Source organism: uncultured Altibacter sp., assembly GCF_963972995.1.
Classification (GTDB): domain Bacteria; phylum Bacteroidota; class Bacteroidia; order Flavobacteriales; family Flavobacteriaceae; genus Altibacter.
The window spans coordinates 1-113,253 of sequence record NZ_CAXAXI010000008.1; the positions used below are offsets into that span (position 1 = coordinate 1).

At 41.2% G+C, this 113,253-nt stretch carries 113 protein-coding genes; 55 read left to right on the forward strand and 58 right to left on the reverse strand.

Translation table 11 applies throughout. The features are described 5' to 3' along the window. The first annotated feature begins 67 nt into the window (after positions 1 to 67). The 3 genes from AACZ11_RS04765 to AACZ11_RS04775 all read left to right on the forward strand — a co-directional run bounded on the left by AACZ11_RS04765 (position 68) and on the right by AACZ11_RS04775 (position 2,460). Complete coding sequence (locus AACZ11_RS04765; protein ID WP_339831628.1) at positions 68 to 952, forward strand: mechanosensitive ion channel; 885 nt, start codon at positions 68 to 70, stop codon at positions 950 to 952. Between the two features lie 191 nt (positions 953 to 1,143). Next, positions 1,144 to 1,986, forward strand: a complete 843-nt coding sequence (locus AACZ11_RS04770; RefSeq protein ID WP_339831631.1) for an OmpA family protein — start codon at positions 1,144 to 1,146, stop codon at positions 1,984 to 1,986. A gap of 102 nt (positions 1,987 to 2,088) precedes the next feature. After that, entirely contained in the window at positions 2,089 to 2,460 is a 372-nt protein-coding gene (locus tag AACZ11_RS04775) for a hypothetical protein (RefSeq protein WP_339831634.1), read from the forward strand. Positions 2,461 to 2,512: 52 nt separating this feature from the next. On the opposite strand, the gene AACZ11_RS04780 is transcribed toward AACZ11_RS04775, so the two are convergent. Continuing rightward, positions 2,513 to 3,232, reverse strand: a complete 720-nt coding sequence (locus AACZ11_RS04780; protein WP_339831637.1) for an SDR family oxidoreductase — start codon at positions 3,230 to 3,232, stop codon at positions 2,513 to 2,515. 71 nt (positions 3,233 to 3,303) lie between these two features. Here AACZ11_RS04780 and AACZ11_RS04785 point away from each other — a divergent pair, with 71 nt between their 5' ends. Continuing rightward, on the forward strand, positions 3,304 to 3,921 hold the full coding sequence (locus AACZ11_RS04785; RefSeq protein ID WP_339831640.1) for a M15 family metallopeptidase: 618 nt from the start codon (positions 3,304 to 3,306) through the stop codon (positions 3,919 to 3,921). A 2-nt stretch (positions 3,922 to 3,923) separates the two neighbouring features. Here the strand turns inward: AACZ11_RS04785 and AACZ11_RS04790 are convergent, their stop codons facing one another. Then, positions 3,924 to 4,865: a mechanosensitive ion channel domain-containing protein gene (locus AACZ11_RS04790; protein WP_339831644.1), complete on the reverse strand. Its 942-nt coding sequence runs from the start codon at positions 4,863 to 4,865 to the stop codon at positions 3,924 to 3,926. Positions 4,866 to 4,980: 115 nt separating this feature from the next. Here AACZ11_RS04790 and AACZ11_RS04795 point away from each other — a divergent pair, with 115 nt between their 5' ends. From AACZ11_RS04795 to AACZ11_RS04805, 3 genes are read left to right on the forward strand one after another with little or no spacing between them, the layout of a single operon-like run. After that, positions 4,981 to 5,268 carry a DUF3817 domain-containing protein gene (locus AACZ11_RS04795; RefSeq protein WP_290627371.1) on the forward strand — a complete coding sequence of 96 codons (288 nt, stop codon included), beginning with the start codon at positions 4,981 to 4,983 and terminating at the stop codon, positions 5,266 to 5,268. Further along, entirely contained in the window at positions 5,268 to 6,542 is a 1,275-nt protein-coding gene (locus AACZ11_RS04800; protein ID WP_290627365.1) for a mechanosensitive ion channel domain-containing protein, read from the forward strand. Before AACZ11_RS04795 ends, AACZ11_RS04800 begins: the two co-directional genes overlap by 1 nt. Before the next feature lie 46 nt (positions 6,543 to 6,588). Further along, positions 6,589 to 7,665: an endonuclease/exonuclease/phosphatase family protein gene (locus AACZ11_RS04805; RefSeq protein ID WP_290627363.1), complete on the forward strand. Its 1,077-nt coding sequence runs from the start codon at positions 6,589 to 6,591 to the stop codon at positions 7,663 to 7,665. Here AACZ11_RS04805 and AACZ11_RS04810 read toward each other — a convergent pair whose 3' ends face one another. Further along, the gene (locus tag AACZ11_RS04810; protein ID WP_290627361.1) at positions 7,666 to 8,553 is read right to left on the reverse strand and encodes a DUF72 domain-containing protein; all 888 of its coding nucleotides are present in this window, start codon (positions 8,551 to 8,553) and stop codon (positions 7,666 to 7,668) included. Positions 8,554 to 8,682: 129 nt separating this feature from the next. On the opposite strand from AACZ11_RS04810, the gene AACZ11_RS04815 reads away from it, so the two are divergent. Beyond that, positions 8,683 to 9,432: an outer membrane lipoprotein-sorting protein gene (locus AACZ11_RS04815; RefSeq protein ID WP_290627359.1), complete on the forward strand. Its 750-nt coding sequence runs from the start codon at positions 8,683 to 8,685 to the stop codon at positions 9,430 to 9,432. Positions 9,433 to 9,496: 64 nt separating this feature from the next. After that, positions 9,497 to 12,589: a hypothetical protein gene (locus AACZ11_RS04820; protein ID WP_290627357.1), complete on the forward strand. Its 3,093-nt coding sequence runs from the start codon at positions 9,497 to 9,499 to the stop codon at positions 12,587 to 12,589. A gap of 48 nt (positions 12,590 to 12,637) precedes the next feature. On the opposite strand, the gene AACZ11_RS04825 is transcribed toward AACZ11_RS04820, so the two are convergent. Further along, positions 12,638 to 13,999, reverse strand: a complete 1,362-nt coding sequence (locus tag AACZ11_RS04825; RefSeq protein ID WP_290627355.1) for an NAD-dependent succinate-semialdehyde dehydrogenase — start codon at positions 13,997 to 13,999, stop codon at positions 12,638 to 12,640. A 153-nt stretch (positions 14,000 to 14,152) separates the two neighbouring features. Between AACZ11_RS04825 and AACZ11_RS04830 the strand changes: the two genes are divergently transcribed. Continuing rightward, on the forward strand, positions 14,153 to 14,560 hold the full coding sequence (locus AACZ11_RS04830) for a glyoxalase (protein WP_290627353.1): 408 nt from the start codon (positions 14,153 to 14,155) through the stop codon (positions 14,558 to 14,560). On the opposite strand, the gene AACZ11_RS04835 is transcribed toward AACZ11_RS04830, so the two are convergent. From AACZ11_RS04835 to AACZ11_RS04845, 3 genes are all read right to left on the reverse strand, one after another. Continuing rightward, positions 14,537 to 15,268 carry a DUF3307 domain-containing protein gene (locus AACZ11_RS04835; protein WP_290627351.1) on the reverse strand — a complete coding sequence of 244 codons (732 nt, stop codon included), beginning with the start codon at positions 15,266 to 15,268 and terminating at the stop codon, positions 14,537 to 14,539. The two genes, AACZ11_RS04830 and AACZ11_RS04835, sit on opposite strands and share 24 nt — an antisense overlap. After that, the gene (locus AACZ11_RS04840; protein ID WP_290627349.1) at positions 15,265 to 15,933 is read right to left on the reverse strand and encodes a hypothetical protein; all 669 of its coding nucleotides are present in this window, start codon (positions 15,931 to 15,933) and stop codon (positions 15,265 to 15,267) included. The genes AACZ11_RS04835 and AACZ11_RS04840 overlap by 4 nt, the downstream gene beginning before the upstream one ends. Before the next feature lie 109 nt (positions 15,934 to 16,042). Beyond that, positions 16,043 to 16,720 carry a DUF2461 domain-containing protein gene (locus AACZ11_RS04845; protein ID WP_290627347.1) on the reverse strand — a complete coding sequence of 226 codons (678 nt, stop codon included), beginning with the start codon at positions 16,718 to 16,720 and terminating at the stop codon, positions 16,043 to 16,045. Positions 16,721 to 16,794: 74 nt separating this feature from the next. Here AACZ11_RS04845 and AACZ11_RS04850 point away from each other — a divergent pair, with 74 nt between their 5' ends. Continuing rightward, on the forward strand, positions 16,795 to 17,226 hold the full coding sequence (locus AACZ11_RS04850; RefSeq protein WP_290627345.1) for a hypothetical protein: 432 nt from the start codon (positions 16,795 to 16,797) through the stop codon (positions 17,224 to 17,226). Positions 17,227 to 17,277: 51 nt separating this feature from the next. Here AACZ11_RS04850 and corA read toward each other — a convergent pair whose 3' ends face one another. The 9 genes from corA to hisG are packed head-to-tail and all read right to left on the reverse strand — an operon-like array spanning position 17,278 to position 25,398. Next, positions 17,278 to 18,366, reverse strand: a complete 1,089-nt coding sequence (gene corA / locus AACZ11_RS04855) for a magnesium/cobalt transporter CorA (protein WP_290627343.1) — start codon at positions 18,364 to 18,366, stop codon at positions 17,278 to 17,280. Between the two features lie 42 nt (positions 18,367 to 18,408). Then, positions 18,409 to 19,008, reverse strand: coding sequence for a bifunctional phosphoribosyl-AMP cyclohydrolase/phosphoribosyl-ATP diphosphatase HisIE (gene hisIE, locus AACZ11_RS04860; protein ID WP_290627341.1), 600 nt, complete (start codon positions 19,006 to 19,008; stop codon positions 18,409 to 18,411). 10 nt (positions 19,009 to 19,018) lie between these two features. After that, positions 19,019 to 19,774 (reverse strand): imidazole glycerol phosphate synthase subunit HisF, encoded by a 756-nt coding sequence (gene hisF, locus AACZ11_RS04865; protein ID WP_290627339.1) that lies wholly within the window; start codon positions 19,772 to 19,774, stop codon positions 19,019 to 19,021. Further along, complete coding sequence (gene hisA / locus AACZ11_RS04870) at positions 19,768 to 20,490, reverse strand: 1-(5-phosphoribosyl)-5-[(5-phosphoribosylamino)methylideneamino]imidazole-4-carboxamide isomerase (protein WP_290627337.1); 723 nt, start codon at positions 20,488 to 20,490, stop codon at positions 19,768 to 19,770. Before hisA ends, hisF begins: the two co-directional genes overlap by 7 nt. Before the next feature lies 1 nt (position 20,491). Further along, entirely contained in the window at positions 20,492 to 21,073 is a 582-nt protein-coding gene (gene hisH / locus AACZ11_RS04875; protein ID WP_290627335.1) for an imidazole glycerol phosphate synthase subunit HisH, read from the reverse strand. 1 nt (position 21,074) lies between these two features. Further along, positions 21,075 to 22,211, reverse strand: a complete 1,137-nt coding sequence (gene hisB, locus AACZ11_RS04880) for a bifunctional histidinol-phosphatase/imidazoleglycerol-phosphate dehydratase HisB (protein ID WP_290627333.1) — start codon at positions 22,209 to 22,211, stop codon at positions 21,075 to 21,077. A 1-nt stretch (position 22,212) separates the two neighbouring features. Then, complete coding sequence (hisC, locus tag AACZ11_RS04885; protein ID WP_290627331.1) at positions 22,213 to 23,259, reverse strand: histidinol-phosphate transaminase; 1,047 nt, start codon at positions 23,257 to 23,259, stop codon at positions 22,213 to 22,215. Beyond that, positions 23,249 to 24,541, reverse strand: coding sequence for a histidinol dehydrogenase (gene hisD / locus AACZ11_RS04890; protein ID WP_290627329.1), 1,293 nt, complete (start codon positions 24,539 to 24,541; stop codon positions 23,249 to 23,251). Before hisD ends, hisC begins: the two co-directional genes overlap by 11 nt. After that, positions 24,541 to 25,398, reverse strand: coding sequence for an ATP phosphoribosyltransferase (gene hisG / locus AACZ11_RS04895; RefSeq protein ID WP_290627327.1), 858 nt, complete (start codon positions 25,396 to 25,398; stop codon positions 24,541 to 24,543). The genes hisD and hisG overlap by 1 nt, the downstream gene beginning before the upstream one ends. A gap of 310 nt (positions 25,399 to 25,708) precedes the next feature. Here hisG and AACZ11_RS04900 point away from each other — a divergent pair, with 310 nt between their 5' ends. Genes AACZ11_RS04900 through AACZ11_RS04910 form a run of 3 tightly spaced genes read left to right on the forward strand, consistent with a single transcriptional unit; the run spans position 25,709 to position 29,050 of the window. Further along, entirely contained in the window at positions 25,709 to 26,710 is a 1,002-nt protein-coding gene (locus AACZ11_RS04900) for an OmpA family protein (RefSeq protein WP_290627325.1), read from the forward strand. After that, positions 26,707 to 27,297, forward strand: a complete 591-nt coding sequence (locus AACZ11_RS04905) for a hypothetical protein (protein ID WP_290627322.1) — start codon at positions 26,707 to 26,709, stop codon at positions 27,295 to 27,297. Before AACZ11_RS04900 ends, AACZ11_RS04905 begins: the two co-directional genes overlap by 4 nt. A gap of 1 nt (position 27,298) precedes the next feature. Beyond that, positions 27,299 to 29,050 (forward strand): sodium:solute symporter family protein, encoded by a 1,752-nt coding sequence (locus tag AACZ11_RS04910; RefSeq protein ID WP_290627321.1) that lies wholly within the window; start codon positions 27,299 to 27,301, stop codon positions 29,048 to 29,050. A gap of 50 nt (positions 29,051 to 29,100) precedes the next feature. Here the strand turns inward: AACZ11_RS04910 and AACZ11_RS04915 are convergent, their stop codons facing one another. The 12 genes from AACZ11_RS04915 to AACZ11_RS04970 all read right to left on the reverse strand — a co-directional run bounded on the left by AACZ11_RS04915 (position 29,101) and on the right by AACZ11_RS04970 (position 41,144). Then, positions 29,101 to 29,916: a prohibitin family protein gene (locus AACZ11_RS04915; protein ID WP_290627319.1), complete on the reverse strand. Its 816-nt coding sequence runs from the start codon at positions 29,914 to 29,916 to the stop codon at positions 29,101 to 29,103. A 20-nt stretch (positions 29,917 to 29,936) separates the two neighbouring features. Beyond that, positions 29,937 to 31,970 (reverse strand): vWA domain-containing protein, encoded by a 2,034-nt coding sequence (locus tag AACZ11_RS04920; protein WP_290627317.1) that lies wholly within the window; start codon positions 31,968 to 31,970, stop codon positions 29,937 to 29,939. A gap of 78 nt (positions 31,971 to 32,048) precedes the next feature. Continuing rightward, positions 32,049 to 32,795, reverse strand: coding sequence for a 3-oxoacyl-[acyl-carrier-protein] reductase (gene fabG / locus AACZ11_RS04925; RefSeq protein WP_290627315.1), 747 nt, complete (start codon positions 32,793 to 32,795; stop codon positions 32,049 to 32,051). A 108-nt stretch (positions 32,796 to 32,903) separates the two neighbouring features. Then, positions 32,904 to 33,776, reverse strand: a complete 873-nt coding sequence (gene sucD, locus AACZ11_RS04930; RefSeq protein ID WP_290627313.1) for a succinate--CoA ligase subunit alpha — start codon at positions 33,774 to 33,776, stop codon at positions 32,904 to 32,906. A gap of 94 nt (positions 33,777 to 33,870) precedes the next feature. Next, a complete protein-coding gene (locus tag AACZ11_RS04935; protein WP_290627311.1) occupies positions 33,871 to 34,284 on the reverse strand; it encodes a nuclear transport factor 2 family protein in 414 nt (137 codons plus the stop codon). Then, positions 34,281 to 35,219 carry a UDP-3-O-(3-hydroxymyristoyl)glucosamine N-acyltransferase gene (locus AACZ11_RS04940; protein WP_290627309.1) on the reverse strand — a complete coding sequence of 313 codons (939 nt, stop codon included), beginning with the start codon at positions 35,217 to 35,219 and terminating at the stop codon, positions 34,281 to 34,283. Before AACZ11_RS04940 ends, AACZ11_RS04935 begins: the two co-directional genes overlap by 4 nt. A gap of 6 nt (positions 35,220 to 35,225) precedes the next feature. Beyond that, positions 35,226 to 35,990 (reverse strand): class I SAM-dependent methyltransferase, encoded by a 765-nt coding sequence (locus tag AACZ11_RS04945; RefSeq protein ID WP_290627308.1) that lies wholly within the window; start codon positions 35,988 to 35,990, stop codon positions 35,226 to 35,228. Positions 35,991 to 35,999: 9 nt separating this feature from the next. Further along, positions 36,000 to 36,566, reverse strand: coding sequence for an elongation factor P (gene efp / locus AACZ11_RS04950; protein ID WP_290627306.1), 567 nt, complete (start codon positions 36,564 to 36,566; stop codon positions 36,000 to 36,002). Positions 36,567 to 36,595: 29 nt separating this feature from the next. Further along, on the reverse strand, positions 36,596 to 37,381 hold the full coding sequence (gene lpxA / locus AACZ11_RS04955; protein WP_034258391.1) for an acyl-ACP--UDP-N-acetylglucosamine O-acyltransferase: 786 nt from the start codon (positions 37,379 to 37,381) through the stop codon (positions 36,596 to 36,598). After that, the gene (locus AACZ11_RS04960; protein ID WP_290627303.1) at positions 37,378 to 38,787 is read right to left on the reverse strand and encodes a bifunctional UDP-3-O-[3-hydroxymyristoyl] N-acetylglucosamine deacetylase/3-hydroxyacyl-ACP dehydratase; all 1,410 of its coding nucleotides are present in this window, start codon (positions 38,785 to 38,787) and stop codon (positions 37,378 to 37,380) included. Before AACZ11_RS04960 ends, lpxA begins: the two co-directional genes overlap by 4 nt. Beyond that, positions 38,780 to 39,805, reverse strand: a complete 1,026-nt coding sequence (lpxD, locus tag AACZ11_RS04965) for a UDP-3-O-(3-hydroxymyristoyl)glucosamine N-acyltransferase (RefSeq protein ID WP_290627301.1) — start codon at positions 39,803 to 39,805, stop codon at positions 38,780 to 38,782. Before lpxD ends, AACZ11_RS04960 begins: the two co-directional genes overlap by 8 nt. A gap of 109 nt (positions 39,806 to 39,914) precedes the next feature. Continuing rightward, positions 39,915 to 41,144 carry an HD domain-containing protein gene (locus tag AACZ11_RS04970; RefSeq protein WP_290627299.1) on the reverse strand — a complete coding sequence of 410 codons (1,230 nt, stop codon included), beginning with the start codon at positions 41,142 to 41,144 and terminating at the stop codon, positions 39,915 to 39,917. A gap of 116 nt (positions 41,145 to 41,260) precedes the next feature. Here AACZ11_RS04970 and AACZ11_RS04975 point away from each other — a divergent pair, with 116 nt between their 5' ends. From AACZ11_RS04975 to AACZ11_RS04995, 5 genes are all read left to right on the forward strand, one after another. Next, positions 41,261 to 42,811, forward strand: a complete 1,551-nt coding sequence (locus AACZ11_RS04975; RefSeq protein WP_290627297.1) for a bifunctional response regulator/alkaline phosphatase family protein — start codon at positions 41,261 to 41,263, stop codon at positions 42,809 to 42,811. A gap of 91 nt (positions 42,812 to 42,902) precedes the next feature. Further along, positions 42,903 to 43,316, forward strand: a complete 414-nt coding sequence (gene tsaE / locus AACZ11_RS04980) for a tRNA (adenosine(37)-N6)-threonylcarbamoyltransferase complex ATPase subunit type 1 TsaE (protein ID WP_290627295.1) — start codon at positions 42,903 to 42,905, stop codon at positions 43,314 to 43,316. Between the two features lie 264 nt (positions 43,317 to 43,580). Beyond that, positions 43,581 to 44,108 carry a hypothetical protein gene (locus AACZ11_RS04985; RefSeq protein ID WP_290627293.1) on the forward strand — a complete coding sequence of 176 codons (528 nt, stop codon included), beginning with the start codon at positions 43,581 to 43,583 and terminating at the stop codon, positions 44,106 to 44,108. Positions 44,109 to 44,168: 60 nt separating this feature from the next. Further along, positions 44,169 to 45,368 (forward strand): alanine dehydrogenase, encoded by a 1,200-nt coding sequence (locus AACZ11_RS04990; protein ID WP_290627291.1) that lies wholly within the window; start codon positions 44,169 to 44,171, stop codon positions 45,366 to 45,368. A 6-nt stretch (positions 45,369 to 45,374) separates the two neighbouring features. Beyond that, complete coding sequence (locus tag AACZ11_RS04995) at positions 45,375 to 45,755, forward strand: hypothetical protein (protein WP_290627289.1); 381 nt, start codon at positions 45,375 to 45,377, stop codon at positions 45,753 to 45,755. On the opposite strand, the gene AACZ11_RS05000 is transcribed toward AACZ11_RS04995, so the two are convergent. Then, a complete protein-coding gene (locus AACZ11_RS05000) occupies positions 45,752 to 47,488 on the reverse strand; it encodes a helix-turn-helix domain-containing protein (protein WP_290627287.1) in 1,737 nt (578 codons plus the stop codon). The genes AACZ11_RS04995 and AACZ11_RS05000 overlap by 4 nt on opposite strands. Positions 47,489 to 47,891: 403 nt before the next feature. Then, on the reverse strand, positions 47,892 to 49,064 hold the full coding sequence (locus AACZ11_RS05005; RefSeq protein WP_290627285.1) for a proline dehydrogenase family protein: 1,173 nt from the start codon (positions 49,062 to 49,064) through the stop codon (positions 47,892 to 47,894). A 66-nt stretch (positions 49,065 to 49,130) separates the two neighbouring features. On the opposite strand from AACZ11_RS05005, the gene aroB reads away from it, so the two are divergent. Then, positions 49,131 to 50,207, forward strand: a complete 1,077-nt coding sequence (aroB, locus tag AACZ11_RS05010) for a 3-dehydroquinate synthase (RefSeq protein ID WP_290627283.1) — start codon at positions 49,131 to 49,133, stop codon at positions 50,205 to 50,207. 77 nt (positions 50,208 to 50,284) lie between these two features. Beyond that, on the forward strand, positions 50,285 to 50,581 hold the full coding sequence (locus AACZ11_RS05015) for a hypothetical protein (RefSeq protein ID WP_290627281.1): 297 nt from the start codon (positions 50,285 to 50,287) through the stop codon (positions 50,579 to 50,581). A 48-nt stretch (positions 50,582 to 50,629) separates the two neighbouring features. On the opposite strand, the gene AACZ11_RS05020 is transcribed toward AACZ11_RS05015, so the two are convergent. The 4 genes from AACZ11_RS05020 to AACZ11_RS05035 form a co-directional block, all read right to left on the reverse strand. Beyond that, positions 50,630 to 51,178, reverse strand: a complete 549-nt coding sequence (locus AACZ11_RS05020) for a type 1 glutamine amidotransferase domain-containing protein (protein WP_290627279.1) — start codon at positions 51,176 to 51,178, stop codon at positions 50,630 to 50,632. 130 nt (positions 51,179 to 51,308) lie between these two features. Then, positions 51,309 to 51,824, reverse strand: coding sequence for a DinB family protein (locus AACZ11_RS05025; protein WP_290627277.1), 516 nt, complete (start codon positions 51,822 to 51,824; stop codon positions 51,309 to 51,311). 4 nt (positions 51,825 to 51,828) lie between these two features. After that, positions 51,829 to 52,314, reverse strand: a complete 486-nt coding sequence (locus tag AACZ11_RS05030; protein ID WP_290627275.1) for a winged helix-turn-helix transcriptional regulator — start codon at positions 52,312 to 52,314, stop codon at positions 51,829 to 51,831. A gap of 54 nt (positions 52,315 to 52,368) precedes the next feature. After that, the gene (locus tag AACZ11_RS05035) at positions 52,369 to 53,520 is read right to left on the reverse strand and encodes a M14 family zinc carboxypeptidase (RefSeq protein WP_290627273.1); all 1,152 of its coding nucleotides are present in this window, start codon (positions 53,518 to 53,520) and stop codon (positions 52,369 to 52,371) included. A 293-nt stretch (positions 53,521 to 53,813) separates the two neighbouring features. Between AACZ11_RS05035 and AACZ11_RS05040 the strand changes: the two genes are divergently transcribed. The 4 genes from AACZ11_RS05040 to AACZ11_RS05055 are packed head-to-tail and all read left to right on the forward strand — an operon-like array spanning position 53,814 to position 55,674. Then, positions 53,814 to 54,224, forward strand: a complete 411-nt coding sequence (locus AACZ11_RS05040) for a helix-turn-helix transcriptional regulator (RefSeq protein ID WP_290627271.1) — start codon at positions 53,814 to 53,816, stop codon at positions 54,222 to 54,224. A gap of 44 nt (positions 54,225 to 54,268) precedes the next feature. Next, the gene (locus AACZ11_RS05045; protein WP_290627269.1) at positions 54,269 to 54,637 is read left to right on the forward strand and encodes a DNA topoisomerase IV; all 369 of its coding nucleotides are present in this window, start codon (positions 54,269 to 54,271) and stop codon (positions 54,635 to 54,637) included. Beyond that, positions 54,637 to 55,464: a TerC family protein gene (locus AACZ11_RS05050; RefSeq protein WP_290627267.1), complete on the forward strand. Its 828-nt coding sequence runs from the start codon at positions 54,637 to 54,639 to the stop codon at positions 55,462 to 55,464. The genes AACZ11_RS05045 and AACZ11_RS05050 overlap by 1 nt, the downstream gene beginning before the upstream one ends. 12 nt (positions 55,465 to 55,476) lie before the next feature. Next, on the forward strand, positions 55,477 to 55,674 hold the full coding sequence (locus tag AACZ11_RS05055; protein WP_290627265.1) for a hypothetical protein: 198 nt from the start codon (positions 55,477 to 55,479) through the stop codon (positions 55,672 to 55,674). A 25-nt stretch (positions 55,675 to 55,699) separates the two neighbouring features. Here AACZ11_RS05055 and AACZ11_RS05060 read toward each other — a convergent pair whose 3' ends face one another. The 5 genes from AACZ11_RS05060 to AACZ11_RS05080 form a co-directional block, all read right to left on the reverse strand. Continuing rightward, positions 55,700 to 57,760, reverse strand: a complete 2,061-nt coding sequence (locus tag AACZ11_RS05060; protein WP_290627263.1) for an ATP-binding protein — start codon at positions 57,758 to 57,760, stop codon at positions 55,700 to 55,702. Between the two features lie 85 nt (positions 57,761 to 57,845). Continuing rightward, entirely contained in the window at positions 57,846 to 58,283 is a 438-nt protein-coding gene (gene mscL / locus AACZ11_RS05065) for a large-conductance mechanosensitive channel protein MscL (protein ID WP_290627261.1), read from the reverse strand. Between the two features lie 9 nt (positions 58,284 to 58,292). Beyond that, a complete protein-coding gene (locus tag AACZ11_RS05070; RefSeq protein WP_290627260.1) occupies positions 58,293 to 60,956 on the reverse strand; it encodes a DNA gyrase/topoisomerase IV subunit A in 2,664 nt (887 codons plus the stop codon). 74 nt (positions 60,957 to 61,030) lie between these two features. Continuing rightward, positions 61,031 to 62,881 carry a DNA topoisomerase IV subunit B gene (locus AACZ11_RS05075; protein ID WP_290627259.1) on the reverse strand — a complete coding sequence of 617 codons (1,851 nt, stop codon included), beginning with the start codon at positions 62,879 to 62,881 and terminating at the stop codon, positions 61,031 to 61,033. Between the two features lie 156 nt (positions 62,882 to 63,037). Beyond that, the gene (locus tag AACZ11_RS05080) at positions 63,038 to 64,465 is read right to left on the reverse strand and encodes a glycosyltransferase family 39 protein (RefSeq protein ID WP_290627258.1); all 1,428 of its coding nucleotides are present in this window, start codon (positions 64,463 to 64,465) and stop codon (positions 63,038 to 63,040) included. A gap of 180 nt (positions 64,466 to 64,645) precedes the next feature. Here AACZ11_RS05080 and AACZ11_RS05085 point away from each other — a divergent pair, with 180 nt between their 5' ends. Beyond that, entirely contained in the window at positions 64,646 to 65,473 is an 828-nt protein-coding gene (locus tag AACZ11_RS05085; protein ID WP_290627257.1) for a phosphatase PAP2 family protein, read from the forward strand. A gap of 45 nt (positions 65,474 to 65,518) precedes the next feature. Here AACZ11_RS05085 and ychF read toward each other — a convergent pair whose 3' ends face one another. Then, positions 65,519 to 66,613 carry a redox-regulated ATPase YchF gene (gene ychF / locus AACZ11_RS05090; protein ID WP_290627256.1) on the reverse strand — a complete coding sequence of 365 codons (1,095 nt, stop codon included), beginning with the start codon at positions 66,611 to 66,613 and terminating at the stop codon, positions 65,519 to 65,521. 164 nt (positions 66,614 to 66,777) lie between these two features. Between ychF and AACZ11_RS05095 the strand changes: the two genes are divergently transcribed. After that, on the forward strand, positions 66,778 to 67,254 hold the full coding sequence (locus tag AACZ11_RS05095) for a hypothetical protein (RefSeq protein WP_290627255.1): 477 nt from the start codon (positions 66,778 to 66,780) through the stop codon (positions 67,252 to 67,254). 45 nt (positions 67,255 to 67,299) lie between these two features. On the opposite strand, the gene AACZ11_RS05100 is transcribed toward AACZ11_RS05095, so the two are convergent. Then, positions 67,300 to 68,097, reverse strand: coding sequence for an alpha/beta fold hydrolase (locus AACZ11_RS05100; RefSeq protein ID WP_290627254.1), 798 nt, complete (start codon positions 68,095 to 68,097; stop codon positions 67,300 to 67,302). A gap of 1 nt (position 68,098) precedes the next feature. Further along, positions 68,099 to 68,959 carry an alpha/beta fold hydrolase gene (locus AACZ11_RS05105; protein WP_290627369.1) on the reverse strand — a complete coding sequence of 287 codons (861 nt, stop codon included), beginning with the start codon at positions 68,957 to 68,959 and terminating at the stop codon, positions 68,099 to 68,101. 195 nt (positions 68,960 to 69,154) lie between these two features. Here AACZ11_RS05105 and AACZ11_RS05110 point away from each other — a divergent pair, with 195 nt between their 5' ends. Further along, positions 69,155 to 69,694 (forward strand): hypothetical protein, encoded by a 540-nt coding sequence (locus tag AACZ11_RS05110; protein ID WP_290627253.1) that lies wholly within the window; start codon positions 69,155 to 69,157, stop codon positions 69,692 to 69,694. A gap of 93 nt (positions 69,695 to 69,787) precedes the next feature. On the opposite strand, the gene AACZ11_RS05115 is transcribed toward AACZ11_RS05110, so the two are convergent. After that, on the reverse strand, positions 69,788 to 70,138 hold the full coding sequence (locus AACZ11_RS05115; protein WP_290627252.1) for a 4Fe-4S dicluster domain-containing protein: 351 nt from the start codon (positions 70,136 to 70,138) through the stop codon (positions 69,788 to 69,790). Positions 70,139 to 70,202: 64 nt separating this feature from the next. Here AACZ11_RS05115 and AACZ11_RS05120 point away from each other — a divergent pair, with 64 nt between their 5' ends. From AACZ11_RS05120 to AACZ11_RS05145, 6 genes are all read left to right on the forward strand, one after another. Next, on the forward strand, positions 70,203 to 71,252 hold the full coding sequence (locus AACZ11_RS05120; protein ID WP_339831672.1) for an acyl-CoA reductase: 1,050 nt from the start codon (positions 70,203 to 70,205) through the stop codon (positions 71,250 to 71,252). Between the two features lie 71 nt (positions 71,253 to 71,323). Continuing rightward, a complete protein-coding gene (gene serC / locus AACZ11_RS05125) occupies positions 71,324 to 72,391 on the forward strand; it encodes a 3-phosphoserine/phosphohydroxythreonine transaminase (RefSeq protein WP_290627250.1) in 1,068 nt (355 codons plus the stop codon). A gap of 93 nt (positions 72,392 to 72,484) precedes the next feature. After that, the gene (locus AACZ11_RS05130) at positions 72,485 to 73,447 is read left to right on the forward strand and encodes a D-2-hydroxyacid dehydrogenase (protein WP_290627249.1); all 963 of its coding nucleotides are present in this window, start codon (positions 72,485 to 72,487) and stop codon (positions 73,445 to 73,447) included. Between the two features lie 38 nt (positions 73,448 to 73,485). Further along, positions 73,486 to 74,124, forward strand: coding sequence for a DUF937 domain-containing protein (locus AACZ11_RS05135; protein ID WP_290627248.1), 639 nt, complete (start codon positions 73,486 to 73,488; stop codon positions 74,122 to 74,124). 112 nt (positions 74,125 to 74,236) lie between these two features. Then, positions 74,237 to 74,641 carry a DUF6146 family protein gene (locus AACZ11_RS05140; RefSeq protein WP_290627247.1) on the forward strand — a complete coding sequence of 135 codons (405 nt, stop codon included), beginning with the start codon at positions 74,237 to 74,239 and terminating at the stop codon, positions 74,639 to 74,641. Then, the gene (locus AACZ11_RS05145) at positions 74,638 to 74,943 is read left to right on the forward strand and encodes a DUF6787 family protein (RefSeq protein ID WP_290627246.1); all 306 of its coding nucleotides are present in this window, start codon (positions 74,638 to 74,640) and stop codon (positions 74,941 to 74,943) included. The genes AACZ11_RS05140 and AACZ11_RS05145 overlap by 4 nt, the downstream gene beginning before the upstream one ends. 2 nt (positions 74,944 to 74,945) lie before the next feature. Here AACZ11_RS05145 and AACZ11_RS05150 read toward each other — a convergent pair whose 3' ends face one another. Next, entirely contained in the window at positions 74,946 to 75,080 is a 135-nt protein-coding gene (locus AACZ11_RS05150) for a hypothetical protein (protein ID WP_290627245.1), read from the reverse strand. A gap of 221 nt (positions 75,081 to 75,301) precedes the next feature. Between AACZ11_RS05150 and AACZ11_RS05155 the strand changes: the two genes are divergently transcribed. After that, positions 75,302 to 77,692: a TonB-dependent receptor gene (locus tag AACZ11_RS05155; protein ID WP_290627244.1), complete on the forward strand. Its 2,391-nt coding sequence runs from the start codon at positions 75,302 to 75,304 to the stop codon at positions 77,690 to 77,692. A gap of 1 nt (position 77,693) precedes the next feature. Then, a complete protein-coding gene (locus tag AACZ11_RS05160) occupies positions 77,694 to 78,251 on the forward strand; it encodes a type 1 periplasmic binding fold superfamily protein (RefSeq protein WP_290627243.1) in 558 nt (185 codons plus the stop codon). Between the two features lie 35 nt (positions 78,252 to 78,286). On the opposite strand, the gene AACZ11_RS05165 is transcribed toward AACZ11_RS05160, so the two are convergent. Genes AACZ11_RS05165 through msrA form a run of 3 tightly spaced genes read right to left on the reverse strand, consistent with a single transcriptional unit; the run spans position 78,287 to position 79,788 of the window. After that, complete coding sequence (locus AACZ11_RS05165) at positions 78,287 to 78,595, reverse strand: hypothetical protein (RefSeq protein WP_290627241.1); 309 nt, start codon at positions 78,593 to 78,595, stop codon at positions 78,287 to 78,289. A gap of 47 nt (positions 78,596 to 78,642) precedes the next feature. After that, entirely contained in the window at positions 78,643 to 79,242 is a 600-nt protein-coding gene (gene folE, locus AACZ11_RS05170; protein WP_034258465.1) for a GTP cyclohydrolase I FolE, read from the reverse strand. After that, positions 79,243 to 79,788, reverse strand: a complete 546-nt coding sequence (gene msrA, locus AACZ11_RS05175) for a peptide-methionine (S)-S-oxide reductase MsrA (protein WP_290627238.1) — start codon at positions 79,786 to 79,788, stop codon at positions 79,243 to 79,245. It lies immediately after the preceding gene. Positions 79,789 to 79,923: 135 nt separating this feature from the next. On the opposite strand from msrA, the gene AACZ11_RS05180 reads away from it, so the two are divergent. From AACZ11_RS05180 to AACZ11_RS05225, 10 genes are all read left to right on the forward strand, one after another. Beyond that, positions 79,924 to 82,365, forward strand: a complete 2,442-nt coding sequence (locus AACZ11_RS05180; protein WP_290627236.1) for a DUF5916 domain-containing protein — start codon at positions 79,924 to 79,926, stop codon at positions 82,363 to 82,365. A 48-nt stretch (positions 82,366 to 82,413) separates the two neighbouring features. Further along, positions 82,414 to 83,073 (forward strand): ABC transporter ATP-binding protein, encoded by a 660-nt coding sequence (locus AACZ11_RS05185; RefSeq protein ID WP_290627234.1) that lies wholly within the window; start codon positions 82,414 to 82,416, stop codon positions 83,071 to 83,073. Between the two features lie 4 nt (positions 83,074 to 83,077). Beyond that, the gene (locus AACZ11_RS05190; RefSeq protein WP_290627231.1) at positions 83,078 to 83,842 is read left to right on the forward strand and encodes a TIGR02757 family protein; all 765 of its coding nucleotides are present in this window, start codon (positions 83,078 to 83,080) and stop codon (positions 83,840 to 83,842) included. A 110-nt stretch (positions 83,843 to 83,952) separates the two neighbouring features. Further along, positions 83,953 to 85,149 (forward strand): GAF domain-containing sensor histidine kinase, encoded by a 1,197-nt coding sequence (locus AACZ11_RS05195; RefSeq protein ID WP_290627229.1) that lies wholly within the window; start codon positions 83,953 to 83,955, stop codon positions 85,147 to 85,149. Between the two features lie 85 nt (positions 85,150 to 85,234). Then, positions 85,235 to 86,431, forward strand: a complete 1,197-nt coding sequence (locus tag AACZ11_RS05200) for a GAF domain-containing sensor histidine kinase (RefSeq protein WP_290627227.1) — start codon at positions 85,235 to 85,237, stop codon at positions 86,429 to 86,431. A gap of 124 nt (positions 86,432 to 86,555) precedes the next feature. Beyond that, positions 86,556 to 88,478 carry a BatA domain-containing protein gene (locus AACZ11_RS05205; protein WP_339831680.1) on the forward strand — a complete coding sequence of 641 codons (1,923 nt, stop codon included), beginning with the start codon at positions 86,556 to 86,558 and terminating at the stop codon, positions 88,476 to 88,478. After that, positions 88,475 to 89,731, forward strand: a complete 1,257-nt coding sequence (locus tag AACZ11_RS05210; RefSeq protein ID WP_339831682.1) for a dihydroorotase — start codon at positions 88,475 to 88,477, stop codon at positions 89,729 to 89,731. Before AACZ11_RS05205 ends, AACZ11_RS05210 begins: the two co-directional genes overlap by 4 nt. Positions 89,732 to 89,735: 4 nt before the next feature. Next, positions 89,736 to 90,044: a hypothetical protein gene (locus AACZ11_RS05215; protein WP_339831684.1), complete on the forward strand. Its 309-nt coding sequence runs from the start codon at positions 89,736 to 89,738 to the stop codon at positions 90,042 to 90,044. A gap of 48 nt (positions 90,045 to 90,092) precedes the next feature. Further along, positions 90,093 to 90,422 (forward strand): hypothetical protein, encoded by a 330-nt coding sequence (locus AACZ11_RS05220; protein ID WP_339831686.1) that lies wholly within the window; start codon positions 90,093 to 90,095, stop codon positions 90,420 to 90,422. Between the two features lie 65 nt (positions 90,423 to 90,487). Beyond that, entirely contained in the window at positions 90,488 to 91,144 is a 657-nt protein-coding gene (locus AACZ11_RS05225; RefSeq protein ID WP_339831688.1) for an alpha/beta fold hydrolase, read from the forward strand. Here the strand turns inward: AACZ11_RS05225 and AACZ11_RS05230 are convergent. Then, a complete protein-coding gene (locus AACZ11_RS05230) occupies positions 91,141 to 91,638 on the reverse strand; it encodes a hydrolase (RefSeq protein WP_339831691.1) in 498 nt (165 codons plus the stop codon). The genes AACZ11_RS05225 and AACZ11_RS05230 overlap by 4 nt on opposite strands. Positions 91,639 to 91,640: 2 nt before the next feature. Further along, a complete protein-coding gene (locus AACZ11_RS05235; RefSeq protein WP_339831693.1) occupies positions 91,641 to 92,417 on the reverse strand; it encodes an MBL fold metallo-hydrolase in 777 nt (258 codons plus the stop codon). Positions 92,418 to 92,500: 83 nt separating this feature from the next. On the opposite strand from AACZ11_RS05235, the gene AACZ11_RS05240 reads away from it, so the two are divergent. Further along, positions 92,501 to 93,958, forward strand: a complete 1,458-nt coding sequence (locus tag AACZ11_RS05240; RefSeq protein WP_339831696.1) for a TonB-dependent receptor — start codon at positions 92,501 to 92,503, stop codon at positions 93,956 to 93,958. On the opposite strand, the gene bcp is transcribed toward AACZ11_RS05240, so the two are convergent. Further along, entirely contained in the window at positions 93,948 to 94,403 is a 456-nt protein-coding gene (bcp, locus tag AACZ11_RS05245; RefSeq protein WP_339831698.1) for a thioredoxin-dependent thiol peroxidase, read from the reverse strand. The genes AACZ11_RS05240 and bcp overlap by 11 nt on opposite strands. A gap of 29 nt (positions 94,404 to 94,432) precedes the next feature. On the opposite strand from bcp, the gene nth reads away from it, so the two are divergent. Then, a complete protein-coding gene (gene nth, locus AACZ11_RS05250; protein ID WP_290626606.1) occupies positions 94,433 to 95,101 on the forward strand; it encodes an endonuclease III in 669 nt (222 codons plus the stop codon). A gap of 39 nt (positions 95,102 to 95,140) precedes the next feature. Here the strand turns inward: nth and AACZ11_RS05255 are convergent, their stop codons facing one another. Together AACZ11_RS05255 and AACZ11_RS05260 are read right to left on the reverse strand one after the other, a co-directional pair. Next, positions 95,141 to 95,293: a hypothetical protein gene (locus AACZ11_RS05255; protein ID WP_173402305.1), complete on the reverse strand. Its 153-nt coding sequence runs from the start codon at positions 95,291 to 95,293 to the stop codon at positions 95,141 to 95,143. A 58-nt stretch (positions 95,294 to 95,351) separates the two neighbouring features. Beyond that, the gene (locus AACZ11_RS05260; RefSeq protein WP_034258491.1) at positions 95,352 to 95,936 is read right to left on the reverse strand and encodes a sigma-70 family RNA polymerase sigma factor; all 585 of its coding nucleotides are present in this window, start codon (positions 95,934 to 95,936) and stop codon (positions 95,352 to 95,354) included. A gap of 268 nt (positions 95,937 to 96,204) precedes the next feature. Here AACZ11_RS05260 and uvrA point away from each other — a divergent pair, with 268 nt between their 5' ends. From uvrA to AACZ11_RS05275, 3 genes are all read left to right on the forward strand, one after another. After that, positions 96,205 to 98,982 (forward strand): excinuclease ABC subunit UvrA, encoded by a 2,778-nt coding sequence (uvrA, locus tag AACZ11_RS05265; protein ID WP_290626610.1) that lies wholly within the window; start codon positions 96,205 to 96,207, stop codon positions 98,980 to 98,982. A 140-nt stretch (positions 98,983 to 99,122) separates the two neighbouring features. Next, positions 99,123 to 99,737 (forward strand): hypothetical protein, encoded by a 615-nt coding sequence (locus tag AACZ11_RS05270; protein WP_290626612.1) that lies wholly within the window; start codon positions 99,123 to 99,125, stop codon positions 99,735 to 99,737. Between the two features lie 209 nt (positions 99,738 to 99,946). Further along, complete coding sequence (locus AACZ11_RS05275; RefSeq protein WP_339831702.1) at positions 99,947 to 101,296, forward strand: hypothetical protein; 1,350 nt, start codon at positions 99,947 to 99,949, stop codon at positions 101,294 to 101,296. Between the two features lie 63 nt (positions 101,297 to 101,359). Here the strand turns inward: AACZ11_RS05275 and AACZ11_RS05280 are convergent, their stop codons facing one another. From AACZ11_RS05280 to AACZ11_RS05290, 3 genes are read right to left on the reverse strand one after another with little or no spacing between them, the layout of a single operon-like run. Then, positions 101,360 to 102,649, reverse strand: a complete 1,290-nt coding sequence (locus tag AACZ11_RS05280) for a glycosyltransferase family 4 protein (RefSeq protein ID WP_290626618.1) — start codon at positions 102,647 to 102,649, stop codon at positions 101,360 to 101,362. Further along, positions 102,646 to 105,093: a YfhO family protein gene (locus AACZ11_RS05285; protein WP_290626620.1), complete on the reverse strand. Its 2,448-nt coding sequence runs from the start codon at positions 105,091 to 105,093 to the stop codon at positions 102,646 to 102,648. The genes AACZ11_RS05280 and AACZ11_RS05285 overlap by 4 nt, the downstream gene beginning before the upstream one ends. Before the next feature lie 30 nt (positions 105,094 to 105,123). Beyond that, positions 105,124 to 105,387, reverse strand: coding sequence for a DUF4834 family protein (locus tag AACZ11_RS05290; protein ID WP_290626622.1), 264 nt, complete (start codon positions 105,385 to 105,387; stop codon positions 105,124 to 105,126). Between the two features lie 108 nt (positions 105,388 to 105,495). Between AACZ11_RS05290 and AACZ11_RS05295 the strand changes: the two genes are divergently transcribed. Both AACZ11_RS05295 and AACZ11_RS05300 read left to right on the forward strand, forming a co-directional pair. Beyond that, positions 105,496 to 106,530 carry a transporter gene (locus AACZ11_RS05295; protein ID WP_290626624.1) on the forward strand — a complete coding sequence of 345 codons (1,035 nt, stop codon included), beginning with the start codon at positions 105,496 to 105,498 and terminating at the stop codon, positions 106,528 to 106,530. A 12-nt stretch (positions 106,531 to 106,542) separates the two neighbouring features. Next, on the forward strand, positions 106,543 to 107,661 hold the full coding sequence (locus AACZ11_RS05300) for a GTP cyclohydrolase (RefSeq protein ID WP_290626626.1): 1,119 nt from the start codon (positions 106,543 to 106,545) through the stop codon (positions 107,659 to 107,661). A gap of 100 nt (positions 107,662 to 107,761) precedes the next feature. Here the strand turns inward: AACZ11_RS05300 and AACZ11_RS05305 are convergent, their stop codons facing one another. The 3 genes from AACZ11_RS05305 to AACZ11_RS05315 all read right to left on the reverse strand — a co-directional run bounded on the left by AACZ11_RS05305 (position 107,762) and on the right by AACZ11_RS05315 (position 112,400). Next, positions 107,762 to 109,021 carry an aminotransferase class I/II-fold pyridoxal phosphate-dependent enzyme gene (locus AACZ11_RS05305; RefSeq protein WP_290626628.1) on the reverse strand — a complete coding sequence of 420 codons (1,260 nt, stop codon included), beginning with the start codon at positions 109,019 to 109,021 and terminating at the stop codon, positions 107,762 to 107,764. Between the two features lie 128 nt (positions 109,022 to 109,149). Next, the gene (locus AACZ11_RS05310; protein ID WP_290626630.1) at positions 109,150 to 110,187 is read right to left on the reverse strand and encodes a cysteine synthase family protein; all 1,038 of its coding nucleotides are present in this window, start codon (positions 110,185 to 110,187) and stop codon (positions 109,150 to 109,152) included. A 77-nt stretch (positions 110,188 to 110,264) separates the two neighbouring features. Beyond that, positions 110,265 to 112,400 carry a S9 family peptidase gene (locus AACZ11_RS05315; RefSeq protein ID WP_290626632.1) on the reverse strand — a complete coding sequence of 712 codons (2,136 nt, stop codon included), beginning with the start codon at positions 112,398 to 112,400 and terminating at the stop codon, positions 110,265 to 110,267. Positions 112,401 to 112,464: 64 nt separating this feature from the next. Between AACZ11_RS05315 and AACZ11_RS05320 the strand changes: the two genes are divergently transcribed. Both AACZ11_RS05320 and AACZ11_RS05325 read left to right on the forward strand, forming a co-directional pair. Continuing rightward, complete coding sequence (locus tag AACZ11_RS05320; protein WP_290626634.1) at positions 112,465 to 112,788, forward strand: YbaB/EbfC family nucleoid-associated protein; 324 nt, start codon at positions 112,465 to 112,467, stop codon at positions 112,786 to 112,788. Between the two features lie 205 nt (positions 112,789 to 112,993). Continuing rightward, the coding region (locus tag AACZ11_RS05325; protein WP_290626636.1) for a YegP family protein at positions 112,994 to 113,253 on the forward strand (260 nt) is incomplete at its 3' end.

Below are 113,253 nucleotides of genomic sequence, written 5' to 3' on the forward strand. Positions count from 1 at the left end.
GGAGGTATTCTCTCCCTTATTCTTTGGATAACCGGGACGTTTATGCTCTCCACCTTATTCTAATATTATGCAAGAAAAATTCTCTATCGATGACGCAGTTTCTAACCTCTGGGATAAACTGGACGGCTGGTTGGATGCTATTATTTTAAAATTACCCAATTTTGCAGTAGCGGTACTTGTCATGCTGTTGTTTTGGTTCTTAGCCAAATTGCTCTCGAAATTCTCTAAAAAAGTCTTATTTAAAAAAATAAATCAAGAATCCATACGGCAAATGCTCGGCAAACTGGTGTTTGCGGTTATAGTTCTGGTAGGTTTCTTTATCGCTTTAGGCGTAATGGAACTGGATAAGGCACTTACTTCTATTCTGGCAGGAGCCGGTGTTGTAGGATTGGCTATTGGTTTGGCACTCCAAGGCACCTTAGGTAATACCGTTTCAGGACTCGTGTTGTCGTTCTTGCCAAAAGTGCGGATTGGAGATTTTATTGAAACACAAGATAAGAAAGGGTATGTTTCAGAAATCAATCTTCGCAATATCGTGATGCGGCAAACCGATAACGAATATGTGATCATTCCCAATTCTACCTTTGTAGATAACCCATTCACTAATTATTCATGGAGCAATCGCTCACGCATAGATGTGGCCTGTGGTGTAGGATACGAAAGTGACCTGCAACAAGTGGAAGATCTGGTAGTGAAGATCATTTCAGAAAATTTCGAGCAAAAGGACGATGAAGGAGTTGAGTTCTTCTTTACCGAATTTGGCGACAGCTCCATAAATTTTGTGACACGTTTTTGGATTGAAAGCACAAAACCAAAACCAAAGTTGGCAGCACAACACAAAGCCATCAAGTTGATCAAGAAACACTTTGATGAGGCCGATATCAATATTCCTTTCCCTATTCGAACACTGGATTTTGGAAAGAACCAACTTAAAATTCATTCTAAGGAATAATAACCATATAAACCGAAAAAAGGATGCTTCGAGCATCCTTTTTTAGTTTTTCCGAAGTAAAACTAGGTCAATGTAATTAACACTACAAAATAATCTTAAGGCTTATTTAACAAAACAATGGGAATCCTTAAAGAATATTTTGATGCCCCTTGTACTTACCTTTGTTTTACAAACCTAAAAAACTTAGTAACATGAAAAAATTAATTGCACTAACCCTGCTCTCCGGGGTGTTTCTTACCACGTCTTGTGTTTCGAAAAAAAAGTATGTTGAACTAGAAGGTCAGTATAACGATACCCGTTCTACCTTGGCTAAAACCCAACTTGAAAAAGAAGAGATCGAAGCAAAATATGCAAAGATCGAAGAACGTGTTGCCAGTTACAACGCGAAGATCCAATCGCTTACCGACAGTAATAATACCCGTCTTCAGCAATTTGAAAATGTTGTTATTTCTAATGACGACAAAGAGAAAATGAAGAAAGCTTTGGCAAATGTTGACCCTTCTGAATTGGCCAAGGCCGAAACCCTTGAGGACTCCATGAACCTAATTATTTCTTACAATTTGAAGAAGAACTTGGACAACAGTTTGGTTGCCGAAGGTGAGGAAGATGATATTCAGATTGACATCGATGAAACCGTAGTAATGATCACTATTTCCGACAAGCTATTGTTCAAATCCGGAAGTTACCGTGTAAATCCGGAAGCCAATAATTTATTGGAGCGATTGGCCAATGTGATTAACAGTGAGCCGGCGCTTGAAGTAATGGTAGAAGGTCATACCGATGCTCAGACTGTAAAAGAAGGCTCTTACATTAAAGACAATTGGGATCTTAGCGTGGAGCGTTCAACCGCAGTTATTAGAATTCTACAGGAGAAGTACGGAGTAGCTCCGGAGAAATTGATCGCAGCCGGAAGAAGTAGTTTTCATCCCCTAACCGAAAACGATACAAAGGAAGGCCGTGCGACCAACAGAAGAACACGCATTGTAATCTTACCTAACTTAGATAAGTTCTTGGCTTTGCTTTCTGCCAACTAAAAGAAAGTAAACAACTATGGAAAAGCGACTCTTAAGGGTCGCTTTTTTTGTAAAACATATTACTGAAAGTACTATATTTATAACTTAGGTAATTACATCACTATGAAGACACTTTACACTACTGAATTCTATGACCTTACCTTCTCTGAAACATATGCGATCATTAGGGTAAAAAAAGGTGTACATCTTGACCTTAAGATTACCAATGAATTGCGCCATAAACTTAGAAGTCATTATAAAAATCGTCCTATCGTTTTAATTGCAGACAGGGAGAACGATCATGATATTGACTTCGCCATTTATAAACAGAACCGACTAAAGAACACGCAAGCCTTGGCCATTGTTTCACGTAACAAAGCCGAACGCGAACGCGCCATGCTCGAACAGGAAATTTTCGACAAAAGCTTTGCGTTTTTCGAACGCTTAGAGGATGCTGAGAACTGGGCGATATCTTTTTTTCCAACAAGATCCTAGTGTACCCACTTCAATCTAATCGGGTGTAGTGCCAAATAAAAATTCGTTGCTTTTAATTGCCTGAAGGCTTTGTAGGGCGTACTTCAATTTTACTTGGTAAGGTACGTGGATGCATGGTCAATAGATCCACCACTAATTTTCCAATATCTTCAATCTGGATTTTCCAGGAATCACTCGCATCCGGCTCATTACCGTTAAAATGAGTAGCGACAGATCCGGGCATAATGGTGCTCACCTTGACATCGTATTTTCGCAGATCCAACATTGCTGCTTGTGAAAAGCCGGTTAGACCAAACTTACTGGCATTGTAAGCAGCACCCCCCGAAAAGAAATTAGTGCCTGCCAAACTGCTTATGCTTATAAAATAACCCTTATTCTTTTTTAACTGATCAACAGTGGCTTTTAACGTAAAGAATGGTCCCGTAAGGTTCGTTTCTATAGTTTCATTCCACTGTTCTTCTGTAAGGTCTTCTACGGTTTCGAAATGTCCTAAGCCTGCATTGGCGATAACGATATCCAAATGGCCGAAGCTGTTTAATACCTTATGGGTAGCCTGTTCTTGGCTCTTGAGATTACGTACATCTGCCGCAATACCCAAAACAGTGCCATTTGTTTCACGTTGCAGACCTTCGGCTACTTGTTGGGTCGAGTTCACATCACGGCCTGTGATCGCTACTTTTACGCCTTCCTTTAAAAGCGCTTGGGCGATCCCGTATCCTATTCCTTTGGTTCCACCCGTGATGAGTGCTGTCTTTCCTTCTAATCGTTGCATTTTTCTTCTTTTTCTCAAAGTTACGAAGGGTGTTTTCAATTCTTATTAATTAATCCTTAAATTTAAGGACGATGAGAACAGTGTTTTATCTTGCTATCGGTATTTTGGTTTTGGGTTATTCTTCGGAAGCGTCCTCGCAACAACCATTAGTAAATCTTTCTGAGCTTTCTTCGGAATTTTCGTATGAGATTCGATATGCTACGCCTGAAAATTTTATAGGTGAAACCTTGTATGATTGTGCTGTCTGCCTATTACGTCCCGAAGTAGCCGAAGCATTAGTACGCGCCAATCAATATTTCTGCGAAAAAGGATACCGCATTAAGATCTATGACTGTTATAGACCTTTGAACGTTCAGAAAAAAATGTGGGCCAAGGTACCCCGACCCACCTACGTCGCCAATCCGTATGGCAAAGGTTCCATACACAATAAAGCTGCAGCGGTGGATATTACACTCGAGACCTTAGACGGCTGCTTTGTGGATATGGGAAGTGACTACGACTTCTTTGGCCGAGCAGCACATATCGACAATTACAATTTTTCGGAAGCCATTCTATTTCATCGAAAACTGCTTATGGAAGGAATGCGAGCTCACGGATTCCAGACCATCAGAACCGAATGGTGGCATTTCAGTTATAAAAAGAATTGGAGTTATAAAACCTTGAATACGCCGCTACCCTGTCCTAATTGAATTTATTCTTTAGAGGTGCCTTTTGGTAATAAAGGTGTTTCATCGCGAGGATCTTTGCGAACGCGTAATGGGATGTCTTCTTCATTTCCGTACAGTTTCAGTTCGGTGATGTCTGCCGGTAGGTTGAAGCCGGCGTCGCTAAGTGCTTCTTTCACCTTTTTGATCACGATCCCGCGCAATACTCTGGATGATTTGCGGTAATCTAAGGTTTCCACCCAAAAGAAGATTTTGAGGTTCACGGTGGAGGCCGCAAGTTCGTCTTCAATAACGAAGTTTTCGTGTGTATCGTCCTGCACGATCCCGTCGTGATGTTTCAGTATGTCGTAAATAAGCTGTTTCGCGGCCTCAATATCGTCCTCGTATCCTATTCCCACTACAAAATCAACACGGTAAAATCCATCGGCGGTGTAGTTTTCTACGGGTTTGGTCAACACATCGCTGTTGGGAATATAGATATCCCGACCGTCGGTGGTTTTAATATGGGTATATCTAAAGTTAAGCGCTTTCACTTTCCCAAACATAGATTCTATCTTGATGGTGTCATTGATACTGAAGGGTCTGTTGAATGCCAGAATGATACCCGCCAAAAAATTCTTCCCGATGTCTTGAAAAGCAAACCCTAAAATAATGGCAGCCCCACCCGCAGCTGTTAAAACTCCGGTTGCGATCCCACTGAGTCCGGCGACTTGTAGTGCGATCATGATAGCAATTAATATGAAGATGATCTTTATCGCCTGCGCTAGAAATCGTGCCATAAGCGGATCGGTGGCACTTTTTAGAATCCTGCGTCGATAGAAATTGGTAATAAGCTGCGCTATCAATATCCCTGCGACAATTATAAAGATCGCCAGGGCAATGCGCGGAAGCACCGCTAGAAATTTATCGTAATACGATTCTATGGAATTTGCAATTGTTTCGGCCGGAGACGTATCTTGTACTGTCATAAAGGATGGTTATTGGTTAAAGATACCACGGGATAAGCCTTGAGCGAAACTAATTTTCTATAAAATATTCTTAAAATTTATCTAGCTATGGGAGTTGCTGTATCTTTGCAGCAAAATAATAGCCGTGAACCTTTCAGTAAAGACATTTAAAATTATAAGTACGCTTGAAGCCATTTCATTTTTAGTTCTTTTAGGAATTGCCATGCCGTTAAAATACATCTGGGATCTTCCCCAAATGGTTCAGATCGTTGGAATGGCGCACGGTATCCTCTTCATCCTGTATCTAATTGGAGCGTACTATATGTTTGAAAAACTCCAATGGTCTGTACGAACCTTACTCATTGTCATGGGTTGTTCTGTGATCCCGTTCGGACCGTTCTACGTAGAAAAAAAATATTTATAATGGATAAAGAAACGATTATTGAATACAGTTGCTTGCTTCAAAATGTTTTCATCAATGAGGGCATGAATCCTGCATTGGCCACTGCACTCAATACGCTTATTAATATAATTATTGTAGGCGTTGTCGTTTTTGTATTGGATATTATTATTAGAAAGTTCATCGTTCAGGCGTTTAAGGCTTTCAGTGTAAAAACGAAGACCACTTTTGATGATTATTTGGTACAAAGTAATTTTCCAAGGTTTATTGCACATTTCGTTCCCTTGGCTGTTGTATGGTATCTTACTCCTATCGTCTTATTGGAATATCCCTTTATCCAAAGCATCGCATGGGTGGCGATCAATATCTATTTGGTCATTTTATGCGCATTGGTGGTACGAAGTGTTTTGCGTACCACACGCAACTATCTTCAGGGGAAAGAACGTTACAACGATAAACCGTTAGACAGTTATATCCAGGTATTAATGATCTTTGTTTGGGGTATCTGCTTGTTCCTTATCATCAATCAACTTACCGGTTATTCAGTTACAAGTTTGGCCACTTTGGGAGCCGCTTCGGCTGTGATCCTGCTTATTTTCAAGGATACAATTTTAGGCTTTGTAGCCAGTATCCAAGTTTCTGTCAATGATATTGTTCGAATTGGCGACTGGATCACCTTCAGTAAATACGGAGCCGACGGGTATGTTACCGAAATTAACCTTGCAACAGTTCGTGTTCAAAATTTTGACAACACCTATACAACAATTCCAACATACAGTCTTATAGCAGATTCGTTCCAGAACTGGCGTGGCATGCAAGAATCTAAAGGGCGTCGCATTAAAAGGTCTATCTACATCAAGCAAAATTCCATTAAGTTTCTTTCTGCCGAAGACCTTGAAGAACTTAAGAAGATTCAGCTTATAAAACCCTATATCGAACACCGGCAACGTGACGTTGAAAAATACAATCGGATGGTCGAAGCAGACAAAAGTTTGCTAGTTAACGGAAGGAATCAAACCAATCTCGGGATTTTCAGAAAATACGCAGATGCCTTACTGCACGAGAACCCGGCGATCAATAAGGACCTTTTCTTGATGGTGCGGCACTTAGCCCCTACCGATAAAGGAATTCCCATAGAGATCTTCTGTTTTAGTTACGATAAGAACTGGGAGAACTACGAACACATTCAAGCCGATATCTTCGACCATCTTTTAGCCGCGGTCCCCTACTTTGGTTTAGAGGTCTTTGAATCTCCATCGGGTAGTGATCTCAATAAAATCCTGTTAAAGACAACGTGATTTCAAGAAGGGTTCGGTATCTTTAAAGCAACCAACCTAAAATTGTATGTCACTAAAGTCCGTTCTCCAAACCTTTGGAGGTATTGCCGTTGTTTTAACACTCATTCCTTTGATAGCCATTGATTATTGGTGGATACGCATGTTCGACTTTCCGCACATCCAACTCACCATACTTACCATGGTGGCCCTGATCACTTATTTCATGCGATTCGATATAAAACGCTGGCAAGATTATGCCTTCGTATGTGTATTGACCGGTTGCTTCGTGTTTCAATACATCAAAATTCATTCGTATATGCCCTATGCTTCAAAAGAAGTTTTGGCGGCCACGACAAAAACCCAGGATCTGGAATTGAAGCTATATACGGCGAATGTATATCAGAAAAACAAAGAGACACACTTGCTCATGCAGGATATAAAGGATTTGGATCCGGATATCGTTTTGCTGGTGGAGACTAACCAACGATGGCGCAACGAGATCGTAAATGACCTCCCCTCAGACTACAATTATCGTGTGGAAGTTCCTTTGGACAATACCTACGGAATGCTATTATATTCCAAATTAAAGCTCTTAGGCCCCACAGTACGCTATTTGGTGGATGATAGTATCCCGTCCATTCACAGCAAGGTATTGCTTCGCTCTGGAGACACCATTCAATTATATACCATCCACCCTACGCCTCCCATGCCCCAGCACAATCCCACCTCATCAGACCGAGATGCAGAGATGATGAAGATTGCTAATTATTCCCGTCAATCGAGTTTGCCAGTGATTGTTTTGGGAGATTTTAACGATGTTGCCTGGTCTGCGACCACCGAACTGTTTCAAAATGTAGGAGAATTATTGGATGTACGACGCGGACGAGGCTTCTACAATACCTTTAATGCGAATAACCCTCTTTTTCGTTGGCCTTTGGATCATGTTTTCATCTCTTCGGAATTCCGGCTGAAGGAGATAAAACTGGGAGCCGATATCAATTCAGACCATTTCCCTACCTACACACATATTACCTTCGAGCCCGATAAAAAGGCAGAACAACAACCGAAGCCCCCTACAGATGAACAACTAAAACGTGCTAAGGAACAAGCGAGCGGCGTACAAAAAGTAGAAATAGACATGTAGCTAGAACTTTGTTTTAATCGAATCCATAACCGGGATGTGAAGTGACGTACCCAAACGCTCATTTGCTTTTTCAATAAAATAGGCAGCTAGTAACGGGGATGCTCTTTCCACATTTTGATGCAGAAAGAAGTATATGTTTTGCAATCCCATGTCGATCCAAGACTCCAACCTATCGATCCAATCATCCAATCGGGCGTAATCACTCTCATGGTTTGCGCCATTGTATCGAATAAACGCCGAATCGCTCGTCATTCGCATGTGCAGCAAATCACGCCGCCCTGCTGTATCTACAAGTATGTTCGTCACATCGTATTGCTCTAAAATGGCATACAATTCATTAGCCACAGTTATGTCATTAAACCAATCGGTATGCCTAAATTCGACAGCTATTTTTAGATCGTTAGGAATGGCTTCAAAAAAGGCAGGAAGCCGGTCGATATCCTTGGGTGAAAAATTATTGTGCATTTGTAAGAAGGGCATTTCTAATTTCTCTTTAAGATTAGAGGCATGCAACACATATTCGTTAAGATAGGCTTCAAAATCGTTGAGACGTTTCCAATGGCTCACTCCTTGAAAGATCTTCGGGAAGAATCTAAAATGCGAGGGTGTTTTCTCGTACCAGCTTACAAAGGTTTCAACAGGAAAGATTCGGTAGAACGTTGCATTCAATTCAATACTGTTAAATTGGGTTGCGTAGTAGATTAGCTCATCTTTAGTTCCTCTGGGATAGAATCCTTTTAAATCGGCACGGTTCCATTTCGCACATCCCACATACAGTGTTGGGATATCTCTGGGAGTGTATTCTGATAGTTTTTTTCGGGTATCTACATGATCGGCGGGCAGCATAAAATCAATCTCAGCAGGGTTTTGCACTTTTCCAAAGTTCATAATGAGGCTATTTTTAATAAAGATAGGGAATGTTTAATGTTAAAATTCAGAAAAAAAAGAAAGCGCTTGTAACAGAAGTGTGAGAATTGAGACTTACCTTTACGTAAACGTAAACCTAAAACAATCCACATGAAGACTTTACAACTTTTTATTCTTGCTTTTCTATTTGCAGCGGCTCCTCTTAGCGCACAGACTGCAGATGAAATTATTGCTAATTATCTTGAAAATACAGGAGGTACTGAAAACTGGGAAAAACTAGACGGTATCGTATTTGCAGGAAAATTAAATATGCAGGGAATGCAATTACCGATTACGCAAGTAATGACGAAATCCGGTAAACAATTAATGAAAGCCGATGTACAAGGTCAAACTTTTTACCAAGAGGTGTATGACGGAGAAACCCTCTGGGGAACCAACCAAATGACAATGGCTGCGGAAAAGAGCGACGCCGAAACGACCAATAACTTTAAGAACAATCTAAATGACTTTCCCGATCCCTTCCTGAACTATAAAGAAAAGATGTATACTGTAGAGTTGATAGGAAATGAAACCATTGAAGGCACAGAGACCTATAAAATAAAGTTGGTGAAGGAACCTATCATGGTTGATGGACAGGAGGTTGAAGATGTTAGCTATTATTATTTTGATACTGAAAATTTCGTTCCTATTGTCGTGGAAGAGGAAATTACGCAAGGTCCCGGAAAAGGGATGATCGCTCAGGTCAAATTTAGTGATTATCAAGAAGTGGATGGCTTGTATTTCCCTTTCTCTATTGTACAAGGCGTAAAGGATCAGCCTGGTATGCAGATCACACTTACTGAAATTAAATTGAACCCGGATATCGACGAAACTATGTTTTCTTATCCGGAAGAAAAATAACATGTAACCACATTTTGAAACCCCATCCTTATATGGGGTTTTTTTTTACCAAAAACCAACTTAAATGAAAAGAGTACTCATTGCATTATTAGGCCTTGCGCTTCTTCCTGTTGCTACTGAAGCACAGGAGATCGCGTTAAAAGGAAAAGAACTGTTTGGCGACATGAATGCGCGCCATATTGGGCCCGCCTTAATGAGCGGACGCATCAACGACATGGAAACACATCCTACAAATCCTAGGATACTTTACGCAGGGGCTGCCGGTGGCGGTGTTTGGAAATCCAGTGACGGAGGTGCGACCTTTGTCCCCATCTTTGATGATCATGTACAATCCATTGGCGCTATAGCGCTTGACCCGAAAAGACCCGATGAAGTGATCTGGGTTGGAACAGGAGAAACCTGGACCCGTAATTCGGTATCCATTGGAGATGGCCTGTATAAATCTACCGATGGAGGGAATAACTGGAAAGAAATCCCGGGTTTTGAGAACAGTGAACGTATTGCTTCCGTAGTGATCAATCCAAACAACACAGACGAAGTATATGTTGGAGTACTTGGTGCCCTTTGGAGCGATAGTGAAGATCGAGGGGTCTACAAAACGACCGACGGTGGAACCACATGGGAAAAGATATTGTACGTTAATACTTCCACAGGGGCCGCCGATGTTATCATGGACCCGAAGAATCCATCTACTTTATACGTATCTATGTGGCAATTCCGAAGATCCGGCTGGGGATTCAACTCGGGAGGAGCGCACAGTGCCCTGTATAAATCGACGGATGCCGGAAAGACTTGGAATAAGATTCACAATGGATTCCCTGAAGGTAAGCTAGGTCGCATTGCGATTGCCGTTGCGCCAAGCAATCCTTCCATCCTCTATTCGGTGTTAGAGACCGAAGATCCTAAAAAGAATGGATTGTGGCGTTCATCGAACGCCGGACAGAACTGGGAGCACTTGAACAATGATTTTGGGCTCGTAGTACGTCCGTTCTATTTCAGTCGTATAACGGTGGATCCTAAAAATCCGGATGTGGTTGTAAAAGGTGGATTGACAGGTTCCATAAGTCGCGACGGAGGAAAAACGTTTAAGGATCTTGGAAATATGCATAGTGACATACACGATGTAGTGTTCGATATCAACAATAGCGAAATTATGTATGCAGGAACAGACGGTGGAGTGTATCGTTCTTGGAACGGAGGCACCACCTTCGAGATTGTAGAAAATTTGCCACTTTCACAGTTCTACCACATTAGTGTGGACGATGCAGAGCCTTACAACGTTTATGGTGGGCTTCAAGACAACGGATCGTGGTACGGTCCTTCTTCGGCGCCGGGCGGAGTTACGGCTCGTGATTGGAATAGCGTAGGCTATGGCGACGGATTTCGAGTTCTGAAACACCCTACAAAGAATATCATTTATTCTGAAATGCAAGGCGCAGATAATGTGTGGCGATACGATGTAGACAAAAACAGAACTAAGACCATTCAACCCCTTCCGAAGAAAGGTGATGTAAAATTGCGATTCAATTGGAATGCTCCTATGGCCGTAAGCGCACATGTCCCCGATCGCTTTTATATGGGAAGTCAATTCGTTCATAAATCGGATGACATGGGAGATACTTGGACGATCATTTCACCCGATCTCACCACGAACGATCCAAAAAAGCAGGATCAGGCAAAATCCGGAGGGCTTTCCGTAGACAACAGCGGTGCAGAGAATCACACGACCATCTTTACCATTGCAGAATCGCCTTTGGACCAGAATATCCTGTGGGTTGGAACGGACGACGGTAATGTACAGGTAACCACCGATGGTGGAAAGAACTGGAACAATGTCACGCCAAATCTTACCGGGATACCGGCAAATACATGGGTCTATCATATTGAGGCAAGTGTTCATGGTAAAGGGACAGCCTATGCTGTCTTCGATGGCCATACTACCGGCGACATGAAACCTTATGCTTTAAAGACCACAGACTTCGGAAAAACTTGGAAATCTATTATCAGTGATGATATTCAAGAAAATGCTTTTGTGCGAAACATTCAAGAAGATTATAAAAATGAGGACCTGCTTTTCTTAGGTACCGAAATGGGTCTTTATGTTACTATAGACGGCGGAAAAAACTGGTCGCATTTTACAAACAATATGCCTCCGGTAGCGGTTCATTTTATCGATCTTCAGAAACAAACCAACGATCCTGTAATGGGTACCCACGGTCGGGGCGTGATTATTATTGATGATATCAGTCCGCTGCGAGAGTTGGATCAAACGGTGTTGGCAAAAGATGTACATTTCTTTAAAACCGAGCCGTTCACTATGACTGAAGACAGTGGATTCTCCGGTAGTTTCGGCGCAGAAACACAATTTGTAGGCGCTAACAAAAGTACCGCGGCACGCATCGTATACTATCTTCAGAAGCGACATACCTTCGGAAAAATGACCATGGAAGTTCAAGATATGGAAGGAAATACCATTACAACGCTGTCACCCGGAAAATCAAAAGGGATTAACGTGGTAAATTGGGGCTTCAATACAGTGGCTCCTAAAATGGCCGAAGGTAAAACACTTTCGTTTGGAGGGTTTACAGCGCCAAGAGTTCCTGCCGGAAAGTATAAGGTTGTACTTACCAAAGGTATGGATACCTATTCACATACTATTGAAGTGGCCTATGATGAAAACTCTCTAGGTACTATGGCAGAACGCAAAGAGCAGGAAGCGCTTACCAATACGCTGTATACGATGGTGGAAGATCTCGCCTATATGGTACATGAGATCACGGCCACCCAAGACAAAGCACAAGATGTTATTGCCAATCATCCCAAAGGAAAAAAAGACGCACAAAAATTATACGATGCATTGGAATCGCTTCGGAAAGACCTTGTAATTACCACCGGAGACAATTATGTGGCGTCTGCCGAGCCTGAACTTAGAGAGCGCATGGGTACACTTTACAGCAACGTGGCCACTAGTTACGATCGTGTTTCGGGAGCTTTAAAACAGAACTTCGAACTCATTTCCGAAGATTTTGAAGCAGCGAAGGAACGCTATGAAAACATCATGAAAAAGGAAGGCGAAAAGTTTATGAATTTTTTAGACAAGAATGAGTTGGAAAAACCTGCCATCCAATCAAAAGAAGCCTTCTTGAGCAAGGCTTAATTTGTAGCAAATGACAATTTAAAGCCTCACTTTTACGTGAGGCTTTTTTTATTTATTAATATAGATCGTTTTTCTATTGACAAACTCACGAATCCCATGCTCACTGAGTTCTCTGCCATAGCCACTCTCTTTAACACCTCCAAAAGGCAGTCTAGGGTCACTCTTCACCAATTCATTGATAAAGACGGCACCCTCATCAAATCGGTATGCGAGTTTTTCGGCGGCTTCAACATTTTTGGTGAATACAGAAACCCCCAATCCGAATTTTGAATTATTGGAAAGTTCGATCGCTTCATCGATTGAATCAAATGTAGTCACTGCCAAAACAGGACCAAATGTTTCTTCTTTAAATACTGTCATCTTTGGGGTAACATTCGAAAGTACGGTTGGCTCGAAATAGGCACCTTGCCGTTTCCCGCCAATTCTAAGTTGCGCGCCTGCATCAAGGGAGTCATTTACCTGCGTTTCTAAGTCTTTAGCCAGATCCTCCCGAGCTAAAGTCCCAATATAGGTTTCTTGGTTCGTAGGGTCACCACTTTTGAGTTCCCTTACTTTAACAAGTAATTTTTCGATAAACTCTTCAGCAATAGATGCGTCTACCAACAGTCGCTTGCCTGCGATACAGCTTTGTCCCGTATTCTGAAAGCGCGCCTGAACACAACTGTTAAGGGTAGCTTCCATGTCACAATCCTTTAAAACGACAAGACTGTTGTTGCCTCCCAGTTCCAGCACTGTCTTTTTAATGTGTTTTCCGGCCGTTGCTGCGACCGCCGCTCCGGCCGGGCCACTACCGGTAAGCGTGACTGCTTTAACAATAGGATTTTCAATAATATCTTCTATGGCATCACTCCCCACCAGTAAGGTGGAAAAACAGTGATTGGGATATCCTGCTCGTTGAAATACCTTTTCAATATTCAAGGCACTGCCAAACACATTGGAAGCATGTTTCAATACCGGTACATTGCCGGCCATGAGTGCAGGAGCGGCAAATCGGAAGACTTGCCAGAAAGGGTAGTTCCATGGCATTATGGCAAGTATTACACCTAAAGGTTCATAGGACACATAACTTTTTTCAGCATCTGTTTTAATGATCTCATTCGCTAGGTGCTTTTCAGCAGTTTCGGCATAATATTCGCAGACCCAGGCACACTTTTCGACTTCAGCAGTAGCTTGAGAAATAGGTTTCCCCATTTCCCTGGTAATCATTTCAGCATATTCATCGGCATTCTTCTTTAGTTCGCTTGCAGCGGCGTGCAGCAGTTTTTTTCGTTCTTCGATTGACGTTTCCCGCCACGAATAGAATCGATCATTTGCTTTTTTGAGTATTGAGGCAATTTCAGTTTTAGTATGCTTCTTATGCGTTTCAATTTTTTCTCCTGAATACGGATTGAGTGAGGTCACTGTAGCCATGTTTTTATTTTAAATGTATGGAAACCCTTGTAAAATGGGTAGCTGATTAAGATTACTTTAACTCGAAAATTGTTGAAAACCACGTTTATAACTATGGCTTTTTTCAGAAAATAGCTACAAAACAATCCTTATTTTTAATAAAACCCAATTTCTATGGAACCTCGCGATGCCGCCCTGCTGCAATTACGCCCTTTAATCAAATCGGCTCAGGTCTTACCCGGAATGTCCCCCGACGAATATTTTCAAAACAACACCTTGCGTCCTGTAGCCAAGCTTCAGAACGATCTATTGGTGGCTGTTTTTAAAAATTATGTTCAAAAACACAAGCGGGTCTTCTACGACCTTTCTATTGAAAAAAGACTGGATTATATTGAAAATGCCATTCACAAGGACATGAAATTCAGGAATTCTTTAAAAGGGATTATCATTGGACAATTCACCTTAGCAGAATACGAAAGTTATATCCAGAATTCTTCAGCTTTGAATAAACGAATGATGAATATCGTAAAAGAGCGCTTAAAAAGTAATATTCAGTTGTTAGAGTACGAGTACGCGCATTAGAAATCCTATAATAATCGTTAGGGCGAAACTCATGAGCGTTCCTATAAGGACGTATTCGGTTTGTTTTCGGGCGCCGCTCTTATTTTTATCACTAAATCTTAGAATAGATTTTGCCGCGATCAAAAATCCGATAGCCGAAAAATTATCGCTTAGGATAAAGGTGAGTACAAGAATTCGTTCAAAAATTCCAATGTATCGTCCTGCTTTCTCAAGACTGGTGCGCTCCCCTTCTTTGGCAATCTCTTCCTGCCAGCGTTGGGTTGCTTTCCCAATAAGGAATCCAACGGGATAGATCACAATAAGATATCCTGTAACAATCACCAATACATGTGTTGAAGTAAAAAAGTCTTCGATAAAGGGAACAACCTTTGAAAAGGAAGCTGTGAGCCAAAGCCAAACAAAAAGCAGTACCACCAAGTGTAAGATTTGGTCTATCACAAAGTAGGAAAGGGAATCTTCCTTTTGGTGCAATTTCCAAAGGTCTATAAAAAAATGAGTGACACTAATTAAGAGAGCCACATACCATAAAGACCAATCTTGTAATAGCAGATATGTGATCGCGCCCGCCAAGAAGGCATGTACATATAAAAAGGGTGCTTTTGCTTTTTTTAAACGTTTTTGTTGTATCAATGTACCCGACTGTAAAACGAAATCGGTGATCACATGGGCAAGTAATAGTTGTAATGCAAGAATAAGTTGAGGATTCATGAGAAGTACTTTTTAGTAACCTGTTGGTATCGCTGTAAAAGCAATTGGATCTCGTCCCAACCTGCGGCTTTTTTGCGTAAATGTATGGCAGCTTGGCTTCGGTCAAGTTCGTTGGCGATTTGTTGTTCTGTAAGCCCTTTCAGTAAATAAAATACTACTTCTGCCGAGGCTGTTGACCACCGATTTGTTATGGAATCCAGTAGTTTTAAACTTACCTTAAACTCATCGTTGATATCGGGATATGCTGTGGTCAATGCCATTTTCACTCCTTCGGCCTTCATAGCATCCAGGGTTCTTCCGGAGTACTGAAATGCCGGCCCGTTACTTTCGGCTAGCGATCCTTTTTGATAATCGGCCTCCCCTATTCCTATGGCGATACGAAGATCGGCCACCGGTGATTTTGCTTTTTTCGAAAGCTTTTCCGCAGTATACATATTTACTCCCGCTTTAAGTTGTAAAGCTACGGCCAATGCCAGTTCCGGCTGTTCTATGGCTCCTTGAAAACTGTCGCCCCGATATATAGAGAAGGAAATACCCGATTGTGGATATTGTGTTTCTAAGGATAAAAAAACCGTTTTGATAGCAGCGATCACCTCAATGAGCGTTCCCTTGGGATATTTGGAGGAATTAATAAGATCTCCGCTAAGTATGGCTATTCCCTTCATATGAAAAGGTATTACACTTATATAAACAAATAATAAGCTTTTAAACTTATATTTAGCAATAATAAGCCAATTAACTTATAATTGCAAGTAATTTTTGGTTTAATTCTACCTAAAGTAAAGAAACTCCATTGAGGTCGGTAGTTAGTACGTCGCTCATATAATTGAAATAAGGGCGTAACAGACCGTAATGATACAGTACATTTTCTTTGAAATCTGTTGCAAATACCTCATCGTCTGAAAAAGAATGCGTGACGAAATAACTTTTCAAGCGTATAAGATCTATATTGGGATCGTCTTTACTGAAGCCTTTTGGAGCGGTCTTTACAGCGTATTCCTGATTAAAACCTCCAAACGCTTTACTAAAGTCCTTTTGCTGAAGGATCTTGCGTATTTCTGAAGCATCCATTTCAAATTCTTTACGAATGCGTAATAGATCACTCGCATTTGGATCAAAAAAACCTCCTGCCATCAACGAGTTTCCGGGTTCCAACCGTAAATAATATCCACCGCGCCTGTTATCTCCAGCTCTGCTGAAGCTTACACTGCGGTGCACATTGTATGGCGTTTTATCATTACTGAAGCGGATATCGCGATTGATACGAAAAATTTTTGTTTTTGCGATCTCATCGTTCTTGTTCAACCCTTCCGCAACCGAAGCATAGAACTTTTTTAAGGCTTGTTCATTGCGTTGGTATTCCTTTTTGTGCTCCTGCATCCAATCCCGATGATTGTTTTCCTTTAATTGGGCGAGAAATGTAAAGACCTCTTTTGGTACCGTTGGACTCATCTAATTCTTTTTGAAATATAAAGATAAATTAAAATATGTACATTTATAAGGTTCAACCTTTAAACCAATTGATTATGACTACTCCAACCAAACCCAACACCGGCTTTTGGATCATTGCGATCATCGCCCTTATTTGGAACTGCATGGGTGTTTTCCAATTTCTCTCCATGAGTTTGATGAAAGAAGAACTACAACAAGCAATGACTGTAGAACAGATTGCGCTTGTAGACAGTTTGCCATCTTGGTATACCGCCGTGTTTGCCACGGCTGTTTTTGGAGGGCTGCTAGGGAGTCTCTTTCTTTTGATTCGAAAGCGATGGGCCATTCCCATGTTCTTAATCTCGTTGGTCGCCGTATTGGTTCAGATGCTGTACTGGCTTTTGGCAACTGCGGCTATGGATGTCTATGGTACAGGCGCTGTGGTCATGCCGTTATTAGTTATAATAGTAGCCATCTTTTTATATTATTATAGTAAGGGTGCAGCCCAAAAAGGGTGGTTGCGATAAAAGACTCGAATTCTTATACAAAAAAGGCTGGAACGCGTTTTCAGCCTTTTTTTACAACCATTTTTTTCGCTTAAAATAATAAAGCATCCCTATAAATACAAGGATCATCGCTGCCCATAAATAATAATAACCATACCTGAAATGAAGTTCGGGCATGTGCTCAAAATTCATACCGTAGATACCTGCCATAAAGGTTAATGGAATAAAAATGGAAGCCATAATGGTTAATACCTTCATCACTTCGTTCATTTTATTACTAATGGTCGTCATATACATATCCATGAGTCCCCAGATCATTTCACGATAGATATCCACACTTTCACTTACCTGTATAATATGGTCGTAAAGGTCGCGAATGTAGTTTTGTGTGCGATCTTCTATCAAATGCGTATCTGTCTTTTCCAATCGGTTAATGACCTCTCGTAACGGAACAACAGCTCTGCGAATACGAAGTATTTCCTTTTTAAGATCTTGAATATCTTGGGTAATATCATCTTCTATCTTCGATTCAAAAAGTAGATCTTCCAGATCTTCTATCTTTCCGCTTAAATATTCTATCACGCTAAAGTAATTGTCGACTACGGCATCAAGCAACGCAAACATCAAATAATCGGCCCCCGAGGACCGAATTCGACCCTTGCCATTTTCGAGACGTTCGCGCACACCGTCAAAGACATCCCCGTCTGCTTCTTGAAAGGTCACTACATAATCCCTTCCAATCACCATACTTACATGTTCATTTATAAATTCTCCATCATCGGTATAATGAAGCATTTTAAATACAATAAAGAGATAATCTTCGTACTCGTCGATCTTTGGTCGCTGATTAGTAGTAACGATATCTTCCTGTATAAGCGGGTGCAGATTGTAGTAATTTCCCAATCGCTCGATCTCGTCGGTATTGTTCAAGCCGTTCACATTGATCCAAGTAACATGATCCGTACCCTTGAACTTGAACGCGATCTCCACATCGGATGTGTCTATCTTGTTGTAATGATCCCTGGAATAATCAATGATCTCTAACTTGGTGATCAGGGCCTGCTTCTTACCCGTATATGTAACCGTTCCGGGAGCGGAATTCTGTACTTTTCTCGGTTTTACTTTCGGGATCCTAATCTTGCGTTTACGCTTAGCGGCCATATCAAAAAATTTATCTTTTTAAAGATAGGAAAACAATCGCATTTACAAATGTCGCTTTTTTAGGGTTTCTTCTATATCTTTCAGTCCAAACCCTTTTGCCTTAAGTAATATAAGATAGTGAAATAAAAGATCGGCTCCTTCATTTAAAAAAGCACGATCATCATCATCTTTTGCCTCGATCACTACTTCCACAGCTTCCTCTCCCACTTTTTGTGCTATTTTATTGATTCCGCTCCGAAACAAACTCGATACGTACGAGTCTTCCTTATCTACGTTTTCTTTTCGGTCTTCAATGATTCCTTCCAATGCACTTAAGAATCCGAATGTAGTCGAGTTTTCGGCTCCCCAACAAGTATCGGCTCCTGTATGACAAACCGGACCTATAGGACGCACCTGAATCAATAAGGTGTCGGCATCACAATCCGGCGTCATCGAAACAAGTTCTAAGTAATTACCCGATTCCTCTCCTTTGGTCCACAACCGCTTTTTACTTCTGCTGTAAAAAGTTACCTGCCCTAACCGCATGGTTTCTTCGTAGGCATTCTCATTCATAAAGCCCAACATTAAAACCCGCTGTGTATTAACATCCTGCACAATCGCAGGAACAAGTCCGTCTTTGTATTTTTGAAAATCTATTTTCATATCGCTATGTTTATAAGCGCATTGGAATACCGGCATCCCGCAACGCTTCTTTTAATGCCATGATCTCTATTTCCTTAAAATGAAACACACTGGCGGCTAAGGCGGCATCTGCTTTTCCTAACAGAAATGTGTCTCTAAAATGATGAATGTTACCCGCACCTCCCGAAGCTATAATAGGAATATGTACACTATTGGAAAGTGCCGCTAACACTTCATTCGCAAATCCATTTTTTGTGCCGTCATGTTCCATGGAGGTGAACAAAATCTCACCGGCTCCCAGTTCTTCGACATTTTTGGCCCATTCAAATAGATCAAGTTCTGTCGCTACCTTACCCCCTACTAAGTGAACTTTCCATTGTCCGTTAACTCGTTTGGCATCGATTGCTACCGTTATACATTGAGAGCCGTACACACCGGCAAGCTCCGAAACCAATTTTGGATTTTTTACTGCGGAAGAGTTCACAGCGATCTTATCGGCACCATTACGCAAGAGTAACCGAACGTCTTCCACCGATGTAATGCCGCCACCCACCGTAAATGGAATGTTGATCGCTTCAGCAATACGCAAAACCAGAGCTGCTAGCGTCTTTCGTGCTTCTTCAGTGGCTGAAATATCGAGAAAAACAAGCTCATCGGCCCCACTTTCAGAATACAGTGTCGCCAACTCCACAGGATCACCGGCGTCCCTTAAATTGACAAAATTAATCCCTTTGACCGTGCGTCCGTTCTTTATATCTAAACAGGGTATAATTCGTTTTGTTAGCATTGTAAATAGGTTTCTAATTGTGATAGCGTGATACGTCCTTCATAAATAGCTTTACCCAAAATAGCCCCCTCACAGCCTATTTCTGACAATTTCGGAAGGTCGTCGAAGGTACTAATGCCTCCGGAAGCTATCAATTGTATCTGTGGCGTTGCTGCAAGGATCTTTCGGTATAAGGAAAAAGAAGGCCCGGCTAACATCCCGTCTTTACTAATATCCGTACAGATCACGTACCGGATACCTTCAGTATTGTATTTCTGAATAAAAGGCACCACTTCTTCTCCCGAAGCTTCCTGCCAACCGTTGATGGCTATTTGCTCATTCAGCGCATCGGCTCCCAGAATTACACGTTGATCTCCATACAAACGCAACCATTCCAAGAACAGTTGAGGGTCTTTTACGGCTATGCTTCCACCGGTTATTTGCGAAGCACCACTGTTAAAGGCGATCTTCACATCCTCATCGGTTTTTAAACCTCCTCCAAAATCGATCGACAGCGAGGTCTTGGTCGCGATCTCTTCTAAAGTACGGTGATTTACGATATGTTTACTTTTTGCTCCGTCCAGATCAACAAGGTGCAGGTATCTTATCCCGTGTGCTTCAAACTGCTTTGCCACTTCCAAGGGATGTTCGTTGTAGATCTTTTTGGTAGTGTAATCACCTTTGGAGAGGCGTACACACTTACCGTCGATAATATCAATTGCAGGTATGATTCTCATATTATAATCTTAAGAAATTATCTAAAAGCTGTGCCCCGGCCTTTGCGCTTTTTTCGGGGTGAAACTGTACCCCGTAAAAATTATTTTTTTTAATGGCCGCAGCGTATTCGACACCATACTGAGTTAGTGCGGTGGCGGATTCGCAATGGGGCACATAATAACTGTGCACAAGGTACATAAACTCATTTTCGGGTATGCCTTGGAACAATCTTCCCTTTAATCTGTGAAGGGTATTCCACCCCATCTGAGGTACTTTTACAGTACTAGGGAATCTTATTACGTTCTCTGAAAAAATGCCCAAACCGGTGGTATTGCCTTCTTCCGAAGCTGCACAGAGCAACTGCATTCCTAAACAAATACCCAAGACAGGTTGGGTTAGTGCGGGAATTACTTTATCCAATCCGCTAAGCCGAAGTTTATCCATAGCACTCCCTGCGGCTCCTACTCCGGGAAAAAATACTTTATCGGCTTTACGTATCTCGTTCGCTTCTGTGGTGAGAACAGCTTCCACGCCCAACCGCTTCAACGCGAATTGAAGACTTTGAATGTTTCCTGTTCCATAATCTATAATGACAACTTTCATATTAAAGCATTCCTTTAGTTGATGGTACTATCATTTTTTCTGTATCTCTTTTTACGGCAGCCTTGATCGCTTTGGCAAATGCCTTGAAGATCGCCTCTATCTTGTGGTGTTCATTGGTACCTTCGGCCTTAATGTTAAGATTCGCTTTGGCTCCGTCGCTAAACGATTTAAAGAAATGAAAGAACATCTCTGTAGGTACTTGCCCGATCATTTCTCTCTTGAATTCGGCATCCCATACCAGCCAATTCCTTCCTCCAAAATCGATTGCTACTTGCGCCAAACAATCGTCCATAGGAAGACAAAATCCGTATCGTTCAATACCCAGCTTAGTGCGTAATGCTTCTGAGAAAACCTCGCCTAACGTTATGGCAGTATCTTCAATGGTGTGGTGTTCATCAATCTCAAGATCTCCATTCACTTGAATAGTAAGGTCCATCTGACCATGACGCGCCAATTGATCCAGCATGTGGTCGAAAAATGGCAAGCCGGTATTGATGATGCTCTTTCCGGTTCCGTCTAAGTTGAGTTCAATAGTAATCTTTGTTTCATTGGTGGTTCGATTCAAGGCTGCGGTACGATCCTTTTGAAGCAAGAATGTATATATCTGCTCCCAATCATTGCTTTCCAAAGCGATATACGGATCCAGCGCTTCTCGTCCTACTGTAATCTCTGTCGTACCAAGATTGGTCTCATCATTTATAAAGATGCCTTTTGCACCCAAGTTCTTTGCCAACTCAATATCGGTTAAACGGTCCCCTATCACAAACGAATGCGCAAGATCGTAATTCTTTGAAAAATAATCGGTTAGCAGTCCTGTAGCCGGTTTTCGTGTATTGGCATTTTCCTGTGGAAAAGTGCGATCAATAAAGACCTTACTAAAGATTACACCTTCATTTTCAAAAGATTTCATAATAAAGTCATGCACCGGCCAAAAAGTATGTTCCGGAAAGGCTTCCGTGCCTAGTCCATCCTGATTTGTGATCATTACAAGTTCATAGTCCAGCTCTTTGGCAATACGTCCCAATCCGCTAAAAACCTTCGGATAAAAGATCATTTTATCAAACGCATCGATCTGTTCATCTTTCGTCTCTTTAATGATGGTTCCATCACGATCTATAAATAATACTCTCTTTTTCATCTTACAAGGTTTTTATTACGGTAATAAAGTGTTCGTTTTCGGCCTGTGTTCCCACGGTAATACGCAACGTATTTTCACATAGTGGCTGGGTACTTCTATCACGCACTACGATCCCGGCATCGATTAATTGTTTATATCGCCCGGGCGCATCATCGACTTTAATAAGAATAAAATTAGCATCAGATGTATAGACCTGATTCACAAAGTGAACTTTAAGTAATTGTTTATATAAATCATTCTTATATTCTAAAAGACAGCTGATTTCAAAATCTACTTTATTTGTTTCAAGTAAGCGATCCTTGGCGCGTTCTTGGGTGAGTTCATTGACATTATACGGTGGTTTTATTTTATTTAATATGGTTATGATCGCTTCGGAAGCATAACACATTCCTAATCGAATTCCGGCCAAGCCATACGCTTTGGAGAGGGTTTGCACGATCACCAAGTTTGGAAACGCATCAAGTTTTTTCAACCAACTTTCCTTTTCAGAAAAGTCGATATAAGCTTCATCGATCACTACCAGACCATTAAAGGATTTCAATAGCTGAAGAATACTTTCTTCAGAAAAACTATTTCCGGTAGGGTTATTTGGAGAACACAAGAACAATAGTTTAGACCGAGTATCCTGAGCCGCCATGATTTCCTGTACGCGAAGTTCAAAATTTGCAGACAACAGCACTTCCCTGTTCTCAATATCATTAATTCCTGCTAACACCTTATACATTCCGTAAGTGGGAGGCACTATAATTATGTTGTCGACCCTTGGTTCACAGAATGCCCTAAAGAGCAAATCCAATACTTCATCACTTCCGTTCCCCAAGAGCATTTTATTAGTATCCACACCCTTTAACCGAGACAAAACCTCCTTCAGGTCTTTTTGTCGTGGATCGGGATAACGATTTACGCCATTGGGGTAAGGATTTTCGTTGGCGTCCAAAAAAACCATCTGTTTGCTTGCTCCTTTACATTCATCTCTCGCAGACCGGTAGGGCTCTAATCCAGCGACATTAGAGCGTAGAAGACGCGTTATATCAAAATTATCTCTCATCTTCCAAAGATTTTAAACGGATAGTTACCGCGTTCTTATGCGCCTGAAGGCCTTCTGCTGCAGCCATTTCTTCAATGGCACTCCCAAGCACCTTAATCCCTTCCTTAGAGATTTTCTGAAAGGTCATGCTCTTGTAGAAACTATCGAGGTTGACACCACTGTATTGTCTGGCATAGCCATTAGTGGGAAGTGTATGGTTGGTCCCTGAAGCATAGTCTCCTGCACTTTCCGGTGTATAGTTACCAATAAAAACCGAACCGGCATTCATGATGTTCTGTATAAAGAATGTCTCGTCTTCGGCAATGACTATAAAATGCTCAGGACTATACCGATTAATCAATTGAAGTGCATTCTCATTAGAATCCACTAAGATAAGTTTTGAGTTCTCAAGGGCTTTCAAGGCAATTGCTTTTCTAGGCAAAGCCGCCAACTGCAAGGTCACCGCTTCTTCGACCTGCTCCATAACGGCTTGAGATGTGGTTACCAAAACCACCTGACTGTCAGCCCCATGTTCGGCTTGACTAAGTAGGTCTGCTGCAACGAAAGATGGATTTGCAGTTTGGTCTGCAAAAACCAGCAGCTCGCTTGGACCGGCAGGCATATCGATAGCGATACCAAAAGATGTAGCCATCTGTTTGGCTGCAGTGACATACTGATTTCCGGGCCCGAAAATCTTGTAGACGTTCGGGATTGTATCGGTTCCAAAGGTCATTGCTCCAATCGCCTGGATACCCCCAACGGTGAAGATCTCTGAAATACCACACAACCCGGCCGTGTAGAGGATTGCCGGATGGACTTCCCCTTGCTTATTTGGGGGCGTGCACAGAACGATCTGTTTACAGCCGGCAAGGACCGCCGGCACCGCCAACATGAGAATGGTAGAGAATAAGGGCGCCGATCCACCGGGAATATAGAGCCCCACTTTTTCAATGGCTCTTTTTTCTTGCCAACAACTAACACCGGGGCAGGTTTCTACGAAAATCCTTTCAGTCTTTTGCGCCGCATGGAATTTAGTAATATTCGTCTTGGCCAATGCGATCGCCTCTTTAAGTTGAGGTGAAATATGTCGTTCCGACTGGGTGATACGTTCTTCAGATACACGAAATGTCTCGCATTCAACACCGTCAAAGAGTTGTGTATATCGCTTCACGGCAATATCCCCTTTGGATTTTATTTCAGAAAAAATTTCAGACACCGTAAGTTCGATCTCCTTTTGAGCTTGTGCGGGACGCTCCAAAATGGAATCCCATTGCTGTTGTGGCGGGTTATAAAAATGTTTCATCACGATATCATTTTTTCGATGGGACATACCAGAATACCTTCTGCTCCGGCCAATTTCAACTCTTCGATCACATCCCAAAAAACCTCTTGGTTTACCACCGAATGTATACTACTCCACCCGGTATCTACCAACGGAAGGATGGTTGGACTCTTTATTCCCGGAAGTATCTTTGTAATCGCTTCAATCCTGTCGTTAGGTGCATTTAAAAGTACATAGCGAAAGTCCCGTCCTTTTAATACCGACTGTATCCTAAATTGTACTTTTTTTAGAATTTCCAGCGAATCGCTATCGATTCTTGGGGAAGCTGCTAAGACTGCCTCGCTCTTAAGAATGACTTCCACCTCCTTTAGATTGTTCTTGAATAAGGTACTACCGCTGCTAACAATATCGCAAATAGCATCTGCCAATCCGATGTTGGGTGCTATTTCCACACTTCCGTTAATAATATGTAATTCGGCCTCAATACCCCTTTCCTGTAAATAGCGTTGCGTAGTGACCGGGTAAGAAGTTGCTATTCGTTTTCCGTGAAGATCCTCAATACAATCGTATTCAAAAATCTTCGCCACAGCCAGAGATACACGGCATTTAGAAAAGCCCAGCCGTTCTGCGATACGAATGCCATTCCCTTTCTCGACTAATAAATTTTCACCAATGATAGCACAATCGACAACCCCATCGATAAGGTACTGCGGGATATCACCGTTGCGTAAATAATAGATCTCCAAAGGGAAATTCTTGGCCGGTGCTTTAAGTTGGTCCCTTCCGTTGTCTATAGCGATTCCACAATCTTTTAGCAGCGCAATCGATTCGTCGTGAAGTCGTCCGGACTTTTGAATCGCAATTTTTAGTTTTTTCATCTCTACTTTTTTTCTGTTTATAACATTCCTTGCGTATAGGGCATAAAAAAACCCGTTTGATCTGCTCAAACGGGTTTTTGGATATTGTTAAAAGTTACAAATACCATATCACCTCGCGTGAGCGAAGACCGTGATATGATGATGTACATTTTGATTTCTCATTGTTAGGAACAAATATAGATAAAATTTTGTTCAAAATTCGTTGAAAAAGATGTGAATGTTTATAAAAATAAAGCCGATTAATTTTTATAGATTTGTTTAAGACCCATTAGTAACCATAATCCGTTGTAATACAGACCTCACCCCCGAAATGAAAAATTTTTTAATAGCCTTTGCTGTCTTTTTGGTGTGGTCGTTCTTTGGATTGTGGTTGTATTTCTGGCTGCAGCCGGGTAAAGAAACCGCTAAGGCGAACTTGAACACAACCTCTACTCAGCAACAAAACGCAAATAACGGCATCTCCAATGATTTGTATGAAGAGGGAGATTCCATCCTGCCCATACAGTCCATTAAAGATTCCATTTTCGTAACACAGGAAAATCTAAAGGAAATTTCGGAAGCTCCGTCGGGTTTAAAGGCGATCTCTAATGAAGGGGATATCATTTTCTTATTCCCGGAAGGTATTACCATCACCAAGAACAGTGCAGTTTTAAAGATTCCCCAAAGCGCTGTTGATTTTAAATATAAATTGAATACCTACTTTTTGGAGCATCCCAATAGAGAGATTCATATTTCTTCTCAATATAGTGCTTCAGAAGACATACAGTCGCCTAACTTAGGTATTCAGCGAGGACAACAATTGAAAGAAATTTTAATTAAAACAGGCATTCCTTCAGAAAGAATTGTTATTAAGCCGCACATCAAATCGATAGAATTTGATGCGAACAATTCATTTAGCAATAGCTTTACCTTTTTCTTTAAACCCTTAGATACGGCTCGTATAAAAGAACTTACAAGTAAAATTCCTGAAAGCAGGATCGCATATCCTAATTTTACTACCACCGGAATCTTAGTAAACGAAAATTTGCGAACGCTTCTTGCTGAAGTAGTTGCCATTGTAAAACAGAATCCCGACATTCGAATCGAAGTGGTTGGGCATACCGATAATGTTGGAAATGCTAATGATAATTATATTCTAGGGCTCCAATATGCGCGTCAAGTACGTTGGTATTTAATAAATAAAGGCGATATTAGTCCTACTAAAATTAAAGCTGTTTCCAAAGGCGAAGCAGAACCTCTCGATACCAACCGAAGTGATGCAGGTAGGGATGCCAACCGAAGGGTTGAAGTAAAATTTTATTTAGACAAATGACAGACACGGGCGAATTCTTAAACCAATTACCGACTTATAGCGGGATCTTTATCCTAATGTTAAGTACCTTTCTTATTGGTTATTTTGCGTCTTGGTGGCTAAATAAATCGAAGTATCGAAGAACGATAAATCGCTTGAAAAAGGAGGTTAATGCCCTCCGAACCCATTCCAACGTGCATGATATAGATACTATATTCACTGAAATTCGTCCGAAAATCATTGAAGTTGTCAAGGAAACACAGGAAGAGAATAAAATGGCTGCTACTTCGGCAGCTGCCCCTGCTCCCGAAAAGATCATGGAAAAGGCACGCACAAGTTATGTTACCTATACCAAAACGGTGCCTGAGCTTAATTTCGACAATTTTGGATATGCAGATGCTTCGGAACGAAACGATCTGACCAAAATCAATGGCATTGGTCCTTATATTGAGCAAAAACTAAACGAGATTGGGATCTATACTTTCGAGCAGATAAGCAGATTGGAGGACGAGGATATCCGTACCATAACAGAGCTCATTGATTTCTTCCCCGGCAGGATTGAACGGGATAATTGGGTTGGGCAGGCCAAAGCTTTAAAAGTATACTAATATGCAGTTAGCATCCCTCGATTGGATCCTTATCGTTTCATTCTTCGCTATTTTCTTATTGATTGGGATTGTCGTTGCGAAACGTTCGGGAAAGGATACCCAAGAATTCTTTTTGTCGGGTAGAAATATGCCGTGGTGGTTATTAGGGATCTCCATGGTAGCCACCACCTTCTCTGCGGATACGCCTAATTTGGTAACCGATATTGTACGCCAAAATGGCGTCTCCGGCAATTGGGTGTGGTGGACCTTTTTGATCACAGGAATGTTAACGGTATTTGTGTATGCCAAATTGTGGCGACGCTCTAAGGTACTCACCGATCTCCAATTCTACGAGCTGCGCTACAGCGGCAAAGAAGCTGCGTTTCTGCGAGGTTTCAGAGCTCTCTATTTGGGTGTATTCTTTAATGTGATGATCATGGCCTCCGTATGTTTGGCAGCGATCAAGATTGGAGGTATTATGTTCGATCTTGCACCTTGGGAATGTGTCTTGTATGCCTCTATTGTAACGGTATTGTATAGTTCTATTGGCGGATTGCGGGGTGTCATATTCACAGACTTTCTTCAATTCATCATAGCAATGATAGGCTCGGTATGGGCTGCCTACTACATTGTATCTATGCCGGAGATAGGCGGGCTTAATAATTTATTGGCGCATGAAAATGTTGTGGGAAAACTTAATTTCTTACCCGATTTTAGCGATACAAAATCGATTTTAATTTTATTGATTATTCCTATTGCCGTACAATGGTGGAGCGTGTGGTATCCCGGTGCCGAACCCGGTGGAGGAGGTTACATTGCGCAACGAATGCTTTCGGCAAAAGACGAAAAGAATGCCATAGGTGCTACTTTGCTTTTTAACGTGGCCCATTATGCGCTTCGCCCTTGGCCATGGATCATCATTGCTTTGGCGTCACTGGTGCTTTATCCGCAGCTTTCCGATATAGGAAATGAATTCCCGAATGCGGTTTTGGGACATGACCTAGGCTATCCGGCAATGTTGACCAACCTTCCCGCAGGATTATTAGGTTTGGTAGTTGCCTCCCTGATCGCTGCCTTTATGAGTACCATCTCTACACACCTTAATTGGGGGTCTTCATATATTTCATTAGATTTCTATAAGCGATTTATAAAACCGGAAGCTTCAGAAAAAGAACTCGTAGCTATTGGAAGGATTTCTACAGTGTTGCTAATGGCTTTTGCCGCATTGCTTGCGTTAGCGTTAAGTAGCGCTCTTAGCACTTTTCAGATCTTATTACAAATTGGAGCCGGCACAGGGCTGATCTTTATCCTAAGATGGTTCTGGTGGCGCGTGAATGCGTACAGCGAGATTACCGGCATGGTCGTTTCCTTTGTTATGGCCCTTGTTTTTGAATTCGTAGAGCTTGGGTTGGAAGATCATGAGAAACTTGTGATTGGTGTCGCCGTCACCACCGTAAGCTGGATCACTGTAACGCTGCTAACGAGGCCTACAGACACCCAAACACTGGCTAGTTTCTATAATGCAATTACGCCTTATGGAAAAGGATGGAGCCCTTTTAAGAAGATCGCAGAAGAAAAGAACATTCCTCTCAAGAACACAAAAGATGTATTCACGCGAGATCTTGCTTCCATGCTGTTAGGCATCTTGTTTGTGTATGTATCCTTGTTCGCGACCGGCTATGTGATCTACGGAAATACCATGGGAGCGGCCATTCTTATTTTGATTGCGGGCGTATCTGCATTCCTTATCTTTACTTTGTGGAAGCGAAAATAAAAAACCGCCCCAGTTCTGAAGCGGTTTGATAAAAAGACAAGCTCTTTCTATTAATTATTTCCCAAGATCAGTGGCAGACCACTTTCGCCGGAACCAACCACCACCACTTTCGCATTGGGGGATTTGGCCAGCTCCAAGGTTGCTTCAATTCCTTTATCCTGAAGGATCTTATCGGTTAATGAGGCACTTAGAATGCGATTCGCATCTGCCTTACCTTGCGCTTCAATGATTACTTTCTCGGCCTCTTTGGCTGCTGTTACCAGACGAAACTCATATTCCAAAGATTCCTGTTCCTGCTTTAATTTGCGCTCAATAGCGTCCTTGATAGTCGCAGGCAAGGTAACATCTCTTACCAATACTTCATTTAATTGTACAAATTGATTGTCCAAGATCTTCTTGGTTTCCGCAAAGATCTCATCTTGAATCACATCACGCTTGCTACTGTAAAGCTGTTCCGGAGTGTAGCGTCCTACCACACTACGTGCTGCACTTCGAATGGCAGGCTGTATCACACGTTGTAAATAATTTTCTCCCAAGGTTTGATGAAGTTTTCCAAGATCGCCGTATACAGGTTGAAACCAAGCAGAGGCATCGATCTGGATCTCCAACCCGTTGGAGGACAACACTTTCATTTGCTCAAACAACTCTTGTTGTCGCACTTCATAAATATACACTTTGTTCCAAGGAGCCACGATATGAAACCCTTCTCCCAAAGGTGACTCATCAGTGACCACACCACCTCCAAAGGTCTTGTAGAGCACACCTGCCTCACCTGAGCCTATAGTGACCGCCGACTTGGCAATGACAATGATCAAAAGAATAACAATAATAATTACGGGGATCCCGATTTTAGGTAATTTTTCCATGAGATATTTTATGTTTTAAATTAGATAAGTCCGTTGTATTTGCGAATAAACCATTCCGAAGCCAACAAAAGAACAATAAGACCCAGCAGGTATTTCCAATCGATCAAAGGTACTACTTTTAGTTCGCTTTTTTGAATGGATTGAAAACGGTCGTCTGCCAACAGGTTGGCGATCAACTTCTCAGTTTCCGAAGCGTAGAACCCACTACCCTTGGTATTAGTCGCAACCCTCCTTAGCTTTGTTACATCTGCATTGAGGAATTGTTGTTCTACATTAAAATCTAAGATTGTAAAAGTACCACTTCGGCTCATCGCCTCATCTTTTACGAGCACTGTATATTGGTATTCTCCGGCCGGTAAGCTATTAAGATCTACTTCATAAAAGTTATTTCGAAGCAACATTGGGAAGGTAACACGTGCATCCGTCTCTGTATTTAGAACCGTTATGGTGAGCGCCGCTCTAGGATCGAAAACAAAGTTCTTGTCGAAATACTGTGCTGTGATACGTATTGGGTTATTATTGTAATAAAAAGTTTCACCGGAGACTTCGAGGCGGCTTCGCCGTTTATTGGATGCGAGATACTGCACTAACTTGCCTACAAACTGATCGAAGGCCTGAAATTCGCTCGTAGCTAAATACGTCTCGGCCCGCCACTTCCACGATCCTTCTCCGTCCCATAAAGCTCCTCTCCTACCATTGATCTCAAAGGTTGCAAGCATGGGGTTTCCTGTAGTAAAGCCGTTAATGGTTTGCTCCAGCAATGTTTCATGCGGTACGCTCATCTCTAACAAGCCAAAAGAAGTAGTAAGAGGTCTAAACGAATCAAAGCCAATATCCTCGACCGCAAATGTGCCATAATTAGATTGAAGCATCCCGGATACGTCCTCGGCTTCGCTGCTTGCTTCCTTATTATAATTGTTCTGTACAGAATTTAGAAAATTCCAATCGGTTTGCATCCCGGTGATCACCCAAACATTCTTCTGAAGTCGCTCCAATTCCTGGTAGAGAGATGCAAATGATCTATCGGGCTGATAAATAACTACCAGCTGATGATCGTTTAGCAAGGAAACAGCGGCTTCAGGTTTCTTGACAGTGACCTTTCGTTGTTCGTTGGTAGTAATGGATTTTTGCAAGGCACCCAAATCGGGATGAATAATCCTACTTACTAGAAGTACATTGGTGGACTGATCGATCACTTCCACGGCAAAGCGTTTGCTGTTGTTCACCTTGTTGCGCTCTTCTTCCTGAGGAATTATTTGTGCCGTATATTTCTGAAGCCCTACACTGGAAGCCGGTAACGTAAAAGAAATGATTTTGGAATTATCGGTTTGAGAAAAAGTGACATTCTCCCTATATACAACAGCGGTGCCTTGTGAGACAATGAATTGTGTATTAAACGTGCTGTTCCCGTTATACACCAGAATGGCCTCCACAGGAAAATCATTCTTTAGAAAAGCATATCTGTTGGTATTGAGCTGCTCAATTTTTAGATCGGTGTAGGTAATGGAATCACCCAAAACTATCGGGAAGACTGGACTTTTTGTTGTCGCGACCGAAAATTCGTAATCGTTTCCAATCGTTTGATTCCCATCAGTGATCAATACGATGGGGGCGATATCGTTTCGGAACAATCGATCGACACCGGTAAGTGCCTTCGAAATATTCGTGTTCCTTTCTGAAAACGATAAAGAATCAAGGGTGGTAAAATCACTTCCGAAGCGATAATAGGAAATATCAAACTTGTCATTCAAAGCGTCGTTCTCCTGAAACAATGTTAATACCTCTGAAGCATTGGCAGACTGGTCCAATTGGGATATAGAACTCGAATTATCAATAAGGACAGGAAGTTTTGGCTTTACGACCGTATAGGTTTCACTTCTAAACTTCGGGTTGATCAATAGCAACAGGATCAAAAAAATAGTAAGAAACCTAAGAATGCCAAAGATCCATTTTAAGGACTTGGAATACGAGACCCTATACCCGTACATAAAAATTGCCGCAGCCAAAGCGATCACAGCGGCTATTACAATATAGAGTATGGTTTCTGCGGTCATAGAATTTTTAAGGTGTGCGCTTTAAAGAAATGCCTTTTGACAGCTTTCATTTCTTCCTGGCACGGTAGTGGTGTTCTTTTAGGTAAGCATTCCCCCGTCGACATTCAACGTTTGTCCTGTCACGTAGGCTGAAAGATCACTCGCCAAGAACACACATGCATTCGCAATGTCTGCGGGTGTACCGCCTCGCTTTAAAGGAATAGCATCGCGCCACGACTGTACGGTAGCTTCGTCCAGTTTTCCGGTCATTTCGGTTTCAATAAAACCAGGGGCTATGGCGTTACATCGAATGTCACGAGAACCCAATTCCAGTGCAACCGATTTTGTGAAACCAAGGATTCCGGCTTTTGAAGCAGCATAATTGGTTTGTCCGGCATTTCCTTTTACCCCGACTACAGAGCTCATATTGATGATAGAGCCTTTACGCTGCTTGAGCATTGCGCGTTGTACGGCTTTGGTCATGTTAAACACCGACTTCAAATTTACTTCGATCACCTTGTCGAAGTCTTCTTCAGAAATACGCATTAGAAGGTTATCCTTGGTGATCCCCGCGTTATTCACCAAAATATCGATACTTCCAAATTCCTCCAGAACGGCATTGGCCAGCTCTTGAGATTGATCGAAATTAGCAGCATCACTTTGATATGCTTTGACCTTTACACCTGATTTGGAAAGATCTGTTGCCAAAGCCTCGGCAGCTTCAGCCGAAGAGCTGTATGTAAAAGCGACGTTTGCCCCGTGTTGTACAAATACTTCAACAATTCCTTTCCCAATTCCGCGACTACCCCCTGTAATAATGGCTGTTTTACCTTCTAATAATTTCATTGTGTTATGCGTTTTTGAATACCTTCAAATATAGGAAATCACTTCGGCTTTGCCATAAAAAAAGCCTCCCAACTTTGTTAGGAGGCTTATACGTATATCATCAAGGTATTAGCCCATTACTTCGGCAACCTTCTTCCCTATTTCGGCAGGTGAATCTACTACATGAATACCGCATGCTCTCATGATCTTCTTTTTGGCCTGTGCCGTATCATCGCTTCCGCCAACAATCGCTCCTGCGTGACCCATGGTGCGTCCGGCAGGTGCAGTCTCGCCCGCGATGAAGCCAACAATAGGTTTTTTACTTCCGCTGTTCTTATACCAATTAGCTGCATCGGCTTCTAATTGCCCACCGATCTCACCAATCATAACCACCGCTTCTGTTTCAGGATCATTGATCAACAACTCTACAGCCTCTTTGGTTGTGGTCCCAATAATAGGGTCTCCACCAATTCCAATGGCGGTCGTGATACCCAATCCTTGCTTTACCACTTGATCTGCTGCTTCATAGGTAAGGGTTCCCGATTTAGAAACAATCCCTACTTTTCCTTTTTTGAAAACGAAACCGGGCATGATCCCAACCTTCGCTTCACCCGGCGTAATCACTCCGGGACAGTTTGGCCCAATTAATCGACAGTCCTTATCTTTAATATAATCTGCCGCTTTAATCATGTCACCAACAGGGATTCCTTCGGTAATTGTAATGATTACTTTGATTCCCGCATTGGCGGCCTCCATAATGGCGTCGGCAGCAAAAGCAGGAGGGACAAAAATAATGGTGGTATTGGCTCCTGTTTCCTTCACAGCTTCTTCTACTGTATTGAAAACGGGCCGGTCAAGATGCGATTGTCCTCCTTTACCCGGAGTTACACCTCCAACCACATTGGTTCCATAGGCTATCATTTGTTCGGCGTGAAATGTACCTTCACTCCCGGTAAACCCTTGAACAATTATTTTTGAATCCTTATTAACTAAAACACTCATGCTGTCTCTTACTATTTATGATTAAAAATTTGTTGGCGATCGATCTAAAAATCGATGGCAAAGATACTGTAATTCTCTACGATTTTAAAGGATTTTACACTTTAACCTTGTGATAGGATTCTGTGGTATCGTCTTTATCGGTTACCGGTTGGCTCACTTGATAACCACGATAAAGTTTGTCATCCTTTATCTCCCAGATTGCGATAAAATGGGCAATCCCTAATTCTTCATCTGGGTTTTCCATAGTACGGATGTAATATTTATATCGAATGGTAACGTGATTATCATCGGACAGCAAGTGGCTTACCTCAACACGTAGATCGTTATAAGACCGACGTACTTCCGAAAAGAAATTAACCAGATCGTCATAATGCATAATAGATAGGCCGTTGGAACTGTTCCAGATTAGAACGATGTCTTTATGAAAAAAACGGTCGAGAATGGTATCGTCATTTAATATATTGGAACGATAAAAATTTCGAACGATTTCTTTTGCTGCTTTACTCATTGTATTTTATCAAGTTTATCAATTATATCAGGAATAAGGCGTATGGATGCCAATTCCTTGTATTTTTTTCTGAATTCATCGGCTGGTGTACCGAAATAAGATTTATGTCCCGGCAGCGATTTGCTCACGCCGCTTTGAGCCGAAATAACCGCCTTTTCGCCAATAGTAATGCCACTTGTAATTCCTACTTGTCCCCAAATTGTTACAAAATCCTCAATAAGTACACAACCCGCGATACCCACCTGCGACGCAATAAGACAGCGACTGCCAATTACTGTGTCGTGACCCACATGGACCTGATTGTCTAATTTTGTCCCTTCTCCAATGATGGTAGAAGCACTTACCCCTTTATCGATGGTACAGAGCGCTCCAATGTCTACGTTATCCATAATAACAACATTGCCACCACTAATAAGCTTATCAAATTTTTCCGGACGGTTCTTATAATAAAAGGCATCTGCGCCTAGGACCGTTCCGGAGTGGATCGTAACATTGTTTCCAATGACCGTATGGTCGTAGATACATACGTTAGAATGGATGGTGCAATTATCACCAATTACCACATTATTCCCAATAAATGTATTGGGCTGCACAACAGTATTATTTCCTATAGATGCTGAAGGAGCAATAACCGCTGTGGCCGGCTTGAACGGTCTAAAATAATTGGTAAGTTTATTAAAATCCCTAAAAGGATCGTCTGAAATCAATAATGCCTTTCGTGGAGGGCATGCTACCTCTTTATTGATAAGAATAATGGTTGCTTGAGAATTCAAAGCTTTCTCGTAATATTTTGGGTGATCAACGAATACAATGTCGCCTGGACGCACCACATGGATCTCGTTCATCCCCAACACCGGAAAATCGGCGGGGCCAACGTAATCTGCACTAATTATAGCTGCAATCTCCTCTAAGGTCTGGGGGTGTGCAAATTTCATGGTGTTTTATTTTTTTTCTCCGTAAATGATCACGCGGGCAAATAAGAAGTGCATAAAAGGCACTTTCGATAAAAGCACATCTAATTGGTACCCAAGTTTATTGATCCAATTATCATAGTTTTTATCGCCATAGAGTTTTAATGCCACAAACCCAAAAATAACACTAAAAAAATCAAAAAAATGATGTTTGAAGGTGAATTTATTTCGGATAAGTTTAAAATCTGAAGATACCAGCGCATGTTCATCCGGCGTGCGTTCCTTCGGATTTAACTTGCGATAGACCTTGTAGAGCGGGTTAATGTTCAACGGCTCCGTAAATAAAATGTAACCGCCGGGTTTCAAAACACGATGAATGTGGTGCATAGCTTTCTCTATGTCGAGATGATGCAAGATCGCACCACCATAGACCACATCAAATGAAGCATCCGGAAACGTAAGGTTGTTGGCATCCATAAGGTGAAAATCAATAGGAAAGTCAACCTCCTTAGCATGTGTGGTTCCCTTTTGAAGCTCTACTTCAGAAATGTTGATGCAAGTTATCTTTTTTGGAGTGGTCTTATTCTTGATCCAAGCCATCCAAGAGTGAGAACCAATTTCCAATAGTTCTTTACCCTTAAAAGTTGCTACGATCTCTCGAAGAATGCCGGCCTCTCTCTTATAGGAATAATAAAAAGCATGCCTCCGAAGTTTCTTGATCTTCCGTCGGTCCAACTTATTTTCGTTCCAATATTCGGCTTCGGTTTTGGCAATCTCCTCAAGGCTTCTCTTCATGGTCACGTACTATTCTTTAATACGCTCCTGATATTGGCCTTTTTCAGTATCGATTCTAATTTTGTCTCCTTCATTGATGAATAATGGCACGTTTACTTCAGCTCCGGTTTCCACAGTAGCCGGTTTTGTTGCATTGGTCGCCGTGTTGCCTTTCACGCCGGGTTCGGTGGCGGTAACTTCCAAGATCACGTGCGCAGGCATTTCCACCGAAAGTGGTGAATTATCCTCGGTATTAATGATCACGGTTACAATTTCTCCTTCTTTCATCAATTCGGGCACATCCAAGGCGTCCTTTTGTAGTCTAATTTGAGAATAGTCCTCTGTATTCATAAAATGATAGGTTTCCCCTTCATTATATAAATACTGAAACTTATGCGTTTCCACACGTACGTCTTCGATCCTGTGTCCTGCAGAGAATGTGTTATCAATAACCTTTCCTGAAGTTACACTTTTAAGTTTAGTTCGTACGAATGCCGGACCTTTTCCGGGCTTCACGTGAAGAAATTCGATAATTTTATAGATATCATTGTTGTATCGAATGCATAATCCTTTTCTAATGTCTGAGCTTGTTGCCATATATACGATTTCTTTTTTCTGAAAATTAATTAGTTTGAACTGAAGTAGCCCTTCATGATCCCTCGTTTGGAATTCTTGATAAACTGAAGGATCTCATCCCGCTCGGGCGTTGCTTCCATCTCTGCTTCGATGATCTCTGCTGCCTGTGTATTATTATAGTTCTTTTGGTAGAGGATTCTGTAAATATTCTGTATCTCCCGAATCTTTTCAGGAGAAAAACCTCTTCGGCGTAAGCCAATAGAATTGATCCCTACATACGACAAAGGTTCCCGAGCTGCTTTTACATACGGTGGCACATCCTTTCGTACTAGCGACCCACCCGTAACGAAGGCGTGGTTCCCTATCATACAAAACTGATGTACCGCGGTCATTCCCGCCAACACTACGTAATCACCCACGGTAATATGTCCGGCGAGCGTACTATTGTTGGAGAAGATGCAATGATCCCCCACGATACAATCGTGAGCGACGTGGCAATACGCCATGATCCAGCAGTTCTTACCTATTACTGTCTTACCGCGATCTGAAGTACCTCTATTGATGGTCACATATTCACGAATGGTCGTTCCATCTCCTATCTCTGCGGTGGTATCCTCATCATTGAATTTAAGATCTTGTGGGATAGCCGAAATGACCGCTCCGGGAAAAATATTACAATTCTTTCCAATACGTGCTCCTTCCATGATGGTCACGTTGGAACCTATCCATGTGCCCTCACCTATCACAACATTGTTGTGAATGGTAGTAAATGGTTCAATGACCACGTTCTTTGCGATTTTGGCGCCCGGATGGACGTATGCTAACGGTTGATTCATTCTACGTTTTTTGTTTTGACAATTTGGGCCATAAGTTCGGCTTCAGTCACTAGTTTGTTATTGGCATACGCATTTCCTTGCATGTGCACGATTCCTCTTCTAATAGGCGTGATAAGTTCTAAATTGAAGATAAGTGTGTCTCCCGGATTTACTTGCTGCTTGAACTTTACATTGTTTATCTTCATAAAAAAGGTAAGATAGTTCTCCGGGTCGGGCACGGTACTCAATGCTAAAATTCCTCCGGTCTGCGCCATTGCTTCTACAATGAGCACACCGGGCATAACTGGCGCCCCGGGGAAATGCCCCACGAAGAAGGGCTCATTCATTGTAACATTCTTTAACCCCACTACATGCGTCTCTGATAGCTCCAAGATCTTATCCACCAACAAGAAAGGGGGACGGTGCGGTAACATTTCCATGATCTGGTTCACATCCTTCACGGGAGGAAGTGTCACATCGAACTGAGGTATCTTATTTCTGCTTTCTATCTTGATTAATTTAGAAAGCTTCTTTGCAAATTGGGTATTTACATGATGACCGGGCTTATTAGCAATTACTTTCCCGCGAATGCGTGTTCCAACTAAGGCAAGGTCTCCAATTACATCCAATAGCTTGTGACGGGCAGCCTCGTTGGGATAATGTAAAGTTAGGTTGTCCAGTATTCCATTAGGCTTTACAGATATCTTTTCTTTTCCGAAGGCCTCCCGCAATTTCTCCATGGTCTTTGGAGAAAGTTCTTTATCTACATAGACAATAGCATTGTTCAAATCGCCGCCTTTAATCAGTCCGTGCTCTAGTAGCATCTCAATCTCATGAAGGAAGCTAAAGGTACGCGCATCGGCAATCTCATCTTTGAATTCGGAGAGATGTTTCAGTGATGCATTCTGTGTTCCCAAGACCTTAGTACCAAAATCGACCATAGTCGTTACCTGATATTCATCGGCAGGAATCACTGTAATTTCGCTGCCTGTTTCTTCATCAAGATAGGAAATCACTTCTTTGACGATATATTCTTCCCGCGGAGCCTCTTGTTCTACGATCCCAGCTTCAGAGATGGCCTGCACAAAGAATTTGGAGGATCCGTCCATTATGGGAGGTTCAGAAGCATTCAACTCCATCAAGCAGTTGTCTACTTCCATGCCCACTAAGGCAGCGAGCACATGTTCGGACGTTTGGATCTTCACACCCAGCTTCTCTAAATTGGTTCCGCGTTGGGTATTGACCACATAATTCGCATCTGCCTCGATCACGGGGTTCCCTTCAAGATCCACCCGTACGAAAGCATACCCGTGATTCTCGGGAGCAGGTTTAAAAGTAATGGTCACTTCCTTCCCTGTGTGTAGTCCGACTCCTGTTAAGGATACCTCCTTACCAATCGTTCGCTGTTTTACCATGCAGTCAGTCATTGTTTATTTTTTTTTCAAAAGTATTAAATCGTTCGACAAATTTGGGAAGATTCTTGAAGTGTACATAACTTTTGTTGAAATCGCCGTAATTTAATGCGGGAGAGCCTTGTAAGGTCTCGTTATCCTTTACATTTCGTCCAATTCCGCTTTGCGCCTGTATTCGCACATTATCACCAATGGTAATATGCCCAACGATACCCACTTGGCCGCCAATCATACAATTACGACCAATCTTTGTTGACCCGGCAATGCCCGTTTGTGCGGCAATGACTGTATTCTCACCAATTTCTACATTATGGGCTATCTGTATTTGGTTATCCAGTTTGACCCCTTTTCGAATCACCGTAGATCCTAAGGTCGCACGGTCTATGGTAGTACCTGCTCCAATATCCACATTATCTTCCAATATCACGTTACCCGTTTGCGGTACTTTAGTGTACTCTCCTTTATCATTAGGTGTGAACCCAAAGCCGTCTGCTCCCAAGATCACACCGCTGTGTATTACACAATGATTTCCAACGATCGATTCAGAATAGATCTTAGCACCGGCAAAAACTACCACATTGTCCCCCAAAGTAACATTGTCTCCTATATATACATTAGGATAAATCTTCACGTTCTCCCCTATAGATACGTTCTCTCCAATATAGGCAAAGGCACCCACGTAAATATTTTCTCCGTAAGTAGCACTTTCAGAAATAAAAACCGGCTTCTCAATGCCCGTTTTATTCATCTTCACCTGATTGTAATATTCTAACAACTGTGAAAACGCTTTGTAAGCGTTCTCCACGCGGATCAATGTTGTTGAAATGGAATTTTCAGCAACGAAGCCCTTGTCCACTATGGTAATGGAAGCATCGGTAGAATAGATAAAATGTGTGTACTTAGGATTGGCTAGAAAGGTAAGACTTCCTTCGCTGCCTTCCTCAATCTTTGCAAGTTTCGAAACTTCTACGTCTTCATTTCCGTCAACTTCACCATTAAGAATTCCTGCGATTTGGGCTGCTGTAAATTTCATTTAACGAGTTGTTACTGTTCTTTGGCTGTGCTTTACGACATAAATCCTTCAAAATCAAAAATTAATAGCGCATTATTTTTGATACCCATGCAAAAATAGAAAAAAAGGATTAGTATTTCGGTTTTGGGTAGCACAGATAATATTTCACTACGGTTTTAGATAATGCTTTTAAGTTAAGTTGATCGCTGGCCTTAGCCACATCTACCACTTTCCCTGTTTTTGTAAGCAGGTAAATCGCATCTTTATCCATTCTATAAGCCAGATTCTCTATTTCCCCGTTAAAAACAAAATATTTGGCTTCAGCGTCACTCAAATTGTACTTTTCTTTTAATGCACTCCTCTTTTCTTGAATCTGTATTTCTGAAAAAGGTTTCTTTTTGATCTTGATCTTGAGTAGGTCTCTGTTTAAAAGCATTTCAGCTAAATTGCGGAGTACAAAATCGTCGTGGGTCATCCAGGATTTCATCGCCGAAACAATATCGTAATCGTCCAGTTTTGCAAAAGTGTCCAAGACTTCCTTTGAAAATTGAGCTTTATCGATAGGGTTCTTCAGAAAAAAGGACAAAGCTTCGCTGGCCGGTAATTGGTGACCCCTTTGTGTTAGTTCTTTCGCACGCTTAAGAAGATTCATTAACAATTGTTCTGCAACGATACCTGTTTTGTGTAAATAGACCTGCCAATACATAAAACGACGTGCAATGATGAATTTTTCAACCGAATAAACGCCCTTCTCTTCGACCACTAAGGTGTCCTTGTGAACATTCAGCATCGTAATAAGACGCTGAGAATTAACGGTTCCTTCTTGAACCCCTGTATAGAAGCTATCGCGACGCAAGTAATCCAATCGGTCCATATCTAACTGTCCAGAAATAAGCTGATGCAGGAATTTTCGGTCGTATTCATCCTTGAATATTCGTATCGCCAGCGTTAATCTGTTGTTAAAGTTTCGATTCAATTCCTCCATAAACAAGAGAGAAATATACTCGTGGCTTACATTTTCAACGATGCTGTGCTCCATAGCGTGGGAGAAAGGTCCGTGTCCAATATCGTGTAAGAGAATCGCAACACACAACGCCTCTTCTTCATCGTTTGAAATGGCAACACCCTTTTGCCGCAGGACTTGAACGGCCCGTTGCATAAGAAACATGGCGCCCAGTGCATGGTGAAAACGAGTATGGTGCGCCCCAGGATATACCAAATACGACATCCCCATTTGAGAAATTCGACGCAACCTTTGAAAATAGGTGTGCTCGATTAATTGAAAGACCAAGGTGTTAGGTATGGTAATAAAACCATAGATGGGGTCGTTTATAATTTTGAGTTTGCCTGTGGAATTCAAACTTTAACTTTTAATTAGTAATGAAACGCACTTCTGTGCGTGACTTTGGAATTAATTTTGAAAGGTACGTAGAGAATCTCTCAACAACGATTCCAATAATAAACAAATATACATATATGAGCGACATTAAAGTACTTTGGGTAGACGACGAAATTGATTTGCTAAAACCCCATATCATTTTTCTTGAAAATAAGAACTATAAGGTAACTACGGCACAAAGTGGTACCGAAGCGCTCGTTGAAATTAAGAATCAGAATTTTGACATCGTCTTTTTGGACGAGAACATGCCCGGACTTACCGGTTTGGAGACGTTAGCCGAGATCAAAGAATATCAGGCTGCCCTTCCCGTGGTAATGATCACAAAGAGCGAGGAAGAGTACATCATGGAAGAAGCCATTGGATCGAAGATCGCCGACTATCTTATCAAGCCGGTAAATCCCAATCAGATCCTTCTTAGTTTGAAGAAGAACTTGGATCATTCGCGCTTAATTTCAGAAAAGACCACTTCCAATTACCAACAAGAATTCCGTAAGATCGCCATGGATATGTCCATGATCAATACGTTTGAAGGTTGGGCCGAACTGTATCAAAAACTTGTGTATTGGGAATTAGAGTTGGAGAACATAGAAGATACCGGAATGTTTGAGATCTTGGAATCTCAGAAGATAGAGGCTAACAGCCAGTTCTGTAAATTCATCGACAAGCATTACCCGGCTTGGTTCGAGAGCGGCAATGATGCTCCTGTGATGTCGCACACCTTATTCAAAGAAAAGGTCGTCCCACAGCTAAAAGATCGACAACAGACCCTGTTTGTAGTCATTGACAACTTGCGCTACGACCAATGGAAGGCATTTGAACCCTTTTTAAAGAGTAGTTATAAGAAGACGCACGAAGAACTGTTCTACAGCATCCTTCCAACAGCGACACAATATGCCCGTAATGCCATTTTCAGCGGGTTAATGCCCAGCGAAATGGAAAAACTGCATCCGGATTATTGGCTCAACGATACCGAAGAAGGCGGCAAGAACATGTTCGAAGAGCAATTTCTAGAAGCACAGTTAAAACGCCTGGGGTTGCAAGTAAATTGGAGTTATCATAAAATTTCCAGTTTAAAACAAGGAAAGCGACTTGTGGAGAATTTTAAGACGCATAAGGATGAGGATCTTACGGTAGTCGTATATAATTTCGTGGATATGCTTTCGCACTCCAAAACGGAAATGGAAGTGATCAAAGAATTGGCTTCCAACGATAAATCCTACCGTTCGCTTACACAAAGTTGGTTTAAGAACTCTCCCCTCATGGAGATTATCCAGCAAGCAGCCCAATTAGGCTTTAAATTGATCCTTACCACCGATCATGGCACTATCAACGTGAAAAATCCTTCTAAAGTGATTGGTGATAAGAATACCAGCCTCAATTTACGCTATAAGACAGGTAAGAGTCTTACCTATGAAGATAAGGATGTATTGGCCGCCAGAGACCCTAAAAAGATACACTTGCCTACTATAAATATGAGTAGTTCATTCATTTTTGCAAAAGGTGATCTATTCTTTGCGTATCCCAATAATTACAATCATTACGTGAGTTATTATCGCAACACGTATCAGCACGGCGGTGTTTCTTTGGAAGAGATGATCATTCCCTTTGCCGTATTGGAACCTAAATAATTTGTAGGAATTTTCTTATTTAGATACAGATAATCGATATTTTTTGTTAATAATCGAGAAATTATTCTATATTTGCTCGCAATCTAGTGACATGCAGTTGACATATACTCTCCAAGACATTCCGGCAATAGCCGATCAACTCTTGTTGGCAGCCCCCACCAAGACCTTACTATTTTATGGAGATATGGGTGTAGGAAAAACTACGCTTATCAAGGCACTTGCAGAGCACTTAGGTGTGACTGATACAGTTACGAGCCCAACATTTTCTATTGTGAATGAATATATGCTGAAAGATGATATGTTATATCACTTCGATTTTTACCGAATCGAGAGCAATGAAGAAGCGATGGATATAGGAATAGAAGATTATTTTTATTCAGGTCATTGGAATTTTATTGAATGGCCAAATAAAATTGAAAAATTATTACCAAAGGACAGTACAAGCATACAACTAACAAAAAACCAAAACGGAAGTAGAACGTTAAAAATGATGCCGGTGAAATAAATTGCAACGAAATTTCATAGTAAACACAAGGATTCTTAATCATGCTCGCCCCAAATCGCAGTAGTTTTAAGCAGGACTTTTTTTGGCTTAAGGTTAACTTATAAAGATACGGCGAACATACTTGAAATACTTGTTTTTTTTCGTGCTAGGTTTGTATGATAAACCTCACAAAAACAAATATTATGAAATTAACAAAGTACTTTTTAATCGTTGCAATTTTCGGGGCTGGATTATTTATCTCTTGTACTCCGGAAAGCATAGAAGATGGACAAACACCACAACAAGTCGACAAAACACTTAAGCCCCTCCAAAACGGGTAAAAGATCATTAGTTGTAGGTGGGTTAATTGTATTACTAGTAGCAATTTCCCCCTTCTTATTTTATTCCTACAAAAGTTTCCCGGACACTCAAGTTTGGGAAACTTCTTTTTTTACAGCTACTACAAGTTTTCCTGATTGGTATTCGTTTGCTTGGTATTTTACTGGCAAAGCCATACCATTGTACCTTCTATTATTATGGTTCTTTACGTGTCGTCATTGGTGGCACTGGATCATCCTCGTTCCTATTGCCATGTATGCCTTCCAATTGTGGGGGGTAATCAATGAAAGTAATAATTTAGACGAACTGGAATTAGTTTACTTGGTACCGCTTATGCTTATTATTGTTCCTGCGGTTTATCTAATTCGCGCTAAGCTTTTTAATCAAGTAAGGGGTAATGACCTTAAATCATTTGAAGAAGATCTTATGGCAAAGAAATCCACCTTTGAACAAATCAAAGACCTATTTCGCTAATCGGTAAGTTTTACATTTTAAATTAAATATGTACCTTGGTACTACCAACCTGTAGCACCTATGGCCACATCCAATTCACCGTTCACCAAAGCCCAACTGCTTCCCCAAGAAGAGAAACTGGAAGTCTTCAAACAACAGGGAGAACTGTTTATCGGAATTCCGAAAGAAACCTACTTTCAAGAAAAACGCATTTGTTTAACACCCGATGCCGTAGGGGCCATCGTAAATAACGGACATCGCGTTCTGCTGGAAGCGTCTGCCGGAGACGAGGCCGGCTATTCCGATCAGCAGTACAGTGAAGCCGGTGCGAAAATTACCAAAGATCGAACGCAAGTGTTCGAATGTCCAATCATTCTCAAGGTGGAACCCCCCACCCTGGAAGAGATCGAACTCATCAAGCCTAAGACGGTGATCATTTCTGCCTTGCAACTAAAAACACAACAAAAAAAGTATTTTGATGCCTTGGCTAAAAAGAAGATCACGGCTTTGGCATTCGAATTCATAAAGGACGAAGACCACAGCTACCCCGTGGTTAAAGCTTTGAGTGAGATCGCAGGAACGGCATCGGTATTGGTGGCGGCAGAGATCATGGTCAATGCCAAAGCAGGGAATGGCTTGCTGTTCGGCAATATTAGCGGTGTGCCTCCCGTGGAAGTCGTGGTGATAGGCGCCGGCACGGTAGGTGAATTTGCGGTTCGGTCAGCTTTAGGGCTAGGAGCGAACGTAAAGGTTTTTGACAGCTCCATCACTAAATTGCGCAATCTGCAGTGCAATGTCGGCAGAACCCTGTATACCTCTACCCTACAACCTAAAAATCTTATGAAAGCCCTGCGTCGCTGTGATGTGGCGATTGGTGCAGTACGCGGAAAAGACCGTTCCCCTATCATTGTATCCAAGACCATGGTGGAGAATATGAAGAATGGCGCGGTGGTTATTGATGTGAGTGTGGATATGGGCGGCTGCTTTGAAACGACCGAAATGACCTCTCACAAAGAACCGACGCAAATTAAATACGGAGTGATACATTATGGGGTGCCCAACATTCCGGCACGTTATCCGAAAACAGCTTCTATTGCGATCAGTAATATTTTCACGCCCTACCTATTGGATATTGCCGAATGCGGCGGACTGGAAAATGCCATTCGATTTGACAGTGGTTTGCGAAATGGGTTGTATTTTTACCGCGGCATACTTACAAGTCAGTCGGTAGCCGAATGGTTCGATCTTTCCTACAGTGATATCAACCTACTTATATTTTAAACAAACATGAAATTAGCACATCGTATCGCCTATTATCTGGGAGGATTCAGTATTGGTATCGTTATTTTACTTTTTTTTCTAGGCGGAAAACGCGCTTCCTGTGATTACGGACCCAATGCCCGCACCTTAAAGAATATCAGGCTGAAAGAACGAACGATCTCAGATGCTGCCATTCGAACATTGCGTAATCATAGTATCGACACCGCTGTTGTTAGTGTCTTACTTCAAGAGGGGAATGTGCTTTTTTCTGAAAGCAATACGACGCTAGATTCCTGCAAACAGTACACGATTGAAGGAACTGTTAACTCAAAGGAATTGAAGATATTCGTGGAAAATTGTGAAAAAAAGGCCACTGTGCTTTCGGCAGAGGTACAAGAGGAACCCTAATTGGCAGACTGCTTCTTCTCCAGACTTTTAAGATAATAGGAAGGATAAATTCCAAACTTTTTATAAAATGCCCGTGAAAAGGATTCCCCTGTCTTAAAACCGCACTCGTTAGCGATCGCTTTTATGGTAAACTTTCTAAAGGTGGGGTTTGCCGCCAGTTCTTTAAAGGCATAGGTGACCCTTAGATCATTGATGTATTGCGTGAAATTCTTATCCTTCTCCAAATTGATCACTTGCGAAAGGTACTTAGAATTGGTATCAAACCGTTTGGCCAAGTACCCAAGGGATATCTTAGGTGAGAGGTATTCTCTTTTACGTTCAAAGTCTGAAAGATTGCTAAGAATATTTTCAATTAGTTCTCCTGAAGGTTTTGTTTGAACGCTCGACTCTCCCCTCTTATGATTTGTTCCATTCTCCGAATAGACAACCAACTTCTCAAATCTTCTTTTATAAATTAATTGCCTTTTGAAGTAATAAAAAAAACCGAGTGTACTAAAAAACAGCAATCCTACGATGGCCCATTTAGATGTATTGGCGGATTTGTTTTTAAGTTGGAGTTCATTAATTAACTCTTCTTTTTCTGCCAATAGTAAAGGAGTTTCATAATTTTTAATTAGTTGAGGATCGAAATATTGGTACTTTATTTTAAAAACACTATCTAAATAAATTAATTTAGTAAGATACTCTATTCTTTTCTCAGTGCTATCTGTACTCTCATAAAAACTTAAGAGTTTTTCATATAAAACTCTATCGAATGGTCTTAATAGTACTTCAGAATTATCTACTATCGAATCGGCAGATTTAAGAGATTCAATTCCTTTTAATATATTATCGAGTTCTAAGTTAGCCAACCCTTTAAATAAAAATAAATTGAATAATGTAAAATCATCATGTTCTTTAGCTTTGAGTATACTATCAGCCTGATTTAACGCCTTAGTGTAATTACGATCCCTATAATGCAATTCCAATTCTGTCAACTTTAACCAGTTTAAATGAGTATCTTTATTTACCCAATTATATTTATCCATTTTATCATAAACTCTTTTAAAGTATACTTTTACTGAATCTAATTTATTCAGATTCATGTAACAAAATATATAATTTTCTAGGGCAACTATCTCATCTTCTATGAATAACTGCTCGATATCAATATTTGCTCCCTTACGCGTTGCTTTTTTTATTTCATTCTTATAATTTTCACTTTGCAAAATGTTAAATCTTCTATGCTGAAGTTCAAGAGCGTCATTTTTATTACCCCAAATTGATTTTGCAAAGATTAAGAGGTCCATTATAAAAACTTGCTGTTGAATATTTTCTTGTTCAATAGCAATCTCATATGCCTTTAAATAAGCAGTAGTCGATTTTGTTAAATCTCCAAGTAAATAAAATTGATTTCCCTTAATAATATACCCCAACGCAGGATACGTTATATGTTTCATATCCTCAGTTAACGCAATGATACTGTCCGCAAACATGATGTTCTTCTCGTGATGAAAGATACGCGCCAGGCGATCGTAGCCGCGCGCCATTTTAATAGTGTCTTTTTCTTTTCGGGCTCTGTTTAAATAAGTGCGTGCAACGCGCTCCTGCGCAATCGAATCCCCATCCATTTCATTAAATAAAGCCAACAATTCCTCATCTCCCAATGACAGCAGGTTTTGCGGCAGCTTAGATTGTGCCTGTAGGGCAGAAAGACTTCCAAAAAAAAGGAGTATGTAGACAAGGTAGCGCATGAAAGAAATCACTTACGTTCTAAAGTTATAAAAAAATAACCTTGTACTCTTCTATTTGTGAACGATTGAAGAAATCCGGACGATGTAATTATAATTAACTGCCTGCCAATTATTTACGTCCGTGTGGTGTGGTCGTGATTCGTGAATAGAGACTGGCTATTCAAGAATGGCGTTTGTGTTGTGTTGCAATTGAAGGAAAAAACCTGAAAATTTACAGTGTTAATTTCATTTTATTTACCTCAGCTAAAGGCTTTTACTTGAGTAAACTGGGGAGTTGAAAAGTAAAAGCCCTTTAGTTGAATTTCAAGAGACAATACTCCCTATTAATTGTTTTCATAGTTGGTTAGTTTGATTTAAAAAGCACGATACGGTTCGTGCTTTTTACGAATACAGTGATCTACAACTACAATTTCCGTCGTTCCTTCTCGCGCTTTAGTAGCGTAAGTTCCCTGCTGGTTTGACCGGCAACCGAAGTATTCTCTTCGGCACGCCTTATTAAATAAGGCATAACGTCTTTTACCGGACCAAACGGTATGTACTTCGCTACATTATAGCCTTCCTTTGCAAGGTTAAAACTAATGTGATCACTCATCCCGTACAACTGTCCAAACCATATTCGGCCGTCGCTCTTGGACAAATTATTGGTCTCCATGGTCTCCATTGCCAAGTAGCTGCTCACTTCGTTGTGCGTGCCTAAGAACAGGGATATTTCACCTAAATGGTTTAAGATATAGTCGGTTACCGTATTGAAATTCTCATCGGTTGCGCTCTTACTGGCACAAATTGGGGTAGCATACCCTTTTTCTTCAGCACGGTCGTGTTCCTTTTCCATATACGCGCCGCGCACTACCTTAAAACCTAACAGAAAGCCTTTCGCCTTTGCGTGTTTATGAATCTCCTTTAGATACTCTAAACGGTCCCAGCGATAACACTGTAATGTATTGAAAACGATCGGTTTTTCCTTATTATAGGTTTCCATCATTTCTTCACACAATGCGTCGGCTGCTCCCTGCATCCAGGATTCTTCAGCATCAATCAACAATGCGATATCGCATTCTTGTGCCACTTTACAAACAGCGTGATATCGCTGCTTTATACGCTCCCATTCCCCCAATTCGGTTTCCGAAAGGGTATCGCCTTCGGTTACTTTTTGCCAGATCTTAAAACGACCCAGCCCTGTTGGTTTAAAAACAGAGAACGGCATAGCCGATTTGTTCTTGGCAAAGCGGGTTAATTCTATGATCTTTTCGAGGGTAGCATCAAATTGTTTCTCTTCTTCTTTCCCTTCTACGGAATAGTCCAACACCGAGGAAACACCGGCAGTTTCAAGGCTATCGACCGTAGACATACAATCTTTTTCATTCACCCCTCCGCAAAAATGATCGAATACCGTTGAGCGTATAAGACCTTCTACCGGAAGGTGCATGTTTAACGCCAGTTTGGTAGCAGCCGTTCCAATGCGAACCAAGGGTTCGTTAGCAATCATTTTAAAGAGGAAATAGGCGCGTTCTAATTCTGAATCACTTTTAAGAGCAAAGGCGGTTTCAGTATTATCAAAAAGGGATTTTGATACCATAAATTGAAAATAAAGTTCACAAATATAGTTAGATTTGGTGTCTATTTAAACAACAAAACGGGTTTCATGACGAATAAAATAATTCATAAAGAGCGCGGATCGATCTACGCCACTAACAACCTTTCCGCCTACCTCAAAAAAGTGCTGGACGACTTGAAACCTTCAAGCATCTTCATACTTACCGATACGAACACGCTTGCGTTTTGTTTACCCAAATTCCTGTCAGAAAATGATTATTTGGATCAGCCGGAAATACTTGTCATAGAAGCAGGTGAAGCCCACAAACACATTGATACTTGTGTTGCTTTGTGGGATGATCTATCCAATCGTGGCGCCGACAGAAAGAGCCTGCTCATCAATTTAGGGGGCGGCGTGGTGACAGATATTGGCGGATTCGTAGCGGCCACCTTTAAGAGAGGGATTGAGTTCGTACACGTGCCCACTTCCCTACTCGCTATGGTCGATGCTTCGGTAGGCGGTAAGAATGGTGTGGACCTAGGTGTCTTAAAAAACCAGATCGGTGTTATTAGGGAGCCATTGGCGGTCTTTATTGATCCTGGCTACTTGAATACTTTACCCAAAGAACAAATTACTTCGGGATATGCCGAAATGCTTAAGCATGGTCTAATTCATTCCGAAGAATACTGGACGAAGGTCCAAGGCTTCAATCCGAATCAACGTGAGGAAACAGCGCAGCTTATCTGGGATTCTGTACTGATAAAAAATACCATTGTGCTAAAGGATCCGCTGGAAAAGAACGAACGTAAGACCTTGAATTACGGTCATACATTGGGGCACGCCATTGAATCGTATTGTTTAGATGCTTCAGAAAGACCCGATTTGCTACACGGTGAGGCTATTGCCATTGGAATGATCTTGGCTACCTTTATTTCTTCGGAACTAGAAGGATTTCCTTCAGAAAAACTTTCAGAAGTGAGTCGTATTATTCTGAAACATTTTCCGAAGACAGCCTTCACAAAAAAAGACATTGAGAGCATCTTAGAGTTGCTTGTTTATGATAAAAAGAACAGTCACGGGAAGGTTTGTTTTGTACTTCTTACTAGCATTGGAAAGCACAAAATGCGCTGTGATGTTCCTAATGAGGTTATTTACAAAGCATTCGATTACTATAAAAATTTTTGAAAATTTACATTGAATTCATTTGTTGCTAACCATTTTTTAGTAGTTTTAAAACCCAAACCAACTTGTGACGTCAATGTATGAAACGCATTATTGTAGACTATAGAAAACTAACTCCTGAAATTCTCTCGCTGCTTGTAGAGAAATATCCCGACGGGTATGACGACGATCATGTGATTGTCTTCAAGAATGCGAAGAACGAAACCGTTGAAGCGGTCGAAGTCCGAACAGAGGATACTATATACCTCGTCAAGGTTAGCTCCCGATTGGAAACGACCATGGCTAATTTTGATGAAGAAGATTATGCCGAAGAAGATTTTACTGAACCAATCGTCGAAATCCCGGAAAAGAAAATCCTAGACGATGAAGAAGAATAAAAAAAAGAGGCGAACATCGCCTCTTTTTTATTGTATTGAATCGAAAGATTAGGCATGCTGTAATTCATGCTTTCCTTCTTTAATCTCCTCAATAAGTTTTGAGTTGAATGCGGGAAGGTCGTCCGGATTTCTACTCGTAACGAGAGCTTCATCCACAACCACTTCCTTATCTACCCAAAGCGCTCCGGCATTCTTTAAATCGTCTTTAATCGAACTGAAAGATGTCATCGTTCTACCTTTCACAACATCGGCACTAATTAGTACTTGCGGGCCGTGACAAATCGCTGCCACCGGTTTCTTCTGCTTGAAGAAATCTCTAACAAAAATTAAAGCATCTTCATTTCTACGTAACTTATCAGGATTGATGACCCCTCCAGGGAGCATAAGAGCGTGATAGTCTTTGGCTGATACCTCACTAAGTGTTTTATCTACTTTATATTCGTTGCTCCAATTTCCATCGGCCCAACCTTTAATGGTTCCACTTTCTTCACTTACGATGTCTACGGTAAATCCTTCATTTTCCATCGCCTCTTTTGGAGATTTCAACTCCGATTCTTCAAATCCGTTGGTCGCTAATATTGCAATTCTCTTTTCCATAATCTTTTTTTTAATTTTTATTACTAATTTTTCTATACCCAAGTATAGCAGTAATAACGGGCAATTCAAAAGATTTGATGCTAAGATTTGTTTAAAGTTAGTTAAGGAATTGATAATGCTCCGTGCGCATTTACAAATAGCGCTCTTGGATCACCTGTACGTGATGAACGGCATGTCCGGCAATGAGAAATCCGAGAGCTCTTACAGACACTTCCGCATTATTCGCTTTCCCTTTTTGCAGCAGCGCATCGTTAGAAAAACTCTTAAATAGAAGTACTGTGGACGTACGCACAGCGACGAACTCATCCAACAGATCATTCATAGTACGTCCATTAGCATGTGAGTTCGATGCAAATTCATTCTCGTCGAATCCCGGTAATTCGGTATTACGGGCTCTTGCAAAATGTAGCGCTCTGGAACAGAAGACACGTTCAGAATCTATAAGATGCAGCAGGATCTCTTTCGGGCTCCATTTACCGGATGCATACTGATACTCGTGTTTTATCGTGGGTATCTCTTCAAAAAACTCCTGAGTTTCTATCAATCCGCTTGTTAAGCCTTCCATAAGTGACTTTTCCCTAACACAGCGGATGTAATGCTCAAAATAAGGATGATATTCAGATGGCGAAAGTTCAACAGCCTTCATATCATTATTTTTTAATGTTCTGAAAGATCGAGTGCATTAAACGTTTTTTGTCATTAATGCTCTCTTCCAAAGAGATCATGGTCTCGGTACGCGTTACCCCCTCTATATCATCTATTTTATAGATAATCTCTTTCGCATGGCTGGTATCCTTGGCTCTAATCTTGCAGAAGATATTGAATTTTCCGGTGGTAACATGGGCCACAGTTACAAAAGGGATCTCGTTAATGCGTTCCAGGACGAATTGTGTTTGCGAGGTCTTGTTCAAGAACACACCTACGTAGGCGATAAAGGAATAGCCCAACTTCTCGTAATCTAAGGTAAGGGACGATCCAATAATGATCCCGGCTTCTTCCATCTTCTTCACTCGCACATGAACGGTTCCTGCAGAAATTTTATGTCGCTTCGCTATATCGGTAAAAGGAGTTCGCGTATTCTCAATGAGCATATCGAGAATTTGATGATCTGTTTCGTCTAATTTAAACTTTGCCATGACAGTAGGAGTTTATTACTATGGCAAAATTAATATGTTTTTAGTAGTCTAAGGTCAAATTTTCGGAATAAATAATACAGAATCATCTGTTTTATTAGAAATAATTGAAACCTGCTGTCCTACGTTGGTGTTTTGCTGAGAATTAACCAATACGGTACACCCTTCTCCATCTACCTCCCAATGTCCTCTGTAATTGGAAAGATTTCCAAGTTCATCGATGTACGGCATAAAATCGATCTGTTCATTTTTTAGTACTTCTGAAAATTGAATCCCAATATCCAACGGGTTCGCATTGTTGTTGAACCGAACATTTCGAATAATAACATCTTTGAATATGATTTGGTTTTCCGGAATAGTAAAATATTGATTCGTGTCTGAAGGGATTTCTGAAGCTCCGTGCAGCCCAAAAAGCTTCGAAAATGCCAAGAAAATAAATTTTCTAGTGATCTCACGTTCGTAATCATTTTGAAAATGACCGGCCTCAAAGAGAATGGTGGGCACTCCTGCCTGTTGAAACGCATCTCCAACACAATTTGCATTAAACGTATCGTCATATCGCCCCACCTGATGCGAAATGAAAGGCTGCAAGAAGGCATTCAGCCCTACGATCTTTTGCATGGCAACCTCACGCGCCGGAGTGACCGTACGTTTTGAGTCGGCTGCGGGGGCTAAAAATGATATGGTCGCCGGCTTACCCGTAGCTAACCCGTAGATTGTTCGTTGATCGTGTAAATTTAAACACAGGTGAGGTTGTATTTCATTAAAAAGCTCTCTTAGCACTCTACTTTCGGCCTGTGACTGTAGTACGGCGTCTCTATTGAGATCTACACCGTTTGCATTTTCACGTGTATATCGTTCGGCACCATCGGGGTTGAGTATAGGTAGGACATATAAAGTATACGTATGTAAAAAATGCGCAATCGCTTCTTGAAAGTCGTCTTTTTGGTCTATAAACCGAAATAAGTCGAAAAGTGCTTTGGTGGTTGTCGATTCATTACCGTGCATTTGTGACCATGCAAGAATGATTTTCGGACCTTGACCTATTTTAATAAGGGGAATCTTTTTACCCAATTCGGAACTTCCCGGATACGAAATTTCGAGTCGATTACCGTAACTGTTCAGTAACGGATTAATGTGCTTCAAACTAAGATATCTTCCTCTTAAACGGGATTCAAAATGGGCGGCATACCAAGTGGATACATTCATGCGGATTCTGTGTGATTACAAAGGTAAACAAAGCCTTGTTTACAATTGTAAACATAAAAAGATTGCTTGTTCGGGTACTTCTGTAAACAAAAACCACTGGCAAAAACACCCTTGTAAATAATAACAGGGATCTCAAACACTTTTAATTATCAATTTATTATATTTCAGTATTTTATATATTGTTATTTAAACTATTAATTATATATAGATATGAAATATTTACCTGTTTTATTGGTGTCTGAGATAAAATATTTTACATTTGTAAACGTTTTATAGCAAACGTACTTGTTACAATGGTAAACAGCAATGATTTTTCGAAAAGACTGGAAAAAATACTCGATTATTACGGGTTATCGGCTACTGCTTTTTCGGATGCGATCGACTTTAACAGGTCTACCATTTCGCACTTACTTTCGGGTAGGAACAAGCCCAGTTTGGATTTTGTGATGAAGGTGATCCAACAATTTCCTGAAGTGGAATTATACTGGCTATTAAACGGTAAAGGTACGTTCCCTTCTGAAAAAGAAAATAGTTCGATTCCTTCTGCCCCACCTTCACAGGAATCGGCTTCAGAAATTAGAGAAGCCACCAAGTCACTTTCTGTTACTGCTAAAAGTCCTTCAGAAACAAGTCCTGCTTCAGCAGCCATAGAACGAATAGTAATTTTTTATGAAGACGGTACTTTTAAGACCTACGAAAACTAACAATTCTCCTTAAAATTTCAGAAATTCGCATAAAATCTATAAAAATGCGCTTCTGCTATCTTTTTTCTATGCTGTTGCTTGTTAGTTGTTATGAGCCGGAAAGAAATTGCACCGACTTTAAAACAGGAACCTTTGAATTTGAGGCAGTTGTAGGTACTGAAGTACTTACGACCACCTTTGTACGAAACGATTCCATAGAAATTGATTATTTTAGAGGTAAGGCAGATACTTCCACTGTGCGTTGGATCAACGATTGCGAGTATATTGTTAAAAAGAAAAATCCGAAGAACCGCTCTGAAGAAAAAGCCATTCACATGAAGATCCTAACTACCGGTGCGAACGAATATCTCTTTGAATACAATGTTGTAGGAGAAGCGAGAAAACAAAAAGGAACCGCTAAAAAAGTAAAATAATGTTTGAAATCTTAAGCTCTCCGGATGCCTTGGTGGCATTATTAACTTTGACTTTCCTGGAAATTATTCTGGGGATCGACAACATCATTTTCATTTCGCTGGCAGCTAGTAAACTCCCGGCAAACCTTCAGAAAAAAGCCACCAACATAGGACTTTTTCTCGCCATGCTCATACGGGTCGTATTATTGTTTGGTATCTCGTGGCTTGTCGCTATGGAGGCCCCTTTTTGGAACATACATTTGTCGTGGATTGAAGCAGGTGTAAGCGGGCAAGGTCTTATTCTATTTATCGGGGGATTATTCCTCTTATACAAAAGTACAAGTGAGATCCATGAGAAGGTAGAGGATAAAGGACATGATGCACGGGTAGTGAAGAAAAGTCGAGCCACCTCCTTGAGCAAAGCGATCGTTCAAATAAGCTTGATAAACATTGTATTTTCATTCGACTCAATATTAACTGCGGTGGGTATGACCAACGGTATTAGTGACGATCCTAACGACGCACTTGTCATCATGGTGATTGCCGTAGTAATTTCCGTCCTCATCATGATGATCTTCGCAAACCCGGTAGGCCGTTTTGTGAACAAACATCCTACTGTTCAACTGCTGGGACTGGCCTTTTTGATTCTCATTGGATTTATGTTAATCGCAGAGGGAGCTCACCTATCCCATCTAGTTGTCTTTGGGAATGAAATTGGAGTGATACCAAAAGGATATCTGTACTTTACCATCGCATTCTCTTTGTTCATAGAGTTTCTCAACATGCGTTATCGCAAAACAACCAGCGAAATCGTTTCTACCTTACCTGAAGAAGAATTAGATAGCTAAACATTACAAGACATGGATAAACCCACAGCACGACGCAATGCATACTTAATGTTAATAACCGGATTGATTTTTTTAGGGTTTGGCATTTATTTTATTGTCGCCGATTTTAAGGCTCAAGCTCCCAATTGGTACTATTGGCTGGGATTAATAGTAGTTGGCGACCTCTTCTTGATTGCCGGTGTACGGCAATTAAAACGAACTGAAAAGTGATGAAAAAGTTTATGGGGCCGCTAGGTCATGAACTTTTAGTACTTAGTAAGCGGTTTGTAGAAAACTGCTTGTTCAAAATCCTAAATAACTCCTCTTTATTAATGGGTTTGGTGAGGTAATCACACATCCCCGATTCTCTACCGTTTCTAATAGCCTCTTTTGTGACATCTGCCGACAAACCTAGGACCACAAGGTCGTCTTGTATTTGAAGCAATTTCTTAGTGGTTTCAAAGCCATCCATTAAGGGCATATGGATATCCATAAAGATAAGGTCATACGTACCCTTTTTCACCTTTTCCACAGCTTCTAAGCCGCTTCCTACACTTTCCGACCGTATACCTACTTGCAGTAATATATTGTACAATATCATTCGGTTAATTCGATTGTCGTCAACGATAAGACTTTTTAAATGCGGTAGTTCCAAGGTTGTTTCATTGATAGCACTAGGCTCATCAGCACACACCGGAAAAGAGATCTCCACCGTGAAGCAACTTCCTTCACCTAATTTACTCGATACAAATAGCTTTCCTTCCAAGAGTTGAACCAATTCTTTAGTGATCGCTAATCCCAAACCGCCCCCTTCGTGACGCTTTCTGAAACCATTTTCAACTTGAACAAAGCGATCAAAAATGGAAGGCAGCTTCTCTTTGGGAATACCCACACCCGTATCGGAGACGGAATAGGATATGAACAACCGATCTTTCACGATGCTTTCGTTATAGTCAATCGTGATAGTACCAGCCTCGGTAAACTTTATAGCGTTGGTAAGTAAATTGGTGAAAATTTGATTGAACTTGGAGATATCCCCCAACACAGTGTGATGAGAACGCAATGAAAAATCTTTTATTACATCCAATGCTCTTTCCTGTAATTGAGGCTTATATGTGTTGATGATTTTCTGTAACTGATCGGCCGGTTTAAATCGATCTTCGGAAACTTCCATTTTTCCGGATTCGATTTTTTCCATATCCAAAATGTCATTTACGAGTACTAGAAGTGTTTGTGCCGAATTTCGCATTAATTTCAAGTATACGCGTTCCTTCTTCAGCAAGTCCTTTGTTTGAAGAATATCGGCGAAACCTAAAATGGCATTTAAGGGTGTTCGTATTTCGTGGCTCATATTTGAGAGAAAATCCGATTTTGCCGACGAGGCTTTCTGAGCTTCTTGTTTTTGTTTCTCCAGCTCTGTATTTAACTGTGAAAGCGTCGTATTAATCGTTACTTGGTGCGCTTTAGTATGCCTGGATTTCAGAAAAAGAAAAACGAGTAAACTAATGACAAAGGAGAGTAGAAAGCCAAAGAAAAGTCCGATAAGTTGAATCAATTCACGTTCTTTATAGATCTCATTGTCATGGTACAATAATTGGAACGACCAGTTCTTTCCGGAAACACCAATAGGCTTCATTCCTGTCTCAAATTGACGTTCATCCGGAAAATCTCCAGGATTTGGGTCGTTGAAGGAATAGAACGCTGTGCCATTTTGATCTGTGATTAAAATTGAATGGTCCTTTAATGATTCACTGATCTCATCAAACTGTGCGCTAAAATCCATTCCCGCCGTAACTGTACCAAAGAATTCGCCTTCAATGTAAATAGGCACATCCACTAAAAATGCCTCCCCTTTTTGAGTCAAGGGAATCCAAGGTGTCATATTGGTGCGATCATTCCTACTATTGGCGATCCATTCTGAATAGCGATACGCTAATGGCTTAATATCTAATAATAAAGCTTTCTCGTTGGATTTCAGAGGAACAATTTGACGAATAATCCCTTCACTATCAATAAATTCGATGAACCGAAACGATGGATGTTGTAATATGATTCGATTGGCGTCCGATTCGAAGTATTTCATGAATGCTCCATCACTCTCCTCTATCCGATCCTTCAAATTCTCTAAGGAATTTATGTTATTTCGAACGGTTCGCTCAAAATCTTGTACAGATAATCGTCCTACGGTCTGGATCTGGGCTTTATATTCTTTATCTAGTTGTTGCTTTGCTTTTCCGTAGATGACTAAACAGGTAATGCCAATAGTGAGCATAATACCAAAGGAAAACCAATAGTAACGTTTGGGGATAGTAACCATTCTTTTAAGACAACCTATAAAAGATTGTGTGTGTTTTTGTTAGAGTCAGCTATTTAAGAATTATCCTACAAACCTACAAGAATTATTATAACTTTTTAGCCCGATTCTCCAGAATTGTGTTTTGATGTTCTATAAGACGTTCAATATTTGATAGCAGTTCTATATCCTTGGGTGTAGGCACTTCTTTATTCTTTGGGTCTTGCGATCTATTCTTGAAGCGGTTAATGAACTTGATGACAACGAAAATTGTAAAGGCGATGATTGTAAAGTCAATCAATACCTCTATCAACTCACCATAACCTATGGCCACTTCTTCGGCTGTATCTGTCCCTTCTCGTAAGACATGTTTTCTATTCGCAAGATTTACGTCATCTGTAAGTAATGAGAGAGGTGGCATCACTACTTTTTTTACCAAGGTATTAACAACATTATTGAAAGCAGTACCTATAATAATACCTACTGCCATATCGATCATGTTGCCTTTAATGGCGAAATCTTTAAACTCTCTAATAAAACTTCTCATGGATTGTAACTAGAATAATAGGGTTTGACCTTCTTCATCGGTAGGAGGTTCTTTTTCTTTTTCTTCTGAAGTATTTTCAGGAACAACAGCTTCTTCATCAACAACTTCCATATCTTCTGTAGGAACCGGCTTTGGCGGGTCGTACGGCAACGGTGACAATGCGTTGATCTCAAGCACCTTATCCTTAGTCAACTGATTCCCCATAGCAGTAATTCCTTTTACTGCGATAAATTCTTCCAAATTCACCTCTGCATTATCCTTTCGCTCCTTGCCACGTTCTTTGATAAAAACAACCTCAGCTACCGGACGATGGTCGGTAAAAACACGTTCCAGATAGGACTTAGGATGGTCTGTGATGATCAATTCTTCTTTATCCTCATTCTCTATCAAGAAACGTTTTACATAGAACAATTCCTTTTCACCTTCCCAATAGATCACCGAAATGGGCTTGTTGGGTTCCCATTTCTCCAAAACGATCATATCATCATCAAAACGAAGCGTTAGCTCGGGGATGACGGTCTTTACGATGCCCTTCTGGTTAATGATTAGCAAACGATCTTCCTTTTTAAATTCACCCAACAATTCACCGCGTTCGTCCACATTGAGACGTTGTACGGTGTCATCGAACCATATCTTTCTGGGTTTAAGGGTAGATAGTCCCTTTTCTTTAAGCTCTATGCGCTTTACAGCGTATTTTGTTACAATATTGCCTTTAGAAGCCCGTCCTTTCACCAACTGATCGGCGAAATCAAGATCGAACTTAAGTTTCTTGATACTTCCCGTTTGCCGAAGCAGGACTGTGACAACTTCGGCCTCCCCATTGGGATTTGCTGTAAAGTAAAGCACTTTTGAGCCGGAAGTTCCCGCCGTGAGATCGTATTCTTTATCCCGTGTTATAGACGTCACTGCGAAGCGTTTTACATAGGTTGCGCCACGCGGACCATCCTTGTAAATCATGTTGTAGATAGTACGTTTGTCTTTTTTCTTGAAGACGGCAACATGTAGGATATTCTTTCCAACAAAGGTCTTTGCGTCCACCTTGGTAACCATCATCGTCCCGTTTTCGGTAAAAACAATAATATCGTCAATATCGCTGCAATCAGTTACATACTCGTCTCGCTTGAGGCTGGTTCCTACAAATCCTTCTTCCCTATTAACATATAGTTTTGTGTTGCGGATCACCACTTTGGTTGCTTCAATATCATCGAACACGCGTATCTCTGCTTTACGCTCTTTGCCTTCGCCGTAGTCTTTCTTGAGCCGCTTAAAATAATCGATGGCGTACTCAACTAAATGTTGAAGGTGATGCTTCACTTCGACGATCTGATCTTCCAGCGCATCAATCTTTTGCTGTGCTTTATCAATATCGAACTTTGAAATGCGCTTAATGCGAATTTCCGTAAGTCGAACGATATCCTCTTCCGTAATGGCTCGCTTTAAATGTTTAATATGAGGTTGCAGACCTTTGTCGATCGCTTGAATCACTCCCTCCCAGGTTTCTTCTTCTTCAATATCACGATAGATCCTGTTTTCAATGAAGATACGCTCCAAAGATGCGAAGTGCCATTGTTCTTCAAGCTCTTCCAACTGTATCTCTAATTCGCTCTTAAGGAGTTGCACGGTGCGGTCGGTCGAACGACGAAGCATTTCAGATACACCAATAAACAGTGGCTTATTCTCTTCGATCACACAACCCAAAGGTGAGATAGAGGTCTCACAAGCTGTAAAGGCATACAGGGCATCAATGGTCTTATCGGGTGAGATTCCCCCGGGCAGATGGATCATGATCTCTACTTCAGCTGCGGTGTTATCTTCAATACGTTTGATCTTTATTTTCCCTTTTTCGTTGGCTTTAAGGATGGATTCTATTAAAGAAGTAGTTGTCGTGCCAAAGGGTATCTCACGCACTACCAGTGTGTTCTTGTCATGCTGTAAGATACGAGCACGGCTCCTCACCTTTCCTCCACGCAGTCCATCATTATAACCGGTAGCATCCATGATTCCGCCGGTGGGAAAATCGGGTAATAGGGTAAATCGTTTGCCTTGTAAATGCTTGATGGAAGCATCGATTAATTCTATAAAATTATGCGGAAGAATCTTTGTAGACAGACCTACAGCAATACCTTCGGCTCCTTGTGCCAGTAACAACGGAAACATGACCGGAAGGTTTATAGGTTCCTTCTTTCGACCGTCATAAGAGGCTTGCCAAGAAGTGATCTTTGGGTTATATACTACGTCCAATGCAAATTTGGACAAGCGTGCTTCTATATACCTCGATGCAGCTGCCCGGTCACCGGTTAGGATATTTCCCCAATTCCCTTGGGTGTCGATTAGCAGGTCCTTCTGACCTATTTGCACCATGGCGTCGGCGATACTCGCATCTCCATGGGGGTGGTATTGCATGGTATGCCCTACAATATTGGCTACTTTGTTATATCTACCGTCGTCCAAATCCTTCATGGAATGCATGATCCGTCTTTGTACAGGCTTAAAACCATCCTCAATGGCAGGTACGGCTCGCTCCAAGATCACATAGCTTGCATAATCCAAGAACCAATCGCGATACATTCCGGTTACTTTGGTAATGGTATCGCCACTGGTATCTTCGTGTTCTCCCAAGTAATCGGGGCCGGTATTCTTTGCTTCTTCGTTATTTTCTAACTCTTCGCTCATTAAAATTTAATCCCTTTAATAAAATAAAATGCTCGTGCCATCTATACAACAATGTGTACAGCGGAACAACTGCATTAGGCTTCAACCTTGTCCAATTCAACTTTTAAATTATCGATGATGAACTCTTGCCGGTCCGGCGTGTTCTTGCCCATGTAGAAGGACAATAGTTCCTCAATGCTCATGGATTTGTCCAGCATTACCGGGTCGAGCCGCATATCTTCTCCTATGAAATGAACAAATTCATCGGGGGAGATCTCACCCAAACCTTTAAATCGAGTGATCTCCGGCTTTGGTCGTAGTTTTTCAATCGCCGCCACGCGCTCTTCTTCGGAATAACAGTAAATAGTTTCTTTTTTGTTTCTCACGCGGAACAAAGGTGTTTGCAGGATGTACAAGTGCCCTTCTTTTATTATTTCGGGGAAGAACTGAAGAAAGAACGTGATAAGTAACAGCCGAATGTGCATCCCATCGACGTCGGCATCAGTAGCGATCACGATGTTATTATATCGCAGGTCTTCCATGGACTCTTCAATATTGAGGGCTGCTTGTAACAAATTGAACTCCTCATTCTCATACACGATCTTCTTTGTTAACCCGTAACAGTTTAAAGGCTTACCTTTTAAGCTGAAGACCGCTTGGGTATTGACATCTCTACTTTTAGTGATGCTTCCGCTGGCCGAATCTCCCTCGGTAATGAACAAGGTACTCTCCAGATTTCGTTCGTTCTTGATGTCTCCGAAATGAACACGGCAATCACGCAGCTTCTTATTGTGTAAACTGGCTTTCTTCGCACGGTCCTTAGCGAGCTTCCGGATTCCGGATAGCTCCTTGCGCTCTCGTTCGGCCTGCATGATCTTTCGTTGGATCTTTTCGGCTATGTCGGTATTTTTGTGCAGGTAATTATCAAGCTGCGTTTTAACGAAATCATTGATATACGTTCGTACCGTAGGCAGCTTCCCTCCCATGTCTGTAGAACCAAGTTTCGTTTTCGTCTGACTCTCAAACACAGGCTCCAAGACTTTAATACTGATGGCGGATACAATCGATTTACGCACATCGCTGGCGTCATAGTTCTTTCCGAAGTACTCACGAATGGTCTTCACAATACTTTCGCGGAATGCCGCTAAGTGCGTTCCTCCCTGCGTGGTGTTTTGTCCGTTGACAAAGCTGTGGTATTCTTCGCTGTATTGGGTTTTACTATGTGTGAGAGCGATCTCAATATCGTCTCCTTTGAGGTGGATCACCGGATATAACATATCTTCCTTAGACATGTTATCTTCCAACAAGTCCTTGAGCCCATTTTCCGAAAAGAACTTCTCACCATTAAAATCGATGGTCAATCCCGGATTAAGGTACACGTAATTCTTGAGCATCTTGGCGACATATTCGCTTCGGAATTTAAAATTCTTAAAAATGCTCTCATCCGGTGAAAAGATCACCTTTGTGCCTTTGCGTTTTGAACTTTCTTCTATTTTTGAATCTTCCGTAAGCTCTCCTTGACTAAACTGCGCATACTTTATTTGATTGTCTCGAACCGATTCTACACGGAAAAATGAGGACAATGCATTAACAGCTTTGGTTCCTACCCCGTTGAGCCCAACCGATTTTTTAAAGGCGCGCGTATCATATTTTCCCCCGGTGTTCATCTTGGAAACCACATCTACTACCTTTCCCAGTGGAATTCCTCTTCCATAATCCCGCACTTTCACTTCCTTGTCCTTGATGCGTATTTCAATAGTCTTTCCGGCACCCATGACAAATTCGTCAATACAATTATCTATGACCTCTTTCAGCAAAATGTAAATGCCATCATCGGGTGACGAACCATCTCCCAATTTCCCAATATACATACCCGGGCGCATACGAATATGCTCCTTCCAATCCAGCGAGCGTATGTTATCTTCTGTGTATTGTGTTTGTGACATGATTTTTCTTGAATGTGCCTAAATATAGGGTTTCAGCTACAAAAAGGAAACCTTAAAAAGGGAAAGTAATTAACAATAAATGCAGGGTCATTGTTAAGAAAATAGTGCATCAACACGCTCATTCAAAGGTGTCATTTTCAATCACTATAAATTTTTTTAAAACTTGGGATTCTTATAAAGGGTGATGAACACTCCGCAGTTATCGATGCGCTTTATCACCTGCCAATGCTGCTGAAGCTGCCGTATCTCTTCGTCTGAAGTAGCATTTTCGATATTGGACAACAAATAGTAGGAATTCGCCTGCAGATCCGGGTTTGCAAAATAAAGGTCCTGCACATGGGAAGCATCGGCCGCGGCGATCTTTCTAAAGTTCATGCGAAGCTGGGTACCTGTTTCAGTAATGGGAATATCCTCCTTTGATATGAATTCCAGCATTTCGGCTTCTACACTATCGTATCGTACATAGGCCAACGAACTGTCCCAGGCTTGTGCGATCGTGGGCGGATAGATCCAAAAGTGTCCGCTTACATAGCCAATCATTATTACTACCAAAAGGCTTCTGCGTAGTGATTTTTGTATGGATAGGTCATACATAAGTCTTATGAACAGGACCCCTGCCAATAAATAACACACCATTAAATAACGGGGGCCAATTGGGTTGCTAAACGGTACAAATCCTAAGAAAAAGGTAACCAGAAAAACCGTTAAGATCAACAGCATCGTACGTATGGAAGACGACAGCGGGGTTTTTCTTCGGAAAGATCGCCATAACAGCAACAGCAGCGGTATCCAAACGAACAACCGTCCGTTTTCCAATATATTTTTTATAAAGACTACCGTGTTCTTTAAGACGCTACTCACAGGAACAGCTTCCCTATGTCCTGAATAATGCGGATTTGGCGTAATGATCACCCAACCTAAAACAATATATTGATAGACCAGGAATGCTATGAACACTAAAAGTCCAAGACCGTAGGCTATTAGCATCTTGCTTTGATATACCAGCAGTTGCTTTCTAACTAGAAAAAAATGAAGTGCCGCAAGGGCTAAAAAAATATAAATGCCGCGCAAGTTGGTGAGTAAAACGCCGCTTAAGGCCAATGCATACCAATTCCATTTGTTCGTAAGAAGGGTATTCAAGCCAAACAACGTAAAGAACAAAAGCAGCATGTCATTATTAAGGCTTGTAGTTTGAGCAATAAAGGTTGGCTCCAAAAAAACCAGAAATACCAGCCACCACGGCAATTCCTTTCCGAAAAAACGAGATGCCAAGATCCAAAGTTGGTAGCACACTCCCAAGTTCACAAGAAGCAATAGCAATCTCGCAGACCAGATCGCTTTTCCGAAGATCGTCCAAAACAGAGCGATCCCTCCAATCCACAATGGAGGATGTCCCGAGTTCAGCTCGGTTGGAACGACCAACCGGGAAAAATCATTCCCATACAACCAATTAGCGCGTTGTGCTTTGGTAAGTGCATCCCAAAAAAAGGGACGATCCATGAAAAAGAAGAATTCTAGTAATAAAAACGAGAATATTACTCCTAATACCCACCACTTCTTACTTTCCGGGTTGAAACGTTCCATGAGCACGAAGATATCATTTCCGAATCATTCCCTAAAATTCAACTAAGGAAATGTTAAATAGAAATCAAGCACCCTATCGCTTCGGTATATTTGAGAAACCAAATGTCTTTAAAAGTACATAAGAACCGAAGGTGGTACCAAGACATTCCATCTTCAAATTTCTCAGAATTTTTATAACGAATGAAAAAAATAACAATCTTTACCTCCTTACTACTGTGTATCTCTCAACTAACTTTTGCGCAAAAGAGTGACTCTCCCTACGAATGGGATTGGACACGCGATGGAATATGGACCGGAGTAGGTCTGGGAGCGAGTGCGGGAGGTCTTTTACTTATACAGAATAAGAAGGATATAACCGAAGAAGAACTGCAAGAGATTCTTGCCAACCAAGACAATATTAACTTTTTAGATGAGTGGGCAGTGGGGAACGATTCTGAAGATGCCAACATGATTAGTGATATCCCCTTTGCCCTCTCATTCGCTACACCCTTTGTTCTGCTATTTGACGATGAGACAAACGACCACACCGGACAGATATTAGGGCTCTATCTTGAAAGTCTTGCGACTACTGCCGGAATGTATACCATTACGGCCGGACTGGTAAACAGGTCCCGTCCTTACGTATACAGTGAGGATGTGGATTTGGGCAGAAGACTGCGCAATAATGGTCAGCGATCCTTTTACTCGGGCCATGTTGCAGCCACTGCTACGGCTACTTTCTTCGCAGCAAAGGTATTCTCCGACTTCAATCCGGATGCTTCAGGGAAGGCCTGGGTTTGGACCGGAGCAGCTGTACTGCCTGCTGCTGTAGGATATTTTAGATTGGAGGCCGGGCAACATTTTTTAACTGATGTTTTGTTGGGCTATGGATTAGGTGCCGTAACGGGGTACTTTGTTCCCGAGCTTCATAAAAAGAAGAATGAGAACGTTACATTATATCCTTCCGCAGGTGTCAATAGAATGACCGGGGATGCCTATAAAGGAATGGCCTTACGCGTTACTTTCTAGCGCAGTCACGAAAAAAAAGCGGCAGCCGCTTGGCTGCCTTTTTCATTATACGTTAAAGCGGAAATGCATCACGTCACCGTCTTGTACGATGTATTCCTTTCCTTCCACCCCCATCTTTCCTGCTTCCTTCACTTTCGCTTCGCTGCCAAAGGCAACATAATCGCTGTACTTAATAACTTCTGCACGAATAAATCCTTTTTCGAAATCGGTATGGATCACTCCTGCCGCCTGCGGTGCCGTCGCCCCCACCGGAATGGTCCAGGCACGTACTTCTTTCACACCTGCCGTAAAATAGGTTTGGAGGTCCAACAATTTATAAGCGCCACGTATCAACTTTGCCGACCCGGGCTCTTGTAATCCCAGATCTTCCAGAAACAACTGTCGTTCTTCAAAGGTTTCTAACTCTGTAATATCTGCTTCAGTCCCAACAGCCAATACAATGACCTCGGCGTTTTCATTGGCAACTGCTTTTTTAACTTGATCTACATAATCATTCCCCTGAGCAGCCGAATTCTCATCTACATTACAAACATACATGACTGGTTTATCGGTAATAAACTGCAGGGGTTTTACATATTCTGCGCGCTCCTCGTCCGACAGATCTATAGCACGAACCGAAATACCCGTTTCCAATCCCGATTTTATCTTTTGAAGCACAGCTTCCTCTTTAACAGCTTCTTTATTTCCTGTGCGAGATGCTCTTTTAACCTTTTCCAGCTTTTTTTCGACTGTTTCAAGATCCTTTAGCTGCAGCTCAATATCTATGGTCTCCTTATCCCGAATAGGGTTCACGCTTCCGTCCACATGGACGATGTTATCATTATCAAAGCATCGCAAAACATGTAAGATCGCATCGGTCTCACGAATGTTTCCGAGAAATTGATTACCCAACCCTTCTCCCTTGCTGGCACCTTTCACCAAGCCTGCAATATCAACGATCTCCACAGTAGCAGGTATCACGCGCTCTGGTTTCACCATCGCTTCCAGTTTTACCAACCGTTCGTCGGGCACATTCACAACACCAATATTGGGTTCTATGGTACAAAACGGAAAGTTCGCACTCTGCGCCTTGGCATTTGATAAACAATTAAAAAGAGTGGATTTCCCTACGTTTGGTAATCCTACGATCCCTGCTTTCATTATAGTTTGTTTTGAGGGTGCAAATATAAGGTTTCAGAAAAAGAAATTGGAAGAATTTTTAGCGGAACTTTATTCAGAAAAAATAGGAAAACTTTGACTCATAATTGGCAGACTTTTAACAAGCCCTTCGTTACTTTTACCTTTATAATCTAAAAAACCGAATCATGAAAAAATTAATGGGATTACTTTGTGTGCTTGCGCTAGGGACATATACCCTACAAGCACAAGAGAATAAGGATGTACAGCAAAAGACCATAGTTAAGAAAGTAACAATGACCGATAATGATAAGGTGGTTACTAAAGTAGTAGAAGAAACAAAGGCTGATATCGACGTAATCGAAGTGGAAGAGAATGGAGAATTGAACCAAGAAGCCAAGGTAGTTACCAAAAATGCTGACAAAACAGCAGTAGTAGCCGAAGCTAACGAAGAAAACACGTCTAACAAGGCCATGGTTGCTGTAAAGAAAAAATCCTTGGAAAACGACATGGAAGCCTCTAAAAAAGCAGAATTGGAAAAAGCAGAAGCTGAAAAAGCTGCACTAGAAGCAAAAAAGAAAGAACTGGAGGCTCAAATGCTTGAAAATAGAAAGAAGTTAGAAAATCGCCCAAAGGGAATGGCCAAACTTAAGAAGGATAATTAGTTAGGCCTATACTTCATAAAAAACCCTCGAAACATCGGGGGTTTTTTAATTAAGCACCTCAGCAATAGCAGCGTGATATTCGGCAAACTCCACGAGATTGTTGTGGGCGCCCTGCGCTATGGTAACAAAAGAAACCAACGCTTCGGGAAATTGAAGCTCAAGGTCTTTTGCAGAAGCATACGGAACCACCGCATCATTTGTTCCGTGAAGTATTAAGATAGGACACTCTATCTTTCCCGCAAAAGAATAGGTTGGAAAATTGAACTTCAGTAAATATTTAATAGGTAAGATTGGGAAACGACGTTGAGCGACATCGGTCATGCTGTAAAATGGTGTTTCTAAGATAAGTTGCTTAGGGCTGTTCTTTGCCGCAACATAGGTTCCCAATGTGGTTCCCAATGAGCGTCCGTAAACCACGATGGCATCCTCAGTCCATTGTTTTAGGAGGTGCTCATACCAAAGCTGCGCATCTTCATACAGTGTCTCTTCAGAAAGTTTTCCCGTACTTTTCCCGTAAGTGCGGTAATCCATGACCAATACATCATACCCGAAAGGAAGAAAATAGGTCGTGATAGCTCCCCATCGCGAAAGATCGCCGGCGTTACCGTGAAAATAAAGAATAATACCCTTGGGAGCAGTTGCTTTAAAATGAAGGGCATTAAGCCTCGCTCCGTCAGTCGTCTCCATGAAAAGCTCTTCAAACGGTGCTGAAAAGGTGTAGGTATAATCCTCTGACAGCTTTGTGGGATGAAATAGAAGTTTTGTTTGCATGGCGTATAGTAAGGTAAGAGACAGTACGACTACAGATAGAACGACAATTAATGTCTTTTTCAAATATCCCATCCTATTTTTTGGCTGAATGTTTAACATGAAGACTCGTGGTGGAAAGATCTATATTGTAATCTTTGGCAGTAAGGATCTCTTCTAGAATTTTGTGGTATTCTTCAAAATTATTGAGGTTTTTATGTCCCCCGCCTATTACCGGGTACAGTCGTGTTTGCTTTGGTTTTATCTGTGAGAGTTTTACACTGCTGCTAAAGGGTATAAGATTGTCTTGTGTACCATGAATGATGCGCACCGGGCAATTTACATATTTCAACCACTTATAGGTAGGCAGCGGATAACGCATAATAATGGATAAAGGCATAAAAGGCATAAACCTTCCTGTGACCTTTGAAAGACTGTAATAGGGAGCATCAAGTATTAACAACTTGGGGTTGTTCATGGATGCTAATTTGGTAGCAAAACCGGACCCAAGGGATCTGCCATAGAGGATTATATATTTTTCGTCCACACGTTCTCGAATGGTATTGTAAATATATTGCAGGTCATTCTTAATCGCCTTTTGTGAACGTTTTCCGGTACTTTTTCCAAAACCGCGATAATCTATCATGATCACATCATACTTGTTTCTGGTAAAATCCACCGCAAACTTCCCCCAGCCTTTAATGCTTTTTGAATTACCTTTCAAATAGAGCACGACCCCGCGCGGATTTCTAACTCTAAAATGCAGCCCATTGATGGTCGCACCGTCTCGAGTTTCCAGATTGTATTCTTCAACGATCTGGTTATCGTAATAGAATTTGAAATCTTTAGGTAATTTTTCGGGCTTGAATAAGAAATATTCCTGAAGGTAATACAGTGCTATACTAATACCAACATATATGGCAAGTACCGTTATAAGTATGTCCAACCAAACAGGCATGTGTCTAAAGTACAAAAAAGTATGCATTTGATACAGGCGACGCCAACAATCCCTTAAAAGCCCGGATTTTAAGAAAAATTATGATAAATTAACTGCTCTTCTTCAAAGTTTAGGAAAGTCTTATCATGCTGTTATCGGTATTTAACATTCATCTTCTGTACTTTTAATTCAGTATTAATCAAAACTGAAACTATTATGAAGAAGATATTAATGGTATGTGCACTAGCAGCGTGTACAACTGCGTTTTCGCAGGTAACCCAAAATGAGAACGAAAAAACGACTACCACAGTAACGAAAACAACCGTTAAGGATAGCAAAGGTGTAGACGTTACAACGAAAGAAGTCACGACCAAGCAAAGCCAAGATTTGGCATTGACAAGTTTCGATGGAAAACACAACTTTAGTACGGTCATGGAGCCTGTAAAAGTGAAAACAGACGTAAACTATTCCAACGACGGAATATCCTATCGTTTCGAACCGCATTCTACAAATGGTTTCCAATTAATTACTATGACGGAAGACGACACTAAGCCTGTAGAATATGCCGTAATTCGTCCGTCGTCGCAGAAAGGATATTATATAATGTCTCAAAATGGTAACAGTTCATTCGGTTATTTTAATCAGAACGGACATTTTGTAGTAGAAAGTTACGACCCTAAAACCGATTCAATCGTATATACATTGTATAAATTGGACCCGGCCGAAACAAAGGTCATGAAGAAAGATAAAATGTAATTAGAGGCTGTAACGCCCCCGTATAAAAGGAAAATGTCATCCAGAGACTTCCATGATGGAACGAGGATGACATTTTTTTTGTTTATATATATCCTACTTGTGATGAAGGAAGGCTTGCTTGCCTAATAATTCTGCTTCACTTTCTACATGGTCCTCATCCGGCACACAACAATCCACCGGGCAAACAGCTGCACATTGTGGCTCATCATGGAAGCCCTTACATTCGGTACACTTATCGGGAACGATATAGTAGATCTCATCACTAATGGGTTCTTGCGTTTCGCCGGCATCCACAGCTTTTCCGTTGGGAAGTACTACATTTCCTTCCAGGTCTGTTCCATCTGCATAGCGCCAATCATCTGCTCCTTCGTAGATCGCAGTATTGGGGCATTCCGGCTCACAAGCGCCGCAGTTAATACATTCATCTGTAATTATAATGGCCATCGGTATTTCTTTTTCTAACTTTGCCGCAAATTTAAGGTCTATAAAGGGCAACTCCAAACTTCGTATGCAATTACAACAAAGAATTAACGCATTTAGTACACTAGGCAGGTTTTTAGGGCAGTTTGGTGAGGAAAATGCTGAAATGAAGCAAGATATACCGTTTAATTCTGAATTTTTCTTCGGAATGAAGGATCGATTGCAGGCAGCACAACACCACAACGGTTGGTTCACTCCCGAAAATCTTCGGTTTGCCTGTAAAAGTTGGTCTGAAGCACTTTCCGAAGCACATATAAAAACCTGGCTATCTGCCTATACAATCAAGGACACATCCCCCAGTACCGTTGCCGTTATCATGGCCGGGAATATACCTTTGGTGGGCTTCCATGATTTTCTTTCGGTTTTGATCTCAGGACATCGTTTTCTCGGTAAGCTTTCCTCAAACGATAGACAACTCCTACCCTATCTCGCATCTTACTTGGTGGCTGTAGCACCCGAATTTGAAGATATGATTGCCTTTTCCGAAGAAAAACTGCAAGACTTTGATGCGGTGATTGCCACAGGGAGTGATAATACGGCGCGATATTTTGACTATTACTTTGGAAAATATCCTCACATTATTCGGAAGACCCGAAATGCCGTTGCCATGCTTACAGGTGATGAAACCCCTGAGCAATTAGAGCTGTTGGCTAATGATATTTTTAGGTATTTCGGACTAGGTTGTAGAAATGTTTCGAAGATCTATGTGCCCGAGGGCTATGATTTCGACCCATTCTTCAAGGCGATGTACTCTTGGAAAGACATCATCAATCATACAAAATACATCAATAATTACGATTATAACAAAGCTGTCTATCTCATGAGTGGCATGGACCTTTTAGACAATGAGTTTCTTTTGCTGAAGAAGGATGAAGGCTTCTCCTCTCCTATTTCGGTGGTTTTTTGGGAATCCTACACTGATGCTTCGGAAGTACGCGCAACTCTAGCCGAACAACGGGATCATTTACAATGTATAGTTTCTATAGATGACATTCCTTTTGGTGAGGGACAAACGCCTCGTTTATGGGACTATGCCGACGGTGTCGATACACTCTCGTTCCTGTTGAAATTATCTTGATAAATTATCAATATATTAACCCCAAATGCTGTTAGAATTTACATCTTTGTATCGCAAAACATTCAATTTCAATGAAAAAACATAATTTTAGCGCCGGTCCTTGTATTCTTCCGCAGTCGGTAATGCAAAAAGCTTCAGAAGCAGTTTTAAACTTTAACGGTTTGGATCTGTCACTCATAGAAATTTCACATCGCAGCAAAGATTTTGTGGATGTAATGGACAAGGCGCGTGCCTTGGCCTTAGAACATTTGGGACTTCAAAATAAAGGATACCAAGCCCTATTCTTACAAGGTGGAGCAAGTTTAGAATTTCTGATGGTGGCTTATAATTTATTGGAGAATAAAGCGGCTTATTTAAATACGGGTACTTGGAGCGACAAAGCTATCAAGGAAGCAAAGTTACTTGGAGACGTTGTTGAAGTGGCATCTTCTAAAGAAAGTAACTTCAACTACATCCCAAAGAATTATGAGGTTCCTTCCAACGCCGATTATTTTCATTGTACCAGCAACAATACCATCTTCGGAACGCAACTGCAAAGTTTCCCGGAGACCAATGTACCTATCGTTTGCGATATGAGCAGCGATATCTTCTCAAGGCAACTGGATTTTTCAAAATTTGCACTTATATATGCAGGTGCTCAAAAGAACATGGGCCCGGCAGGAACAACCCTGGTGGTCGTAAAAGAAGATATTCTAGGAAAGGTTTCAAGAAAGATTCCTTCTATGTTGAATTATCAAGTCCATATTAGTAAAGAAAGCATGTTCAATACGCCGGCTGTATTCCCTGTATATGTGTCCATGTTGACTTTAGAATGGTTGAAAGACATGGGAGGCGTTGCTGCCATTGAAAAAATCAACAATCAAAAGGCAGCGTTGCTTTACAGTGAAATTGACCGTAATCCGCTGTTTGAAGGATTCGTCCCCAATAAGGAGGATCGTTCTAAGATGAACGCCACATTTAATCTCACGGACAACAACCAAAAGGACCGCTTTGACAGCCTTTGGAAAGCGGCCGGTATCAATGGTTTGAATGGGCATCGCAGTGTAGGAGGATATCGCGCATCCATGTACAATGCTTTGCCTTTAGAAAGCGTACAAGTCTTGGTAGATGTGATGCAAGAATTGGAACGATCTAACTAAATACATCTCTAGCGGTATCAAAGGAACAGTTACTTCTTGAGTATCTAACAGGATCCAACATAGTATATTAAAGAATTAAATTTAAAACGAATTATGAAAGTATTAGCGAACGACGGTATTTCAAGATCAGGAATTGAAGCGCTGGAAAAAGAAGGTTTTGAGGTAATCACCACTAAAGTCGCACAAGAACAACTCATTAACTTTATCAATGAGCACTCCATTGACGTCATTCTGGTTCGCAGTGCTACACAAGTACGCAAAGATGTAATAGACGCATGTCCCTCTGTAAAAGTAATTGGCAGGGGTGGTGTAGGCATGGACAATATAGATGTAGCCTATGCCCGTGAAAAGGGAATTGAAGTGATCAATACCCCGGCGGCATCTTCATCATCGGTAGCAGAATTGGTATTTGCGCACCTCTTTGGCGGTGTTCGCTTTTTGCATGATGCTAACAGAAACATGCCCTTGGACGGCGATAGCCGTTTTAAAGATTTAAAGAAGAACTATGCCGGCGGAAGTGAATTACGCGGAAAGACCATTGGCATCATCGGATTTGGGCGTATAGGACGTGAAGTTGCAAAAATCGCCTTAGGGTGCGGTATGAAAGTAATTGCCAGCGATAGCCATGTAGGTGAAGCAGATATCACATTGAAGTTTTACGACGGACAAGAAATTACGTTAAAAATAAAGACCGAACCTGTTTCAGAATTAATAAAACACAGTGATTTTATCACTTTGCATGTTCCTGCACAAAAAGATTACATTATTGGACGAAACGAAATAGAACAAATGAAGAATGGCGCTGCCATAATCAATGCGGCACGAGGAGGTGTTATCGATGAAGTAGCGTTAATAGACGCCTTGGACAGCGGAAAACTTTCCTTTGCGGGTCTGGATACTTTTGAACAGGAACCCACACCTGCTATTAAGGTCCTTATGAACGAAAAGATCTCACTGAGTCCACACATTGGTGCAGCGACCGATGAAGCGCAAGATCGAATAGGCACCGAGTTAGCAGAACAGATCATAGCGATTTTAAAACCTGCCACGAGATAATTGTGTAATTTTAGAATTATATTTTATAAACCAACTATATGGCAAGTTTAGTAGATTTAATCCAAAGTGATCTCGGGAGACAAATTATCAACGGAGTAAGTAATGAAACAAGTCAACCGGAAGATAAGACCGCAGCAGTCGTCTCTATGGCAATACCTCTGTTAATGGGTGCTATGAAAAGAAATACTTCAAAATCTGAAGGAGCTTCAGGTTTAATGAATGCGCTCAATGCGAAGCACGATGGTAGTATATTAGACAACCTTGGAGAACTTTTTGGCGGTGGTGTCAATGAAGAAGTAAAGATCGATGGTCTCGGGATTTTAGGTCATGTGCTGGGTGGTTCACAAGATAATGTAGTAGCTGCCATTTCGAAGAAATCCGGTGTGGACAGTAATTCTGTAATGCAGATCCTAGCTGTCCTCGCTCCTATTGTTCTAGGGTATCTGGGAAAAGAAAAACAACAACAGAACGTACAATCGGAGTCGGGATTGGACAGTTTACTGGGTGGTATGTTGGGAGGTGGTCGACGTCAACAAAAGAGACAGCAAAGCCTCATTGAAACCTTGTTAGACGGCGATGGTGACGGCAGTGTTGTCGATGATATTGCAGGTATGGTATTGGGAGGCGGCAGCAAATCAAAAAAAGGAGGTCTTCTGGGAAGTCTCTTCGGAAGATAATTAAAAGATAACCATTCGTACAACCACGCCCTGCGTGGTTTTTTAATGTTAAAGCCCGTTAAAATCGGTTAAACGAAGAGGAACCTTTTGTAATTTTATAAAAATCTTCAGTATGAGAGTATTATTCGTTTTATGTATCCTCGCTCTTAGCATCTACAGCTGTGAATCCGGTAAGTCTGTTATGAAGGGAGACACGGCAACAGGCAGCACGTCTGATACGATTCGCATCGCTAATGACAGTTTGGAATATGAGATCCTCATTATTGAACCCGGTTTTGATGCGTGGCTAATCACGCAACCCCCACGTTCTTATTATGAAACGACCTTCCTGGAGAACCGAAATTATTTCTATGTATTAGAGTACAATAACAGGGTTCGCAATTTGTCTTTTTCAAGAGCATTATATCCACAGGAGATCGAATATAGATCGGATATCGATTATGGGCATGAGGTCAATTATTTACTCTATAATTATTTTCAATTCTTCGAACAAAAATATAGGCAGCGGCTACGATGAAGCGTTTGAAAGAACGTTGGAATATTACTTCTAACTGGCAACTTTTTGTTATTTTTGTGGTGTTCGCCATTACCGGTAGTACAGCCGCAAAATTTGCAGGCCCCATGACAAGTTGGGTAGGCATCACAAGAGAGATGGGTTGGTTGCTTTATTGGACGACACGTATTGTGATCATTTTTCCGCTGTATCAGGTCCTTCTCGTCCTATTTGGATGGCTATTTGGCGAATACACCTTTTTTTGGGAATTTGAGAAAAAGATGCTGCGCGGTATGAAATTGGGATTTTTAATTGGAAGCAAATAATGTTAGTGAAAAGCGATATTAGGCAATATATCATAACACCGTTCTTGGTGTTCGCCTTGCTGTTCCCTTCTGCGTTTCAGTTCTCCCATCTTTTTGAAGGTCATGATCACAAACCCTGCAATGATGTTCTTACCCATATTCACGAAGACAAGTTAGATTGTTCAATAAACTTCTTTTTCTTTTCAAAAATCTATCTTTTTCATGAAGGAACTCAAGAGATCTTAGTTACGAAAGTTGAAAAGAAAGCTTCAGAATATTTCATAAAACGACTGCATAATAACACATATAGGTTTAAACAATTGAGAGCACCCCCGGCGTATATTTAAAGTTCTCTTTTGTCCATTCTAAACCTTTTAATATGCGCATTTTATTGCTTGCAATTTTTGTAGCGAGTAATTTTGTTTGTACGGTCTATTCTCAAGATTGTAATCTAAAATTTACTGGTACTATTCGCGATTTCCATGATAGTTCACCTTTGATAGGTGCCACTATTGTCATTGCAGGAATTGATGCAGCCACTCAAACCGATCTCGATGGTACTTTCGAGTTCAACTCCTTGTGTGAGGGCGATTATAATTTACAAATTTCCCACCCAGAGTGTAAAACCAAAGTGGTTTCAATATCCATAAGTGATGATGATGAGAAAACGTTTTACCTAGAGCATCATATAGATTCTTTAAACGAGATCGTTTTATCGGCTAAGGCCTACACGACTAAAACAGAAACTGTTTTGGAGAATACAATAGATAGGGACATGCTGGAGAATTACAGTGGCCAAAGTTTGGGAGACGCAATACGAAACTTAAGTGGGGTTACTACACTCAATACTGGAAATACAGTGGTGAAACCGGTGATTAATGGTTTGCATAGCAGCAGAGTTTCAACAATTAATAATGGCGTTCGCATGCAAGATCAAGAATGGGGTGTGGAACATTCTCCCAATGTCGATCTAAATACTGCTAGTCGAATTACGGTTATAAAAGGGGCGTCAGCATTGCAATATACCGGTGATGCCATTGGCGGAATAATTGTTACTGAGCCGGTTCGCATCCCCATAAAGGATTCGCTATTTGGAAGGAGCATTTTCACCTTTAGCAGCAATGGTAAAGGTGGATCCAACACTACATCTTTAATTAAAAGTTTCGAAAGTGGCTGGAATGCTCAAATTCAAGGGACTTTTAAGCGGTTTGGGGATTTCGAATCTCCGGATTATGTTCTTTCAAATACAGGAAATTTTGAAAGGGATTTTTTATTAAAATCAGGTTTAAACAGGATCAACTGGGGCGTGGATATTCTCTATTCTTATTTTAAAAATGAAGTAGGGATCTTAAGAGCTTCACATTTAGGAGGTGCAGAAGACCAAGTAATTGCCATAAATAGTGATCGCCCGTTAATTATTGAAGACTTTACTTACGAAATTGACCAACCCAGACAGGAGGTAACCCATCAAATCGGAAAAGTAAATGTTTTCAAAAAATACGAAGGCTTCGGAACTGTGAAATTCCAGTATGACTTTCAATTAAATAACCGATTGGAATTTGATGTTAGAAGAGGTGACAACAGAGATACACCTTCGGTAGATCTCGAATTAACCACACATAACTTTCAAATGGACCTGGAAGAGGATAAAGGAAATTTCTCTTTTAAAACCGGCTTGGCTTTTAATTACCAAACAAATTTTGCGAATCCCGATACCGGTGTTAGAAGACTTATTCCCGACTATGACCAATATAAGCTGGGAGGTTTTTTTATAGCCGATTATCAATTTAGTGATCGTCTTATAGGAGAAGCAGGAATTCGTTTTGACCACACATCCATGGATGTACTAAAATTCTATAGAACTTCATTTTGGGAAAGTAGAAACTACGACGAACTCTTCCCCGAATTGGTTGTGGAAGAATTTGGAAATCAGATTTTAACTAATCCTAAGCCGAGCTTCAACAATGTAGCTGCAACGTTGGGAGCGAGTTACAACTTGAAGGATGATTGGTGGATTTTTAGCAATTTGGCACTTTCACAAAGAGCTCCAAATCCTTCTGAATTGTTTAGCGAAGGTTTGCATCACAGTGCTTCCCGTATCGAATTGGGCGATCTAAGGTTTTCTTCGGAGATATCGAAGAAAGTTCTTTTGGCCATTCAGAAAAAAGGGAACCTCAGTTTTTCGGTACAGCCCTTTTACAATCATTTGGACAATTTTATCATCATTGAGCCTACAGGGGTTCAGCAAACCGTGCGTGGCAATTTTCAAGTATGGGAATATCGCCAAGTTCCGGCAGCGATTTTTGGTGTCGACGTAGACTTTGGGTATAAAATTAGTGAGACCTTGGATTTTTCGCATCAGTTCTCTTTTTTGAAAGGATACGAGCGAAGCAACAGCACCCCTTTAATAAATATGCCTCCGGTAAACCTTTATAATACCTTGGCATACACAAAAGAAAGTTGGTCTTTTTCTGTCAAACAGCAATACGTATTTAGACAAAATGAATTTCCAAACAATAATTTTGAAGTTTTTTTACCTGAGACTGAAACTTTTGAAACAGTAGACGTTAGTACCCCACCCGATGCATACAATCTCTTTGAAATAGCCGGAAACTATACGTTCGTTTTGTTTGAAAAAACTAAGGCTGCCATTGGCATTCAGGTACAAAATCTTTTTAATCAATCGTACAGAAATTATTTAAACCGCCTCCGTTATTATGCAGATGACTTAGGAAGAAATTTTTTAATAACAACTAAAATAAATTTTTAAAATGAAAAAATCATATATATCTATTTTGCTTTTCACGATCGCAGGCTTGTTTGTAGCTTGCTCAAATGATGACGATAGTACCGAACCTGTAAATGAGGAAGAAATAATAACAACCGTTATCTTAACATTTACTCCTGATGGCGGCGGGACAGCCGTTGTGTTGACTTCCAGAGATTTGGACGGTGATGGGCCTAATGCGCCTGTAGTGACTGTATCCGGTGACTTTGCGGCAAATACTAACTATAACGGTACCGTACAATTTTTAAACGAGACCGAAAATCCTGCCGAAGATATAACGGTAGAGGTTAATGCCGAAGCCGAAGAGCACCAAGTTTTCTATATTCCAAGTACAAATTTGAACCTAAGTTTCCAATATGAGAATGTAGATAGCAATGGTAATCCGCTTGGCACTTTATTTTCTGCCATGGCAGGAGCTGCAAGTACAGGAAGTCTTAACTTGGTTTTACGTCATGAACCTAAAAAGCCTAATGATGGCACATTGGGTGATGCAGGTGGAGAAACCGATGTCTCGGTAAATTTTCCCCTCACAATTCAATAAATAATGATAAAAAAAAAGCCCCGAACGGGGCTTTTTTATTCGTTTACTTTTACTTCAATAGGTTGCGGTTGTGGATGTTTTTTTGTTGAAAGTACAAAGGTATATAACCACATAAGTGTAAAGGTAGGGATAAAGTCACTTATGGGTAGAATTTCTTCAATGAATACGATCACCGAAGCTACTTTTCCGGAAGTACCTGAATACATATCATTCATTTTCTTTGCAGCGTAAGGCGCCCAAAGGAGGTCAAGAAAAGGGCCCACAACGGGGATCGCCATAGTGATCATCCCCACCGCATCAAAAAGCAAACCTTTCCTGAGTAATGTATATTTAGATTGTTGCATAGTTTTTAATTTAATTCACTAATTAGAACGCAATAAAGGTGCCAAAATTATGCAAGATCACTGCTAATGAGTTTGAGAAACTCACTACGTGTTTCTATCTTTTCAAATTGTCCTCGAAAACCCGATGTGGTAGTCACACTGTTTTGCTTTTGTACACCCCGCATCATCATACACATATGCGATGCTTCGATAACCACAGCGACACCTTTGGGTTTTAATGTTGTATTGATACATTCTAAGATATCATGCGTGAGGCGTTCCTGCACTTGGAGTCGGCGTGCGAAAATATCCACGACCCTGGGGATCTTGCTAAGACCCACAATATGGCCGTCGGGTATGTAGGCGATGTGCGCTTTTCCGAAGAAGGGCAACATGTGGTGCTCACATAAGGAATACAATTCTATATCCTTGATGATGACCATATCGTTATAACCTTCAGCAAACATGGCACTGCGCAACACTTCTTCCGGGTCCTGACAATGACCGGATGTAAGGAATTGCATGGCTTTGGCAGCACGTTCCGGTGTTTTTACAATACCCTCCCGCGTAATATCTTCTCCAACACCTTTCAATATTTCTGAAAAGTTATTGCGAAGATCGTCGGTCACTTCATGGTTGTATTCTTCAAAGAATTTGTAGGATCCCATTTATGTTGTCTTTAGTTTTTCTGAATAGAACTTCTTGATCTTATCCACTTTTGGCGATATGATAAACTGGCAATAAGGCTGTTGGGTATTATCATTGTAATAGTTTTGATGATCTTCTTCGGCTTTATAAAACACCCCTAATGGCGTCACCTCTGTGACGATAGGTTGATCGAACACCCTGTTATCTTCTAACAGTTGTATAAAAGCCTCGGCTCGTTCTTTTTGTGTTTCGTTAGCGTAAAAAATCGCGCTGCGGTATTGTGTACCTTTATCGTTTCCCTGTCGGTTCAAGGTCGTAGGATCATGTGTGGCGAAAAAGACCTCCAATAAAGTATCTAAGGAAACTATGGCAGGATCGAAAGAAACCTGAATCGCCTCGGCATGCCCCGTCCTTCCTGTACAAATTTCTCTATAAGCCGGATTTTTGATGGTTCCACCGGTATAGCCGGAAACAACCTGCTCTACGCCTTCAATACGCTGAAAAACGGCTTCGGTACACCAGAAGCACCCTCCCGCTAACACTATTTGTTCTAAGTTTTTATGCATATATTAAACAATATTACAATTTAAAAGTCGTGCTTTTCTTTCTTCGACGGCATTTTAACTTTTTGTTAATACTTCCGGCGCATCTTGTACGTTAGCTTTGCCGACGATCCCTTTGTCATCAATCAAAATCACAAAATGGGCTATACATCCAGAAGCTATTCTATTCTATTACTTTGTATTCTTTTTTTAAGTTTTCTGAAAAGTTTTTCTCAAGAAAAAAAAACCATCGAAGCAGTCCGAATTGAGGAACCACCCCGTATCGACGGAATCTTAGACGATCCCGTTTGGCAATCATTACCCGCTTACGGGAATTTTTTTATGTACGAACCCGGAAATGAAGGTATGATACCTGAAGGGTACGCTTCCGAAGTAAAGATGGCCTACGATGATAAAGCGGTATATGTCGCAGCATATCTCTACGATCCGCAACCCGATCGAATTTTAAGTCAGTTCTCCCAAAGAGACGAGGTTTTTGTTCAAGCCGATTATTTTTCGGTAGCTCTTAATACCTATAACGACGGCATCAATGAAACACGGTTTTACGTGACCAGCGCAGGAACCATTGGAGACGCGATACGAGGGCAAAACAACTTCGATTTCAGTTATAATGTTGTCTTTGAGTGTAAGATCTCGAAGGATGACAAAGGATGGTATGCCGAATTTAAGATACCTTATAACGCACTTCGCTTTCCCGAAGTTGCTGTGCAGGACTGGAGTGTAAACTTCTACAGGCGTCTCGTACGTGAAAACCAAACTCACACATGGAACTTTATCAAGAACAGCGTGGGACAAGAAACGCAATATAATGGATTAGTTACAGGGGTACGAGATATCAACCCGCCTGTGCGGCTTACATTCTTCCCCTTTGCACAAGGAGTGATCACTAATTTTGATGGCGATACAGACGCGAACCTCTCTGCCGGAATGGACGTGAAATACGGGTTAAGTGACAGTTTCACGCTGGATGCTACGCTCATCCCGGATTTTGGTCAGGCATCTTTTGATGAAGTGAGATTGAACCTAGGCCCTTTTGAACAAACCTTTGGAGAGAACCGGCAATTCTTCACCGAAGGAACCGATCTCTTCAATATTGGGCGGATCTTTTTTTCACGGCGTGTGGGTAGTGGCCCTACAGGCGATGTTGGAACGCTTGACGATACAGAGATCGTTGAAAACTATCCCGGCAAAGTAAACTTATTGAATGCCCTAAAGATCTCCGGAAGAACAAAAGATAAGTTGGGTATTGGGTTCTTTAATGCCGTAACAGAAAAAACCTATGCCACCATTCGAGATACGGCGGCAGGCACCACCCGAGATGTGCTGGTAGAGCCGCTTTCCAATTACAACATTGTAGTATTGGACCAACAGTTTAACGGAAATTCTTCGGTTTCACTTATCAATACCAATGTAACTCGCGAAGGACACTTTAGGGACGGCAACACCTCAGCCTTTGTATTTGATGTAGCCGATAAAGACAATAATTTTCGAAGTTCCGGCAGAGCCATCGTTAGCAACGTGAATAATTTTGATGGTACAAAAACGGGATTTCTTTCAGAATTAGACATCTTTAGGATCAAAGGTAAATTTCGATACCGTATAGGGCACGATTTTTCCAACTCCACCTACGATATCAATGATTTGGGATTGAATTTTGAGAATAATTTTAACAACTTCGTAGCGGGTGCTTCGTACCAGATATTCGAACCTACCCAATGGTTCAACAACTATCGTTTTGAACTTACTGCCAGACATCGCAGGCGCTATCGACCGGATGTTGAAATTGGCAACACATTGAATCTTAATACATTCTTCGTCTTAAAAAGCAGGTTCGCTTTTGGAGGAAATATAAGTTATTTTTCGAAAGACGATGACTATTTTGAACCGCGGGTCCCCGGACGTTTTGTTGCATTTGGCGCCAGTCTTGGCGGAAATGTTTTCGTATCTTCAGATTATCGCAAGAAGTTTGCTTACGATATTAATTTCGGATATCGCTCCTATTTCGATACCGAAAGCAGACAAAACACATTTTTCGATATTGAACCCAGATATCGCTTTTCAGATAAATTTTTAATGATCCTCTCTTCTGAATTTTCCTTTCGGGAGAAAGATTTTGGATATGTAGACAATACGGAAACTGAAATTTTCTTCGGGCAACGGGAGCGTGTCAATATTGAGAATAGCATTCAGGCGAGTTATAATTTCGATCCGTATAAAGCAGTCGACCTGCGCTTCCGAAACTTTTGGAGTACCGCAGACTATACCGAAGATGTATTTTTTACACTAAATGAAGATGGCACCCTTACCAATGCGGATTACGACATTTCAGAAAATGACCCTAATGCCAACTTCAACATTTGGAACTTGGATCTCAGTTTTCGCTGGCGTTTTGCACCGGGTAGTGAAGCAACCCTTTTATATCGCAATCAGATTTTTAATTTCGACTCCCAATCAACCCTAGGCTACGGAGAAAGTCTTAGAAACCTTTTTGACCAACCGCAACAAAACACCCTGTCCCTTCGTATTACCTATTTTGTGGACTACAATAATGTGCGAGGATTATTAAATAAGGACTCTTAGTTCCCATTTTATGAAATTGTAGTATTTTCATCACTAACAAAAACCACAATGATCGAAGCTCAAAACATCCACAAATATTATGACGACCTTCACGTATTAAAGGGGGTAGATCTTCATATTTTGAAGGGGGAAATTGTTTCCATTGTAGGCGCTTCGGGAGCAGGAAAAACAACGCTCCTTCAAATTCTGGGAACTTTAGACGGGTATGAAACAGCTCAAGGATCCTTACACATCAACACTACCAACATAGCCACACTTAAAGGGAAACAGTTGGCAAAGTTTAGGAATGAGAATCTGGGATTTATCTTTCAGTTTCATCAATTATTACCCGAATTCACCGCACTCGAAAATGTGTGCATTCCTGCTTTTATAAAAAATACTTCACGGGCACAAGCAGAGATAAAAGCCAAAGAATTACTCCATTTCTTAGGTCTCTCACATCGGGAAAGCCATAAACCCAACGAGCTGTCCGGCGGGGAACAACAACGGGTGGCAGTGGCAAGGGCTTTGGTGAATGATCCCGCCATCATTCTAGCCGACGAGCCCAGCGGAAACTTAGATACCGAGAGCGCAGAGAACCTCCATCAACTCTTTTTTACCCTGCGCGATACATTTGGACAGACCTTTGTGATCGTTACACACAATGAGGAGCTGGCTAATATGGCCGACCGCAAGTTGACCATGCAGGATGGTAAAATCTTAATATAACTCCATGAACCGGAGCGAGCTAAAGGAGTTTCTGGACGAAAAAGCAGCTTTTTACAATAAGCCAAAATTCATCGAAACCGATCCCATCCAAATTCCTCATGGTTTCACAAAAAAAGAGGATATAGAGATCGCTGCCTTCTTAATTGCTACCATTGCATGGGGGAATAGAAAAAGTATCATTACAAATGGTGCGCGACTCATGGATCTCATGGACCATTCCCCGCATGAGTTCGTGTTGCATTTTACTGAAAATGACACCGAACGCTTTGCCGGTTTTGTACATCGTACCTTTAATGAGAAGGATCTTATTTATTTCCTGAAAGCTTTACAGCACATCTACCAAAATCACGGCGGACTCGAGCAGGTATTCGTGAATGCTTCGGAAGGGAAAACCCTGCAAGAAGGCATACATCACGTTCGAAAGATCTTCTTTGCATTGCCGCATCTCCCCAGAACTGAAAAACATTTTAGCGATCCGCTGAAGAATTCTGCTGCCAAACGCATCAATATGTTCTTACGGTGGATGGTGCGAAAGGATGCTGTTGGAGTAGATTTTGGAATATGGAAAGGCCTCTCCCCTGCTCAACTTTCCTGTCCGCTGGACGTGCACAGCGGGAACGTGGCCCGAAAGTTAGAATTGCTCACGCGTAAACAGAATGATGCGAAAGCATTGGTAGAACTGGATACATCCTTACGGCTCATGGATAGCAACGATCCTGTTAAATACGATTTCGCGCTGTTTGGCTTAGGAGTATTTGAGAAATTCTGAAACAAAGCAGATATGAAGGTTTACGCGTTAACTTTTTTGTGTAAAATGTTAACATATCACTTTCGGTTTTACGATATTTGTAGGTCAACTAAACAAAAAAGAACCTTACATTGATTTCACCAACGCTTCCGAAGAATGAACAAGAGCGCCTTCGCGCAGTTAAATCTTATAATTTGTTGGATACGCTTCCGGAGCAGGATTTCGACAATATTACGGCGTTGGTAGCAAGTATCTGTGACGTGCCTATATCGTTGGTTACATTGCTGGACGCCGATCGCAATTTCCTGAAATCGCATTACGGCATTCCTTTTAATGAGTCGCCGCGTGATATTTCTTTTTGCGGACATGCTATTCTGGACGAATCGAACATATTTATTGTAGAAGACGCCAGAAAGGACAAGCGCTTTAAGGACAATCCCTTGGTGACCGAACAAGGGGCCATATTCTATGCCGGCGTTAGACTTATAAATCCGCAGGGCTTTCCACTTGGAACACTTTGCGTTTTCGATGTAAAGCCGCGCACGTTAGACAGTAAGCAAAAAAAGACCCTCCTCGCTTTGGCGCATCAGGTGATGAACTTGTTTGAAGAACGAAAAAAGAACAAACAACTTGAATTGCTTCAAAAAGAGCTTCAGAACAAGAATGAAGAATTGAAAAATTTCGCAGGCGTCATTTCACACGACATGAAAATGCCTTTAGCGAATATGATCTTAACGGCAGATATCCTGAAGGCAAAATATTCAGATCAATTAGATACACAAGCTCAAAAATACATTTCCTACCTCAAGCAATCGTCATTCACACTAAGCGATTATATTTCGGGCTTATTAGCGCACTACGAAAGTGACAAACTCACCTCCGGCTCACATGAGACATTTGACCTCAACCAGCTTTTGGAAGAGATTGTAGACTTATTAAACATTGATATAGATTGTGAGATCAACTTCCCGGAAGATAATCTGGAACTATCCTGCAATCGGGCTGCGCTTGAGCAGATCCTGCTTAATTTAATTGGTAACAGTTTAAAGTATAACGACAAAGAAAAGATCGTTATCGACATGACGTGTACTAAAATAGATGATGTGTACCGTTTTGTGCTGTCTGATAACGGCATGGGAATACCAAAGGAGAAACAAAGTGAGATATTCGATTTGTTTACCACGGTGGGAAATTTAGATCGGAATGGTAAAAAAGGCCACGGGATTGGACTCTCTACCGTCCAAAATTTAGTCAAAGGTATGGGGGGCGAAATTAGTGTTTCCTCTGAATTGGGAAAACGTACCACCTTCGAGTTCACTTTTAAATAAAAGTACAAACGTCATCAACTTTAGTACTTCCTTAACATCCGGGGGCATCGATTCTTACGTATATTTCTAGTACTAACAGTAAACTATGATTTCCCCACAACCCCCTCATAATGAGGCCGAACGTTTGGCTGAGTTATATTCTTATAATTTATTAGATACGCTACCCGATGTAGATTACGACAATATTACCGCTTTGATCGCCTCAATTTGTGATGTGCCCATTTCATTAGTAACCCTAATGGATAGGGATCGTAATTTCTTAAAATCCCATTTTGGATTGGACATTCGTGAATCTCCACGCGATATCTCGTTTTGCGGCCATGCCATTTTAGATGATAAGGAGCTGTTTATTATCGAGGACGCACGGACGGACGAACGATTCCATGACAATCCCATTCTTGATGAATACGGCACCGTTTTCTACGCCGGCGCTCCCCTTCTCAATGAGAATGGTTATGCATTGGGAACACTTTGCATCTATGATGTGAAACCACGGGTCCTTACAGAAAAACAAAAAAAATCACTCGTACTGCTTGCAAAGCAGGTAGTCAATCTTTTTGAGCTCCATAGAAAGAATGAACGTTTGCTTGAATTTCAGGCAGAACAAAAGCGGCGAAATGAGCGCTTGCATTCGTTCGCTCATGTGGTTTCCCACGACCTTAAATCGCCCTTGGCGAATATCACCAGTCTAACGCGATTGCTTCGGGAGGAGAATGCAGGAACTTTGAACGAGACCTCATTAGAATATTTAGCATACATAGAAGAATCTTCGCTTACCCTGAAGGATTACATCAACGGGATCCTAAGATTTTACAGGGATGACAGTCTTTCAGAATCACAAAAAGAAGATGTGAGCTACGTTGAGTTCTTTGAAGCTATTAGAGAAATGCTCATTTTAAAGGACTATGAATTTTGCTATCCCACCAACGGAGTTTTTATAAACATCAACAAGGCAGCGTTGACGCAGGTAGTGCTCAATCTGGTGGATAACGGCCTTAAGTACAATCCAAAAGACGTGTGTACCGTAACAGCTGTGGTGTCAGAAAATGACAGCTATTACACCTTTCAAATTACCGATAACGGAAGAGGGGTTGAACCGGAAAAGCAGGAGGAGATCTTCCAATTGTTCAAAACTGCCGGGATAAAGGACCGAACCGGGAAAGAAGGAACCGGTATTGGGCTTGCTACGGTAAAGAGCCTCGTCACCAAGTTAGGTGGCGACATTCATCTCGAATCGGAGTTAGGCGTTGGAAGTACTTTTACGTTTACCATTAAGAAATAGCTCAAAATCGGATGCATTTTATATCTTTGGCGCCATAGGAAAGCACCGGATTTAAAACTGAAGCGAATTGGCTTGGTTATACTTCTTGCATTGCTTCCGGTTGAGATGAAAAATTGTTCTTAGAATGCAGTTTAAACACCCCGAAATACTTTATGCCCTTTTTTTACTGCTCATTCCAATTATTATTCATCTTTTTCAGCTTCGAAGATTTCAGCGAATAGATTTTACCAACGTGGCTTTTCTTCAAAAGGTCACCATCCAAACCCGAAAAAGTTCACAGCTCAAAAAGTGGATAACGCTACTCATGCGATTGTTGGCATTGGCCTGTATCATCATTGCTTTTGCCCAGCCGTTTACAGCATCACGATCTGCCCTCAATACAAAAAAGGAGACGGTTGTTTATGTAGATAATTCATTCAGTATGCAGGCGAAGGGACCGCAAGGTCCATTATTACAACGCGCCTTGCAAGATGTATTCCAACAGAGCGTAGGAAGTGAACAAATTAGCTGGTTCACGAATGATCTGGCCCGAAGAAATGCCTCTGTACAAGATTTTAAGAATGAATTATTAAGTGTGGGCTATACCGAAAAACAACTCACTCCTGCTGAAGTTCTTCTAAAAGCGCAGCAATTATTCTCAAACGAACCTGATGCAACACAACAGCTTATTTACATTTCCGATTTTCAGCGACAAGAAGAATTTCCCGAGATCCCAAAAGGCATAAGTATCGACGCCGTACCGCTTCGACCTGTCTCTACAAATCACATAGGCATTGACACCGCCTACATCGCTTCAAAGTCGGTGAATACGATACAATTAAAGGTGGTCGTTTCTGCTTCGGAAACCCGCGCACAGCCTGTTTCTGTCTCACTTTACAAATCGACCAATCTCATTGCGAAATCTGCAGTAGATCTTTCTGAAAAAACGTCAGAAACCATTACATTCGATGTAGAGAATACGGGTGCAATTGTGGGATATGTAACCTTAAACGACCCAAATATAGTGTACGATAACACCCTGTTTTTTAGTAGTAATGCTCCTGAAAGGATCAAGGTGCTAAGTATAAATGAAGCCAATGCCAACTTCTTGCAACGCTTGTTCGATCAACCTGAATTTGAATATACGCAACAGGCACATGATGCGGTGAACTACAATACGATACCGGACCAACATTTTATCATCCTGAACGAAGTAGGCAATTTGCCTTCTTCCCTTGTTACTGCCCTGCGCTCGTTTGTTACGAATGGAGGTAGTCTTTTGATTATACCCTCTACAACAGCCGATCTAAGTTCCTACAACGCTGCATTAGGTCTTTTTAATTTGGGAAGTTTTTCGGCAGGTGTAAATCAAGAACGGAAGATCACACAAATAGCTTTTGATCATCCGCTCTATGAAAATGTTTTTGAAAAGCGGGTCGTAAATTTTCAATACCCTAAGGTAAATGCATACTACCCACTCACTTCCAATGCTACCTCGGCCCTATCTTTTGAAGACGGCAAACCATTTTTAATAGAACAAACCGGAAGTTATCTTTTTACGACGGCAATTAATTCTGAAAATTCAAATTTTCAAAATTCACCGCTAATCGTCCCTACACTATACAATATGGCCCAACGAAGTTTACCGTTGCCAAAGTTGTACTATGAAGTCGGCAAGCTGAATCAATTTTCGGTGCCGGTAACATTGCTTCAAAATGAGATCGTAAAAATAAGGGATAGTAGCCTTCAGTTCATTCCCCTTCAGCAAACCAAAGCAAATAAAGTAGATATCACAACGCAAGACGAACCTTCATTGGCAGGAACGTATCAAATTGAAAAGGGTTCACAATTTATTCAATATCTCAGTTTCAATTACGATAGAGATGAAAGTGCCTTACAGTATGCTAATCCGAAGGATTGGCAAGGTGTCGAAGTTCATAAATCGGTTGAATCACTATTCGAAACCATACGTCAAGCAAATTCTATTAACAGTTTTTGGAAATGGTTTGTTATTTTTGCCTTATTATTTCTCGTCATGGAAATGCTTATCTTAAAATTCTATAAATGAACGTACTACTAAAATCGGCCGTAATTGTTGACCCTACCAGTAAACATCATTTAAAAAAGAGGGATGTACTCATCGAGAACGGCAAGATCTCTAAAATAAGTACTTCTATAAGCATTACGAAGAAGGTCAAAGAAATTGAACTCCCTAACTTACATATTTCCCAGGGATGGTTCGATCCCGGCGTCTCTTTTGGGGAACCCGGTTTTGAAGAACGAGAAACCTTGACGCAAGGTCTAAAGACCGCTGCCCATAGTGGATTCACACAAGTCGCCGTCAATGCCAATACCTACCCGGTAACCGATAGTAAATCGAACATAAAGTTCCTGCGCTCCAAAGCAGAAGGACAACCTGTATCCCTGTATCCCATCGGAGCGTTAACATTAGGAAGCAAAGGAGTGGATCTGGCAGAATTATACGACATGAGTAATGAAGGAGCAGTATCCTTCTACGATTACAAGAAGTCTATTGAAAATGCGAATCTGATAAAGATTGCCCTGCAATATTCTCAAAATTTCGATGCGCTTGTACAATCATTCCCTTTCGATCCGTCCGTGGCGCGAAACGGGATGGTGAACGAGGAAGTGAACAGCACCAAACTCGGTCTCAAGGGTATACCGGCGCTCGCTGAGGAATTGCAGATCTCACGAGACCTGTATCTTTTGGAATATACAGGCGGCAAACTTCACATTCCTACTATTTCTACCCAAAAGTCGGTTCGTCTCATAAAAGAAGCTAAAAAGAATGGTTTACAAGTAAGTTGCAGTGTAGCCATTGCCAATCTTTGTCTAACCGATGACCTGCTGGAGAGCTTCGACACCCGTTACAAGCTCATGCCCCCGCTGCGGACATTGGCCGATGTAAAAGCCTTACAGAAGGGATTAAAAGAGGGTGTGATCGACGGTGTGACCAGCGATCATGATCCTATCGATATAGAGCATAAAAAAACAGAGTTCGACCACGCCAAGTTTGGAAGCATTGGCTTGGAGAGTTGTTTTGGGGCATTGCGAAGTATTGTAGATACCGAAACTGCTATCGAAGCGCTCACCCGATTGAAATTAGTTTTTAAAGTTCCGGTCAACACCATTACTGAAGGCGCTGTCGCCACACTTACCTTGTTCGATCCCGACATTTCTTGGACCTTTTCAGAAAAAGATATTGTTTCCACCTCAAAGAATTCAGCATTCTTAGGGAAGGAACTTAAGGGCAAAGCCTACGGAATCTACAACAATAGAAAATTAGTACTCAACAGTTAAATAGATGAGCACTCCTCCCGGTAAGAACAAAGCAATTATCGCATATATCACGTTTATAGGTATGCTCATTGCGATTTCCATGAATCGAGATGAAAAACATGAATTCGCTACCTGGCATATAAAAAATATGTTTGGATTGGTCATTCTGTTGTTTGTGGCTGTAGCCTTACAAAACTATCCCATTGGGGTATATGTGTATTGGCTGAGTGTCGCGCTATGGTTATTTTGCTTTATCATGGCGCTGACTAACAGAAAGATAGGGATTCCTTGGTTAAGCGAGAAATTTCAGTCGTGGTTTACGTTTTTAGATTAGTTGTTCTATCTTTAAGGAATCTAACTATTAACGAATCGAATTAAACGTATGACAAACACATCAGCAGACAACGGAAAAACTGTAGCCATTTTGGCGTACATTACAATTATTGGATGGATCATCGCACTTGTGATGCACAACGATAAGAAAACCGACTTTGGAGCCTTTCACATTAGGCAGGCATTAGGTATTATGGTGGTAGCTGTGGTATTAAGCATTATCATTTCGGTGGTAGGAATTCCTATTCTGGGTTGGATCCTGCAATTGGCGATCTTGGTATTCTGGATCCTTGGTTTTATAGGTGCCATTCAAGGGGAAAAGAAATTAGTACCCCTCTTAGGTGAACAATTTCAAGACTGGTTTAAAGGAATTGGATAAAATTTTATAAAAATTTTAATGCGGAAGATGTCACCTAGCTAGTGGCATCTTTTTATTTTTGAATCATGACAAAGAAAGAACTACCCTTACAACACAATTATAGAGGCCCAAAAGAAAGTAGTGACATGGCACCGGCCGTCATTTTGTTGCACGGCTTCGGAAGCGATGAAAACGATCTTTTTTCCTTTGCATCCGAATTGCCGGACACACATCATATTATTTCACTCAAGGCGCCTATACCCATGCAGCCGTACGGAAACGCTTGGTACAATATCTATTTCGACAATTCAGACGGAAAGTTTAGCGACACCGAACAAGCCATTGCGTCAAGAGACCTTATTTCAAATTGTATCGATGCGGTGGTAGAGGTCTACAATGCAAATCCAAACGAAATTACATTGCTAGGTTTTAGTCAAGGTACCATCTTGAGCTTTGCCGTGGCCTTGAGCTACCCCGAAAAGGTGAAGAATGTAATTGGTCTAAGCGGCTATATAAATGAAGATATTCTAAAAGAGGACTATAGCGAAAATGATTTCTCCTCGCTAAGTGTCTATACATCCCATGGAAGTGTGGACCAAGTGATACCGGTTGAGTGGGCCCGAAAGACCCAACCTTTTCTAAAGGCGCTTCAAATTCCATGTGAGTATTCCGAGTTTCCGGTAGGACATGGGGTGGCACCTCAGAATTTCTATGAGCTGAAGGAATGGCTTTTAAAACATTAAGATTTGGGATACAGTAAAGACGCCAACGTGTTAAATTCCAACTGCTGTTGGGTATTGAGTGTATATTCTAGGATCATTTCACCCCAATACGTTCCGTCAGTGAAATCAGCCAAAACCCATCGATGGTTCAAGAAACGAACCTTATTAACGCGCATGGGGCCGGTCATACCCTCAAAAGGCACCAACGGATTTCCTTCTGTAACAAAGTTGTTCTCGTAGATCACATCACTAACCAAGGCTTCTACCGCAGCGGCTTCATAGCCTGAAGATTCTAGGTATACCATGGCATTTTCGTTGCCTTGTAGCGTAAAATAATCCAGATCTACGACCCTTTGATTGAGAGAATCGATAACAGCATCGTTCGCTGCAACCTTCTCGGTAAGTGCCGTGATCTTCTTTTCCTGAGCCTCAAAAATGGTCTTTTCGTTCATGTATTGAAAAATGATGAACAGGATCGCAAAGAAGAACAAGTACATAAAAATGCTTTTTCTCATAACTATAAAGTGATTTTAAGGGTGTCAAAGGCTAGAAACACATTGGGTGGTAATTGTTTTGAAACTTCTTCGTGAAAGCCCAGCAGATGACTTATATGTGTTAGATATGCTTTTTTAGGCTGTACTTCTTCAATGAATTCTAAGGCTTCTGAAAGATTAAAATGCGACGGGTGTGCCTGCTCCCTAAGAGCATTGATCACGAGAACTTCGGTATTCCTAATTTTATCTATTTCTGAAGCAGCCATCGTCTTTACATCGGTAAGATAGGTAAAACCATCAATTTTAAACCCTAAAACAGATAATGTATGATGAAAGGCCTCTACGGGTATCACACGCTTTCCGTACAGCTCGAAGGGGGTATCTTTATCTACGGCAATTTCAGTGATGGTCGGTGCTCCCGGATATTTATTTTCTATTTCAAAAATGTATGCAAAGCGTTCATGGAGCTGTTGAAACACTCTTGGATGTGCGTAGAACGGAATATCTCCTTGCCTAAAATAAAACGGTCTAATATCATCAATTCCGGCAGTATGATCGCTGTGCTCGTGGGTTAAAAGAACACCATCCAAATGCGAAATGCCTTCTCGCAGCATTTGTTGTCTAAAATCGGGGCCGATGTCGATCACGTAGGTGTAGTCCCCCCACTGTAAGAGGACCGAAACGCGTAGTCTTTGGTCTTTTGGATCGGTACTTTTACACACCGGATGATCACTGCCAATAACGGGGATTCCTTGAGAGGTTCCGGTGCCTAAAAATGTAATCGTTAAGGGCTGTTTCATTAGCACAAAAATAACAGTATTTTTTTTGTTTACCTATGGTATTTGTTACCTTTGTAGGAACGATGTCTTAATAGGAAATTGCTATGCCCGAACATATTTTAGGTGATAAGGAATTTGAGAATATTCCCTCCATTAGAAGTAAGGCCCTCCGTATAAATCTCAACGAGAATATCTATGGAACTTTTGCAGAGATTGGTGCCGGGCAGGAGACCGTACGCAATTTCTTTAGGGCAGGTGGCGCCTCAGGAACTATCGCAAAGACGATGTCTGCATACGATAAGGATTTCAGTGATGCGATCTACGGCATAGAAGAAGATGGCCGGTACGTTACCGAATCGCGATTAAAGAAAATGCTTTCCCATGAAATGAACCTCATTGAGGAACGCATTATAAGGGAGAAACATCCGAATAAACTTTTCTTCGCCTATGCTAATACGGTGGCAACCATCGATTTTGCTAAGAAATATAAGGGCCACGGCTGGGTAGGTATACGATATCAAGTAGACCCAAAGGAAGATTATAATGAGATCACATTGCACATTCGATTCCATGAGAACGATGCGATGCTGCAACAAATCACACTTGGGATCTTAGGCGTAAATTTAATTTATGGCGCCTATTACAAGTATGACACGCCAAAAAAGCTCCTCCGCTATCTGTACGATCACATAGACAAGGATAAGATCGAGATCGATACGATAAATTTCTCCGGTCCTAAATTTGAAAAGGTGGACAACCGACTTATGAGTTTACAGCTTATTAAGAACGGAATGACCGATGCGATCATGTTTGGTCCCGACGGAAACAATATCCTGCCGGCCCGAATCCTATACAAAAAGAACATTCTAGCGCTTCGCGGAAGTTTTAGGCCGGTAACTAAAGTGAACATAGACATGTACGAGAAATCGTGTGAGATGTTCTTAAAGGAAAACAAGGTCGAAAAAGAACGTACTGAGGTCATTTTTGAGATCACGCTGTCCAACCTTCGAGCCGAAGGTGAGATCGATGAAGAAGACTTTATGGATCGTGCCAAGCTCTTGTGTTCGTTAGGCCATACGGTAATGATCTCAAATTTTCAAGAATACTACAAGCTCGTTGAATATTTTAGCCGCTATACCAAAATGAGAGTTGGTTTGGCCATGGGTGTCAATAATCTTGTCGACATTTTTGATGAAAAGTATTACCGACATTTAAGTGGCGGTATCCTGGAGGCCTTCGGAAAACTATTCTTTAAGGATCTAAAGGTATATTTGTACCCAATGCGCGATCCTGAAACCGGCGAATACACCAATAGTGAGAACCTGAAAGTGCATCCCCGAATGAAGGAACTGTACAAATTCTTCAAATACAATGGAAAAGTAGTGGATATCACCGATTTCAATCCGGATATCCTTGATATCTTCTCAAGAGAGGTACTCTCCATGATCGAAAACGGAGAAGACGGCTGGGAAGAAATGCTTCCGAAGGGTGTTTCAGAAATTATTAAGGAGAAATGCCTCTTTAGTTGTGCCGCGTTACCTGCAAAAGAAGCTACGAATTGAGTATTTGTGCAGCGTGTTCCTTGCTTTTCACTTTGTCTATAACGCGTGACACCACTCCTTTTTCGTCTAGTATAAACGTAATACGGTGAATCCCGTCAAAGGTGCGTCCCATAAACTTTTTTGGTCCCCAAACACCGAAAGCATTAATAACTTCTTTTTCGGTATCTGCGAGAAGCGGATAAGGAAAATTGTATTTTTCTTTAAAGTTCTTTTGTTTGCGCTGGGTGTCTTTACTTACGCCTAATATCTCGTATCCCGCTTTTTGTAAATCCTTGTAATGATCACTTAAATTGCATGCCTCCACCGTACAGGTAGGAGTATTGGCTGCCGGATAAAAGAAAACGACGAGCTTCTTACCTTTATAATCGGATAGTTTGATAGTATTTCCGTCTTGATCTACTGCGGAGAAATTTGGCACTGTATCGCCTGCTTGTAATGTATTCATTTCGCTATTTTTGTATAAAAGTAGGTAAAATGACCAAGCAAGAAAAGGTAGATTTCGTTATTGAAACGTTAAATGATATATATCCTGAAATTCCCATTCCGTTAGACCATAAGGATCCGTATACGCTATTGATCGCTGTGTTACTTTCGGCTCAAAGTACCGATGTTCGGGTCAACCAGATCACACCGCTTCTATTTGAAGTGGCAGACAATCCGTACGATATGGTGAAACTTTCAGTAGAAGAGATACGAGATATCATTAAACCGGTAGGCCTCTCCCCGATGAAATCTAAAGGGATCCACGGACTTTCAGAAATACTTATTAAGGAATACGACGGAAAAGTTCCCGCTAATTTTGAAGCTTTGGAAGCACTGCCTGCTGTAGGTCATAAAACAGCCAGTGTTGTGATGTCCCAAGCGTTTAATATACCTGCATTTCCGGTTGACACACATATCCATCGGCTCATGTACCGTTGGGGCTTCTCTACCGGAAAGAATGTAGTCCAAACAGAAAAAGATGCGAAAAGATTGTTTCCGAAAGATCTGTGGAACAAATTACACCTACAGATTATCTGGTACGGAAGGCAATATTCTCCCGCCCGCGGCTGGGACTTGGAAAAAGATAGTATTACAAAAAAGATAGGTCGAAAGTCGGTACTTTTAGCATACGAAAAGAAAATAGCCCAAAAAAGGACATAAAAAAACCCCCGAAACACAGTTTCGGGGGTTTTCCAAAGTTTAGTTTAGAAGTGCTTCAAACTTCAATTTATTATAATCTATAACACTTAAAGCCTTCGAATAATCCAGAAGAAATCGAATGGTCTCTTCTTTTGGAGCTAGTTCTTTATTCACGCGCTCCGTACGTGAAGTTTCAGAGTACATTTTTTGCATAGAACGTAATTTTGAGGTTAATGTTACCTAATAACGCCGCAAAAAATGCTTTATTGTATTAGTTCGTCAATATAATATTATGTTTTTCAATGACCTTACGTAAATTAATAAGTGCGTAGCGCATTCTTCCTAAGGCAGTATTGATACTAACCCCGGTTTGCTCACTAATTTCCTTAAAGCTCATATCCTTGTAAATACGCATGACCAAGACTTGTTTTTGATCGTCTGGTAACTCTTCAATTAGGCGTCGCACATCACTCTCCACCTGCCCTTTTATGATCTGCTTCTCTATGTTCAGGGCCCCGTCTGAAAGTACCGAAAAAATATTGAAGTCGTCCTTATTCTCGAATTTGGGCATACGATTGTTCTTTCTGAAATGATCGATTACCAAATTGTGTGCAATACGCATGACCCAAGGGAGAAACTTTCCTTCCTCGTTGTAAGCGCCTCGCTTTAAAGTCTTGATGACCTTTATAAAAGTGTCTTGAAAAATATCCTCCGCGACATCGCGATCAAATACTTTGGAATAGATAAAACTGTAGATTCTTTGTTTGTGACGGGTAATAAGTTCACAAAGAGCAGATTCATTGCCATTCATATATGCGCTTACAAGGAAGGCATCGGTTGTGGGACTTTGCTTCATACTAATACTTTTTTAAAAAATAAACAACTATACTATTGGTTGCTCAGCTGTTATGTTTTTTTATTGAAAGTAATAATATGCTATAGGCAATAATTTTAGAGAATGACGTTATGAGGGGTAAATATAACAACAAAGAAATCACAATTGCAAAAAAAAGTGAGTTTTTTCTTAAAAAAAATATAATATATGTTAACGTGCATTCCATACATGTATATAGTATCTTTGCACTCCCATCCACTAAAAGGACCAAAAAAAATCAGGAATTAGCTTGACTACTGAAACGATAGATACCAAAAAGAATATCCTTATTCAAGGAGCAAAATTGCACAATCTCAAGGACATCTCTGTTGTTATTCCGCGCAATAAATTGGTTGTGATAACCGGGCTTTCCGGCAGCGGAAAGTCTAGCTTGGCCTTTGATACGTTGTACGCTGAAGGGCAACGGCGGTATGTAGAAAGTCTTTCTTCTTATGCCAGACAGTTTCTGGGTCGGCTCAACAAACCTAAAGTAGATTCCATCAAAGGAATCGCTCCTGCGATCGCTATCGAGCAAAAGGTGAATTCCACCAATCCCAGGTCGACCGTAGGCACATCCACCGAAATTTACGATTACTTGAAATTGCTTTATACCCGAATTGGAAGGACGTATTCTCCCGTTTCAGGCAAAGAAGTGAAAAAAGATACGGTAAGTGATGTCATTGCATTCATCAAAAAATTTCCGGAAAATGAAAAACTCCTTCTCCTCGCTCCTATTTATTTAGAGGAAGGCCGCACACTCGAAAATAAGATACAAACACTGGCACAACAAGGATATGCGCGAATTAAAGTAGGTGAAACCGTAGTGCGTATGGATGAATGGCAAGGTGATGCCTCCAAAGAAAAAGTACTGCTGGTAATAGATCGCGTGATAACCAAAGAAGACGAAGATTTTTATCATCGTTTGGCGGACGCCGTACAAATTGCTTTTTTTGAAGGAAAAGGAGCATTGTATATTGAGAATCTTTCAAACGGCAAACTCCAAGAGTTCAATAACCGATTTGAAGCGGACGGAATTGTATTTACAGAGCCCAATGTGCATTTATTCAGTTTTAATAATCCGTATGGGGCCTGTCCTACATGTGAAGGATACGGTGATGTGATAGGGATCGACGAAGATTTGGTGGTCCCAAACACGGCGCTGTCCATCTATGAGAATGCCATTTTCCCTTGGCGCGGTGATAGTATGGGCTGGTATCGCGATCAATTAGTGAACAATGCATATAAATTCGACTTTCCCATTCATAAGCCATGGTTTGAACTTACCGAAGCGCAACGACAATTGGTTTGGGAAGGCAACAAGTATTTTGAAGGGCTACATAGTTTTTTCAGTTTTCTGGAATCGAAAAGCTATAAGATCCAAAATAGAGTAATGCTCTCTCGCTACCGCGGAAAGACAAAGTGCAGCACCTGTAAAGGTAAAAGATTGCGCCCTGAAGCCGGCTACGTAAAGATTCAAGGCAAAGCGATACAAGAATTGGTAGAATTACCACTTCATAAGGTCGCCGATTTCTTCAAATCACTCACATTAAACGAATACGACCAAAAAATTGCCAAACGCCTTTTATTAGAGATCAACAACCGTCTTTCGTTCTTAATGGACGTAGGCTTAAGCTACCTAACCCTAAACCGAAAATCGAACACGCTTTCCGGAGGGGAATCCCAACGAATTAATTTAGCCACTTCGTTGGGTAGTAGCTTGGTTGGCTCTATGTATATATTAGACGAACCTAGTATTGGTCTGCACCCAAAAGATACCGAACGTCTTATCGGCGTTCTCAAAGCACTTCGTGATCTGGGAAATACCGTGATCGTTGTGGAACATGATGAAGATATCATGAAAGCAGCCGATGAGATCATTGATATCGGGCCGGAAGCCGGAACCTTTGGTGGTGAAGTGGTTGCCACAGGTACCTTTAAAGAAATACTTGCTTCAAATTCCTTAACTGCAAAATATCTTAACGGGTCCTTGGAAATTGAGGTCCCCGTTAAAAGACGCTCTTGGAAAAATGCCATTGAAATAAAGGGAGCTCGACATAACAATTTAAAGAACATCGATGTCACATTTCCCCTCGGTGTTTTTACAGCAGTGACAGGAGTTTCGGGAAGCGGAAAGAGTACCCTGGTAAAAAAGATCCTCTACCCTGCCCTCTTACGTCATATAGGAGGTTATGGTGAGAAACCGGGACAGTTTTCAGGACTGGAAGGAAGCTTCAGCAGTATTAAGAGCGTTGAATTTATCGACCAAAACCCAATTGGACGATCCAGCCGTTCCAATCCGGTGACCTATATTAAGGCTTACGATGATATCCGAAATCTGTATGCGTCTCAGAAACTTTCAGATATTCGCGGGTATAAAGCAAAACATTTCAGTTTTAACGTGGACGGCGGCCGTTGCGAAACTTGTAAAGGCGAAGGTGAAGTAACCATAGAGATGCAGTTCATGGCCGATGTACACTTGGAATGCGACACCTGTAACGGCAAACGTTTTAAGAAAGAGATCTTGGAAGTGATGTTCGCTAAAAAGAATATTCACCATCTGCTCACGATGACGGTAGATGAAGCGATCGCTTTCTTCAAAGAGCACAAACAGAAAAAGATCGTTTCCAAATTACAGCCTTTACAGGACGTAGGACTGGGCTATGTACAACTGGGACAAAGCTCTTCTACCTTATCAGGTGGTGAAGCACAACGTATCAAACTGGCTTCCTTTCTTGTCAAGGGAACCTCGAGCGATAAGACCTTGTTTATTTTCGATGAACCGACCACAGGGTTGCACTTTCACGATATTAAAAAACTATTGGCGTCTTTCTATGCGCTACTGGATAAGGGTCATACTGTGATTGTAGTAGAGCACAATTTGGATCTTATTAAATGTGCCGACCATATCATAGACCTGGGGCCGGATGGAGGCGAACAAGGCGGTGAAGTTGTAGCCCAAGGGACGCCCGAAGAAATTGTAAAAATCACGACTTCATATACTGCCGATTACTTAAAGGACAAGATTTAAACAACCCTTGTCTTCCCACTACATTCCCGTTAACCCCTTGTAATCAAATACTTACGTTTTTGGCATGGCTATTGGTTCTCTCTAAGGAAATAGCGTACGTCACACCGCTTATGTGTGACATAACCCAAATACAAAGTAGTATGAGAAAAGCAGTCTTTTTTGTAGCTGTATTCCTAATGGGAAGCACTACGCAGATCTTTGCACAAAAGAACCATCGATATGAGGTTCAAAAGGGTAAGAAACATCGCTATTACAATGCGCAGGAAATTCGTTTTGTAGAAAATGGTGTTCTTTTTACGGTTACCACCGATGGAGCTTTTTATTATGAATTTACAGGCGAATCTCCGGTGTCGATGCGACCACGACGAGGGCATCAAGTGGTCTACTACAATAATGCTCCCGGCGAAGTGTATCATCGAACAGGTCGTTATAATTTTAGAAACGCTATTACTACAGACCGCTTTGATCGTGTACGAAGCATAGGAGATACCTACATTTACTATCAGCGAAACGGAAAGGTGAGATCGATTGGAAGTATTGATCTTATATATCATCGAGGTCGGTTGGTACAAGCGGGAAATATGACGCTTATCTATGACCGCTTCGGAAGAATTCGTGACCTTAAAGGATACGTGAACCGATATAATAAAAAATTGTGGCACGATGGTTGGTATAATTATAATAACAACGGTTATGATTGTGAAGATGGCTATGAAGATTGGAATGATCGTGAACGAAAAAGAAAGAAAAATTAGTTTATAGTTTTTTTGGTTGGTTAGTTAGAAATCCGTCGGATCTGTAAAAGGACTCGGCGGATTTCGTTTTTGAACCACATGATATTCTATTCGACCAATACTCCCCTTATAAATCAACGCCTTACATTTTTGGCACGGTCGTTGTTTAATTAGATAATGTACAAGCTGACCAAAAAAATTAAAGCAAGTACAACCTTAATCTTAACAGTATGAAAAAGACAGCAGCATTAGTAATCGCCTTCTTGATGATAGGCATTACCAGCAAAGCGGAATCGGCACCAGAGAGTGCTCCTGCAAATTATTCCTACGATGGCTCTGCCTATATCTTTGTAGAAGGAGGCGTTGAGTTTTCAGTATTTCCTGATGGTCAGTTTGACTTTGTATACCTAGGTCGCGATCGTGGCGGAAACGTAAATGTGAATATCAACACCCAAAATGTGAATATTAACTTCAACTCGGGCTATGACTATGAAGCATACATCCAATACGATGATTATGGCGCAGTGATCCAAATTGAAGATATCCCAATTTATTATGATGAATTCGGACGCATCGTACAGGCAGGTTCCACCGAAATTCGTTATAACGACAGACGTATTGTACGCGTTGGAGGACTGCATGTATATTATAATCCTTATGGCTATTTTTCACACTGCACAGGTTATATAAACCTATGGACTCCCAGATATATTTATCGTCCTTGGCATGTGTATTATGCCAGACCGTTCTATTCTTCTTGTATCGTGTATGATTACCCATACAGAAGGTATTACAACCCACACCGATACAGTTGGCATCACCACAGACAGTACTATAACAATAGACATAGAGTGGCATACCACAACGGAAGAAGAGATTTTCACAGACCCGGAAGTCGTGTACATTACAAAGATGGTCGTGTAGCAAAACGTCGTGATTATGATGCCAACAGAAGAAATTCTATGGCGCAGAATAACCCAAGACGAGAAAATTTTACCTCCAGAAACAATAACAGCTCAAGAGGAATAGCAGCTAAGGACAGTCGATACGGCAGGAACGATCGAGCTAATAGCAGCAGAGGAATTGCTACAAAGAACGATCGAAATAGAATCAACAGTACCCGAAATACCAATACGAGAGGTATTGCTAAAAAGGAGGATCGTATCTCTAACAATAGAAGTAAAAATAACCCTTCCGCAAGTCGGGTGAATAACAACAGTTCGCGCGGTATAGCTAAAAGAGAGAATACAATGGGTAATTCCCGAAACACGGTCTCCAGAGGCGATTCAAAGCGAGAGAATTCGGTTTCAAAAGGTCGACCTCAGGTGAACAACCGAAACGCTGTTAACAAATCACGTTCTAAGGTGTCGTCCACAGGTCGTATCTCAAAGAGCAGTTCGGCGGTAAAACGTTCAGACTCTCGAAAGCGTTCGGTGAACACAAGAAGTAATTCTGTTTCCAAAAAACAATCGAATGTTCGGAAACAAACAAATACTAGAAAACAAGTGTCTAGATCCTCAACCGGAGCTCGAAAGAGTTCAGGTTCCAGAAATACCTCGAGAAGAGGCAGAGGACAGTAAGATTTTTTTGGTTGGTTAGTTAGAAACCCTCAGGCGGCATTTGCCAACTGGGGGTTTCGCCTTTTACTGCGTTATTTCTTTTATTAAAGTAGCCAATCGCTCGGTCAAAGCAGGTCTACTGTATTGATCCACTGCTTGAGAGAATGCTACCAGCTCCCCATTTTTATAGGTATTATATAATTCTTGCAGGTACGTCTTTAACCGTTCCTCATTGTGATAGGTAAAATAACGTCCCCTTTTTGTTTCTGAAAGGATCGTATTTACATCACTGCCTTCGGGACCCATAGCAATGATAGGTCGTTTGGAAGCTAAATACTCAAAAAGTTTTCCCGGAATGATTGCCCGGGTTTCAGGTCGATCGCTCTCAATTAACAGCAATACCTGTGCATTATGCTGAAGCTGCAATGCTTCCGAATGAGCGACATAGCCTAGATTTTCTATATTTTCTGTGAGTCCGAAAGCTTCAATACTCGCCATCACCGCATCGCTAACAACTCCGGCAAATTTTAATACAAGATCTTTTTTAAATTCTTTTTCTTCCGAAGCAATTTCAGAAAGGACTCGCCATAATAATTTCGGATTTCGTTCACTTAACAACGATCCAACATGTGCTATCGAAAATGCGGCGTCCGGTGTGCGCGTTAGGTTGTTAGAGATCTCATACCCATTCGTTATCACCGAAATCGGTGTTTCCGTGATCATTTCAAATTCTTTCTTGGTCGTTGGGCTTGTAACGAGAATGTGATCGGCGCACTGCAAAACCTTTGCTTCTAATTGTTTGTGTTTGCGTGCGGATCTTTTGGTGAGCTGTAAGGATTTATGATAATGGATCGTTGTCCAAGGGTCTCTAAAATCTGCCAACCAAGGTGTTGCAATTCTTTTTTGCAACTCCATACCGATCAAATGCAAACTGTGAGGTGGGCCTGTGGTGATAATTAGATCGACCGGATTCTTGTGCAGGTACGCACTCAAAAACCGAACGGAGGGTGCTACCCAACCTACGCGTGCATCCGGAATGAAAAAGTTTCCACGAACATATAGCAAAAAACGCTCTAAAATTCCCGGGTTCCTGGCGGGTATAATTCCGCTGCTCATTTTCTTTGTTTTGCCTTTAGAGAACCATTGTGCAAATCGATACGGTTCTTTAATAGAATTCTTTAAGATCGTGATGTCTTGAGGTACTTCATTTTCCAGGTTATGATCGATGATTGGGTAACTTGGATTTTCCGGCACATACACAATGGGCTCAACATTAAACTGAGGTAGATACTTTACAAATTTTAACCATCGTTGTACCCCCGGACCTCCTGCCGGCGGCCAATAATACGCTATAATGAGGACTCGTTTAGTCAAGAATCGTTAGGTTTATCAGTCGTTTGCTTACGGAATCTATAAAAGAGGGCGCCTAAAATAATGAGCACCAATAGCAAGCTACTTCCAAGACTGATCATACTACCGGTTTGGATTACTTTGGGCTCGAACTTGAATTCGATCTTGTGATTGCCTTCGGGTACCGTCATGGCTCTCAACACATAATTTGCTCGAATATAGGTAGCAGGTTTGTTGTTGATATACACGTTCCATCCCTTAGGATAATATACTTCAGAAAAAAGTGCTAATTGTGCTGTACTGGATGATGTTTCATAGACCAGATGGTCCGGTTGGTGACTTACGAGTTCAATGGTTGCCGTAGAATCCCGCTGAATATCCTCAAGCGGTAACTCTGAAGCAAAATCTTTATGGATGATCGCAGTTTCTTTTGTGTTTAAACTGTCCAATAAGCGTATCTCCTGATCGGCATTTTCGGCGATCATTACATTTTCTACGAACCAAGCACTTCCGTTCGCATACGGATTGCGTTGCGCCACGGCTCCACCATTTCTTCCCTGTGTAATGATATAACGTACATTCATCATGTTCAATATGCCAATATCCCCTTTTGAAAGATAATAGGTATCGATATCCTGCATCCGCCCCGGCTTTGCCGCATGATATCCCCCCAAGGCATTGTGATAATAACTGGCACGACCGCTATTGAAAGGATTGGTAGTGGCATCAAAGACCCTGTAGTAGCCATCGTCTTCCAATATTTGAAGATCGGCTCCGTTTTTCTGAAAGGGTTCATCGACCAAACGGGCTGCCACAAAATTTTCTGCATTCACATAGCGCCGGCCCACCCCTACCAAGTCAATAAGCACTAAGACCGTAAGGATTGCCACAGTGGTCATAGATTTCAATTTCGATTTCATGAAAAGCCATAACACCGTCGATGTAAGCAATACGAAAATAAGTGAACGCAACGTATCCAAAGTCATAATGGACATGCGGTCCTCCCGCACGGCTTCTATAAAAGGCATTCCCAGCTCTTCGATGAAGAACTTGTCATACGGACTCGTAAAATCGAAAAGTGTAGATTTAAATACTAAAAAGAGCAATGCGATCCCCCCTGCAATTCCCGTTGCATAGAGTAATGCCTTCTTTTTTGTTTCCTCACGTTCAAAAGACGAGAAGAATTGATGCAAGCCAACGATCGCCAAAATAGGAAGCACTAATTCGATGATCACCTGTATGGAAGAGACAGCCCTAAACTTATTGTATAAGGGTATATAATCAATAAACAAATTGGTCAAAAAAGGAAAGTTGTCCCCCCATGATAAGAATAAGCTTAGTAGAAACGCAGCTGTAATCCACCATTTTAAGCGGCCCTTCACCAAGAACAAGGCTAAAAGGGCAAGAAAGATCACTACCGCACCTATATATGCAGGACCGGCCACTATAGGCTGATTTCCCCAGTAGACCGGTACTTGATTCAGTATCTGATTGACATCCTGAGGGGAAGCTCCCATACGTAAAAGATGTTCTCTGGTTTGGGAATCTTCGGGTAAGGCATCTCCTGAACCTCCTCCCATAAATCCCGGAATGAAAAGATTAAAACTTTCTAGTCGTCCATAACTATATTCGGTTATATAGTCGTAATCAAGTCCGGAGGATGCTACTTTAGGGGAACCGTCCGGCTGTAGTGTCAAGTCACTTTTACCACGTGTGGAGGTATCTGCATATTCCTTAGTGGCCATGATGTTGGTCGCATTAAGACCCACGGCGATAAAGGCTCCCAAAGCCATGATCGCTACCGACTTGAAATAATGCGGGAGCATTTTTTTTCTGAAAGCGTCCACTAAATATACTACTCCTATGATCAATACCAACAGTAATAGGTAGTACGTCATTTGAAAGTGATTGGCAACCAATTCCAAAGCCAATGCGATGGTTGTAAGAATAAAACCCCAAACATATTTTCCGCGAAACGTAAGAATAATACCGCTCAACACTAAAGGCATATAGGCAATGGCATGCGCTTTTGCGTTATGTCCCACACCCAGAATAATAATAAGGTAGGTTGAGAACCCAAAAGCCAAAGCTCCCAGAAATGCCAGTTTGTAATCTATTTTCAGTATCAAGAAAAGAATATACATCCCTATAAAGTACAGAAAGAGATAATCGGCAGGGCGCGGCAAGAAGCGAAGCGTCAAGTCCAATTTCTTTATATAATTATGCGGATACTTCGCCCCTAACTGGTAGGTTGGCATACCTCCAAATGCTGCATTGGTCCAATAAGTTTCTTTTCCGGTAGTCTCCCGATAGTCATTTTGTTGTTTTGCCATGCCCGTATACTGGACAATGTCACTCTGGAAGATTTTCTTTCCTTGTAATACCGGACTGAAATAGGCCAGTGAAGCGATAATAAATAGGAAGAGGATAACAATATGAGGAAGAAAATTCTTGAAAAATCGCTGCATAGCCTACGAATAAATTATGAAGGTTGAAAATTAATCAATTTCTTCGTAATCTACGTACTCCCCAACGGGAGACTTGGATTTATTGCGCGAGGATGGCATTTTATCGATGGTAATACTTCCTTCTTTTTTCTGTTTTGGAGCGTCGAACGGATTATTCCCAAATGCTTTTTCAAACTGCTGTCCTGCTTTTTTTGCGATATATCGCATAATGTAAGGAGTTAACAGTCTAATTAAAAACTTTAATCCAAAATATACCAGAAGGATTATTAAAATCGTTTTTATGAAAGTTATCATAAGGAATTCAAATCTTTTTCAAAAGTACGGATTGACACAGAAAAAGAAGAAAATCTACTATTAAATAAATGATAAAATCTTATATCTTTGAACTAAACCGAACCGTATATGCGAACCCAAAACCTTACAATACTCCTCCTTCTTCTTTTTCCATTTATTCATGTTTCGGGTCAATATACAGAAGAACTTAATTCCAGTCGGCCGGGTGCTTCACAAGGTGCTTTTTCGGTAGGAAAGAACGTGCTTCAGTTCGAGAGCGGTTTCAGTTTAGGAAAAGAGGAGCACCGCTTGTTAGAAACGGAGACGAATGCATTTGCTTTGGACTACAGTGTGCGGTATGGCTTCTTAAAAGAGGAACTAGAAGTAAGTTTGATGGGTGAATTTCAATCGAACACGTATTCGTATCCTACCCTAGCAGGGCGGCCGGATTTTAAAGTGAGTAATTTCCGAAGCAATACCGTAGGCGCAAAGTATTTAGTCTACGACCCCTACCGGAAAATGGAATTGGAAGGCCCCAATCTGTACAGTTGGAAAGCCAATAACCGGTTTCAATGGAAAGACCTTATTCCTGCCGTTTCCGTCTATGCCGGGGCAAATATCGATTTTACCGAGAATGCGGTTGATAAACTCACCAATCCGTTTTCTACGTCTATGGATGAACTTACCATAAGTCCTAAGTTCGTCTTGGCCACACAAAACAACTGGATAGGTGGTTTTGTTTTCGTAACCAACATTATAGTCGATAGGGTAACCACCGAAGAACCGGTGTATTCCTATATCCTCACCCTTACACACACCCCTACCGATTGGTTCTCTGTTTTTGTGGAAAATCAGGGTATTAAAAGTGATTTCTACGCCGATCAGCTTTTTCGAGGAGGGGTAGCTGTTCTCATCAATGAGAATTTTCATGTGGATGGATCTGTTATACTTAATTTTAAAGATACACCTTCTCGAACCTACGGACGCATTGGAATGGCGTATCGATTCGATATGCATGACTCAGACGAATATATTGAAGAAAAAGGCAAAGCAGGCAGAGCGAGTCGCAAAGAGCGTAAAGCAAAGAACAAGAAAGAAAAGAAGAAGAATAAACGAATGGACGCCGTGGAGGATGATGGTGATGGCGGCGATGGTGGAATCTAGCACATTGATTATATGATAGAAGTTATACAAGTAACCAATAAAAAGCAGCTAAAAGAGTTTGTTACTTTTCCTTTTCAGCTCTATGCCAATTGCAAGTATTGGGTCCCTCCCTTAATAAAAGACGAGATGAATACGCTCGACACTGAAATAAACCCCGTTTTTAAAAATGCTGAAGCTACCTATTATTTGGCAAAAAAAGACGGAAAGACTGCAGGACGGGTTGCCGTGATTATCAACAGACTAGAGATTGAGGAAATTGGAAAGAAGAAAATACGGTTTGGATGGTTGGATATGGTCGATGACCTGGAGGTCACCAAAGCATTGATGGAAAAAGTATATGAGATCGGTCGAAAGAACAAACTTGAATATACCGAAGGACCCGTGGGTTTCTCCAATATGGAAAAAGCGGGAATCCTTACAAAGGGCTTCGAAGAATTAAATACCATGATTACTTGGTATCACTTTCCATACTACGCAAAACACATGGAGGCCTTAGGGTTTGAAAAGCAAGCTACTTGGGTAGAATATACTATGAAGATCCCCGACACCATTTATGAAAAAGTACAAAAATTCAGTAAGATTGTTCGCGAGCGTTACGGGCTGAGCGTTATACGCTTCAGAAACAAGAAAGAGATCCTTCCTTATGTAGATGCCATGTTCGGTCTACTGAATAAAACCTACAATACACTGCAGACCTTTGTACCGATTCAGCAATATCAAATCGACTATTACAAGGAAAAATACTTCAGCTTTATCCACCCAGATTATATTACCTGCATTAAGGATAAACAAGGGAAGTTAATTGCATTTTCTATTGTAATGCCCTCTTTTTCCGAAGCATTAAAAAAAGCAAATGGAAAATTGATGCCGTTGGGCTGGTACCATATTTTACAGGCCCAAAAAAAGAATGACAAAGCTGCCTTTTATCTTATTGGAATCGACCCGGAATATCAAGGAAAAGGAGTGACCGCGATTATTTTTGAAGAAATGCAACATTTATTCAACGCCAAGGGAATACAAACCGTTGAAACCAATCCCGAACTTATTGAAAATACGGCAGTACAGTTGCTTTGGAAAGATTATAATCCGATGCAGCACAAAGAGCGTAGTACTTTTAGAAAGGCATTATAAATGGTGTAATTCTATTGATAACTATCTTTATTTTAAAATACAAGCAAAAAAACCTTCCAAATGTGAAAGGTTTTTTTATTTTATATATGTACAAAATTTTTTACTCTCCCATCGCAGCAGCAACGGCTGCCGATAAGCGTTTGTATGTACCATTCTCAAGTCGCTCTCTGATCGCAGAGAATGCTTCAAGGGTTTCATTGATATCTTCCATGGTATGCGATGCCGTTGGTATCATACGCAACAGTATCAAACCTTTTGGGATCACGGGATACACAACAATAGAACAGAAAATACCATGGTTCTCACGCAGGTCTTTTACCAGGGCCATGGCTTCCGGGATACTTCCCTTTAAATATACCGGTGTCACACAACTTTGGGTAGTACCAATATCGAAACCACGCTTTTTAAGTCCGTTTTGCAATGCATTTACATTATCCCACAGTTTGTTTTTCAACTCCGGCATGGTGCGTAACATATCTAAACGTTTCAAAGCACCTTCTACGAGTTGCATTTGCAACGATTTAGCGAACATTTGAGAACGCAAGTTATATTTTAGGTAATTAATGATCTCTTCATCGGCAGCGATAAATGCTCCCGTGCTGGCCATGGATTTTGCAAAGGTGGCAAAGTACACATCAATATCTTCTTGCACGCCTTGCTCCTCTCCTGCTCCGGCTCCAGTTTTTCCAAGGGTTCCAAAACCATGCGCATCGTCCACGAACAAGCGGAAGTTGTATTTTTTCTTTAAAGCAACGATCTCTTTCAATTTACCTTGTTCGCCACGCATTCCGAAGACACCTTCAGAAATTAAAAGGATACCGCCACCGGTCTTTTCGGCTACTTTTTCTGCCCGCTTCAAGTTCTTTTCGATACTTTCCATATCGTTGTGCTTATAGGTAAAGCGTTGGCCTAAGTGCAAACGAACACCATCTATGATACACGCATGGGCATCTACATCGTATACGATCACATCGTCCTTCGATACCAAAGCATCAATGGTAGAGACCATCCCTTGGTACCCAAAGTTTAGCAGGTATGCCGCTTCTTTTTTGACGAAAGCTGCTAACTCTCTTTGTAATTGTTCATGAAGATCGGTATGACCACTCATCATTCTGGCACCCATAGGATATGCAGAACCGTACTTTGCACCGGCTTCAGCATCTACCTTACGAACTTCAGGATGGTTGGCCAGCCCAAGGTAATCATTGATACTCCATGTGATCACCTCTTTTCCTTTAAAACGCATTCGGTTGGAAATAGGTCCTTCCAGTTTTGGGAACACGAAATATCCTTCGGCTTGTTCTGCCCATTTTCCAAGAGGACCTTTATCCTTATAAATCTTATCGAATAAATCTTTCATCTATACAGCTTGTTTCTTTGTATGGGGCAAAAATACTTAAATTTAGTATTATAACACATTTATTTTTCAGAAGCATCCATAAAAAAAAGCCGCTACTTTCGCAACGGCTTTTATAGGGTATATTTTTATTATTTTATGTATTCTATATTTACCTGTGTTTCGGTTTTTGCATCGAAGAAGCCTTGCTGGCTCATCCAATCATCACTGTAGATCTTACTCATGTAGCGGGATCCGTGGTCCGGAAATATAACTACAATATTGCTTTCCTCAGTAAAAATACCTTCTTCATCCAATTGCTTAAGACCCTGCATGGCTGCACCGCTAGTATAACCTACAAACAAGCCTTCACTCTTAGCGAGTTCTCGGGCTGTATGTGCACTTGTTTCATCTGTAACTTTTATAAACGAGTCTATAGTATCAAAATCGGTTGCTGTAGGGATCAAATTCTTACCTAAGCCCTCAATTCTATAGGGATAGATCTCGTTGGCGTCGAACTCACGGGTTTCGTGATACTTTTGTAAAACAGAACCAAACGCATCGATGCCTATCACCTTGATATCTGGATTCTGTTCCTTTAAATAACGGGCTGTACCAGAGATCGTTCCTCCGGTTCCACTACAAGCTACGAGGTGTGTGATCTTCCCGCTGGTTTGATTCCAGATCTCCGGACCTGTGGTGTAATAATGAGCGTCTATGTTTAATTCATTGAAATACTGATTGATATACACTGAACCTTTGATCTCATTATGAAGGCGTTTTGCCACTTCATAGTAAGATCTTGAATCATCGGCACTCACGTGGGCCGGGCATACATATACTTTAGCCCCCATGGTCTTTAACATATCGATCTTATCCTTGGATGATTTCGAACTTACCGCAAGAATGCAGTCATATCCTTTTATGATACTCACCATCGCAATACTGAAACCGGTATTTCCACTGGTCGTTTCTATTATGGTATCACCCGGTTTTAGAATGCCTTTCTTTTCGGCTTGTTCGATGATGTAAAGTGCAATACGATCTTTTGTAGAGTGTCCCGGATTAAAAGCTTCCACTTTCGCGAAGTAGTTGCCTTTCATTTTCGAAGTAATTTTGTTGAGCTTTATAAGAGGTGTGTTACCTATAAGTTCTAACACATTACTATGGGCTTGAATTGCTTCTTTCATATAGGGAGTTTTTTTACAAAACTTAGGCAATCCTTCCTAAGTTTAAAAACCGTACAAAGGTACATTAAAATTTTTAATTACTCTTTTATATCCTCTAAATCGAGTAAAAACGCATAATCCATAGCTACTTCTTTGAGGGCTTCAAATCGGCCTGAAGCCCCGCTATGACCAGCGTCCATGTTAGTATGGAAATAGATTTTGCTATCTCCGGTATTGTATTCCCTGAGCTTTGCCACCCATTTTGCAGGCTCCCAGTACTGTACCTGAGAGTCATGATATCCCGTAGTTACCAATATATTGGGATAGACCTGTTTAGTAACATTATCGTAGGGTGAATATGACTTCATATAGTTATAATATTCTAACTCATTCGGGTTGCCCCACTCATCGTATTCTCCCGTAGTTAAAGGGATACTGTCATCCAACATGGTCGTAACTACATCTACAAAAGGCACGGATGCAATGATTCCATTATAGATGTCGGGTGCCATATTCACTATTGCGCCCATTAATAGCCCCCCGGCAGAACCTCCGGATGCATACAAATGCTCTTTTGACGTATAGCCTTCTGAAATTAAAAATTTTGAGGCATCGATAAAATCAGTGAACGTATTTTTCTTTTTTAGCAACTTTCCATCCTCATACCACTGACGTCCCAGATACTCCCCTCCACGTACATGGGCAATGGCGAATATAAAGCCTCTATCAAGAAGACTTAAGCGGGAAGATGAAAAATAGGGGTCAATGGTAGCACCATAGGATCCGTAGCCATACAGCAATAGTGGATTATTTCCGTCTTTCTGTATGCCTTTGCGGTACACCATAGAAATGGGCACTTTGGTGCCATCGGTGGCAGTGGCCCAAACACGCTTAGACTCATAATTGTTCTTATCAAACTTACCTCCTAGTACTTCAACTTCCTTTCTTATGGTCTTTTCTTGGGTCTCCATGTTAAAATCAATCACAGAGGCCGGAGTTGTTAAGGAATTATACCCATAGCGAAGCACTTTAGTATCGAACTCAGGGTTTTGTGTGGTATAGGCAGTATACGTCTCATTATCGAATGGCAGATAGTAGTCTTCTTGGTTGTTCCAGCTCATGATCCGGATCTTATTCAGTCCGTTGCTTCGTTCACTAACCACTAAAAAGTCTTTAAATATGTCTATGTCCTCTAAAAGCACGTCGCTACGATGCGGTATCACATCGACCCAATTTTCTTTTGCGGTTTTGTTTTCCGGAGTCTTCATAAGACGAAAATTGGTGGAAGCATCTTTGTTTGTCAATACATAGAAATGATCTCCAAAGTGCGAAATATTATATTCGAGGCCGCGTTCCCTTGGCTGAAATACCTTAAAGGTCCCATTTGGTGTGTTCGCATCCAACGTCCTGAATTCGGAGGTCAATGTACTGTAGCTTCCAATGACGAGGTATTTATCAGATTTGGTCTTATAAACATAGGTGTTAAAGGTCTCATCTTCTTCAGTATAAATCAATGCGTCGTTTGTAGGGTCAGTACCGCGCACATGCCTGAAAATTTGATTAGAGCGCAGTGTTTGCTCATCCTTCCGGGTATAGAAAAGTGTCTTGTTATCATTTGCCCAAGTAGAACCACTGGTTGTAAGCGGTATCGATTGTGGCATGATCTCTCCCGTTTCGAGATTCTTTATATGTAAGGTATATTTTCTTCGGCTTAAGGTATCCACGCCAAAAGCAACCCACTTGTTATCCGGACTTACATTGATACCTCTTAGATCGTAAAACGAGTGTCCCTTTGCCATTTCATTCACATTGAACATCACTTCTTCTTCGGCATCCAAAGAACCCTTCTTTCTTGTGTAAACAGGATAATCTTTACCGGTTTCAAATTTTGTTATGTAGTAGTATCCATTGTAGTAATAAGGCACCGAAGCATCATCTTCCTTGATCCTGCTCTTCATTTCCTCGAAGAGGTCTTCTTTGAGCTTCTTGGTGTGCGAAGTCATTTTTTCGTAATAATCGTTCTCACGCTCCAAGTAATCGATCACTTCGGCATCATCCTTCTGGTTGAGCCAATAATAGTTATCAATTCTCACGTCTCCGTGTTTTTCAAGGTTCTTGGCAATTTTTTCGGCAGTTGGTGGCGTATGATCCATATTCTTTTCTGAAGATTCTTTATTGCTGCATGAAGCGGCAAAAGTAAGGGTTACTGCGCACATAACGATGAGATATTTCATAAAGGAAATATTGAATATTAGAAATGCAAAGTAGTAAATTTGCGTGAATTAAAATGATAAAATTATGTTTGGAGATTTAATGGGTATGATGGGAAAACTCAAAGAGACCCAAGAAAAAGTAGAAGCGACCAAAAAAAGATTGGATCATGTGTTGGTAAACGAACAAAGTTCAGACGGATTGTTAAAAATTACAATCACCGCAAACCGTACATTGAAACATATTGAATTAGCTGATAGCCTGCTGGAAGACAAAGATCAGCTTGAAGATTATTTGATACTAACCCTCAATAAGGCCATTGACAAAGCAACCCGCATCCATGAAGCCGAGATTGCAGCGGTTGCCAAAGAAGGAATGCCAAATATCCCCGGGATGGACATGTTCAAGTAGTGAGGAACGTCCCTTGCCGGCCATTTATTCACTTTTTGTTCTCAATGACTCACTTATTTACCTTAGGGATAAAATTGGTAATTTTTTGGGCACTATAGTGATTGGCAGTCACTTCGGTGAAAATCCTCTACTTTTTCATTTCAAAACTTGATTTTTTTTGCGATATTGAAGAACATTTTCAAGTCTAATATCAAAAACAATAAACATGTTTGAACTAAAGAAAAGCGGTGACAAATTTCACTTTGTACTAAAAGCAGGAAACGGTCAAGTAATCCTATCAAGCCAAATGTACGCTTCAAAAGCATCTGCCATGAACGGTATCGAATCTGTAAAAAAGAATTGCGGCGATGAGAAGTGCTTTGAAATGAAAACTGCCAAGAACGGAAAAGTCCACTTTAATATAAAATCGGGCAACGGGCAAATTATTGGAAGTAGCCAAATGTATGCCGGTGAATCGGGTGCTAA

Bases quoted from the DNA above. Each gene is read 5' to 3' on its own strand.
- AACZ11_RS04765 (WP_339831628.1), top strand. From the start codon at position 68: ATGCAAGAAAAATTCTCTATCGATGACGCAGTTTCTAACCTCTGGGAT.
- AACZ11_RS04770 (WP_339831631.1), top strand. From the start codon at position 1,144: ATGAAAAAATTAATTGCACTAACCCTGCTCTCCGGGGTGTTTCTTACC.
- AACZ11_RS04775 (WP_339831634.1), top strand. From the start codon at position 2,089: ATGAAGACACTTTACACTACTGAATTCTATGACCTTACCTTCTCTGAA.
- AACZ11_RS04780 (WP_339831637.1), bottom strand. From the start codon at position 3,232: ATGCAACGATTAGAAGGAAAGACAGCACTCATCACGGGTGGAACCAAA.
- AACZ11_RS04785 (WP_339831640.1), top strand. From the start codon at position 3,304: ATGAGAACAGTGTTTTATCTTGCTATCGGTATTTTGGTTTTGGGTTAT.
- AACZ11_RS04790 (WP_339831644.1), bottom strand. From the start codon at position 4,865: ATGACAGTACAAGATACGTCTCCGGCCGAAACAATTGCAAATTCCATA.
- AACZ11_RS04800 (WP_290627365.1), top strand. From the start codon at position 5,268: ATGGATAAAGAAACGATTATTGAATACAGTTGCTTGCTTCAAAATGTT.
- AACZ11_RS04805 (WP_290627363.1), top strand. From the start codon at position 6,589: ATGTCACTAAAGTCCGTTCTCCAAACCTTTGGAGGTATTGCCGTTGTT.
- AACZ11_RS04810 (WP_290627361.1), bottom strand. From the start codon at position 8,553: ATGAACTTTGGAAAAGTGCAAAACCCTGCTGAGATTGATTTTATGCTG.
- AACZ11_RS04815 (WP_290627359.1), top strand. From the start codon at position 8,683: ATGAAGACTTTACAACTTTTTATTCTTGCTTTTCTATTTGCAGCGGCT.
- AACZ11_RS04820 (WP_290627357.1), top strand. From the start codon at position 9,497: ATGAAAAGAGTACTCATTGCATTATTAGGCCTTGCGCTTCTTCCTGTT.
- AACZ11_RS04825 (WP_290627355.1), bottom strand. From the start codon at position 13,999: ATGGCTACAGTGACCTCACTCAATCCGTATTCAGGAGAAAAAATTGAA.
- AACZ11_RS04830 (WP_290627353.1), top strand. From the start codon at position 14,153: ATGGAACCTCGCGATGCCGCCCTGCTGCAATTACGCCCTTTAATCAAA.
- AACZ11_RS04835 (WP_290627351.1), bottom strand. From the start codon at position 15,268: ATGAATCCTCAACTTATTCTTGCATTACAACTATTACTTGCCCATGTG.
- AACZ11_RS04840 (WP_290627349.1), bottom strand. From the start codon at position 15,933: ATGAAGGGAATAGCCATACTTAGCGGAGATCTTATTAATTCCTCCAAA.
- AACZ11_RS04845 (WP_290627347.1), bottom strand. From the start codon at position 16,720: ATGAGTCCAACGGTACCAAAAGAGGTCTTTACATTTCTCGCCCAATTA.
- AACZ11_RS04850 (WP_290627345.1), top strand. From the start codon at position 16,795: ATGACTACTCCAACCAAACCCAACACCGGCTTTTGGATCATTGCGATC.
- corA (WP_290627343.1), bottom strand. From the start codon at position 18,366: ATGGCCGCTAAGCGTAAACGCAAGATTAGGATCCCGAAAGTAAAACCG.
- hisIE (WP_290627341.1), bottom strand. From the start codon at position 19,008: ATGAAAATAGATTTTCAAAAATACAAAGACGGACTTGTTCCTGCGATT.
- hisF (WP_290627339.1), bottom strand. From the start codon at position 19,774: ATGCTAACAAAACGAATTATACCCTGTTTAGATATAAAGAACGGACGC.
- hisA (WP_290627337.1), bottom strand. From the start codon at position 20,490: ATGAGAATCATACCTGCAATTGATATTATCGACGGTAAGTGTGTACGC.
- hisH (WP_290627335.1), bottom strand. From the start codon at position 21,073: ATGAAAGTTGTCATTATAGATTATGGAACAGGAAACATTCAAAGTCTT.
- hisB (WP_290627333.1), bottom strand. From the start codon at position 22,211: ATGAAAAAGAGAGTATTATTTATAGATCGTGATGGAACCATCATTAAA.
- hisC (WP_290627331.1), bottom strand. From the start codon at position 23,259: ATGAGAGATAATTTTGATATAACGCGTCTTCTACGCTCTAATGTCGCT.
- hisD (WP_290627329.1), bottom strand. From the start codon at position 24,541: ATGAAACATTTTTATAACCCGCCACAACAGCAATGGGATTCCATTTTG.
- hisG (WP_290627327.1), bottom strand. From the start codon at position 25,398: ATGAAAAAACTAAAAATTGCGATTCAAAAGTCCGGACGACTTCACGAC.
- AACZ11_RS04900 (WP_290627325.1), top strand. From the start codon at position 25,709: ATGAAAAATTTTTTAATAGCCTTTGCTGTCTTTTTGGTGTGGTCGTTC.
- AACZ11_RS04905 (WP_290627322.1), top strand. From the start codon at position 26,707: ATGACAGACACGGGCGAATTCTTAAACCAATTACCGACTTATAGCGGG.
- AACZ11_RS04910 (WP_290627321.1), top strand. From the start codon at position 27,299: ATGCAGTTAGCATCCCTCGATTGGATCCTTATCGTTTCATTCTTCGCT.
- AACZ11_RS04915 (WP_290627319.1), bottom strand. From the start codon at position 29,916: ATGGAAAAATTACCTAAAATCGGGATCCCCGTAATTATTATTGTTATT.
- AACZ11_RS04920 (WP_290627317.1), bottom strand. From the start codon at position 31,970: ATGACCGCAGAAACCATACTCTATATTGTAATAGCCGCTGTGATCGCT.
- fabG (WP_290627315.1), bottom strand. From the start codon at position 32,795: ATGAAATTATTAGAAGGTAAAACAGCCATTATTACAGGGGGTAGTCGC.
- sucD (WP_290627313.1), bottom strand. From the start codon at position 33,776: ATGAGTGTTTTAGTTAATAAGGATTCAAAAATAATTGTTCAAGGGTTT.
- AACZ11_RS04935 (WP_290627311.1), bottom strand. From the start codon at position 34,284: ATGAGTAAAGCAGCAAAAGAAATCGTTCGAAATTTTTATCGTTCCAAT.
- AACZ11_RS04940 (WP_290627309.1), bottom strand. From the start codon at position 35,219: ATGAAATTTGCACACCCCCAGACCTTAGAGGAGATTGCAGCTATAATT.
- AACZ11_RS04945 (WP_290627308.1), bottom strand. From the start codon at position 35,990: ATGAAGAGAAGCCTTGAGGAGATTGCCAAAACCGAAGCCGAATATTGG.
- efp (WP_290627306.1), bottom strand. From the start codon at position 36,566: ATGGCAACAAGCTCAGACATTAGAAAAGGATTATGCATTCGATACAAC.
- lpxA (WP_034258391.1), bottom strand. From the start codon at position 37,381: ATGAATCAACCGTTAGCATACGTCCATCCGGGCGCCAAAATCGCAAAG.
- AACZ11_RS04960 (WP_290627303.1), bottom strand. From the start codon at position 38,787: ATGACTGACTGCATGGTAAAACAGCGAACGATTGGTAAGGAGGTATCC.
- lpxD (WP_290627301.1), bottom strand. From the start codon at position 39,805: ATGAAATTTACAGCAGCCCAAATCGCAGGAATTCTTAATGGTGAAGTT.
- AACZ11_RS04975 (WP_290627297.1), top strand. From the start codon at position 41,261: ATGAGCGACATTAAAGTACTTTGGGTAGACGACGAAATTGATTTGCTA.
- tsaE (WP_290627295.1), top strand. From the start codon at position 42,903: ATGCAGTTGACATATACTCTCCAAGACATTCCGGCAATAGCCGATCAA.
- AACZ11_RS04985 (WP_290627293.1), top strand. From the start codon at position 43,581: ATGGACAAACACCACAACAAGTCGACAAAACACTTAAGCCCCTCCAAA.
- AACZ11_RS04990 (WP_290627291.1), top strand. From the start codon at position 44,169: ATGGCCACATCCAATTCACCGTTCACCAAAGCCCAACTGCTTCCCCAA.
- AACZ11_RS04995 (WP_290627289.1), top strand. From the start codon at position 45,375: ATGAAATTAGCACATCGTATCGCCTATTATCTGGGAGGATTCAGTATT.
- AACZ11_RS05000 (WP_290627287.1), bottom strand. From the start codon at position 47,488: ATGCGCTACCTTGTCTACATACTCCTTTTTTTTGGAAGTCTTTCTGCC.
- AACZ11_RS05005 (WP_290627285.1), bottom strand. From the start codon at position 49,064: ATGGTATCAAAATCCCTTTTTGATAATACTGAAACCGCCTTTGCTCTT.
- aroB (WP_290627283.1), top strand. From the start codon at position 49,131: ATGACGAATAAAATAATTCATAAAGAGCGCGGATCGATCTACGCCACT.
- AACZ11_RS05015 (WP_290627281.1), top strand. From the start codon at position 50,285: ATGAAACGCATTATTGTAGACTATAGAAAACTAACTCCTGAAATTCTC.
- AACZ11_RS05020 (WP_290627279.1), bottom strand. From the start codon at position 51,178: ATGGAAAAGAGAATTGCAATATTAGCGACCAACGGATTTGAAGAATCG.
- AACZ11_RS05025 (WP_290627277.1), bottom strand. From the start codon at position 51,824: ATGAAGGCTGTTGAACTTTCGCCATCTGAATATCATCCTTATTTTGAG.
- AACZ11_RS05030 (WP_290627275.1), bottom strand. From the start codon at position 52,314: ATGGCAAAGTTTAAATTAGACGAAACAGATCATCAAATTCTCGATATG.
- AACZ11_RS05035 (WP_290627273.1), bottom strand. From the start codon at position 53,520: ATGAATGTATCCACTTGGTATGCCGCCCATTTTGAATCCCGTTTAAGA.
- AACZ11_RS05040 (WP_290627271.1), top strand. From the start codon at position 53,814: ATGGTAAACAGCAATGATTTTTCGAAAAGACTGGAAAAAATACTCGAT.
- AACZ11_RS05045 (WP_290627269.1), top strand. From the start codon at position 54,269: ATGCGCTTCTGCTATCTTTTTTCTATGCTGTTGCTTGTTAGTTGTTAT.
- AACZ11_RS05050 (WP_290627267.1), top strand. From the start codon at position 54,637: ATGTTTGAAATCTTAAGCTCTCCGGATGCCTTGGTGGCATTATTAACT.
- AACZ11_RS05055 (WP_290627265.1), top strand. From the start codon at position 55,477: ATGGATAAACCCACAGCACGACGCAATGCATACTTAATGTTAATAACC.
- AACZ11_RS05060 (WP_290627263.1), bottom strand. From the start codon at position 57,760: ATGGTTACTATCCCCAAACGTTACTATTGGTTTTCCTTTGGTATTATG.
- mscL (WP_290627261.1), bottom strand. From the start codon at position 58,283: ATGAGAAGTTTTATTAGAGAGTTTAAAGATTTCGCCATTAAAGGCAAC.
- AACZ11_RS05070 (WP_290627260.1), bottom strand. From the start codon at position 60,956: ATGAGCGAAGAGTTAGAAAATAACGAAGAAGCAAAGAATACCGGCCCC.
- AACZ11_RS05075 (WP_290627259.1), bottom strand. From the start codon at position 62,881: ATGTCACAAACACAATACACAGAAGATAACATACGCTCGCTGGATTGG.
- AACZ11_RS05080 (WP_290627258.1), bottom strand. From the start codon at position 64,465: ATGGAACGTTTCAACCCGGAAAGTAAGAAGTGGTGGGTATTAGGAGTA.
- AACZ11_RS05085 (WP_290627257.1), top strand. From the start codon at position 64,646: ATGAAAAAAATAACAATCTTTACCTCCTTACTACTGTGTATCTCTCAA.
- ychF (WP_290627256.1), bottom strand. From the start codon at position 66,613: ATGAAAGCAGGGATCGTAGGATTACCAAACGTAGGGAAATCCACTCTT.
- AACZ11_RS05095 (WP_290627255.1), top strand. From the start codon at position 66,778: ATGAAAAAATTAATGGGATTACTTTGTGTGCTTGCGCTAGGGACATAT.
- AACZ11_RS05100 (WP_290627254.1), bottom strand. From the start codon at position 68,097: ATGGGATATTTGAAAAAGACATTAATTGTCGTTCTATCTGTAGTCGTA.
- AACZ11_RS05105 (WP_290627369.1), bottom strand. From the start codon at position 68,959: ATGCCTGTTTGGTTGGACATACTTATAACGGTACTTGCCATATATGTT.
- AACZ11_RS05110 (WP_290627253.1), top strand. From the start codon at position 69,155: ATGAAGAAGATATTAATGGTATGTGCACTAGCAGCGTGTACAACTGCG.
- AACZ11_RS05115 (WP_290627252.1), bottom strand. From the start codon at position 70,138: ATGGCCATTATAATTACAGATGAATGTATTAACTGCGGCGCTTGTGAG.
- AACZ11_RS05120 (WP_339831672.1), top strand. From the start codon at position 70,203: ATGCAATTACAACAAAGAATTAACGCATTTAGTACACTAGGCAGGTTT.
- serC (WP_290627250.1), top strand. From the start codon at position 71,324: ATGAAAAAACATAATTTTAGCGCCGGTCCTTGTATTCTTCCGCAGTCG.
- AACZ11_RS05130 (WP_290627249.1), top strand. From the start codon at position 72,485: ATGAAAGTATTAGCGAACGACGGTATTTCAAGATCAGGAATTGAAGCG.
- AACZ11_RS05135 (WP_290627248.1), top strand. From the start codon at position 73,486: ATGGCAAGTTTAGTAGATTTAATCCAAAGTGATCTCGGGAGACAAATT.
- AACZ11_RS05140 (WP_290627247.1), top strand. From the start codon at position 74,237: ATGAGAGTATTATTCGTTTTATGTATCCTCGCTCTTAGCATCTACAGC.
- AACZ11_RS05145 (WP_290627246.1), top strand. From the start codon at position 74,638: ATGAAGCGTTTGAAAGAACGTTGGAATATTACTTCTAACTGGCAACTT.
- AACZ11_RS05150 (WP_290627245.1), bottom strand. From the start codon at position 75,080: ATGGGTAAGAACATCATTGCAGGGTTTGTGATCATGACCTTCAAAAAG.
- AACZ11_RS05155 (WP_290627244.1), top strand. From the start codon at position 75,302: ATGCGCATTTTATTGCTTGCAATTTTTGTAGCGAGTAATTTTGTTTGT.
- AACZ11_RS05160 (WP_290627243.1), top strand. From the start codon at position 77,694: ATGAAAAAATCATATATATCTATTTTGCTTTTCACGATCGCAGGCTTG.
- AACZ11_RS05165 (WP_290627241.1), bottom strand. From the start codon at position 78,595: ATGCAACAATCTAAATATACATTACTCAGGAAAGGTTTGCTTTTTGAT.
- folE (WP_034258465.1), bottom strand. From the start codon at position 79,242: ATGGGATCCTACAAATTCTTTGAAGAATACAACCATGAAGTGACCGAC.
- msrA (WP_290627238.1), bottom strand. From the start codon at position 79,788: ATGCATAAAAACTTAGAACAAATAGTGTTAGCGGGAGGGTGCTTCTGG.
- AACZ11_RS05180 (WP_290627236.1), top strand. From the start codon at position 79,924: ATGGGCTATACATCCAGAAGCTATTCTATTCTATTACTTTGTATTCTT.
- AACZ11_RS05185 (WP_290627234.1), top strand. From the start codon at position 82,414: ATGATCGAAGCTCAAAACATCCACAAATATTATGACGACCTTCACGTA.
- AACZ11_RS05190 (WP_290627231.1), top strand. From the start codon at position 83,078: ATGAACCGGAGCGAGCTAAAGGAGTTTCTGGACGAAAAAGCAGCTTTT.
- AACZ11_RS05200 (WP_290627227.1), top strand. From the start codon at position 85,235: ATGATTTCCCCACAACCCCCTCATAATGAGGCCGAACGTTTGGCTGAG.
- AACZ11_RS05205 (WP_339831680.1), top strand. From the start codon at position 86,556: ATGCAGTTTAAACACCCCGAAATACTTTATGCCCTTTTTTTACTGCTC.
- AACZ11_RS05210 (WP_339831682.1), top strand. From the start codon at position 88,475: ATGAACGTACTACTAAAATCGGCCGTAATTGTTGACCCTACCAGTAAA.
- AACZ11_RS05215 (WP_339831684.1), top strand. From the start codon at position 89,736: ATGAGCACTCCTCCCGGTAAGAACAAAGCAATTATCGCATATATCACG.
- AACZ11_RS05220 (WP_339831686.1), top strand. From the start codon at position 90,093: ATGACAAACACATCAGCAGACAACGGAAAAACTGTAGCCATTTTGGCG.
- AACZ11_RS05225 (WP_339831688.1), top strand. From the start codon at position 90,488: ATGACAAAGAAAGAACTACCCTTACAACACAATTATAGAGGCCCAAAA.
- AACZ11_RS05230 (WP_339831691.1), bottom strand. From the start codon at position 91,638: ATGAGAAAAAGCATTTTTATGTACTTGTTCTTCTTTGCGATCCTGTTC.
- AACZ11_RS05235 (WP_339831693.1), bottom strand. From the start codon at position 92,417: ATGAAACAGCCCTTAACGATTACATTTTTAGGCACCGGAACCTCTCAA.
- AACZ11_RS05240 (WP_339831696.1), top strand. From the start codon at position 92,501: ATGCCCGAACATATTTTAGGTGATAAGGAATTTGAGAATATTCCCTCC.
- bcp (WP_339831698.1), bottom strand. From the start codon at position 94,403: ATGAATACATTACAAGCAGGCGATACAGTGCCAAATTTCTCCGCAGTA.
- nth (WP_290626606.1), top strand. From the start codon at position 94,433: ATGACCAAGCAAGAAAAGGTAGATTTCGTTATTGAAACGTTAAATGAT.
- AACZ11_RS05255 (WP_173402305.1), bottom strand. From the start codon at position 95,293: ATGCAAAAAATGTACTCTGAAACTTCACGTACGGAGCGCGTGAATAAA.
- AACZ11_RS05260 (WP_034258491.1), bottom strand. From the start codon at position 95,936: ATGAAGCAAAGTCCCACAACCGATGCCTTCCTTGTAAGCGCATATATG.
- AACZ11_RS05270 (WP_290626612.1), top strand. From the start codon at position 99,123: ATGAGAAAAGCAGTCTTTTTTGTAGCTGTATTCCTAATGGGAAGCACT.
- AACZ11_RS05275 (WP_339831702.1), top strand. From the start codon at position 99,947: ATGAAAAAGACAGCAGCATTAGTAATCGCCTTCTTGATGATAGGCATT.
- AACZ11_RS05285 (WP_290626620.1), bottom strand. From the start codon at position 105,093: ATGCAGCGATTTTTCAAGAATTTTCTTCCTCATATTGTTATCCTCTTC.
- AACZ11_RS05290 (WP_290626622.1), bottom strand. From the start codon at position 105,387: ATGATAACTTTCATAAAAACGATTTTAATAATCCTTCTGGTATATTTT.
- AACZ11_RS05295 (WP_290626624.1), top strand. From the start codon at position 105,496: ATGCGAACCCAAAACCTTACAATACTCCTCCTTCTTCTTTTTCCATTT.
- AACZ11_RS05300 (WP_290626626.1), top strand. From the start codon at position 106,543: ATGATAGAAGTTATACAAGTAACCAATAAAAAGCAGCTAAAAGAGTTT.
- AACZ11_RS05305 (WP_290626628.1), bottom strand. From the start codon at position 109,021: ATGAAAGATTTATTCGATAAGATTTATAAGGATAAAGGTCCTCTTGGA.
- AACZ11_RS05310 (WP_290626630.1), bottom strand. From the start codon at position 110,187: ATGAAAGAAGCAATTCAAGCCCATAGTAATGTGTTAGAACTTATAGGT.
- AACZ11_RS05315 (WP_290626632.1), bottom strand. From the start codon at position 112,400: ATGAAATATCTCATCGTTATGTGCGCAGTAACCCTTACTTTTGCCGCT.
- AACZ11_RS05320 (WP_290626634.1), top strand. From the start codon at position 112,465: ATGTTTGGAGATTTAATGGGTATGATGGGAAAACTCAAAGAGACCCAA.